Here is a 115,343-nt window from a genome sequence, read left to right as displayed (position 1 = left end):
GCCGAACGGCATAAATGGTGTCCAGTTTTCAGGTTTTACATAGAAAGCGCCCACGCCAATAAATAGTAAGACAACAAAAAGTTTGATAGCTACCATGATAGCGTTAAAACGCGCTGATTTTTTTGCTCCTCTTGTTAATAACAACGTCATTAGAAAGATGATACAGATTGCTGGTAAGTCTATATATGTTCCCGCTTCAGGATTATATGCGCTTGTTAAAGCCGTAGGTAATGTAATCCCAAATCCACTTAATAGACCTTGTAAATACCCTGACCAACCAGATGCAACAGCTGAGGAAGCTAATCCATATTCTAAAATTAAATCCCAACCTAAAATCCAAGCGATTAATTCTCCAAATGTTGCATAGCTATAAGTGTACGCACTACCGGATACCGGTACAGTTGATGCAAATTCAGAATAACATAATGCTGCAAATACACAGGCTAAACCGGATAAAATAAACGACAAAACAAGTGCGGGTCCTGCGTGTTCTGCTGCGGCAACACCGGTAAGAACGAAAATCCCAGTTCCGATGATAGCGCCGACCCCGAGCATAGTAAGATCAAATGCACCGAGTTCTTTTTTTAAAGATGCTCCTTTTTGTTCTGACTGTGCTAATAATGCTGAAATAGATTTTTTTCGAAATAGATTCATATAGATACCTCACTTCTAGTTGTTGTAATATTCTGAAAAACAATATCATTTTGTCGTATAATGTCGAATCTTTGTAGTTCGTATTTTAATTCAAATAAATATTTTTGTAAATACTTATTTTCAGAAAATTAAATCTTTTAATCGCACCTTTATTCCTTTCCACTTAATCCCTCTGTTCCAAATATATTCCTTTAAGAGAAAAACTTATATCCCTATATAAGTCATAGAGGATTGTTTGCATATTGACTTTAGTTTTATGTACAATAAAGGTAAAGATATAGTCTGAAACAGGAAGAGGAAAACCATGTCCAATTCATTAGTAAATTTACGTATCGATTTTGCCTTTAAGCAGTTATTTGGCACAAATGGGAATGAAGATATTTTAGTTGCCTTTTTAAATGCCATATTAAAAGATTCTTTAGAATCACCTATTGTTGCCCTACAATTAGAAGATCCACATTTGCATCGAGAATATGAAGAAGATAAATTATCAATTTTAGATATTTCAGCTACATTAAATACAGGAACAAAGGTAAATGTAGAAATACAATTGAATAACAATCACGATATGATCAAACGAAGCTTATATTATTGGGGAAGGTTATACACCTCTCAATTGCAAAAAGGAATGCCTTATAGCTCACTTCATAAAACAATTACCATAAACTTGTTAAACTTTGTGATGTTTCCAGAATATGAAGCGTTTCATACAACAGGAATCCTTTGGAATCAGCAACAACAAAAGTTATTAAGTGACGATATAGAAGTTCATATTGTAGAGATTCCAAAGTTACTACAGCAATGGCGTGAAGAGAAAGTTAATCCGTGGGAAGACTCGTTTGTTCGTTGGTTATTATTATTACCAGCGAATGAAGATGAGTATCTCACACAAACATTGGAGGACATTGCCATGAACCAAGATCCGATTTTACAAAAAGCAATGAATAAGTGGGAACGTATGAGTCAAGATTCTTCTTTCCGTCAAGCATATGAAGCAAGAGAAAAGGCCTTAATGGATGAGGCTGCAAAGTTTGCTCATGCTCGTAATGAGGGGAAAAAAGAAGGAATTCAAGAAGGGGTTCAGCAAGGAAAAATACAGATGATTAAAGGTATGCATGAACTCGGTGTACCACTTGAAACGATTGCTAAAGCCAGTAAATTAGGCATAGATGAGGTTGAACGTATTTTAGAACAAAAATAATCAACATCAAAAAAGAACCTCTTAATTTTAAAAGAGTAATCCCAACCGTTATAAAAACAACAAATTAAATTTTTACAAAAGAAAACAACCTGTATAAAAACAGGTTGTTTTCTTTTATAGGGTAAAACAAAGAAAGAGTGGAAAAAAATGCACAAACTTCTACGGCACAAGAAGTAAACTAATTGGAGAAAACTAAAAATTCTGATATCTTACTAGATAAGGGTTTTTGTTTTCTCTTTCTTTGTTGTTATGAATATAACATTAAAAACGACATAAATCAACAAAAAATTATATAATTCTTATTTTTTCGACAATTAATTACAATTCCCCCACCCATTATTTTTTTAAGGCGTTATTTACATTTTATATCTGTTACATGATTAATTTATATATATGGTACATCATCATGGTGGTTCCTAGTTCTTAATTCATTAAAAATCATATCGTAGTAATTATCCAGTTGCCATAGCACCACCGGCATTCGGATCAAGATAATACCACTTGTGTTCTAATGCAAGCCATCCTGTCTTTTTCGCGCCATTTTCATAGAAGGGTTTTGGTGCAAAAAGATGATAAATAAAAAAAGAATCACGAATTCCTAACGGAATCACCTGTTAAGCAGTCAATTCAAACAGTTGGTTGATAAAAATATTCTGATTTTGAACAGACTGATTCCGTAAATCAAGTTGTTCTTTTTTGACCATATGCATCGCTTCTACACCACTCAATATAGAGACTGATGTTTTATATTAGTTCCCAATCAATTTTTCCGGAAAAAAATTCATTAAAATGTTCGTATACTTCTTCCTTGCTAGGGCGAAATAGCTTCAATTCCTTCCAATTCCGAATTCGAGGCATCAACTGAATTCCAAGCAAAACTGCTAACCAAAATAGGAGTCTACTATTCTCCGTGTTATTCTTCATATATTTCCACCAGACCCAAATAAATTAGTATATCTCCAATAGAGACACATTAATTTAAGTTATAATATTTTTTGCATAAAAAGAAATGTTGTTTTTCATGTATACCTATTAAATGAATACTTTGTATTAAGTTTGGATTATGTGCGATTGGATCAGGGAAACGTATGTGGCCAGCAATGTCATCTTCGATTTTAGAAAGCATTTTTTCTAAATTCTTCGTTTCATTATCTAGCCCTTTAATTAACCTTTCAAATGAAATTTTACCTTCTATTCCTTTAGGTGGTACCAAAATAAAAGGTGCTTTCATTGGTTTGTTGTGTTTCTCTTTATATTCAGTATATATGTCCTTACTATGGGTTTTGTAAGGTGACTTTTTTCTTGCTGCAGCAATTGGTCTAGACAGTGGTAAATATAACTTATTTAATTGTCGAAATCGCCTGACCATTAAGTATAAATGATAATATGTTTCTCCAAAAGACCACTTATCCTTATAAGGCCGTTCCCATTCTTTGTTTTTGAAACACTTTATTTCATTAGCGAATTCTTCTCTTTGTTGATAAATTTTGTTAAAGTGATTAGTCATGTAAATGCTCTGCATAATTCCCCCTGTGTATGTTAGTTAAAGTTTCTATAATTTGCGAATAGCACACTAACTTAATATTATAGTTAGTAAAGTTCTTTCCGCTTAACAAACACCAACTATAATTTTCGATAACCCCACGTACATAATGAAATAATTCACCTTCAATTTCTGTTTCATCCTTAATAAAATAATTCCTTACTAAAGGTGAATTGATATTGTTTTTAATATCGAATATACTAATCCCTTTACATTTCACATAACTTTCTTTAAAAGTCCATGCATCTGTAAAAAAATTGATTTGTTCTCTTTGTGATAGAGTTAATAAGTGTTTTAGTTCTTCTTGAGTAAAGAAGAATTGTGCTAACTCATGATTGCACCGCTTATATTCCTCAATATCAGCCCCTACGGCAGCATTATCACTGTAAGTACACATAACCCATTCATTACAATTTGAAATATTAAAGAAGCCTTTGGATAGTAGAGGTTTCCCCCGCATATTATAGGTTATACTCAACGGATATTTCATTCTTTGTTTTGTGAACAGCACATACTGTATAAGTAAATCGCTGTATATAATATGAAGCTTTTTTTTAGGATGTGTAGTTTTTTTTAATCTCTGTATAGCTCGTTTAGTAAGAATTCTTCTTGATATAAGATTACTTTTGTTTTTATTTATCTTACAGAAGAAAATATCCATAATTAATCCTGAAAGTTCGATAATAAAATTGAGGCATTATGTCCACCAAACGCAAATGAATTATTTAAGAGCTTGCCACCATTATAATTAGATACCTCTTCTAGAAGAAGGTTAACTTCTATATCCTCTCCCACACTGTCTCTTGATACATTAATAGTGGGAATTAATTTTCCTTTTTTAATCATCATACAACATAATGCTGTTTCAATTGCTCCAGCAGCCCCTAAAGCATGTCCATGTAAAGATTTAGTCGAGGATACTAAAGGATTGTGATTAAATACTTCCTTTATAGCCTTTGATTCAGTTAAGTCGTTAAGTTTAGTAGATGTACCATGAGCGTTTATGTACTCTACCTCATCTGAACTACATTTAGCATCAATTAATGTATTTTCCATACATCTTGTAACACCATTGAGGTCAGGCGCCAATAATGAAGTAGCATCTGATGAACTTCCATAACCTTCTATTTCACAATAGATATGAACCCCACGCTCCTTTGCATGATTAAGCTCTTCAAGAATAAGAAAGGCCGCCCCTTCACTCATTACAAATCCAGATCTATCTTTTGAAAAAGGGACACTAGCTTTATCTAAGGATTTAGAGTTCGTCAAGGTTCTTAACTTTCTAAAGGCTTCTATAACTTGTGGAATAACACATGCTTCTGCTCCACCTGCTAATATTATTTTTTTGCTACCATTTTGAATTTTTTTAAATGCTTCTCCTATCGCTACTGTTCCTGAAGCACAGGCAATTGAATAAGCAAGAGATTCACCTTTTATACCTAAATCAATACTAATATTTGCTGTTATCATATTAATTAGATTTCTAGGTATTACAAGCATTGTCATTTGATCTACACCTTTTACAGCTGCAGTTCCAAACTCATCTGCGAGGGCACGAATGCCCCCAACAGAACTTCCAACAAACACAGAAACATTTTCATTATTTTCATCATTAATTAATAAATCTGCATCTTTAACGGCTTCTCTTGATGCAATTACGGCCATTTGAGTACAACGATCCATATACCGCTTATCCTTTGTTGTAAGTGGTTCATTAAAAATGTCATCTACTTCCCCAACAAATTTTGTATTTTCATATTTGGAAGGAATAATACCACTTTCAAGGTTAACAATACTTTCCCAGGAACTTTCTCTGGTAATACCATTTGGTGAAACAATACCTATTCCTGTTACCACGACTCTATTCATAAACTCGTCTACCTCCATTGTCATTTCAAATGCATTTCATTTTTGACCTTATTCTTATTAAGAAGAAGGTAAATACGGCAATTATCATTCCATTACTTGCAAATATAATGTTTAGATTATCAGTAACTCTAACAAAGTTGACAAAGTCAAACATAATTTGATCCAAAAACACTCTTACACCTATTCTTGATAGAAGGTATGATCCAATAATAGTTAGGACCGCAATAGGAAAACTAAAGGCAAAATGCATTCTCATTAGTTCTTTTAATGAATAACCTTCTAATTTTAATGTCTTAATTGATTTGATACTATTTTGATAACTGAACTCAAGAAGTGAGTAAAGTAATGCAACTTGTAGAACTATAGCAAGCCCTAAAATAAGTGTGATCTGTTTGTTTATAACATCTAAGATATTTTTTCCGGAAGTTATTATCTCGTTCCTAGTCAATGTAGCTTCTATCCCGCTATCGTTAGCATTATCATATGGGTTTGATAGAGCTACTGCAGGTACTGAATATGTTTCATGGTTGAACATTTCTCCGTTATCGGAAACTAAATATATATTACTCACTGTAGTAACATTGTTGACTTTATTAATTTTAAATGAGTAATCTTTTTGATTAGTTACATCTTTTAGTAGTAACTTATCTCCTACTTTTTTCCCATATTTATCAGAGAATGCTTGAGTAATTATTACATCTCCATCTGCCAGCTTGAGATTATAATTGTAATACTTAGAATCAGAACCGATTACATAAACACTTTGTGTAATACCGTCTTCATCATGTAAGTTATATAGTTTAAACTCTTCACCCTTGATATCATGTTGATTAGGTGGATTTAAAAACAAAATTTCTTCAAAAATATTCTCTGATGCTAAGTCATCGACATAATTAGTTACAGAGTCTTTCAATAAAAACGAAAAATTAATCAGTAAACCTACAAAGAAAATCAGTACTATAAACAAAGCCATTTCCTTTTTATTTCTATTTATCCGCTTTAACCGATACCGGTAAGTAAAAGGAATGAATTTCATGATTTTGCTACTTCTTTTTCTTATAGATTTAACTTTATTTTTCTTCTTTTTAAATTTTATATAAAACTGATAAACTAAAACAAAGTTAATCACTAAAACAATAGCTAACGAGAAAACTAAACATTCTGTCAATAACATATAATCAATTTTAAGAATTGGATAATTATATATTTGGCTATTCATTTGCATAATCGTCTCAATCAAAAATATACCGATTGTACCACCGATTAACCATGCAATTAAAAGTGTTAAGCTCGTTTCAGCTATATAATGTTTAAAAAGAATCCATTTGTTAAAGCCTAACTTATTAAATGTTGCTAGGTTATTTGATTCTTTCTTGGATACTTCAAAATGGTAAACACTTAAAAGAACCCCAACTATTAGATATAGTAAGCATGTTAAAAGCAACGCAAGATCCCTTGGTGCTTTTGCATCACCTATTACTTGTTGTATCCTCGTGTTATTTTGAGAATCATTTATATAAATTGGTTTAACGATTTTCGAAACCTCTTGAACATCTAGATTGCTAGTATAAGCATAATATGAAGAGAACTCATTACCGAATAACCTTTGAAACGTTTCTTCATTTACAAATGCTATACCAAAAACTTCAGAATTAGCTTGCAACACTAGATTACTATTTTTGGTTGTAATATAATCAGGTGATATTGCAGTTCCAACTATTTTTAATTTTTCTCCATTAAAGGTCAATTCATCATTGAGCGCTAATTTATTTGCTTTTAAATAGTTATTGTCAATTAGAATCTCTTTATCGTTTTGAATATCACGACCGCTGGTCACTTGATATTTATTAATTTTTTTTCTTGACTGGAATATTCGAACTGTACTGCCGCCTTCCCTCACTTCCCCATTTTTAATTTGTTCCAAGGAAATATCCTTAAATTTTTCGTCAATATCGTCATTAGTTATAAATATACCGTCCTCTACGTTATATTCGCTGTTGAATTTTTCAACTGATTGTAGAACGCTACTTGTACCAACAAAAAAGCTTATAAAGATACCAGTTGTAGCAAAAACAACAAGAAATATAACTAGAAACTTTAATTTATAAGTGTTTAATCTTCTCATTGTACGTTTTCTGAATTTTCTCTTTATATTTTGATTTACCATTCTAAATTCTCCGCTAATTCAATATCTTCATTTACCATATCATTAACCTTTTTCCCATCATGAATAGTAATAACACGATTGGAGATTTTCGTTATTTGTTCATTATGGGTTATAAGAACAATCGTAGTTTGATGACTTTGTTGCAGCTTTTGTAATACTGTTAGAACCTCCTTAGATGAATTCCCATCAAGTGCTCCCGTAGGTTCATCACAAAACAGTATTTTAGCTCTTTTCACTAAAGCTCTTAATATCGCAGCTTTTTGCTGTTGACCTCCGGAACATTGATTAGGAAATAAATTAATTGCTTTACGAATATCCCAATCATCGATAAGATTTTCAATTCCCTCAGTAATACCATGTTCTAAATAGATATTCTCATGCAAGGTTAGATCATCAATTAAGTTATATTCTTGAAAAATAAAAGCAATATCATTTTTTCTAAAAACATTTACTTCTTTTTTAGAGAGATTACCTATATTTCTTTTGTTTACTTGAATTTCGCCTGAAGTAACACTCTCTAGTCCCGATAAGCATTTGAGAAGTGTAGTTTTACCCGACCCAGATTTCCCAATAATTGTACAAAATTCACCCTTAGTTATACCTAAATCAATTCCTCTTAACACTTTTAATTCATTTTGCTTATTTGCATTAAAAACCTTGATAACGTTAGTAGATTTAATCATTTGTACCTCCATATTTGTGTTTAATTGTAATAAAATACGAATAATATGTATCATCTGCTGGTGCAATTTCACTTACTTCAAATCCAGATGAATCTAGTAAAGTAAGGAAAAGATTCCACTGTTCCGCTTGAGCAAAATCAATAAGCATATTATTTAATACAACTTCAGCTTGGAGAATACTATTACAGATATCAAATTTATAGCGAGATATAAGATTCCAATCCTTATTATGCTTTGCCATTAGCTCTTGATAAATCTCAAAATTAGGATAATACTGACAAATAACAATAGAACCGTCCCTATGCAAAATTTCTTTTAGTCGCTTGAAGAGCTTTTCTTTTTCGTCTTGAGTAAGATAAAATAACATGTAGCTCATATTGATCATGTCAAATTTACATTCAAATGAAAGGTCTATAATGTCCTCGTTATGTATAACAACATTCGATTTATCTTTATATTTAGTTTGTAATTTTTCAAACACCTTTTTTTGTCTTTCTACACCAACAATTTGTTTATCATCAGAGCTCAAATGTACATCAATATAATTACCATTTCCACATCCAATATCAAGAATTGACTTAAATTGTTTTTGAGAAATAAAAGTTGCATAGTTTTCTTTTGTGTAAATATTAAACGCTAATTCTCCAAGATCTGTGTAAAAATCCTCTGAAAAGCTAGGAGATATTTGTTTAAAAAAATCCAATTTATTAATTTCTTGTAAATAGGTAAGGACCTCTTTAATATATACAAACTCTAATTTCCCCATTATTTTTCCTAATGTTGTATTATGTTCTGTATTAATTACACGCTCAATGAACTTGTAATCACTTTGTATTTTATTTACAATCTTACTATAATTTTTGTCTTCAAATTCAACTAAGCTATTTCTGTCCTTTACTGCCAAAAGGTATTCTTGATTTAATGTGTATACATTCTCTTTTTGTGAAATCATCCCCAACTGGATACCTAAATCCATAAATGAATGAACTATATTATGATGCATGTTTCCTTTTGTCATTTCTTGAACATTATCAAAATTTTCATATATCTTCCTTAATAGAATAAATCTTATATAGTTTTTAACTTTTGAAAACAAAAGTAATTGGAATAAAGGAGTATCTCTTATCCCTACAATCTTAGATAATCGAACTAAAATGTTTATACGAATGGACTTCTCTGGTAACTTATAACGTTTGTTTGGAGAATATGATTGATACTTGCTCATTAACAAACTGTATTGCATTTAATAACCCCCTCCTCTTTTATGATTAAATGATAGGAAGCAGAAAGCTTCCTATCTTTCCAAATTCCCCGTAAGTTACGATGTTATTAACACAGGCTCATTGTACGTGGATAAACTTTGAATGTTTTCTTTAATTATTTTTAAAGTCATATCCAGATCTTCTCTTGAATGAGCAGCTGAAATAAAGAATCTTATTCTAGCTTCACTTTCTTTTACTGCAGGATAAATTATTGGCATCGCATTTATTCCATTTTTAAATAATATTTCCGAGAATTTAAGAGCTTCATCCGAGTTTCCAATGATTAAAGGTACTACTGGAGTGTCGTAGCTTTCACCTGAATCAACGCCTAGTTTCTTTAATTCATTTAAGAAATACGTATGGTTTTCTTTTAAACTTACAAATAGACTTTCTTCATTTTCACAGATTGTTAATGACGCTAACGCTGCGGCTGCATTAGCTGGTGTCATTCCAACACTGAAAATAAATCCAGGTGAATTGAATCTTAAATATTTAATAAAGGATTTGCTACCAGCAATATATCCCCCACAACTATTAAGGGATTTACTTAATGTTCCCATTAGAATATCTACTGATTTAGGGTTAACATCATAATAACTTGTAACACCTCTACCATTCTTACCAATAGTACCGATTGAATGCGCTTCATCCACCATGAGAATAGCATTATACTTTTCTTTTATTCTGATTAGTTCTGGTAGTTTACAAATATCTCCATCCATGCTGTAAACACCTTCTACCACGATTAAAACCCTGCGGAATTTCGATCTTAGCTTTTTCAGCTCATCTTCTAGATGATCCATATCATTATGTTTAAACGGTTTTCGCTTGGCATTAGAAAGAATTGCACCTTGAATAATACTATTATGAGCCAATGCATCATGTAGAATTAAATCTTCTTGATTAACAATATTCCCTATAGTATTAACGTTAGTACTGTGTCCTCCCACCTGAATTAGAGCATCTTCTACATCTAAGAATTCAGCAATTTTTCTTTCAAGCTTTTGATGGATTTCAATTTCTCCGCTAAGTAACCTACTACCAGAAACACTCGTTCCATAACGATTTATCGCTTCAATGACGGCCTGGTTAATTATATTTGAACCATTAATACCGAGGTAATTGTAAGTGGAATAATTTATCTTCTCTTCTCCATCTATAATAATTCTATTTGATGCTATTCCATGGTTTTTTCTGAAATAAGGAATGTATTCTCTGCTTTTAAGATATTTATGAAACTCTTTAACTTCATTGAAATCATCCAGTAATGAAGCTGTCTCTTGATTCATTTCCATCCCTATTTCTTTATATATTAAACATAAAATATTATTTACAGTTGTATCCTCTTGTTGAAAAACTTCTTCCAAGTCGACTTCTTTCATCTCAGGAAAGTCATGTACTACTAATCTATGAAAATCCATAATCATCATTGAGTCCAGGCCAAGATTATTAACTAACGAATCAGTTACAGCAATATCACTTTGATCATAACCTGTTATTTCAGCCAAATGGCTAATGATTTTATCGTATACTTTATTCATGGTAAACCTCCATTATTCTTTTATGTTATAGCGAAATGATTTATTAAGAAGTTAGCAGCATTTACTGGACCATCAATATTTTCTAAAAGTTCCTGCATTTCTTTTGCCTTATTATGCATCTCTTTATTTGTTAGAGAGAAGTCTATCAATTCACCAATTTTCTGAGTCGTAATATCTTTTCGTTTAAGTTCCAATGCATTACCAAAAAGAACACATTCATTTATATTGGCTTTTTGTTCTGCTTGCAGTCCAAGCCCAAGGAATGGTTTACCAGATAAACAAGCCGTTTGAACTGTACCTTCTCCACCATGAATAATAGATAAATCTATTATATTTCCCAATTTATGAGCGGGAAGTAAGTCACAAAGAATAATATTCTTGCTACTAGAAAAAATATTGCCACTAGACGCAAGTATTTTCTTCATTGGACATATAACTGTCACCGGAAGTTTCTTTAAAATATGTAAGAATTTCATGATAATTTCTTTACTTCCAGAGCTTCCCATCGCAAAATAAATAACAGGTTGATTTGAGGGAAGACTATATAGAAATGATGGTATGGGCATATCCAGTTTTGCATAAACCGGGCCAATATATTTATAGTTAGCAGGAAGATCGTCCACACCACTAATTTCAGGAATGGTTGTAATTAAATTATAATCAGCATCCAGTGCATCTATGGTGTATTTTGGAAGTTCTACTCCTTCTTCTTTTGCCAATTTAGAAAAAGACTTTGGTTTATAAGTAATACCTAAAGCAACCTTTTTATAGAGATTCATGGTGACTTTTTTAGGTAAGAAAGGCTTATTAATTATGGGAGGTAATTCTAGGTGTCCTTTTAATAAAAAAGTTCTGGTGTATGCTAATGGTTTAATATATACAAGTGGTGTTTGACAAGCTCTCGCTGAAATAAACATACTTAATGTAGTTCCGATAACGACAACCGCCGGACAGTAAGTATTTATAATTGTTTTCTCATTCTCAATTCGTTTTTTGAGATGTTCGTATGTAAAGGGATGTTTTATACCCTTCATCTGATCGACTTTCATGAGTTGAGTGATATCGTCTTCACTTAAAACTGGTTCAAGGTGGATAAATTCAAAGTTAGCTTTTTCAATAAGATAAGCATATTTTCTAGAGTAGCCTATAAATATGCAATGAAAGTATTCGGAACATTTCTTTGCTACTTCTATTGATCTGGTAGTTTCGGCCAAGTTAAAAGTTTCTGGTGCAAAAATAATGTTTTTTTTAATTATTCTCATCCTCCTTAAACGTATTTCTAATATATATCACTTAGAAACTTCAACATGGATTTTATTAAGTCTCCAGGGACTTGAGCGGCGATTTAACTCGGCTTCTGTATCCTTCTTTACTACACTACTACAAGCTAAAATTGGCGGATTATCTAAGATTTCATAAAAGCAAAACTAGCGATGATAATAGCAGCCATAATGCCTAAAAGGCCACCTAAAACCATCTTTTGTTTGAAAAATTGCTTCACTATAAGCCTTTTAAATTATTCCTCCTAGCATTCGTTTAACAAACAGATTGATAGATAACGAACAATGTGTAGTTGATAATAAATTCATGTTGTTTATAATGAAATTATATCGTTTTTTCCATAAAATTCAATTTACATTTAAGGCCTAAATGTAAGATAAAAAACAAAAGGATGAAATCTGTTGTTTATAATGACAATAACGAACGGGGAGGTATAAGATGTTGAAAAAAGCGGATCTGCGGATTATTCGAACAAAGAAATTTATATATGATGCTTTTATCAAACTGATAGCGGAAAAGGGATACGATGCTATTACCATTCAAGATATCGCAGATGAGGCACTCATCAATCGGGCAACATTTTACTCGCATTACAGGGATAAACAAGATTTGTTAACAAAGCTTAGCGAGAGTGCACTAGAAGAGTTGACAAGTAAGATGGTCCTATATGCCCATGTGCAGGGACATCAAATAGATTTTTCGAAACTCGAGGAAGTTTTACAATCGATATTTGAGTGTATGGTAAAACATGCGGACTTTTATAAAACCATGTTTGGGCCTCATGGCATTCATGATTTTAACCTACAAATGCAGCAAACTATTATGGATAATCTTGAACGAAATTACATTGAGCTTAAAATTGGAGAACATGACTCAGATATTCCAAAGGATATGGTATTACGTTTCTTCACTTCCTGTGTTGTTGGGATGGCAATTTGGTGGCTTCAAAATGACATGAAATATTCACCAAAATATACTGCACAACAGTTAGTGAAGCTTATGACTAAAGGACCCTTTTGTGCAGTAGGTTTTACTTTTTTTAATGAGCGCTAGAAAGAGCAACTGTACCGGGAATTGCAAAGGGTTCTGGTGCAAAAATAGAATAAAAGATAATAAAGCGCATAGATTTCTAACGGAATCGTATCTTATGCTGTAAGTCCAAACAATTGATGAATGAATTCTTTCTCGTTTTGGACAGACTGATTCCGTAAATCAACTTGTTCTTTTTTAATCATATGCATGGCTTCTACTCCAGAAAGAATGGATGTAACTGTGTCAAAACATTTGAACCCTAGCATAGATTGAATTCGCTTCTTTAGAAAGCGATGATCTTGTTCTACTATGTTATTCAGGTACTTTTGTTGTCTAAGTCGCATACCACCAGGTATGCTTTTTTCTTTTTTCAATTGTTCAATTGCTATAGTATAAGCTGGATTTTTATCGACTGTTATAACACGAGGTTTTGAAACATGAAAAGACTGCAAGGCCTTCTTGAAAAAGCTTTTTGCAGCCTTTTGGTCCCGTGTTTTGCTCAGATAAAAATCGATGGTATTTCCTTCAGAATCCACAGCACGATACAGGTACGTCCATTTCCCTTTGACTTTTACATATGTCTCATCGACTCTCCAAGAATCATTGATTTTCTTTAAATAGCGTCGAACTCGTTTGTCTAACTCAGGGCTATATTGATGTACCCATCGCATGATGGTAGTGTGAGCAATGGACAGACCTCGCTCCTCCATCATTTCCACTAAATCACGAAAACTTAGATTGTACCGTAGGTACCATCTTACTGTTAGCAAAATAATATCAGGCTGATAGTGCTTCCATTTGAACGAATTTTGCTTATTCACACTGAATACCATCCCTTTTCTAGATTGATAGTATCAGTATGTCCAAGTTTAAGAGATTTTTTGCACCAGAACCCATAAATATGACAATGACATAGCTAGCTTTTATACAAACACATAATCCAGATATAACATGTTATACTCAAAAAGAAATAAGCAATCCTACTTATTTTTAAAGTAATTAAGTAGATTTTATTTCATTAGTTTAAGGATATGTACAAAAAAAGAACCTAATAGGTTCTTTTTTTGTACATATCCTTATTTTTCAAATTCTTTAAAAGTATCTTTTAAATCTTTATCTGTTATTTTTATATCTGCTTCCTTAAATAAATCTTTGAAAAATTGTTGTTGCCATTGTTGATCTTTTAAACGTTTCTGTTCCAATTCCTTACGAATATTATCTTTTTCCTGATCAAAAGGTTTTAACTCTTTTTTCTCTGTTAATTTAATAACATGGTAACCATAAGAAGATTTTATTGGATCACTTACTTGTCCAGCTTCTAATTTATAAGCGGCTTCTTCAAATTTAGGATCCATTTGACCTGGACCAAATTCAGGTAATTCTCCACCTTTTTCTTTTGAACCAGGATCCTCCGAATATTGTTTTGCTAATGCTGCAAAATCTTCTCCATTATTTAATTTTTCTTTTATTTCTTTCGCCGTTTTTTCATCTTTTACTAAAATATGACTTGCTTTTAATTTTGGCTTATAAAGATTTTTTATCTCTTTTTCCGTAACTGAAGCTTTAACAGCTTTTTCAAACGCTATTTGCGTTTTAATTTTTTTTTTAAGATCATCTTCATCTTTAGCACCAGTTTGTGTTAAATAGGCTTTAAAATTATCACCCATTTGTTTTTTTAATTCTTCAACTTTTTTCTTTGCCTCATCATCTGAAACTTTATATTTATCTAATAAAATCTTGTCTAACATTGCTTGTTGTAGAACAACTTTTCCTGCTGTCTCTTTCAAATCTTTATTAAATTCTTCTTTAGTCAAATTTCCTGATTTTGATGTAGCAATATTATCTGAATTACCACATGCAGATAATAATAAAATACTGCTCATTGCAGCACCTATAAAAATATGTCGTTTATTCAATGGTTTATACCTCATTCTATAAATTGATTTATAGTTTAGTATATTTTATTTCCTTAATGAAACAAAATTTTTATAAGAAATAGACTTTGTTTATTTTCATTGAAAATGTAATATAGATTCACTAAAAACAAAGGTTTTCACCCTGTTTTTGGGTATAAGGTAATGGCTGGAGTGAGGAGGTCTAGCAAAGGGGGCTATCCCCTTCTAGTTCCCCTTTCCTTAGACCTAAAAACTGAAAGTAAACTTTTAGATATTAGTTTACTTTCAAATTCCCTAAAATATTGACTTTAAACCAAATCCCCCGATATCCTCAAAATTAATAATTAAAGTATACATTCAAAATATGATAAAAAAGAGATTAGAACACACATAACCAAGAAGGATAGTTCTCCAATTTAAAGATTTTAGTTTCTTTTGTACTTGTATTTAAATTTTATATACAGAATTTACTCTAATAATATATAATTCGAAATATGTAATATTAAAATTAAATGAATAAAAACAGGAGTATAACAATGAAAGCAAACTTGGAAACGATAAAAAAACATCTAAAAAACAACGAAGAAATCCTTTCTACAATTTATTGTACAATAGATCTGCATTACATTAGTAGATCTGGAGTCTTAGCTGTTACAAATAAAAAATTGTTGTTTTGTGCTGATTACATGTTTGGAAAAGGACTTAAATGGGAGTATGAATATAGTAGTATTTCAAACATTAATGATACAAATTCTTTAATTTTAGAGTACTCTTCTGTTCCTTTTATCAAAAAGTTAATAATAAATTATAAAGATGAACTTATTGTCTTCACCAATTTTTCAAGCCCATCAAAAGTAAATAAGTTTGTAGAATTAGTTAAGATAAAAATTTAATTGCTAATGATATGCAAAAAACTATCAATGATTAAATAAGGTTACCATAACACCACTTATCGGTATTCAATGTATCTAAAAAAACTCCTTCAGTTTGCTTGCTGAAGGAGTTTCGTATTTACATAATTATCGTTATTGGAAGTTATTTTTATAAGGAATCCACATAATCTTTTGCTTTTTGTAACTATAGCTTTGAAATAAAGTTTGATCATTTTTGTGATCTTTCCTTCATTAAAGCGCTCTTTAATGAAGGAAAGACATATGTTATTTCACCCAGTTATAATAAACAAAAGATAAAATTTGTCCATTCATACTAAATTCTTCATCACTTGTTGCTATATACTTAAAGCCGTTTTTTTCCAAAACTTTTTGGGAAGCTATATTATTCACTGTAGTTTTCGCCGAAATCTGTTTTATTCCTAAGTTACTTGTGGCTTCTAATAAGAGTTTCAATGCTATTTTAGCAATCCCTCTTCCGATATATGCTTTTCCCACTCTATAACCAATATGACCTAAACCTTGGGATTTTTCAATATCTACTAAGTTCATTCTTCCAAGAATTAAACCATCTTTATTCTTAATTAAATAAAAATATGATAACCCTTGAGATTGTTCATCCAACAGGGCTTTATTCCTTTTTTTGAATGTCTCGAAGTTATAGTAATCATCCCCGCGACTCGGTACCATTTCCTCAAAATAAGTTCTGTTCTCAAGTTCAAATTCAAATAATTTTTCAAAATCCACGGCATGTAATTTTTTAATTGTAATATCCATCATCATTACCACCAATTCAATGTTATTTTTTACGTAATAGTTAAATACAAAGAATACTTCCGTAATAAACCTACTATTTAGCCTAATATTATTTATTGTAAGCCTCTGTTATTTCCCCTTCGTAGCAAACCCCTCCATATTTGGAGATAGATCCAACCTGTTCTTTTTGTCATGATTCATTCACTTCTTTTTTCCTCATTGTACCATTTGAAAGAACCGATTCGCTTAGATTTTCGGATGTATATTCCATACACGCTCAGTTAACATAACGTCCCATTATCGGTAGCAAGGACATGGCAGAATCCTAATCTCACAAGGAATCCCCTTTTTTATTTTCTATAACGCTATTCATCTTTTTATACATTCCTATCCTGGCATGGGTTTTAGGGTTCTCGCTTGTTACTGGATTAGCCGAAAAACTGTATAAAATCTTGCATGATCTTAGCGTGGTTTTTTTCCAAAATGCTGACGGTACCCCATCACCATCAAGCTAAGAAAAGCAAATACCCCAAAACGAAATTTTTATCTCTTGACAGTTATTTATGTGAATTTAGATTATTTTTTCGTTTTGGGGATCAACCTATATTTTAAGTGGATGGGCATGTATAGTGGGACCCTAATACCGAATAATATACTTATTTCCAATAAAAATAAGATACCTCTGTACACCCAATACGGAAAAAATTTTTAGTACATTTATAAATAGCATTGCTCCACCTGCTTAACCTGAACCAACATTTAATTTCTAGAAATACTGCACTGTTTAGTTAATTTGTATCACGTACAATTTTATATTTTGTTATGAAAAGAATGGATAAGATAGTTATGAGTAAGCCACAACATAGTAGAATGTTAGATATAGAAGTGCCAAATGTTAAGCATATAGATACAAAAGCATAAGATAGCGGAACTAAACCGTTCGAAGAGGCATTTACGAAACTCATAACTCTCCCTAGCTTATCTGTTTCACTGTTTTCTTGAATAATAGACACCAGTGGTACATTAATCATAGAAGACATGAAACCCATCATCACAAGTAAAAGGATTCCTTGCCATAAAACATACATTTGACCAAGGAGAGAAAGAAAAATACCAAGAAAAGAAATAAGTATTAGAATAGAAAGACCTCTATTTTTCCTAATATTTAAAAGCCCAATCAATAAAGCGCCTCCTAGCATTCCTCCTTGATAAGAGCTTTGTAAAAAACTGACCTCAACTGCCTTTCCATGTAATACCTCGCTCGCTAATAATGGAATTCCCATAAGTAAAGGGCCAAAGAAGAGGACGTTTATTGTCATTAAAATAAAAAGTATAGATTTTAAAAAAGGCATGTTCCATACATATTGAAAACCTTCTAATAGCTCTTGTCTGGTAGATGCTTGCTTAGAAGACGGTAAAGAATTTTTTTCTTTAATACATAAAGTGAAAGCGGATGTAATTAATAAAAAACAAGCAACGAAGAGAAATAAAACCGAGAAAGAACTAACTGTAATAATCCAGCCGCCTATCATTGGTCCGGCAAACATTGCAACTTGATTGGAAGTTTGAATAAAGGAATTAGATCGAGTTAACATCTCTTTTGGGACTAGAAGAGGAAGAAGAGACTGATTCGCTGGTGAAAAGAAAGCATCCAGAATTCCAAATAGTAGTGCAAAAAACAGTAACGACCATAAATTTAATAGATGTAAATGTAATAAAGTAATCATTACAAAAACCAATAAAAAACGCGTGAAGCTAGAAACCAACATAATTTTTGAACGTTTAAAGCGATCTGCCCATACACCTCCAACAGTCATTAGGAGGACTCGCGGGATTAGAGTTACCATCATGACAATCCCAAGTGCTGATTCCTGACCTAAAGCTCGAATAACATACCATTGCTCTGCAAATAGGTAGGTTGAAAGAGCAAGAAAAGAAGAGGTACTAGATAACCAAAGAAATAAGAATGCACGATTTTTAAATAATGACATGCTTGTATACTTAGGTTGAACTTGTTGTGATATAAATGGCTCACTCAAAGAATATTCCTCCCCACAAATAATGAATTATAAATCTTCGTTAAAGAGCAGTTGATCAATTTCAAAACCTGTGATTGTAACATAAAAGTTTTTATTAGTATCAGTTTCTGTGGAAGCTGCTAAAGTTTCTTTAACAAGGTTTCTATACTGATTTAAAAAATTTATAAATTGTTCTTCTGTTAATGAGAATTCTGTTTGCATCGAGATACTTGGCCAATCTTCAACATGGGAAGATGTTAAATCGAATGAGGTATCTGGAGCAGTTAATACTCTTGTTTGTGCACGATGTAATACTTCTAAATAGGATTGTCTTGTTGCCTGTTGCGATTCAATGTAGTGAAGTAAGTGATTTGCAGGAATAAAGCCACGCGAAACAGCCTGATAGTACTTTAAAATATTCCCTCCCTGTTCTTCTTTTTTTACTAATTGAATGATGTTGTGTTTTTCTAGTTCGCGGAGGTGATAGAGTATTTTTGCGCGAGAAAGATTTAAAAGCTGAGCAAGTTGATGACCTGTATATGGCTTTTCGACTAAGTATATAAGCATTTTTGTACGTAATGGATCGCTTATAACTTTTAATTGTTCATATGTTTCGATAATGGAAATGGCTTTTTGTTTCATTATGCATCATCCTTTTTTTAACCAGTTAAATTTATTTAACTCGATTGTATTACAATTTCAAATAAAAAGAAAGTTAATTTAGAAATTTCTAAATCAAAACAAAGACAGTAGGATTCCATGTAGAGGTCCAACCACACGTCCATCAACTTACAGAACAGGTTGCCCCTAAAACGATAAAAATGAAATTCGGTGCTATAAAAAACACAATTTTTTGTTTAGGGGGTACTTTAAAATCTTAGCTTGATGGCGATGTGACGGTACCCCTTAATGAAAAAGAACTTCAAGCAAATGGTGGAGCAAGAGGGATTTTTGGTCCTATTATCAAAGCTGGAAAACAGTGTTGGGATAATGATTCTTGTCGCGAAAAAACATATGGTACTTATGGTCGAACAGATAGTCGATATAAACATGGAGCTCCATATGGAAAATGGTAATAAATAATACAAAGAGGATTCATTAATTTGTATGAATCCTCTTTGTATTTTTAATTATATATTTATAATGATAAATAGTTTAAAATACAAAGAGGATTCGTATTAATTATTTTTATATTTTAATTGAAAAGGAAAGATAATAAGTGATAAAAAAAATACATCAATTTTTTGTGAATTTGCATCCAATATCATTTATATTAGTTATGGTAATTTTAAGCTATTTAATTACCAGGCCATTTATTTTATTATTACCAGAAATACAAAGTAATCCTTCTCAGAATGAACCTATATATATTCAAATTGTATCAGTTTTAATTATGGCTCCTATAGTAGAAACTTTAATTTTCCAAGTTTTTTTATTCTGGATTCTTCGTTGTATTCCCTGGATTCGTGAACATGATTTATTAATAATTTTAATTGCAGCATTAATGTTTGGTTTATATCATCCATTTGGGATAACTTATATAATATGTATTACAGTGACAGGAATTCTTTATAATTATGCTTATTTGATTTATTATAAAAAAAATGAAAAAGCATATGTTACAGTATCTGGATTTTGGATTGTGTTTTGGATACATGAGATAGATAATATAATTTCTCTTACAATACAAAATCTGTATTTTTAATAAATTAGGCCTAGTAGCGGGCAATCTATCTAGAAACCTATACCCCTCCTTCAGATTCCACTAATGAAGCTTCTTATTCACATAAGTTGATAAGAAGTTAGCTTTTCGTTTTTGGGGTATCTCGTTTTCCTTAGCTTGATGGTGATGGGGTTCAGCCAGCAAAAGAATGGAGATAGTTAACAAATATCTGTTTTATAGTTTACATGTGAACATAACTATGCTTTTATTTTGCATGTATAAATCATTACTGAATATAGATATATTCTTTTCTGTAAGAATCCCCCATTCTTCTATATTAACCTACATTTATATTTTCACTAATTTATTATGATGTAGATATTAATTTGAAGTTATTTATACGAAATAACTAAATGGATTTTTTAGGAAGAGAAAGTGATAAACCGCTTTATTTTATTAATTCACATAATTTCCGAAATTAAAATCTATAGATGTTAATATTTGTTATATAATTAATTTGTCAAAGCATTACCCCTGTAGTTGCTATGATGATAGTTTGTTTGTCTTGTATATTCACCTGAAACTAAAAAGAACTTGTAGGATTCCTACAAGTTCTTTTTGCTTTTCTTATTGTATTAGAATAGAAACTTTTAAATATAGCAGAATCAATAATGAAGTATTTATTTCTCGTTTGCTAACTAAAATTTTGCATTTTATGTAGCCTTGGAATAAAGTTTGATTAAATTAACCTAATAAACCTTGATAAAAGAGGCAAATGGAAAAAGCGTGTTTAGAAAAAGATTGATCAATACGCACTTTTTCTATATTCAATTGAATCATCCTTTTATAAAAAAGTTTGATCATTTCCTATCTATGTTGCTCCACAATCGCGCCCTTTAATGGAATAACCATGTGGCCTCTATTTTTCTATTGAAGACATAAAAACAGCTACCCTTACATGGATACTCCATGTAAGGGTAGCTGTTTTTAGTGAAATTTATACATAGCCTTAACTTGATGGCTATGCCCTCCAACTATCTGTATTTCATCATGAATAGATGGTTTTTTATACTATCTACATAAAGAGGATAATACTACTTTAGGATTTTTCTTTAAAATAAGCTAATCAAAAAACTAATAAAAAGACATACAAAAACAGTGCCCAACAACAAATTTGACGTTTTTATTTTCTTACCAATCAACCAATACATTATTCCAAATACAGCTAAAGGGACGAGTCCCGGCATAATCATATCCAAGTATTTCGTCAATGGTTCCGCAAATTTCCCACTACCTATCATAATTCCGGATAAATCTAATTGAACATAACTTGCGATCATACCTCCTATTGCTGTCAAACCAACAACACTCGCCGCATATGTGACTTTATCCATAATGCCTGTTTTTTCGGCATTTGTAATAAAATAAGCCCCATATTTATAACCAAAAGTTAAACCATAATAACGAAGTAAAAAACCTGGCACATTGTATAATAACAAGAATAAAATTGGACCGATTATATTTCCTTTTGATGCAAACCCAATGGCTACACCAGTCGCAATAATCCGTAACGTTCCGACAATTAGTGAATCACCAATTCCTGCTAGTGGTCCCATTAGCGATGTTTTCACTGCTGTAATGGCGGAATCATCAAATTCTGGATTATTTGCGTTTTCTTCTTCCATCGCTGCATTAATCCCCATTAATAACGGTGATACTTGCGGAGTAATGGCCATAAAATCAAGACTTCTTTTTAATGCAGTTTGCGCTTTTTTCGAATCATTCTTATACAAACGTTTAATAATTGGCACCATTGCATAAGAATATCCTAAATTCTGTTGGCGTTCAAAATTCCAAGAAGCATCTAATTGACAAGAACGCCAAATGACTCTACGTATTTCTTTTTTCGTTAACTTTTCTGAATTAGAATTCATTATCATCAATAACCTCCTGAACATGATTATTTGAAGATGAATGTCCTGTATTGAACAGCAAAATAGCAGTTAATACACAAGCAAATGCTGTTACGCCAAGTACACTTATTTTTAAATATGCAACTAATAAGAATCCCAAAAATAAGAAACAAGCCGTTTTTTTGTTCACAATCATCTTAACTAACAATGCAAATCCAATTGCTGGAATAATACCCATTGCATAATTTAAGCCCGAATTAACAAAATCAGGTATTGTGTCTACAAAAGACTGAATAGCTTTTGAACCAAAATAGAATCCGGTAGAAGTCAACCCAGCTAACAACACTGCCTGACTAAAAACAGCTATGTAATGCATGCGATCAATTCCTCTATAATTCGCCTCTTTCGCATATTTGTCTGCCTTTGCAACCAATAACGGAATCCAAACAATCATTAATACATTCCATAACATTTGCATTAACATTGAAATTGGAACAGCTAATGCTACTGCTGTTGCTATACTAGAATGTGTCAAAATCACATACGATGTTCCAATAATAGACCCCGAAACCATATCTGGTGGGTTACTTGCTCCTATAGCCATCACTCCTAACCAAACCAACTCTAAAGAAGCCCCTACTATAATCCCTGTTGTCAAATCTCCTAAAACAAGCCCCACTAACATTCCCATTACAATTGGTCGATTAATCATAATACTACCGAAAAAACTGTTTAAATAACCTAAAACCGCTACTAAAAAGATAAGCAACGTTTGTGTCAACATGCCACGCGCCTCCTTTTTAAATTAAATCCATCACATCTTTAGCGGGCTCATCAGGTACCATTTGAATTTCCAGTCGAATTCCTTTATCATTCATTTTACGTAGTAACTCACAGTCCTTTTCAGAAACTGAAAAAGCTTTAGAAATTTGTCGTTTGTTTTCGATTAATTTTGCACCACCTAAATTAATCATTTTTATTACATCTACTTTTTCAGATAATCGATACGCATCTTCAACAGATTCTACAAGAATCAATAATTTATATTTGTCTGTTACCCCACTATTTAAAGCTGTTATAGAATCCTCAATACTCTTCATTACCAATTTTATTCCTTCGGGTTTTGCCATACGTAAAGCTGACATGCGTAAAGAATCTTTCGCAACTGCGTCATTCGCAATCAAAATACAATCTGTTCCCAATACTTTTGTCCATGAAAATACGACTTGTCCATGTAATAATCGATGATCTACTCTGACTAACTTAATCATTTAAGTCCCTCCGTATATCGTTTACTGTTTGTACTACTGCTTTGACATTTTTAATTGAAACTTCTTCTTCTGCTATATGTTTTTCTTTAAAATAGCTGCCGATAATTGCGCCATCTGCATATTTAAACTGTTCTTTCATATTTTCAGGAGTAACCCCCGCACCAATAATTAGTGGCAAGCTGCCTAGAGCATTTCTAAATTTGATAATTTTTTCGGTTGAAGTTTCTTGCCCAGTTGCTTCTCCCGTAACACAAATTGCTTCACAACGATCTTGTGCAATTATTAAATCTTGTTCTACAGTATTTTTTGATAGTACTGGTTGATATTTAAAACGTACTCCGCCTAAAATATATCCTGAATAATCTTGCTTCCATTTAGCAAAAAAAGCGTCTAACGTTTCCTCATCTCTAGGTTGTACATGTCCAACAACAGAGTCTAGTTGTACAAAATTTGCTGCATATCCTTTAGCTAATTCAAATCCCATTTGATCGACATTTAAACAATTTACACCATAAGGAATAGGCAATTTGCATTTTTCTATATATTCCAATCCTTGTTCTAAATTTTTATACGTACCAAAGTAATTCTCGATAATGACAGCATCCAATCCATTATTTACATAAATGTCTAGTTCCCTCTTCAATCTTTCTATTACATCATTCGCTGAGGTTCCTTTCAAATGTAGCATGCCAAGGATAACCTTTTTCTGTTGAAACATATCTAAAAAGTTTCTATCTCTCATAATTTCCTCCACATAATTAGAATTCTTCTTCGATTACAGGATCTAATTGAACATAACGGATACCTTCTCGTGCCATTTCTACAATTTCATGTGCTTCTTTCTCTCCGATTTTTTGCGTATACTCGATACAAATCATCAACAATAAATTTAAATTCGCACCAGCGAAAACCTTTACATTTTCATATTTCAATAATTGGCACATCGCACTACAAACACTCGCACCAAACAAATCCGTCAAAATAACATATTCTTTTTCTGCACTCACGTCTGATAATATTTCTTTTTCAAGTTTCTCCACAAAATCATTCGCAGACATTCCCGGAAGTAAAGTAAACGCTTCCAATTCATAAGGAAGATCACCACATATCATATTGCCGGCATGTGCTAAACCCTGTGAATAATTTCCGTGTGAAGCAATCACAATTTTACGCTCCATCTTTAACACCTTCCTCAAACTTGTATTATGTTGTATTATATAAGTATAGGTTAATACAACATTGGTAGCGCTGTCAATGGTTAATATCAACTTTTTCATCTATAATGAAATTTCTGAATAATAATGAAATCAAGGTGGGAATTGGAATGGAAAACTTAAATCAATTGAATGCTCTCACTTTACAAGAGCAACTTTATGCAATTCTTCAAAAAAAAATTCAAGAGGGTGAATATAAACCTGGAGAAAAGATTCCTTCTGAAACACAACTAGGAAAAACATATAATGTTAGTCGCGTAACTGTAAGGAGCGTGCTACAAAAACTTGTGGATCAAGATATTTTGATTAAAAAACGAGGAAAAGGGACATTCGTAAATAATGTTGTTCACACAGAAAATGTCCTAACCGGTGGAAGTTTTACTGAAACATGTAAAAAAATGGGCAGAATTCCTTCAACAGAAATCATTGCTTTTCACAATGAAGCGGTGCATAATGAACTTTTTGCTGAACTGAAAGATAGAAAGAACGAAATACTTTTAATAAAAAGAGTGCGAAAAGTAGATGAAACACCTTGCATTTTAGAAGTTGATTATTTACCAACCAACTATGCTTTTTTAACAAATTTACAAGATTCACTTTTAGAGCAATTAGAAAGAGAACTACACACTAAATTACAAATTTTTGAAGATTATTTTCAAATTATCTTTTCAACGAAAGAAATTGCTGAATTGTTAAATTGTTCATTAGGGACGCCTATATTAGAAGTAACGCAACATGTTTACAATTCAAAACATGAATTAGTCTATATCAACAAACAATATATTTTAACATCTAAATATATTTATGCCGTTCAATATAAAAAGTAGTGAAAAAAGAAACTCATTCTGCATAAGAAAGCTATTCATTTTATCGAGATTAGCATCGTGTAGATTTGGAATAAAGTTCGGTTAAATTAACTTAATACTCCCTGATAAAAGAGCAAGTAGAAAAAGCGTGCTTTGAAAAAAGATCGATTAAAACACGTTTTTTCTATATTCAATTGAATCATCCTTTTATAAAAAAATTTGATGATTTTTGTGATTCTTGCTCAATTAAAGCGCCCGATTCTTGAAGATCGTTCCAACATTATTAACAAAGAAAAAAAGCACACTGTTGTTCAATAAGATTAAAAAGAGATTTAGTTACCAATTCTATTTATAACAACTTCAGGAGTGCTTTGTAAATTTTTTACTTCCATAAACATATTTAAGTTATATATGTAGCTTTGAAATAAAGTTTAATTATAAATGTTGATGGAAGCTCAATTTAGCAATACATAAAAAGAAACCATTTTGAACAAAGGTTGGTCAAAATGGTTTCTTTAGCTATAAGGACTGATTTAGTTTTTATAAAAAAGATGGATCAAAACTCATGGACATATCTATTACAAAAGTTTACTTACTTGTACTAGAATTAAACTAGTCTTCAAAGTAAAATAACACTTCAATGGGTGCTTTTAAAACTTTTGCAATATCGTAAGCCAATTTTAATGAAGGATTATATTTTCCGTTTTCGAGATTACCAATGGTTTCTCTTCTAACTCCAACCTTATTAGCTAAATCTTCTTGGGACATATTTAACTTTATCCTATATTCTTTCATCCGAGTAATCAGCGTCATCCTGCATCCCTTTCTTTTCTCTACGTTCAAATATTTCTAAATTAATTAGAAAAGTTCCTAACGGTATTAAAGTTGAAAGTGCAACAAATAAACGAATTACATGTACATTTTCAAAAATAGAAACACTTAAGAGTAGTATACTACCAGATACTAGTGTTACAAAAAATGCCCTTGTAGCGGCCATGCGAACATGCAGTATAAAAAGCTCATCTGGTATAACTTTTGCGTATAAAAAGAAGAAAAAGAAAAGGAAATAGTAGTAAGGCGAAAACGAATTTTCACTTAAGAATGAGAAAGGTGCCAAAAACCCTAAAAAACCAATAAACCCTAAGTAAGCTAATTTGTTCTTCATATAAGATCTCCTTTGTGATATATTTCGCTCTTCGTGTGATAAATATATCACATAAAGAGCGAAATAAAAAGGAATTGAAACGGTGCAACTTTTTTATAAACAATTAATCTTTTTTCAATGTTGATTTGAAATAAAGTTTAATCAAAAAATCTCCACAAATACATATTATATGGTAAATAAGAAGACTCCATTTTGAAAAAAAGATTAATCAAAATGGAGTCTTTTGTTAGAAATCTGCATTTAGTTTTTATAAAAAAGATTGATCAAAACTCATGAACATATCTATTATAACCGTTTATATATAGCATATAATCCATTCTTTTCTTTAAACACTATAGAAACTTTATTGTCACTTTAAAATATGGGCTCATTATTTTTAGATTCTCGGACAAGAGAAGTCAGGTGCTTTCTATTCTAAACGGCTATAGCACATAGAATGCAAATTTCTCTTTTATCATGACAATTCCATCTTTATCTTTCCCCTAAATTCTTCATTTTTTAATGTTTTTAAATTAAATTCATTTAGATTCTTACGTAACTTAAAAGCATCAATTCTATTTAACTCGTTTGCCATAAATACAATTTCAAATGAATCGCCTTTTTTATTTGTTGCATATAAGCCATTAGTTAAAACAAATGCAGTAGAACCACCCTTTTGTCCTGCATGTAATAACCATTTTTTATTATGTTCATTTTCTATTACAGTCTCTAGAATTTTGTCCAATTTTTGATGCACTAATTCATCATAATGATTTTTGGAATTAATTCTTTCTAGCAAAGAGATATAGTCAGAAGCTGCTGCTGATGTCAAACGATTTGACCAATTCTTTTGCAAGTCTAGTGAAAACATATTCAAATTCGGCAGCTGATGTTCATTTTTCATTAATTCATTTATTTTGAACGCATACTTCTTATATTCTTCTTGAGAGAGATTATTTAGATGTTTTACTAATTCCTTCTTACTTAAATTAAATTTCTCCTGCAAGAATCCTGGAATATATAAAGCTGACACAAATGGATATACTTCTTCATGTTGTTTAAGGCCTAATTCCTTTATATTTTGATTAATATTTTCAATTCCGAGTATATTTATTAAATATTCTGTATTCGCATTCGAACTATATTGTAACATTCCCTTTGCTATATTCTGTAAAGTTACACAATCATTTTTAATCTGATTATTTTGTATCATATCCTGTTCCCATTTTGGATGTGCGCCACCATCTGTGTTTTTGATATAATATTTCTTTAATTCGCTTAAAGAAATATATTCGTTTTCATTAATGATCCCGTTAGCACTTTGTTTAGCAAATTCAATAGCAATTATTAATTTAACCATACTTGCTAACGGTAACCTCTTATCTTCATTAATAGAACATAGAATTTCACCATTTTTTTTTATAATTAATGCACATGTATTCTTCTGTGCGTTTTCTTTAATATACGACAAAATATATTGTGGATCCGTTTTATTCATATCCTTCCTCGCTAGCATAAACACAATAACAAAAACCACTATACAAATAACTACAATACCTAACAAAACATTAATAAACATTATAAATTTCTCCTTATTTAATTTTGACTTATTTTTTTTGAGTTGATATAAATACCGGATTTATGTAGTTTTAAAATAAAATATGATTAAAAATATCTACCCCCGCCCTTACCCTAAGGAATATAAAAAGAATCTAATTTGAAAAAAGATTAATCAAAATAGTTTCTTTTTCAGTAGATTTAAGATTGGTTTTTATAAAAATGTTTGATTAAAATTACACATATTAATCTTACTATATGATTCTCTGATTAATAAAACGTATAAAAAATTTTGGAATAGTAACACCTATACGTTATTATTCTCCTTTTTTTTATAGAAATGGTTCGAATTACAGGCAATAACCCATCCTATAATTATTAATGTTACAGAAAACAACTTAAGACACGCCCTATATATATAATCTAAATCTTTAAGATAAACCCAGGATATTACCCCTATAACAGCACCAACTATTCCTAGAATCAAACCCTTATATTTTTGTAAAAACATCAAGTTACCCCTTTCGTACAAACAAAATATTCCATATATAAATAATACTAAATTATGGAATGTTTTTAAAGAATCAAAATGTTTTTATATTCAATTCATATATTTTATTTCTTTTCTTAATAAAAATATCCCCATAGATAAGTAAATCCAAGGGGATAAAACGGTGCATCTTTTTTATAAACAGTTAATCTTTTTTCAAAACGGTTAAACTTTGTTATAAACGATTAAACTTTATTTCAAATCCACAAATCACACGAGTGTTTACTTTAGTAGGATAGGAGTGTCCTAAAAAGTAAACCCTATTGGGATGTTTTATTGAACCTGGTCTAACGGTACTTCAAGGTGTCCCATATAACTTGTTTCAGAATAGGAGAGTAGAATATGAGAAAAATAGGTTATGCTCGAGTAAGTTTTGTTGATCAAAACCCAAAGAGACAATTACAGAAAATGAAGGAAATTGGAATGGGCATTATATATGGAGAAAAGGTATCAGGTGCTACCCAAGACAGAGCTGAACTTGAAATGAATATATATAATATAATTAATTCTTTTTATTATTTATATTTTTGTTATTCCCTGTTGCAGAATCCTTATCACAAGGATTCTATTTTTTTGCATTAAATTTCTACAAACAAAAAAAGATAAGATCGGAGAATACGATCTTATCTTCAGCACAAGGAGTAAACATAAGTGATAACCATCATATTTTTATTATACTTTAATTTTTGTTAATTTTGACCGTCAAACCATAATTAATAAGTATATCTATATTGAGAAATTTATTACAAATTTAGTTGTAAATGTTTCAAATATCGAATGTAAACTAATAGCCCTTAGTTTACATTCGTTTTATTGATTTTATTGAATTTATAGCAAATTACTTATTTTTTCCAAAACCGCTAACAAGAGTATACATTCAAAATACTGTAAATAAACAAGGTAAGGGTGCATATTACTAGTTCACATAAATCTCGTTATCGACAATCAAAAACATTCGAATTCTATTATGTTGCCTTCAGGATTTAGCTCATGACTTCTAACTTTCTTAAATAGAGATAATACCAGTACACCCACATAAAAGGGATGATATAGGAGAAAAATGTCCAAATAATATTCCAGCCGTTACCATATACGATTTTCCCACTTAAAACTAATGTCATTTCAAGAAGAGTAGTAAATAGCGATATGAAAAAGACCATCAAATAAGGTCTTTTGGTTTTCTTTATAAAGAATATCAAGTAACTTGCCAAAATCGGATAAAGACCTATATTAAAAGGTAAGGCAGACAAGGTTTTTTGATCAAGGAAAGGAGTAATTCTCCAAAAACCACAAAAAAAGCCGAATTCATTTACGACAAAAGCAACGACACAAAAAAATGAGCCAATCAGAGGTATAATTCTTCTCTCTTTTTTGTAAAGGTGAAGAATTCCAACAGCCCAAGGTAACACAAATGCAATTAGAATATTAAATAGCATCTTGACTCTACCTTCCTTTCCTTATAACCATCTTCACCTTACTCCTTATAATTTAAACTAAAAAAGTTTCCCAAACCAATGCATATACACATCTAGCTTACATAACTACAATTACCCGTAGCAAATCAGAAAAAACGGCATCTACATAGATGCCGTTTTTTCTGGTAATTTTTTCGTACATTGATATAAAGCAATTGCACCTAAAATAACAAGTATACCTTCAGGAGCATCTAATAACACAGTTTTCCATGTTCCAGAAATTAACAATGCATTACCTGTATACCCTTTAATGTAGCCAATAGTAAATTGAATTACAGATAAAAAGATATATAAACCTAAACCAATTCGAATCACTTTTTTATTTGTAAACATATTTATCCCTCACTAACAATTTTATATCTTTATATTTAATTATTATAAATACGATTAAATATTCTGTCAATACATCTGGAATAAAAGGAATTTTTAAAATATCCCCTTATTTATTTTGGTTATTTTTATCCATAAATGTATATCAAAAGGTACACCTTTTGAAGGAGGTAGATATCTATGAAAAACATTGCTTCAAAACATTAAAAACTTCATATTTGAAGTACTTCTATAAAATAAATACCTTTTGAAGCGGTTATGAAGCTCGTGAGAAAATACTTCTAGATGAACAAGTAAAATAGCTCATGCACGAGAAGAAGGATTAGAAGAAGGTATTGAACAAGGAAAAATCCAATTAATTCGTGGTATGCATAAAAAAGGAATGCCATTAGAAGATATTGCAAAATTCACCGGTCTCAGTACAAAAAAAATACGAAAATTACTATTATAATTATATATCATGGCAAAAGCTTTGCGAAAACAGGTTTCTTCTATTTGTTCTAGAAGAAGCATTTTTAATTTGTTGGGGCTAAAACAGTCTTCTAATAATATTTGCCCTTTTTTGACACTCCCACCCCTAAAGGGGCCAGCTGACTAACGTCAGTGGGATTCTTGCTACCAAAGGCGAAGTCCATTTCTGGTATCGCTGACGTGCAAGATTGCGGTGTGCCATCACCACTCCCACAACAGACCATATAGGTTCGTGGGCTACGGTACTGTGACCATACCGTACAGATTGTTGGTTCTCAAATGTTTTTACGTCTTTTGCATGACGACTTAATACATTTTACGGAGTAGAAGAATTTGCTACCCCAACCTCATATGTATTCTGTTTTCAGAGAACAGTCGTTTTAGAGTCTTTTGCATGACTATGAATAAAGTATACCTTGTTTTGCTACGCAAAAACGATACTTGCATCCCACGTCTAAAGACGGACTAAAGTCCTGCGTGGGCTTTCCCGTATCGTAAATTCTGTAATAGAAGTGCTTTTCAGAATGTATTTATTAGCAATCCGGCTCTCATCAATACCATATGAGAAGCGATATGACTCTTCACGTTTTACTTTGCCAAATCGCTTTATTAGAAGCTCTTTAGGTGTTTTTGCAACATCCTTCAAGGAAAATAGTCCCATTCCATGCAACGTCTCTTCAGTAGCCGTTCCGATTTCCCATAACTTTTTCGAAACATCCTCGTATGACCACATAGCAATCCTAGAATTTGAATGTTTACTTTCCACGTCTAGAGCAATTTTTGAAAGAAACAAATTCGGTCCAATTCCAATAGATGCGGTTATGCCAGTTGTATCATATATTTCTCTTTGAATCCTTTTAGCAATTACAATTGGATCCCGTCCGAAAAGATGAGCCGTTTGTTGCATGTCTAGAAAGCACTTATCTATTGATTAAAAATGTAGATTCTCTAACGCTACATACTTCGTGTAAATTTCTGTGATTTGATTTGAAATTTCAACATATCTTCTCATTGTTGCATTTACGACAATTATATTTGTATCTCTTGGTATTTCGTATAATCTGGTTGCTGTGGAAATACCTAATTTTTCAAGTTCAGGAGTTGCAGCCAACACAATAAATCCATTTCTATTCACATCACCAACGACAGCTAATTTGACTTTCAGTGGATCTAAACCTCTCATAACACATGCACAACTGGCAAAAAATGAACAAAGGTCTATGCAAGAAATCATTCGATTCATGCATTTTGAGTAATCAAACATCGTTTTACCCTCCAAAAACAGAACGTTTATTCTCGTTATAAACCTATTGTTTTGCGTTATATAACCATTTAGAAAATATTTATTTATTATCATTGTGGTACGTGAAATTGTATATATACTTCTTCAATATTCGACTACTGAAAAATATAGTATCTCTTAATTTATTAAACTCGTTTTCATTACTCCATAAATTAAGAAAAGCCTAAACCCTTGTGTACCAATGGGTTTAAGCTTTTAATTTTATAGGAATACCTTTTGCAACAAGTTGCCATTAGAATAGTGTATCAGCAACTTGTAGCTATTACTATGAATGCTAGATTCCTCAAAATTATTACATATTTTTTTATCCCGTTCTCTTTTAAACTATATGCCGTATCCAACAAAATTATTCACTTATCTAAAGTTTAGAAAACTAAAGAATTGGACATGCTTCTAATAAAATCAAATAATTGAGGTGAAACGTATGTCTTGGTTTAAAAAGCCTAGATCTAATTTAGGTAAATTTTTAGACAATCATGATATTAAACAAGTAGATTTAGCTCAAAACTCCGGTGTAAGTGAAGGAACGATTAGTAAATTGTGTCGAGCAAATACTTTTTATCCTTCATTTAAGAATGGACAAAAGATTATTAAAGCGCTGAAGAGAATGACTCATAAAGAAATCCACCATGATGACTTTTGGATGTAGTTTAAAATATATCGTGCATTATAAAAGTTCTCATAAACACATTTTGTTTTACAGCATATTGTTCTAATTTGGATTGCCGATAGTCTGATAATGTGAAAAAGTTAATTACCGGAACAATAGCATTCTGTCTTTTGTAGATATCTGTTATATGGCCATATAACTGTATTTTATGTTCGTTTGCCTTCATATGTTGCATTCGATCTATTTCAACGAAATGGGGAACATTATTTTCAAAATACGTTGCGTCAGGAATAATCTGATACCGTTGACCATTGAATGAAAACTCTATAGATCTTTCTGTTTTCCATTCTGGAAATCCAAGCCACATCCAGCCTTCGTTTCTCATTAATATGTGTTGTAATTGACCACTTTTCTTTACTTCTCTTGTAATTCCTAATAAATCACGTCCTTTTTTATTTAAATAATATACATGCTCACGAGCTATTTTAGTAATATGACAATACGGAGTCAGATCCTTTAATACACGATTTGCATTTCGAATACTTCCTAGGCAGTGGATGGCTTGCAATTGCCTCCTGGTTGCAAAATCTAACTTACTCAAAGTAGATAAAATCTCGATTTGTCTCGCTTTCTGTTTGAGCGTTTGATGCCTCATTTTGTTTCACCACCTTGTATTTCTTCAGTAACTTCCACATGTCTGTATCCTTTAAATAAGGTACCTGGATTTCCTCTGTACGATCTGTTTTAAACAATGCTCTTCCTGGAAGAGACGGCAAATCCTCGAGTCCTGATTCATCCAAAGCAACTTGTGAAGCGACCGTCGTTGGTAATCGAAAGCCTATTTTCGCATCAGCATTTTGTTTAATTTGTCTTGGCAATGTATCAGAGGTTGGATATTGCGTACAAAATATGAGCCGGAATCCTAAACCACCTCCGATTCTTGCGATTTCAGATAGCATCTCCTGACACATGAATAATACATCACGTTGTTTTTTAGGTAATCCTTGTGTCGGACAAAGATTTGCCCCTTCATCTACTATGATGAAGCAACGTTCTCTAATTGATGTGTCTATGATATTGGTAAAATAGGACTTCTTCATCATTTCAATCTGTTTTATCATCTTTTCGCGTACTCTCCCCAACATCTCTAACGCCCGTTCCGGGTTTTCAGCTACTTCTACAACTTGGAATAGATCTTCATAAGGACTAAATTCTAGCCCTTCTTTCAGATCAACAATAAAAAATTTCACGTGTTGAGATTGTTGTAAAATTAAACTTGTCATCACATTTTTTAAGAATACTGTCTTTCCAAAACGAGTCATTCCACTTACACACATATGAGGTGTCTTCTCAAAGTCATGATATACATATTTATCTAACGCTTTCCCCACCATAACGCTCCATGTATGCTCTTTTAATAGATCCTTAGACCAATTCCACATTTCAGGTATTTGTTGGCTAAATACTCGAATATGAAGCTCTCTTTGGTGAAACGATATTTTAACAGGTTTATATAGGCCTTCTTCTAATATTTCAGCTAACTTTTGGATAAGTTGACTAGGTACACCAAGTGGTAACTTGTAAACATAATTCATACTTATATCATCTTTAATTTCCTTTATAAAAATGGGGTATTGTAATTCACCTTTATGTTGAACACATATCTTTGTAATTTCAAAAAACGTTGCAATTTTTTTCTTATCACTCATTCCGTTACTTTGATAAAAATAAGCTACAGTTATAAAGGTTGCTGGGATTAATAAAAGTGACAACATTCCCTCCATACCTCCTTAAGGTAGTTGAGCCTGTATGGAAGCTTAGAAAAAGCTGTTTAAGATGCGCTATTATAATTACTTTCAACTACCAGATGTAATACTAACGTAGAAACACATCTAGTATATCCATTAGAACGTACCAAACACTCCCAATCAACAAGCATTTAAGACCCGCACGTAGCAACCAACCTGGAAGATAAAGCCCTTTCTTCTTCAGCAATTTTATTCCTAAAACTGAAGCTCCGGTCACGCCATATACAATCCCTAGCTCTCCAATGATTGTCATGTTTATCTCATCCTTTCTGTTTGATAGATAAATTCCCCTTCCGATCTCTATAAAGTTGATAATCATCCAGTAGCTCATTCCATGACAATGCATGTTCTTCGCCGTATAACTCCTCCTCAATTTTTTGACTTAAATAATAGTAACCTCGGTATTGTTGGTCCAGGTATACTTCGTGACGTAACATATGCTCTTGTATAGCGCATATGTTTTCTTCATTTTTATTAGCTTTGTACATTTGATTCAATGTTCGAGAAGAATACAGATAAGGTGTACTATACAGCATTTGATATTGACTCATATGTCTTCACCATCCATATAGATTTCTAGATACACTAAATACATATGATAATGATACGGATTTTCGAATTTGTCCCAAAAAAAATATGTCATTCCTATTTTGGAATGACATTCGACAAAAATCTTAAATTCTTTGAAACTGTGCTAATAACAAGAAAACCACCCTTTCTTCCGCCGTCGCAAGCAGAAAAAGGGTGGTTTTCTTAAAAATAAATGATAATTGATAGAGACCACTTGACGGTAGCAGTTATCAAAAGAGGAGCACATGTTGGTAGCATGTGCTCCTCTTTTTTATTGTATGATTTTTTTAATCAGTTATATACCTGATTAAAAAATATTGGCTCCCAATTTATTCCTTTTATAAGTGGTTCGAAAGTAAAATCAAAAATTGTAAATAAATCTTTTCAGTTATTTTAGTAACAATGTAATTGAAGAGTAGTTAATAAAATCTAATATAAATATATATCTTATATATATTAAAAATATAAAGATAAAACTTATATAGGACCGGCAAATGTATGTATATCCTTACTGTAACATAGACTTTTAACATCTCATTACGTAAAAAATCATAAATGGTAGAATCTCACAACGGAAAAATAGGCAATATTATGATTTGAAATCTACAAATAATCATAAATGAAATTTAGTATTCCTACATAAAAAATGAAACAAATTGATACATTGTTAAACATATTTATTCAATCGTAAAATTTCATGTGAATTCACTGAATCTCCACAATCTTATTGTATTTACCCACAAAAGATTCACATTATGTGTTAATTAATCAACATTATTAAGATCTAGCACATAACTCACATTAATATTGATGATTTTTGATAGATGAAGGCGTATAAGCTATTTATATCAATGATAATTGCACTAAATTACTCACATTATGTGTTATTTATCTACTTATCCACGAAACTTAATTTTTTTCTTATGATTTCTTGTAGATATTTGAATGTATTTAGACAACTCATAACATGTTTTTATGAAAGTATGTGTGGAAATTGAGATAGGTATCTCACTATTTTTGTATATGATTGCATAAAAAAAGACTCTATTATGAATAGAATCGAGTAAAGTTACTTATTGTGAAGAATGAGTAACTTTCTTTTAAATAAACGTATCAACACGAATAGCCCTCTATCTTGAATTTTTTTCAAAATAGAGAGCTGATTATGATTAGTTCGTTTTCAGTGCTGTCAGTACTTGCTCAGCTGTTGTTACTGGGATACCAGCGCGTATTAACTGTTCAAAGGCACGCATAAATGTAATTAAATTAAAGTTATCTGGTACTTCAATAACGCGAAGCTTTTCTTTCGGTAATCTATCTATCTTTTCAATGAACAATTCCCGAACATCACTAGGAATAGAGCGCTCTTTATGTCCTCTTGCCTTTAAGAGTTCACGTATTTCTATTTCTAAAGCCATATAAGCGTTTAGGTTTGTACCTTGTTCATAAGCGTACTTTCTAAACAACGTTTCTTCTTGATACTTTAGATAGTTGCGGTGATACGATTCCTCTGTAACAGGTACAGCAAATTTGTAGTTTAGTAACTCATACGTTTTGCGGAACAGCTTTTTGATGTTTCGCAGAGAGTACATAGAGAAATGCAATCCGAAATCAAATACAGCTTGTTCTTTATGTTCTTTTGGAACATGTTGTGTAATCAGAGGATAAATACCTTCTTTAGCCGCTGTATCAAGAATTTGATATTGTGATGTTTGATTTAATAATTTCTTCAGTGTATATACTAACTTGCTTGGATATTCTTCATTACGATCTATCATGTCACGTAAGCTATGAATTACGCTTCGAATTTGTCGATGGCATGTATATTTAAGTACATGGATAAACTTGTTCATGTCTTGTGTAAATTCACCAATATTCATTTCTTGTAGTACGGATTCGATAAAACGAGCTTTACGAGCATAAGTAAGCTTTGGTGTGAATGGATCGCGATACTGTACTTCTCCTGTTTCTTTTGCACATAAGAAATCCGTATGTAAGGATAGATATAGAGTCGTATATCTTTTTTTATTCTTAACCCCTTTTTGTAATTTACAAATTTTGAATAGTGGAGTCCCTGTACATGGTAATGCAGTTGTTAATTCTGTCATAACTGCGCGGATTTGATGTGGATATTTTTTATGTAAAAAGCGGTACATCCCACCAAAATGAGTTTTATTCCCTTTTTCATCTTGTTTGTCTAAGGAACGTTTTAGTGTAGTTTCACTGTGCTGTTGCATAGCAATATCTAAGAATAGCTTCTTAGATGCAACAGATAGCCCAAAGAAAGCTTTCGTAAATACCACGGGGCTAATATAAACATATGCATTGGCCTTTTCAGTTTCTTCATTCATAAAATGAGTTAATTTAATTGTATATCGGCCATCTAATTCATTTTCAATCGTAATAATGTTATGTATACTTAATTTCTTTAATGCAATATAGAATTGAGAATGCTGTATGTAAGCAAATTCTTCTTTATATAGTTTGTAATCTTCCCACATCATATGTATTGTTACATTTGGAATGATTCCATTCGTGTAACATTTTTTATGTAGATATAAGAAGACTTCCAAATCTGCGTTTGTAAGGCCATATAATTTATGCTTTCTTCCCATTGTTTCCGAAATAGCAGATAGTGTACGACGTGAAAAAGATGGTTTAGCCTGTGCTACGAAGCCATCCACATCGGCAATACGCTCCTCATATGTCATATGATCAACAATATCCTCAAGGTATGTATCTTTATAGCTGTAGTATTTCTCTTCGAAAGTTTCAACAAGTTTTTGCCAAGACTTCAGTGTTACTAAAACTGCATTTGTAGATTGTCCATTTAGACTACGTTGATTACGAATAATAAATGATTTTCCCATCTTTTTCACCTCCTACCTATAAATTCAGAAATATATTCTAAAACAATATAAAATATACCAGTTTTAATTATACCAAATCGGAATTTGCTGAATTACGTCCCTTTAAGAGGAAAAATAAAAAGATGAAACGTCCTTTAATCCCTTGTGTATCAAGGGGTTAAAGACTTCTTGAATTTTTTTTTATGGACATGATATGGCTATGGATTTTCATATTGATAGAAAAGAAGGGAAATAGCAAAAAAACCTTGTAAACATGATTAAATCAACAGTTATATCGAGTTTCAAAAAAATAAAAGGGACATGATATGGCTATGGATTTTCATGTTTATAATTGTGAATTAAACAGATGAAACCCTTTAAACAGTGATGTTAATGCGGTTTATCTGTAATTTTATAATTACAAAAGGAACATGAAGTGGCTAGGCGAGTTTTCATGTTTGGATAAAAAAGGGGACATCATACAGCTATGGATTTTCATGTTGCATAAATACATGAAAATAGGGTTATAAACATGTAAAGCCTTAATATAAAAAGGTTTAAGGGGGTTTTCATCTAAAAAAAAGGGACATCATATAGCTATAAATTTTCATAACTAATAGTATAGGTGTAGTAGAAAAGCTTATATATCAAGCTTTAAGCATTTTTAGAAAAAAATTTCGAGTTAGTAAAAAGAGTTACATAATGTCATTTTTGTTTCATGTTTTGATGGAAAGGGACATGATATGGCTATGAATTTTCATTTTGATGAATTTGGGGTGTTCGAAGTAACATTAATATTTTAATCCTTACATTTTTTTACTTTTACTTCTCTTTTAACGAACTTCAGCCAGAATTCTCCTTCCTCTAAGCGCAGCGTAGGTGGGAGATGAATGGCCCGACCTAACAAAAGTACTTCTGAGTGGTAAAGCATCGTAAAATTTGTTTATAATAGAGTTATTAGAACAAACATTCGGAGGTGACGACATAATGAAATTGAACTACAGGTTTGAAATCTATCCTACAATAGAACAACAACATACACTAGAGAGATGGATTTCCATTTGTCGTCAGCAATATAACTCCGCTTTGCTAGATAAACAACGATATTATAAACAAAACAAAAAAGACTTAACACGGTATGAATTACAAAATCAGCAAAAACTTGATAAAAAGATATATCATTTCTTAAAAGAGGTTCCTTCGCAACCTTTTCAGGAAGTGTTTGCGCGCTTGGAAAAAGCCTATAAAAAGTTCTTTAAAAAGGATGCTGGCTATCCAAAAATGAAAAGTTTTAAAGAATATCGTTCTATTACTCTTACTCAATTTGGTATGTTCAAATATAAAAAGAAGGATAGTTCCTTGGGGACAAGCCGTCGTATGTGTTCTCTCACAAAAGGCGGTAAACTTCTTATCTCGAAATTAGGGGTCATTGATATCAAATGGCACCGTAAATTAGATGGCCGCGTTAAACAAGTTGTCATAAAACATCATGGAAACCGTTGGTTTGCGACTTTTTGTGTTGAAAAACACGTAAACCAAGATTCTATTTGTGATGCAAATAAAACAACTGGTATTGATGTAGGCATCAAAAAATTTGCGGTTCTATCTAATGGAGAAGAAGTTCAGAATCCTACGTTTTTACGCAAAGAAGAGCGTAAATTAAAACGTGCGCAACGTAAACATTCAAAAATGAAAAAAGGTTCGAAGAACTGGTGCAAGCAAGTAGACAAATTACAACAAATTCATACGAAGATAGCGAATCAACGTAAGGATTTCTTGCACAAACTAAGCTTCCGATTAGCCAACAGCTATGGTGTAATTTGTATAGAAGACCTAAAAATCAAAAATATGGTACGTAACCGTCACCTAGCAAAATCCATCCACGATGCAGGTTGGGGGATGTTCCGTACATTCCTCTCCTACAAGGCAAAACGAAATGGTGGATGTTTGGTAATGGTAAAACCGCACTACACGTCACAAAAATGTTCGAATTGCGGGGAAACAGTTAAGAAATCACTTTCTGTTCGTACGCACGTATGCAAACAATGTGGTACTGTACTGGATCGTGACCACAATGCAGCGATTAACATTGAAAAAGCCGGCTTAACGCAAATTGCGTATCAGCCAACATATTAAATGTACATAACATCTATATAACTGTAGGGCAAGGTCTTGTCCGAACAGTATAATCTACGCCTGTGGAGAGCGTGTAAGACCGAATCTCGTAAGAGATAGGCAATGCTTGTAGAATCAGGAAGCCCCCACTTCAAGCGGTGATAATCGGTAAGTGGTGGGTAGTTCACAGCTACAGTAACTATGTTTTTAAGGTGAAATTAGAGCGAGATAAATAAAATGTCGAAAATATAAGAATTTTTTGTTTTTTTGTTGATTTATGTTATTTTTAATGTTAAACTCATAATAACAAAGAAAGAGTAAACGAAAACCCTTAGTGAATAAATTATCAGAATTTTCATTATTTTATCGGTTTACTCCATGTGATTTACACGTTTGTGTATTGCTTTTCCACTCTTTCTTTGTTCTTCCTTATAAAAGAAAACAATCTGTTTTTATCCTAGTTGTTTTCTCTTGTAAAGATTTAATTTGTTTTTTATACAGTTGGAACTACTATTTTAAAAATTATTGTTGTTTAGGGGGGATAGCTAATAGTTTGGACATGTAATGAAGAGTTTTTATTACAATGGAGTGGATCCAGAAAGAGGTGAAAAATAAGAAATTTGGATGTTAGCTTTTTAATTTTGGAAAAGGAAGAATAAAAATATAGTGGACATACAATTACAATAAAGGAATGCAGTATAGATCAGTATACTTGCATTCCTTTGCTATGAAAATGTATGGTGTTTGTTTAAGAAAGATAAGATAGTATAAATTATGCTTTGTATCGGCTTATTAATCTATTTATTTATATATAACAAATAATAGAACTTTGTATTTATAAATAATATTACTGAAAATCTACTAGAAAAAGAGCTAATGGATGAAAGATAGGTTATTGTATAAGTACTTGTATAATTGCTATTTGGATTTTACAAATCGATTCAGTCTTGTATAATCAGTTACAGAGTGGGCTATAAGTATGCAAAATAGAGCCCTTAACATGTTAACAGCGAAATGAAAGGATAGAATATTCTGACTCCATTTCTAGTTTTATAAAAAGGAACATCATATAGCTAATTATTTTCAAGTTCAGATCAATAATAAATGTATATAAGGAGCCGAATTTATATGGAAGACGTTCTACAATTGTTTAGAGATGCACTATCAATAACGGAACAATTGTATAAACAAGATGAGCAATTGTGGCATAAATGGGTTTCCTATTATGTTGAGGTTGAAGCAGATCAAAGTAAAATTGTGACTTCAGAATACCTTTCTCCGTCATTTTCAATGCTTGTACAGTGGCTAGAGCAACAACAAAGAAAAGGTGTTTCTCCTCTAGATATATTTAAAAATATAGATAATTACAGATTAATTATTCATGAGACCATAGGTATCTTTATTGAACAAGAGTTTCGTAAAAATCAGACAGCTAGTACTATAGTGCATAAAGCAACAAGTGAATCAGATGCGAACATATTGAATGAAAACTATTTAGAAGTAAATAACTCCGCGGTTTATTATAAGTTAAGAGATGGAATAGCTAAAAATCAATTTGAAGAAGATGAAAACACACGGTTAAAATCTTATCCTATTGAAACAAAGGATAGTAATGGAGTGGCACAGCTTTCCTCTCATAAAGATGAAGATCTAAAGTTAACGAATATTGAAGAGACAGCAAGATGGAATACATTAGTAGATGGTGTAATGAGTAATATGGATGATCTAACTGCAGATTGTTTAGATACCATCACGATTCAATGGTTGAATGAAGCAAAATCGCCTGATGAATTTATTGATTTTTCATATGAACAAGTTTTAGAAATGTGCAGTATTTCAAAGGCTAAGGCAAATGGTGTCGAATATTATAGGGTAGAAGATAAAATTAAAGTTGCGAAGCGGATTGCGGCCCTAGCGAGTATTTTTATATATCTAAATGATGACAATGAAGTAGTCGTATTAAATGATCGCGCTGAAACAGGTAAGCATTATGAAGTAAAACGCGAGGTAATTAAAAGACTATTTGTATTAGATTCCGTAGTTTTATGGAGAGATAAAAACACAAACGAATACATGGGGATAGAATCGTGTCGAATCAAACCGGGAAGTTTCTTATCCGGATATCTATATGGATCTAATAGTACTACCGCATTATTATCAAAAAAGGCACTTGAATATAATAGTTATAGACACAAATATCATAAAAGATTAATTCGATATTTGACATGGCAATGGAGAATACGTCAAATGTTTTCTAGCTTACAAAGACCTTATTCTATAGGTGGAGATAAAGGTTTGTTAGCAGTTATGGGTATAAATCAAAAACAAAAACCTAATCGTATCCGCGAACAATTAGAAAATGTTCTTAGTGATTTAGAAAAAGAAGAAGTAATTTCTCATTGGGAATATCATAATGGTTTAGAAGAAGAAAAACTGACAAAGAAGAATTGGTTTAAAAACTATTATTCACAGTTAGGAATAGTAATATTTCCACCCAAAGAATTAATTAGTTCAATGGAAAACTTAGCGAAAAAGAAAACAATTGATACAATACATGAGGAAAGTCATCCAGTAAAAATTGTAGAAAAACCATTAGATACGAATGAAAATGAACAACTTATCAGGGAGAAAATAGAGTTTATTCATATGAAGAAGAATATAACTATGCGAGAACTATCAATAGAGATAGGTATATCACAGCCTACTCTTTCTAGATTCTATAATAAAAAAACAAAGCGTCTCTCTAGTACGGCGAGAAGCAAATTAAACCAATGGTATAAAAGACAAATGATCATCGATAAAATGTAAGTTAAAGCTAAAAATTAGTATTAAAAAGAGTCCTAGAAATAGGACTCTTTTTAATGTAGTTATTGAATTTGCCTGTTTTAAAATACACTAAAAAATATAGAAATATCCCTATTTAGAAACGGGGATATTTCTATATTTTTGCTAATAATTTAAATTTCCTTTTCTGTTCAAGAGCTAATTCATTTTCTACATAATGATTAATCAGTAAACTAACTATTTCATGAGTATATTTCCTATTAGTGAGTTTCATTAGTGCTCCAGGCTCTTTCTTAGATTGACCAGAAATTTTAATATTGCCTTGTTGGTTTTTAAATTTGTTTTTCTCCTGCGGATTCACTTGTTCTTGCTAATTATTAGGTGAAGAAACAGGAATATCTTCGCTATTTTTGATAACAACAGTAGGGATATATAGAAATATCTACTTGTTGAAATAGGGATATTTCTATATTAAAGAAGAAAATCTCAGCAATGATATGTGGTACATGTAATAGAATTAACAGATAATGCATAAATCATTGATGTCAAAAGAGATTAACTACAATGAAAATGGAACTAAAGGATATTCCTGATTTTAAAAAGATAAAAAGAATGGCGCTACTAGCTCAAAAACAATGGGGTGTTAATACTGATCAGTTGCTTAGTACAAGAAAAATATTAAACAGTTTACTTTAGAGACAAAACCATTGATGAAGGAATATCATGAGGAAGTTGCAGCGGTGAGAGAAAAGAAAAAGTCGTGGAGAAAGTTCTAGTGATGAAATTTTTTAAACTACGAAAATATAGAAATATCCCTATTCTTAAATAGGGATATTTCTATATTTCTAAATCTCTGTTAATAATTTAAATTTCCTTTTCTGTTCGGGAGTTAATTGATTTTCTACATAATGATGTATAAGTAAATCTATTATTTCATGAGCATATTTCTTAATAGTGAGCTTCATTAGTGTTCCAAGCTCTTCATGAGATTGGCTAGAAATTTTAAAACTGCCCTATTGGTTTTAAAATTCCTTTTTCTCTTATACATTCACTTTTCTTTACTCGTTTTTAGGTGAAGAAACAGGAGTATCTTTGCTATTTTTGATAACAAAACCAGGGATATATAGAAATAGGGATATTTCTATATTGGGGGTGAGGAGCACTGGGATGATATGTGGTACATGTAATAGAATTAACGGATAATGCTTAAACCATTGATGTCAAAAGAGATAGACTACAATGAAAATGAAACTAAAAGGATATTCCTGATCTTGAAGAGATAAAAGCATTGGAATTAGCTATTCAAGCAATTGATAATTTTTCTAGTAAATAACTCATCTAACTAAATAGAGTAACGGTTACTTTAGTTCAACATGAATTAAACAACATATAAGAGCCTTACTACAAAAAAATATAGTAAGGCTCTTATATTTTTATATCGAAATTAAATAACTTTATTATCAATTTACATAAGGAATATCATGAGTATGTTGCAGTGGAGAGAGAGAAGAAAAGGTTGTGGAGGAAGTTCTGGTGAGGATATTTTTTAAAAACGAAAAAATATAGAAATATCCCTATTTATACGTAGGGATATTTCTATATTTCTAAATCTCTGTTAATAATTTAAATTTCCTTTTCTGTTCGGGAGTTAATTGATTTTCTACATAATGATGTATAAGTAAATCTATTATTTCATGAGCATATTTCTTATTAGTAAGTTTCATTAGTGCTCCAAGGTCTTCCTTAGATTGACTAGAAATTTTAATACTACCTTGTTGGTTTTTAAATGTCTTTTTCTCTGGTGTTTGCTCCTTCTTTTTCTCCTGCTGATTTACTTGTTCTTGTTCATTTTTAGGTGAAAAATTAGGAGTATCTTCGCCACTTTTTGTTACAACTGAATCCTCGTTTGGGATATAAGGATCTGTTGGGTCAAAATTGCTCTTTTTTCTGCCTAATAATCCAGGAGTTCTTGCCATGTTATACACCAACCTTCATACTTTCAAAAACATTGATACGAGATAATAATTCATCACTAATTTTTTCGTATAGTTCTATTACATTTAAATCATGTCTATCATTTTCGGTAATACCGTTAACATCAAACCTTTTAATACGTTCCATCTGTGGAACGATATTTTTAAATAGGTTTTCTTCACCAAAAATTTCACGAGCATTTTCCATAATGTATTCATCCACTTTACCATTATTTTTTAATAGCACTGGAAGAATACCTACAACTTCAATATCAAGATTATATTGCTCTTTTAATTTTACTAGTTGGTTAATGTAGTTTTCTGCACCTGTAAGAGAACGTTCTTGTGTTTGTAGAGTTATAAGAACATAATCAGAAGCTACAACTGCATTTTTTGTAACTTCAATTGACATAGGTGGAACATCGATAAATATGTAATCGTATTTATGTTTTATTTTCTCAAGTAATTCCTTAAAGTAGAAATCTTCCTCTTCTTCCGAAGAACACGATTTATATAGAAATTTTGCGAAATCTTGAAAATCAACATAAGAAGGAATTAAATGTAAATTTTCCATTATTTCAACTTCTAATCCATCTAAATTCCCCTCTTGAATTCCTTTCATCAATGTTTTAGTTAAAGTTACCTTTTCGTCAGGATTAATGATAGATTTTGTTAACATAAGAGATTTTGTTGCATTACTCTGTGGATCAAGGTCAACGAGTAAAGTTCGTTTCCCCTTTTTTGCGAATTCATAAGAGTTTAATACAGCATTAGTGGTTTTACCAACGCCCCCTTTGTAATTCCCAACAGTAATTGTAATAGCCATTTATACCACTCCATTTATTTTCTAGATGATTTCCCTATATTTCTATATTTTAGTGAAAAGATTAGAAATATAGGGAAATATCTAATTATAGAAATAGGGATATTTCTATGTTATAAAGAAGATTATAGCAGTGATATGTGGTACATGCAAGAGAATCTGTCATGTATACCACTCCATTTATTTTTTGAAAAAGTCCTTATATCCCATGCTCATCAAGCTAAGAAAAGCAAATATCTCAAAACGAGAGAATTGATATTACCAGGTGAGCTGTATAAATTTTTTGTTTTGGGGGCTTTTTAAAAAAGAAACACCCATTCCTATAATTGATGTTGCATAAGTGTAACTTGATGGCAGAGGTATAGAAATAGGGATATTTCTATATTGAAAGGAGGATTATAGTTATGATAAGTGGTACATACAATAGGATCAGTAATTTTCAAGAGCTCCCTCCTATATCATTATTTCTATAATAAAAGTAGAGACATAGGGAAATATCCAATTATAGAAATAGGGATATTTCTATATTACAAGAAAGATTATAGTAGTGATAAGTGGTACATACAATAGGATCAGTAATTTTCAAGAGCTCCCCCCTATATCATCATTTCTATAATAAAAGTAGAGATATAGAGAAATACCTACTTATAGAAATAGGGATATATCTATATTGTAAAGAAGACTATAGCAGTGATAAGTGGTACATACAATGGAATCAGTAATTTTCAAAGGCTCCCCATAAACCCCCATTTTTAATAATAAAAGTAGAGGCATAGGGAAATATCTACTTATAGAAATAGGGATATATATATTGTAAAGAAGATTATAGTAGTGATAAGTGGTACATACAATGGAATCAGTAATTTTCAAAGGCTCCCCCCTATATCATCATTTCTATAATAAAAGTAGAGACGTAGGGAAATATCCAATTATAGAAATAGGGATATTTCTATATTACAAGAAAGATTATAGTAGTAATAAGTGGTACATACAATAGGATCAGTAATTTTCAAGAGCTCCCTCCTATATCATCATTTCTATAATAAAAGTAGAGACGTAGGGAAATATCCAATTATAGAAATAGGGATATTTCTATATTACAAGAAAGATTATAGTAGTGATAAGTGGTACATACAATGGAATCAGTAATTTTCAAAGGCTCCCCATAAACCCCATTTTTATAAAAAAAGTAGAAGTATAGGGAAATATCCAATTATAGAAATAGGGAAATTTCTATATTGTAAAGAAAGTTATAGCAGTGATAAGTGGTACATACAATGGAATCAGTAATTTTCAAAGGCTCCCCATAAACCCCCATTTTTATAAAAAAAGTAGAAGTATAGGGAAATATCCAATTATAGAAATAGGGAAATTTCTATATTGTAAAGAAAGTTATAGCAGTGATAAGTGGTACATGCAATAGAATCAGCAATTTATATCACGCCAGTAATTTCCCCCCTATACCTCTATTTCTGAAAACAAAAGAAGGGATATAGGGAAATATCTATTTATGGAAATAGGGAAATTTCTGTATTGTAAAGAGATTTCTAGCGGTGATATTTAGTACATACAATAGAATCAGCTGTGGATTTGAAAAAAAGATGTACCGTTTTGAAAAAAGATTAACTATTTATAAAAATTGCACCGTTGTATCCTTTTGTTTTACACATACCAGGAATAACAAGCACTAACCTCAATGGCTGCAGAAAATTTATGAATTTTTATATCCTTATTATTTTCTAGTGTATGCAGTGGGTTATCCTCAAAAGATGGAAAATCCCCTAATTTTGCATTACAATGTTTGCAATGATTTAAATAATATTCTCCGCCCATCTTTGTAGAATCTAGGTAATAGTTATTTGTGATTTCTTTCATATTTTGTAATGCATTACGACTGATACAATCTACATAGGTTAATAGTGTGAAAAATTGAATAGATTCCCAAAAAGATGAACAGTCTTCATCATCTTCATTTTCAAATTCTAATGAAATGTATCCGTTAGGAAAACAATAAGCAAAAATAGGAGTTTGTTTCCCACATCTCCAGCATGCTCTATGTAATTCTATAATCCAAAATTCAGATGATTGTGCAGTATAAATCCATTTTGAAAAAGGCTCTATTTCTTTGTAGGTTTTTGCAAAGATGTACCATGTCTTATTTTTCATGTCCCATTTTCCACCAAGGTCTTTTACTGTTTCCTTCTGAGCGTAAGGCACACACAGATTAATTCGTGGCAAGTTAATTCCCCCAGAAAATTTTATATTAATTCACTTCAGATAAATTATAACTAAAGATTCTAACTATTTAATTGTAGCACTTTCTATAATTTGGTATAATATGTATTCTAAGATAGACTTGTATAACAATAAATATATAAAATAATGATCATACAAGATTTAAGTTAAAGTGATATAATTGCTTATCGCCAAAAACATGTATTAAACGCAGGAACTCCCCTTGTTCTTAAGAATATCTTCATATCAAATTAGACTACCTACGATACCATTCAATACTCATTCACATCCAATCTCAAAATTGAAATCTTGGAGTTTATTTATAAAAGTATACAAGCTCAAAGTTTAAAAATATAGAAATCCAAATTGTAACATTTGAATTTTGAATGAAATGGGGAATCGGGATATGTTTGATATATTACAAACTTATACTGCAGTGTATGAACGGAAGGAACTTGAAAAGGAATATTCTGATTTAGTTGCTTCTGAAAAACCATGTAATGTTATTCCTTCATATTGGACTTTGGGAGTTTTGGGGATTATTGGTTTAATTTTTATTGTTTTAGTTCTTGGGTCAGATTTTTTTCAAACTTTATCTACAACTTCTTTATTAGGAAGTGTTTTTTATGCTATTGGGTATATTATATTATTTGTAATAGCACTTATTATATTAGCACTAATTTTATTTGTAGTAGGTATACTTGTAAAACTCTTAAATTATATTTTTGGACTGTTTATTCGAAGAACTACAGCACATCAATTAAAATTAAATGAAATATCGCATAAAAAGAAGGTCCTTCAAGATAAATATAATGAACTAAATCATGTGTTGTTAAATTCACATATTCCAGCAGAATTTCAGGACTTGGAAATTTTAGAGTTTTTAAATAAGGTGATTAAGCAGAGGAGAGCAAGTACAATACCAGAGGCAATTAATCTTTATGTAGCTGAAATGCAACACCAAGAACAGTTAAATAAAATCACTGCATTAGAGGCTCAATCAAATAGAAAAATTAAGGTATTAGAACAAGATTTAGCCCAAGCTCATAAAGCAGCAAAAAAAGCTCAGAAAACGGCAGATTCAGCCTTTTTCATTTCTATATTTAAGTAAACAAAAAGACCTTCAGGATTGCACCTAAAGGTCTTTTTATAAGTTAGAAATCAATCTCTTCGTTATCTTCTTCAGAAATACCACCAAGTACTTCCTTAGCGTCAATAATTTTACCTTCTTGGAGAACAGGCTCCTCTGTTTTAAAATCTTCCTGTCTCTGTGCAGGAACAAGTCCATTAGTAAGTAGAAGATCCAATTTATTTTCGACTGTATCTAAAAGATTTAATCTCTGTTCTACAGTATCTAATTTCTGCAGTAGTTGCTCATAACGTTTTTCATTTTCTACCAGTTCAACAATAAATGCTGTTAATTGTCTACTATTAGCTTTTTCATTAAGGATCCTATATACATCTTCAGGCATATTATCAGCATGTAATGCCATTTTTCTATTTTTAGCCATTATCAGCACGTCCTTTTATTTTAAGCTAGCTGTCCCTTCATTTCATCAATTACTTTTAATTCTAATGCAGTTAGATTAATTGTACGTGAAGTTGGAGCAAATACTTCTTTGTCGCTATTTTGAATAATATCGTTCAAGAAGAAGTGATTGTTTTTAGCAGCCATTTCAGACATATGATTCAATAAAGCGAGACGGATGTATGGTTCTAAAACGGGTGCTTCGCCTCCGATATAAATGAATTTCAATACTGTATTCGTACTAGATGGGATGAATACATCAAGAATTTTAGCAACTAAAATTCTTGCATATTCTTTCAGTGCCTCTACAATTTCATTTGTAAAATCATATTCTTCACCAGTATTTTCATTCGATAGTACATACTTTTGTACTTTATATTTATTAACTATAAATTTCTCTAATGTTCTTAGATCCTTAAAGTATTGAATCAATTTTTCTTTTCTAAAGCGTTCTAGGTATCCCAAGAATGGCTCAATATCGATAACTTGGAAAGAATCTCTGTGCTTAGGTGTAGTAAGCCCTTTACCTAATCGCACAGCATCTGTAGAACCGCCACCAATGTCAGTTAAAACTACTTCATAGTCATCGAATCGCTCAGATTCATAGCGCTTTTCAATACTAATTACATTTGTATTCTGATCTTTTGAAACCATTTTATATTTTAAAGAATGTCTAGCAACTTCTGATTCATTTCTACATTTTGCTGATTGGACTGTAATAGTTAGTTCTTTCTCCATTCCTGGTGTTAACACTTTAACTTTATGTTCACCGTTAAATCTTTCTTCCATTTTTTTATGGGCAATGCTAAATTTCTCTTCGCGTTTTAAAAGCCAAATTGGAAGCATCATACTCATGTGTTCAATTTCAATTTCATTATCTTCTTGATCAGCATTAAGGGCATGATAATATGCAATTGCTCCTAAAAAGCATACGTATGGGATAGGACTATTTATTTTATCGTGCATCTTATTTACATGTGAGTTTGCTAACTGATTATCTTCAGCCAATTGCCCAACTAAATAGTAAGACTCTTCACCTTCGATTTCAGTGGAAATTAGTAATCTATCCAGTAAATCTTCTGGTTTAGAAATACGATCAACAAGTAAATCCTCAGCTTGTTTCTTTGAAATCTTAACTACATTCGTTGCAAGTTCAATATAATAACCATCAACCATGAAATTATTAAAACTATTTCCGAAATCCGCTACTTTTCTTCCAATTTTCATTTATAATTCCCCCTTTATAAATTAAGTACGACTTAAGTGCTACTTTTGATTATGCTTTAGCGCATTTAATCAAAAATAAGAACATTTTAAATAATAAGTACGACTTGAATCGTACTTATTATTTAATTAACCTATATACTTAAAAAATTCAAAATAAACAAGGAAATACCTTCTTTCAAACGAATTAAACACATAACAGTTAGACGCCGACATGTCGAACATAAATGATGATGAATAACAGTAAAACAGCAACATGACCGACATGAATGATGGTCAACAACAATGTAATGACAACATGACCAACATGGATGATGGTCAATAACAATACAATGACAACATGACCGACATGAATGATGGTCAACAACAATGTAATGACAACATGACCGACATGAATGATGGTCAACAACAATGTAATGACAACATGACCGACATGGATGATAATCAATAACAATGTAATTACAACATGTCGGACATCGATAACAACAAATGACGATGAGGGGAGGACGATGGAATGGATAGGGAAGAACCTTATAAGAAAACATATTCCCTTGCAGATATAGCAAGGATGCTTGGGAAGCCACGGACAACCCTTCAGGCCTGGCGGGATCAATTCAAACCATACTTACCAACCGTCGCTGGGACGAAGGGGCGAACGCTGAGATATGAACAGGAAGCATTAGAGCTTTTTAAATTAATTGCTAATATGAAAGATGCACAAGAACCACCAGAAATAATAGAACAGATGTTAAAACAAAATGTAGATTATATTGTAGTAGAAGAGAGTGATGAAGACAACGAAATAACGAAACCAATTATTCAGACGATGTATGAGAGTATGAAAGAGGTTTCTATATATTTTCAAGAACAAAAAGCTATGAATATGGAACTTTTAAAACGCATAGACAATTTAGAACAAACTAATCAAACACTAACGAACAAGATTGATGAACAGCAAAAGACTATTGATAGAAAAATAAACAATCGAGATCAGCAGTTATTAGAAGTGGTTCGAGAAATACAAGAAACCAAGAAGTTAGTTGCGTCTTCTCAACAAGAAAAATCATGGTTCGCTAAACTATTTAAAAAATAACTTAAATAATACGTAAAAAAGTAGGGAAGATTGTAAAAACATACAAGCTTCCCTACTTTTTTGTGAATTTTATATATTTCCCCAAATAATCACAAAAATTAAGAAACAGTCTTCTGTCGGAAAATGATAAAGAACATACTTATAATGTTTCTCCTTTAGGATAGAATACTGTATTTATTAAATCTTGTTTAAAAAATAAAATCATTATAAACATTAGAATCTATTTTAGAGATGCTAGACTAGCTGTATCAAGTGATTCAAGATTTTACCTTAGTAAATTACAAGGTTAATTTATGAGTAAATGATAGAATTTTCAGTTTCGTATGAATGGAAATTTCATAGCTGAATAGTTTAGAAAAAGAGAAATAATTATAAGATCTGAGAGGTGTTTTGAATTCCTTTTTTGGGAAAATAGTACGTTGCTCGGGGATTATAAGAATACATGACAAATAGCCTTGCTAATTATATTATTTTTGAGCAAGGCTAAGTTTTAGATGTTTTTTTATTAGGGCTTTAGAGCGCCCATTTTTTGCAAAATGGAATCCATTTTCTTGTTATTAAGCCAGTCTATAATTGGAAGTTTGCTTTCATATTTTTGTGCATGTTCCATGTTAGTTATGGCTTTTTTCGCTTCATAATCGTTACGCTCTGTTCTTTGTTTGGATTTTTCAGCGAACATTTTCATAAAATGAGCAGGATTACTTATTTCAGCTTGATTATATTCAAACCATTCAACGCATTTTTCAAAATCCCATCTTTGATAACGATCAATTCTTTGCGGTATTCTTAAGGCTATAGTATAAGCGTCCTGTTCTGTTAAATATGTTACAGGTTGACTTGTTATATAGCGATATGCCTTTTTCTGATCTTCACTTAAATAATCATTTAAATCTTGTGATCTATCAATAGCATTTTGTGAATTAGTATTTGATCTTTCTAGTTCTTCAAAATTTAAAATATCTATGCCATTAGATAAAGTATTCTTTTCTTCATGTTTAGATTCAATAACTTTTTTAAAGAGTTTTTTCTTTAAAAATTTAGTGAAAGTAGAACAGACATCAATTGCTAAAGCCCATTTCATCTTGAAATATTCAATGATTTTTAAATAATTACTATGTAGAGTTAAAATGTAAATTGAAGGGGCAATTTTACCATGTCTTCGTACTTTGATTTGTTGGCACACTCCCAAGTCTTGTAACCAATTAAACACGTAGTTAATAATTGGTTTTGAAATACCTGATTTTTTACTGATATGATCTTGCTTTACTTGGGAATACCCTTCTTGTACTAAATATGATAAAACAGTTTCTAATGCTTCATATTTTCGTTTGGTAAGATAATCCTTTGTAGTAACACCTTCATATTCTAGGACAATATTATCAATATAAGTAGTAACTTTCTTGATTGCTTGATTAATAGCCCCAGGTGTTTTGGATAAGTGTTTGATTCGGGGACTTAATTCGGACTTTGCTCGACTGAGCAAAAAGTTTTGAAGTAACACAAAAGAACCTCCTATTTTTCCCACCACAAATAAATAAGAAAACAGAGGTTTTATATTCACATAGTATGTACCTTATGATATAATTTTAATATCAAGCATGATATTAAAAAAAAACACATACATTTGTAGTGTGAATTAAAACCCTATCTTTTGGAGTTTTTAATTGGATCCGGTCGCCAAACTAGAAACCAATTAAAAACTGGACGGTGGGTTTTTTTTTTGTTTTGGTTTATAAAACCTGCGTACATAGATAAGTTATTTATATTCTACAATTCCGTTTGGAGAATATCAACACTTAAAGTTCATATTTAATGTTAAAGAGAAAAATATAGTTTAAATTATTATTCATTTGCCCTAAATAGTCTTAATATTCCGTCTATTAATGAGAAAAATAAGGAGTTTTTTGTTATGGTATAATCGCCTTAAATGTATATATTTCTGAATATTTTATGAACTGAACTGAATATAGCTGAAACAGAGGTGAATATATATGAAGAATCTAGCAAAAGAAATTGATGATTACATATCATTTAAAAATATGACATACACAGACCTTGCAAAAGAGGTTGGTGTTGCTAAATCAACCATTTCAAATTACTTTAACAAGAATAATGCGTTATCAGTATATACTTTTTCTAAAATTATATATATTGTTTTTGAAGGGGAAAAAGATAAGCAAGAACAAATGATTATTAATTATTTAAGTACTTTAAAAGATAGAATGAATATAAATGTAAAAGTTGCATTTGCAATTGCACATTTAAATGATTACTTGAAATTAATGAAGTTTCTTTCGCAGCTATGTAAGAAAAGTGAAGACATTGAAATGAGGCGATTGGAAAAGGTTTTCAGTTTATATATTGCACGTTTGGATGGAAAAAATGTTAAAGATGTATATTTAGATATTGAGAAAGCTAGAACCATGACTAATAAAAAAAATTACGATATAGAAATCTATTGTGACATACTTAGCATGCTAATTTTATGTGATTTAGGTGATTTTGGATTGATGGAAGGATATAAGATTAGGATTGAAAATAATATGAAATTAGTGACTAATAGTTATTTAAAGAATTTATATTATTTTTGGGTAAAAGAACTATGGAGTTATTCGCTTTTAAGAAAAGATATGGGTAAAGATTTTGAAGAAAATAATACATATTTAAGGACATATAGAGATCTAAAATTTTTCCCGGTCATGGAAGCATTTTTGAATATTAGGCGTGGAGAAAGTTACATGTTCTCTGATTACAATAAGTCTTTAAAATTCTTTTTGGAAGCTCTAAATATATTGAGTGGGGCGAAAGAGAGTTTAAAATTTGCAATAGCGTTAAACGATATTAATTTTATTAGAATTGTCTGGTGGAAAGATATAGATAAAATAGTATTTAATAAACTTCATCCGGCTGAATTTGCACTTTTTTTAATTAAGGAAGGGAAAAAAAGTAAAGCTATAAGTATATTAGAAAAAATTGAAACTCAAAAAGGGTACTTATCACCATTGCAGACATGCTATATGGGGATGGCTAAGGATGATTTAGCATTAATAAAGAAATCTATTAATATGTTTAAGTCAAATAATGATTTCTTGTATGGGAAATTTGCAGAAGGGGTATATGAAGAATATGTAGAAATTTTAATGTAGTTTTTACAGGAAGGGGCGAATAGAGTGAAAAAGTTATTTGGATTGATAGTAGTTACCTTAATTTTGATAACAATAGTAAATGGTTTATCAGATAAATTTGTAGCACATCAATGGCATTTTAAATATAAACATGTTGATAATCAATTTGTTTCTTATATGAATGTAGATCCTGGTGAAGGATCTACGAATTTATTTGAATTACATGAATCTAATTTGAAATATACAGTTAATAAAGACATGATGAATAGAATGGTTGATCCCGGTGGTGGCGGCTGATTCTTAATCTTGTTTATTTAAAAAAGACATCGTTTAAACGGTGTCTTTTGTGCTTTTATAAAATGTTTTATAAATTTCTAAATAAGGAATTGCGAAATTTATGTGTCTAAATTCACAATCTAAAAATGGAGGGATAGACATGAAATTAAGTATATATGAGCTTACAGAGATTATAAAAGAGATGGATTTACAAACATTTGGTGAAATTATTGAATTATGTTCAGAATATAGCTGTAAAGAAGAATAAGAGAGTCTCAATCGTAGGGACCCTCTTATTCTTCTTTATCAATTTGCATCTTTAATTTGCTTGCATATTTTAGTAATTCTTCTTCAATTCTAGGTTTGTGTTTATCTGGAACGCTCATGTACTTTTCATAAAGCAGTCGTGCTAGACGTTCAACAGGATCTTCTCCCTTTATCGTATTTAATAATTCTTTATCAGGGATTTCGCTCTTTAATAAAGAAGCTGTATTAACGTCAAAATAATTTGCGATTTCCTCTAATTTGTTTAGGCGTGGTTTTTTTTCTCCTGTTTCCCAACTAGAAACAGTCCTATACGTAGTTTTAAGATCTTCCGCCATTTCTTTGCGATTTACTCCTTTTAAAGCCCTTAATTTCTTTATGTTTTTTCCTAGTACGTTTTCTTCAATTTTCATATAAGTTATCACTCCAATTTTAAACAAGTAGGTTTTAAGAAGAATATTCACTTTTTATCACTTAAAGTGTAAAAAATATGAACTTTAAGTGTTGACTTTAGGCTAAAAGACGAATAAACTGTAAATAAGGGGTGAGATATTTGACAGTTCTAAGAGAAATTCGTGAATCACAGGGCTATACAATTAATGATGTTTCAAACGGTTCCAAAATTCCAGTCAGTACTTTGTATGATGTAGAATCAGGAAGAAAAGGTCTGATTTCTAGTCGTGCAAAAAGTATTGCGGATTTCTTGGAAGTACCTATCGAGAGCCTCTTTTTCGCAACATACTATCGGGCAAGGTGGGAATGAAGCAATGCTTAGTAATATACAATTATACATTTATATTTTAAATCAGTAATGAAGAAAAGGTACAATTTTATTATTATTTTTTTAGTTTTTTTAATCTGAAAATTCTGTTTTTTTATAGGAAACTGCATATCATTTGAGGAAGCTGTTATTCATGTTGAAACGTTCGCACTAGAAGGATACTTGATTAACGAAGAAATATTCTCTTTTGAAATCAAAGAAGATGGTGAAATTATTAAGCACATGGTGAAGGACCAGAAGCAGGCCGCACCATCAACACCACTACAGATTATTACAAAACCGCAACTCAGAAAAATTAGAAGGTAATCTTCCTACAACGGGAGGGAAAGCTGAGAATCCGCATTTGAAATGGATTGGATTTGCATGTATCGTCCTTGTCATAATAGGATTCGTATTTGCAATAAGAAATCGTAAAAAAGCAGAATGAAGCCGAAAAGAAGATAAAAGGTAGTGACTGGAGTCTATGTCGGTAAAGCGAAAAATTTAGGGGAACTTGGGGAAGAAATTGGGCGGCGCAAAAGTTTCTGGCTTTCTAAAGAACTGATGTTTTGCTAATCGTCAGTAAATGAAAAAATTGGAAGGAGCATCGTACGTGTTAGGTGTAGCAAAGAAGTACACAAGGATGATTAAAGAGCTGGTAGGAGTGGATATGATTCCTGGTGTCATAAAAGCTTGTTTTGGAGCTTATAGATCGGTTATAGAAAGACTGAACGAGGCGACTGATAATTTCATTTTTATTTTTGATCCAAAAGGCATTTTCTATGAGGATACTCATATGGAAAAGCAAGAACAAGGGTATCACATACTCAAACATGATTTACTGGCTGGTTATGAAACACTTCAAATGGATATAAAGCAAAAAGCGGTTGTGTATATTCGTGTAGAAACAGAACAAAGCACTTATGAAGAAAGAGGGGAAGCATTATCAAGTTTTCTTCTGAATCTAACAGAATGCAAGAATATAAGACCAATTCACCTGGTATTTCATCAATATGATTTGTACCCGATCCCTCATATGGAGCAGTTTTTAAAAGCTAGCGCAACTTACCACATTCATCATTCAATCGTAGTTGAATCTCAATCCGTATTACAGCAGATATATGGAAAAGAGGCAGCACAACGCATTATCACTTCGTACAACACAACAATCCTAGCATGATATCAAGCACTCGTTCACTATTTTATCCTGTCTAGATGGCTAGAAAACTATACAATGGAGAAGCGTCTTTCTCCCTTCTTTATCAAAAATAGGAGGCGTTCATATGGGAAAAGAACAAAGGCTCACATTCTATGATATTGCCGCATCACAGGCTCATAGTGTTAAAACTTTTGATGGAAAAACATACGAACTGAAAGGTGCCATCGCAATTGAAAATAGCACAGGAAGCATCGAAAAGGTGGCTCAAATTTATTATCAAGTGCGCTCGGTTAGAGATGAACATCAAAACTTAATTGCCAAACGGAAAAATAAAAAAGCGGAATTAGTAGCTGTAAAACAAAAGTGTAAATAAAAAAGCGATTTTGAAGTGTGCTGAGAACATAGCACAAAGTAATTTGCTCTTTGACAATTTAGATATATATTGCGTATGTCTTTCTTCCTTAAAGTAGTGATGTAGAAGGATGATATGCGGAAAATATATATGCGTGCCTCCCTTCAAAAGGTCACTAGAGGGGGTAGGTATACGATTATCGTTTGATGAGTAAGATCGTAAAATTCATCTGTGACCATTGGGAAATGCATTGTATCAAAGATCTGTTTGTGTCAGTAATCGTGAGGAATATCCCATGTTGACATTCTGAAGAAGCGACGAACATTACAAACAGTAGATACATAAGGTTCTACGTTCACGCCAAAATATGTAGTGCGGTATTGGGCATATAGAAGCTAGGTCGGGATTAGTCTCTATATGCATGCTAATACAGGGTTCTTCATTCCAGCCATAAATGATATTTCCATTTTCCATCCCATTTTCCTATAAATGTTATAAAGTAAAAACGGATGTTGAAGTTAAAATGTGTCTCATCACACTTCAAAATCGCTTATAAAAATATGGCATAGGGAGGAACAAATATGAGTCGTAAAGGGTGGATCATTTCCGCTGTTGTTGGACTATTAATTGCAATTGGTATTGGTTCAACATTTGTCTTTAGCTCTGGAAAAGGGGAAGTCATGGAACTTAGTCCTTTAGAAATGAAGAAGTTCATGAGTGAGGATGGAACAGGTTTTGTTATGTTGAATAATGATAAAAAAACAAGAGAAGATATACTCTTTAAAGTTGGGAAATTAGCAAAACAAAACAATATCCTGGTGAAAGAATTATTTGGAGGTAGAGAGGATGTACCAAGAACAAGTAATCAGCACGACTTCGGCTTGTCACAAAAACGTGATACCCTTGCTTACTATGAAAAAGGACAGTTGAAGAAAGCAATAAAGTTTGAAGAGATTAAACCGTCTGAATTTGAAAAAGAAGTAGGATTCTTTATTCAAAATTGCAAAGAGCAATACCAGAAGTAATCACATAATCATTGAAAGGTGGTGATACAGTGGCGATTACACAGAAGGAATTAAAAAAAGAAAAAGAAATGGTAGCAAACCTATTAAAAGCCAATGGTCAGGATTATAACCATTGGCTTCATTTACATTATCAGAAATGTATTGAAGAAAATCAAGATTTAGTAATGAAAGCTTTACAAGCATATAAGGCAGCACCAACCGAAGTAAAGGAAGACAGCAAGTCGAATGAGTCAAGTCAGCGTAGCAACGTATAAGAAGCCAAAAATGAAAAGGGAGTGAATGTATATGTTTAAAACAATAGCTCAAATGTTAGTGTTAGGTGATGCAATGGATGGTCTAATTAATACAGGTAATTCATTTATTACTTGGATGCAAAGAGGAGCAATGGTGAGTACAGCTATTGTATTTTGCTGGGGCGCTTATCTATTAATTTGGGGTGGTGAACGAGGAAGACATAAATGTATTTGGTGGTTTATTGGTGGGGCAGCCGGACTCGTTATCGTAATGGGATGCCAATACTTAGCAGAGAGCGTAAATAGTAATGTCAAATTTGGTCAAATTTTATTCCCGTTTCTTTGGATGAAATAGTGAACAAATATAAATAAGGCAATGAGGAAGCTATGCAAAGGGTATGGCTTTTTTTGTTGCCCTTTTTTTATGAAATTCGAATTTTATAAAAATAGAATTGAGGATAATCCTTATAAATAAAAGCTCCACTCTCAAAAGGGTGAGAGTAGAGCTTATGGATGAAATTACTGAGTTCTTGGGATGGTGAACATCAGCACATAAATAATATCATGAGTATTTAGAAAAAACATTGAGTAAATATTTCCGATTTTTCAAATTATAGTTAATTGTTTTTCGATAAACAAAAGCGCTATTTTAAACGGTTTGGAAAGTTTATATACAATTCAAATTAAATAGAAGAAGGGGGAAGCTATGTTTGTCATTTTTCAAAGTAGTAATGGAACAGAAATTGAGTCGGGTGGGCAATATTCGTTTTATGAAGCTTATATCTTAACCAAACGATTAGAACGTGTTTATAGAGAAGCAGGGCGACAAGAACATATTGATTTTGATTTGTTAGATGGTCATTCTAATGAAATCTATAACGGTACTTTATCACTGGGTTCGAGATATGCGGATCATATTTTTGACCATATTTCTAAAAAAATGAATGTGATGCAATTAGATCCAGAACAAGAGGAACAAAAGAAGGAGCTGTTAGAAACGTTAGAAAGGGAAATCAATGATTCTCCTTTTCATGAAGAATATGAATATCAAGAAGAATTACCAGAAAGAAATGAGGAACCAACTTATAGTCCGCCACATGAAGTGAAAACACAAGTAAAGCTTGGAAAGGAAAATAGAAAAGGATTCAAGATTATTGCGAGTGTCATAGGAAGTGTGGTGTTAATTGGAGCTGGTGCCATATTTGCCTTTAATCTATTCTCTTCCAAGCCGGTTTCGAGTGTAAATGCTGGTTCTGAACAATATGTAGTAAAAGGGCTACAACAGGCAGCCATTCAACAGTATGGAGAAGCCGTTAAATACTTTGATAAGGTCAATTACACAGAATTAGATAAAGATAGTCAAAAGGCAGTTTTATTTACTTATTTATTGAATGGAAAGGCAAATAAGGCATTACAATATGAACCGAAATTTGCAGAAAGTGTGGTTGCTTATTTTATCGGGATAGACAACATGAATAAAATCAATGAGATTGATGTCAAGAATGATGTGATCGATTTTGAAAAGGCAGCACTTAATAAAAAGTATGAAGAGGTAATCGAACTTAAAGGGAAGGTCAGTATGGATGGTAGACGTGAAAAGCTCATTGTTGAAGCTTTTGTAAATCTAAAAAAATATGAAGATTGTTATTCTTTTGCCAAAACGCAAGGGAATAAAAACTTGATGAAAGAGGTCAAGGAATTAGAAAAACGAGATATTCAACAATCTACGATAAGTGAAGAGGAAAAGAAAACTAAGATTGAAAAAATTGATAAAGATCTAAAGGACATCTAAGGGGGAAAAGATAGCATGCCATTAAATTATGAGAATCTGTATAAAAAAATGGGAATTGTTTTTCTTGGTGGGTCATTAATATTGAGTACTACGGGGTGTAGTGGGTTTGGAAGTAAGGAGTCTTCAAAAAGTAAGTCAGCTATTACAAAAAAAACAGATAAAAGTAAGCCAGAGGAGAAGAAAGCAAATTTGGACAAACAAGATTTTGAAGCAATTACAGAGAATGCAATTCAAAGTAAAGATAATGAGGTTGCTTATGTACTAGATGAGCTTGATAAATCAAAAATTAATTTCAAAGATAAATCTATTGTAAGTAATCTTCAAAATGACGATGAAACTACTTCTCGTGTTCTAGCACTCTTTGATAAAGAAATAACGGATAAAACGCTTCAAGATACGACGAAAGATAGTGTGATTGCAGCTATTACAGATAATAAGCCACAAGTAATCGTGAACGGAGATCATTTTGCGTTTGGCGATCAAAATATTGATTCTTCAGTAGCGAGTATAGGAGATATTCTTCCATCAGAGAAGAATCCAGAGGAAATTGTGAATCCACCAGTTACACCGGAAGGTGAGAACGGTAATACGGAAAATACAGGGACAGAAAAACCAAAACCACCTATTGAGCCACCAATAGTTCCAGAGAAACCAACAGAACCAGGTAAACCAGCAGAACCAGAGAAGCCAACAGAACCGGAGAAACCGACAGAACCAGAAAAGCCAACAGAACCAGAGAAACCGACAGAACCAGAGAAACCAACAGAACCAGAAAAGCCAACAGAACCAGAGAAGCCAACAGAACCAGAGAAGCCAACAGAATCGGAGAAACCGACAGAACCGGAGAAACCAACAGAACCAGAAAAGCCAACAGAACCAGAGAAACCGACAGAACCAGAGAAACCAACAGAACCAGAAAAGCCAACAGAACCAGAGAAGCCAACAGAACCGGAGAAACCGACAGAACCAGAGAAACCAACAGAACCAGAAAAGCCAACAGAACCAGAAAAGCCAACAGAACCAGAAAAGCCAACAGAACCAGAGAAACCGACAGAACCGGAGAAACCGACAGAACCAGAGAAACCAACAGAACCAGAGAAACCGACAGAACCAGAGAAACCAACAGAACCAGAAAAGCCAACAGAACCAGAAAAGCCAACAGAACCAGAGAAACCGACAGAACCGGAGAAACCGACAGAACCAGAGAAACCAACAGAACCAGAGAAACCAACAGAACCAGAGAAACCAACAGAACCAGAAAAACCAACAGAATTAAATAAACAAGAATCAAAATCAGATATAACGGTTTAAAGGGGGATTTATTTACCCATGTATAAAGATAAAATATCAATTAAATATAAGTTAGCTGAAAAAAAAGTACTCATTCCATTGAGTACTTTTTTGTTTGTAGGAATGTTTTTAATCGCTAATTTTTTACTCAATTTAGCTTTAGAACTGATAAGAACAACATTTAGTGACTTATTACATCCCAAACCATTTCATATGGATATAGGATTTCTTTTTCGAATGCCGATTGCAGAGCATCCGATTTATTACATGCTTGTTTTCCTTGTAGTAATTGGAACGATAGCAAGGACAGTATACAAACTCAGATCTTCCTTCAAAAACTTAAATAATCATGAGAAGGGATCTAGCCGTTTTACAACAGTTGAAGAGCTGAAAAAGCAATATCGATCCGTACCAGATCGAGAGGAATCATTTGAAGGTGGCGGTGGTGTTGTTATCTCTAGATTAGACGACAAAGTATTCATTGATGATAGCCCAGTGAACAATTTAATTATTGGTACAACTCGCTCTGGTAAAGGGGAAACCTTTGTATTTCCTACAATTGATGTCTATTCTAGAGCGGAACATAAGCCTTCATTAATAATTAATGATCCGAAAGGGGAAATTTTTAGCGCATCCAAAGAAACTTTGGAAAAACGAGGGTATCACATTGAAGTGTTAAATTTATTAAATCCATTGGATTCTATGAGTTATAACTTATTACAACTGGTCAAAGATGTCTATAAAGATGGAGACTATTCAACAGCACAATCATTATGTAAAACACTTTCTCACACCTTGTATTACAACCCAAATGTAAAAGATCCTTTTTGGCAACAGTGCGCTATGAGTTTGTGTAATGCCATGATATTAGCAGTTACAGACAAATGTATTGCAGAAGGAACAGAAGAAAAGATCACAATGTATGCAGTAGCAAATATGTTATCAGAACTTGGATCAAAAGAGGTAATCGTAGATCCAAAAGCAGATCCACAAAATGCATTAGATTTATACTTTGAAGGGTTGCCAGCAGATAATGTTGCGAAAATGCAATATGCAACCTCAAACTTCTCGAAAGGAACGACACGAGGCGGCATCTTCACCCAAACAATGAACGGACTCTCTATTTTTACGTTCGATGAAATTGCTAAAATGACAGCGAAAAATAGTGTGGATTTAAAACGTGTTGGCTTTGGAATGACGATAAAAGGAAAAACAAAGCCAAGAAAGCGAGTAGAAATCGTATTCCCGGATGGTTCGATAGAGGCCATAAAATCAGATATAACAGGACGTTTTACAATAGATTTTAAGCAATCAGTAAGAGTTGGGGATACAATTCAATTGAATGAAAAGGGAGATAAGAAAAAGAAAACAGCTATTTCTATTAAAAAAATAGATGAAAAGACGGGTCATACAGAATTTAAAGTAGTAGAAGAAAATGAAGATATCCAGGTAACAACAATGGATTATTTCGATAAACCAGTTGCAATTTTTATGATTACACCTGACTATGATTCTTCAAATCATGTCATTGCTTCTATTTTCGTAAGACAGCTCTACTTCATATTAGCCAAGGGTGCATCCCTTGCTCGTGGTAATGAGTGTCATCGTGAAGTAGTATTTATTTTGGATGAGTTTGGAAACATGCCGAGTATAGAAGGAATGGCAACGTTAGCAACGGTTTGTTTGGGAAGAAATATCCGTTTTAATCTCATCATTCAAGCATATTCACAACTAAAAAACAAATATGGAGATGATGCAGATACCATTGATGGTAACTGTGGGAATACAATTTATATATTAACAAACGACCAACAGACAGCCGAAAGAGTATCGAAGAAGCTTGGGAACAAGACAATTAACACACTTTCCCGAAGTGGAAAAGGTCTCTCTACAGATAAAAACAAAACCGAAAGTCTAGATCAACGACCACTTTTAACACCAAATGAACTTATGAGTCTTAAAGAAGGAGAAGCTACTGTTATTCGTGTAATAAAACGTCAAGATAATAATCGAACACGTATCAGGCCACGACCAATTTATAATACGGACGAAACAGCCTTAAAATACAGATGGGAATACCTAGGGGTAGAGTTCGATACAGATAAATCTATTTTAGATATAGATATTGACTCCCTACATGATGATGTAGACCCTAAAAAACTCATTGTAGATTTCCTAGGAGAAAGAAAGGAAGAACAAACCAAGAAAGAACCACCAGAGCCAGAGCAGGAAACCTCTTCATCAGTAGAGCTACCGCAGCCAACAGAAGAACCTAAAATGATGAGGATTGATGAAGACATTCCGGAAGAGTCATTCCAACAAGAAGACAGTCCATTTAATCCACTTTCCATTGAAAATTGGAAGACGAAAACGGTTATTGAGTTTTTTGAATCTGATTTAGCGGTTTTGAAACTAGTTGATAAGTTCTTTATAGCACAGTTAGGTAAGGGAATAGATGAGGTTGAAAATCAGGAAATGGACGGGTTTTACAGTGAATTTCAAATGTTAGCTCACAATGATCATATCGACAAAGGTGTATATCAAGCAGTTGAAAATAAGATTAATCGAATTTTACGTGATTTAGAAGAAAAGGAACAAGTAACGAGTTAAAAAGGCACTCAAATAATTGAGTGCCTTTTTGAATCCAGAAATAAAGGAGGAAGCGAGAATGGAGATGCCGACAATAACAGATAAAATGCAATTGATTTTAGATAGTTACTCGCCATTGGTAACAGAAAAAAATGAGGTCATTCTTGGTCTAGAAGATGCGGTTCTTTTCCTTTCAGTAGATCGGGAACAAAAAGGGAAATTGATTATTCGTATTGACAGACTGAATGAAAGGGTGAATTGGACAGCAAAGGAAGTATTAGGGCAGTAGTAAGCAAGAGGGGAGGATAAATGGTGAAAGATGAAGAGATTTTAAAGGTTTTAGAAGAGTTCTCGGATTATCTTCAAGTGGGTGACATTGTTAATTATGTATTTCGATGGATAGGGTGGTTTATAATTCAAGGTTTATCTTTAATTGTAGATGCGTTAGAAGGTGTGACAGATGCCATATTGGGGATTAAAGGATTCTTTAATTCACCGGGAGTACAAGAGTTTGTTGATATGTTATATCCATTGTTCGTCGTTCTTTTAGCTATATCGTTTTTATATATTGGCTACATGTTCATTATGAACAAACAAATGAACCGTTCTCAAATTATCATCAATATTTTCGTTACGTTGAGTGTACTTTGTTTATTAAGTACTGGTATGACAAAGGTTGATAAGTTCACCGATGATGCCATAGCGGTTGTAAAATCAGAGCAAAAAGGCTCTTTAAGTGATGAAATTATTAAGAAAAATATAACGGATATTGCAGTATTAGATCAAAACGGATGGAAGAAGAAAGAAGATTTAAATCCGAAAAATAATATTCCGGAAAAAAATATTAGACAAATTGATATTACTGAAAAAATAGATAAAGATTTTGAGTTTGCAAAGGATAAGGCGTTATCCGAAGGTGGTCAAGATATCCTCAAGAATAAAATAGTAATGGATGGATTAGGAGTTGCATCCTTAACCGAATTGAAAGATGGATGGTTTGATTTCTTCCCAGAAAAGTATTATCGCTGGCATTGGAACTTTTGGAATATATTCTTTACTTTACTGATAACAGGCGCAACGTTGTTATTAGTAAGTATTAAGTTAGCTAGATTATTTTATGAGTTGACGTTTAACTACTTGTTAGCCAATATTTTAGCACCAGCAGACGTTGCGAATGGTCAAAAGTTAAAAGCCGTGTTATCAAATATACTCAATATATTTGTAGCAACGATTATGATATTCCTATCTTTGAAGCTATATATAATGGGAACGGAGTTTCTCCATGACAAATTAAGTGGTGTGCCGTATCTTATTGCATTAGCCGCATTTAGTATGGCAGTTCTAGATGGCCCAGCAGTAGTGGAAAGGTTATTTGGGATAGATATTGGATTAAAGAGCAGTTGGGGCATGTTGGCTGGTGGTTTCGCACTTGGTAAAGGAATTGGCGGTCTTGCAAATTCCAAGCCAATGAAGGGTCTAGGGAATATGATTGGAAAAGGAGCGAAAGGCGCAGCGCAAGGAACTGGTGTTGTAGCAGCAAAAACAGCGAGTGCAGTAGCTACAACAGCAAGTGCGGCAGTGATGGCAACAGGTGGCATGGCTGGTATCATAAGTGGTTTGAAAAAAGGGAATGAGTCGGAAAAGAAAGAGTCCTTGCAAGATCAAATAAAAAAGGCGGATCAGAAGAAAGCAAATGGTAATGATTTAGCAAATAAAGAAAAAGAAAAAGGTAACTTAAATAAGGAAGAAGATAAAAAGAACGGTGGTACTCCATCTATTCAAGAAGATATGAAAAAAGAAGGGAATGAAAACCCAGGGGTAGCAAATGGGCAAGAATCGGGAACAACAAGTCTTCAAGATGAAATAAAAGAAGCTGGAAAAGTAAGTGGAGCAAGTGAAGGGAATCCAACAGCAGGAGCGGTAAGACAAGGAACAAGTGAAGGGAATCCAACAGCAGGAGCGGTAAGACAAGGAACAAGTGAAGGGAATCCAACAGCAGGAGCGGTAAGACAAGGAACAAGTGAAGGAAGTCCAACACCAATGGAAACATCAAGACCAGTAACAAGCGGAAGTAATCCAACACCAATGGAAACATCAGGACCAGTAGCAAGCGGAGGAAGCCCGGGACCAATGGAAACATCAAGACCAGTAACAAGCGGAGGAAGCCCGGGACCAATGGAAACATCAAGACCAGTAACAGGTGGAAGTAGCCCGGGACCAATGGAAACACCAAGACCAGTAACAAGCGGAGGAAGCCCGGGACCAATGGAAACATCAAGACCGGTAACAGGTGGAAGTAGCCCGGGACCAATGGAAACATCAAGACCAGTAGCAAGTGGAAGTAGCCCGGCGCCAATGGAAACACCAAGACCAGTAACAAGTGGAAGTAGCCCAGCACCAATGGAAACACCAAGACCAGTAACAAGTGGAAGTAGCCCGGCACCAGCCGATATCGTAACGATGACACATAGTAGCCCAAGTGTTCCTTATGAAAGTGATAAAGAAGTGGCGGCAAGTAGTAGTCATGAAACACGTACATTAGGACAATATGCAACGGATACAGTTAAAAAGGGCTATAGTTCTACTACATCATCCATTAAACACAAGGCAAAAGGAGTGCAAGAGCGAATTCATAACTCTGAAACGGTACAAAATACAAAGCGCTTTTATCAGATGGGTCAAAATACGGGTAGAAGTTGGAGAGATATAGTAAGCAAAAATAAAAAGAATACAGATGAAAAATAAGCGTAATCGTACGCTTATTTTTTATTGTCGAAAAGGAGGGAATACCGATGAGAAGCTATCGGATTCCGAAGGAAATCAGTACAGAATTACGGATTAATAAAGTGCTTTATTTAATAGATTTCTTTTTATTAATTGGTTTATTAGTTGTAACGATGATTCTTAGGAACTTCGTACATGATTCCTTTCAATTACCATTTGTTATTTTCATTGCAGCTATTGCAATTATCATGATTTGGCGCCCAAGTACGAATCCTCAAAAACGAATGTATGAGGTATTGATTATTACATTACTAAGAAGAAAAGGTGCATATTGCGCCATTGATAACGATCAATAAGGGAGGGATCACATATGGCGTTATTCAGCGAAAAAGATATAGAAAAAGAAAAGCCACAACAAATAGAAAGACCGAAGAAAAAGGCATTTCGTTTTAACGAAAAAAATGTAAAGGAATCACTTTCTGAACCAAAAGAAATTGTTAAGGTGGTACCCACAAAAAAGAAAGAAGAAGAAAAACCAAAAGCAGAAAACCAAGCGAAAAAACAAAAAAAAGAAAAACCAAAGAAAGATGTTTTGAAAAAGAAAAACCCAAAACTTCTAGGCTTTTTCTCTAGAAAAAAGAAAGAAGCACCACCAAAGGTAAAGAAAAGCATTGCGGAAATTATGCAAATCATAGACATGACGGAGGATGGCATATTTGAGCTGAAAAATGAGGAGTTTTTAGAAATTCTTCAAGTTGAAGGTGACGATATGTTCTCTAAGAATAGCGATGAACAAGCATTTGTTATTTTCTCACATGCGTATTTTTATCAAGCCTACAAACAGTCCATTAAACTCGTTTTTTTAAACTTCCCATGTCAAACTACTGAACAGCAACGATATATAGAGAAGAAAATTAAAGAGTGTACCAGTCCTTTGTATGAACGAATTTTAAATCAGAAGTTAAAAGAACTTCAGTTTTTAGAATGGGGAAGAACAAATCGGGAAGCCTTCTTATTTATTTATGGAGAAACGGAATTAATCGTAAAAGAACGTGTGGATGCAGCAAAGCGATATATCAAACGCTCTACCGAACTATTAGAGGTGGATGAAGAGAAAAAGCTAGAGCTTATGTTTAAATTGTTTAATCAAAATGCAAAATTGGGAACGAAAAATATATGGTAGTAAGGGGGAAACAATATGTTTGCGTTCAAAAGTAAAAAATCAAAAAAGGAAAAACAAGAAGAACTAAAAAAGAAGAAAGGTTACAACCCTTATTTAGTGGCTAGAGTTCAGCCACAAGGAGGCGTAAGTTTTAAAGAAAGTTATGTTCAAACAGGTGATGGATTTTCTACTTGTATCCATGTTTTTGATTATCCAACAGAAGTAAATGATTTTTGGTTAGAGCAAATTATGAATATGCCAAATGTGATCACAACATTAGATGTAATGAGTGATGACCGAAAAGAGGTTGTTGAATCCATTAATAAGTCCATGAGCGAACAAAGTGTTCGTCATGATACAGCGAAAGATAATATAGATCGGATTGATGCGAAAAATGAATTCTTAGAGCTGGAAGCTCTTTATACGGACTTAAAACAAGGAGAAGTCATGAAGCGTATTCACATCCGTATCTATGTTTCCACTAGAACATTAGATGAGTTAGAAAAACAAGTGAAAGAAATCATGGAAACATTAGAATCCTATAACTTTCGCGGAGCTGTCTTTTTAAATGAACAAGAATATGAATGGGATGCACTCGTAACGAGTTTTGATACACAAAAAAACTATGTGAACCGAAGAAAAGGGAAAGAAATTCCGGCAGTCAGTTTGGCTGGTGGATGTCCATTTCACTATTCTTATTTGCACGATCCATACGGTACGTATTATGGAACAACGAAAACAAAAGGAAATGTTATTTTTGATATTTTTCATAAAGACAAACAAAGAAAGAGTTATAACGGTGTAATGGTTGGAAAGCCTGGTGCTGGAAAATCAACCTTACTCAAAAAGAAAGCCGTGGATTATGCAAGTAAAGGACATTTTATCCGTATTTTTGATATTGTAGGTGAATTCGAGGAAACAGTACGTGACTTGAATGGAAAAACAATTGCATTAGATGGATCACAAGGTCAAATTAACCCACTTCAAGTATATAAGACAGCAGAAAGTGAGGAAGTTAGTTTCATTCAGCATTTATCTAAAATGACAACTTTTTATCGCTTTATTGCACCAGAAGCAAAAGATGATGAAATTAAAGAGTATGAAAATTTGCTTCGAAAATTATATATTCGTATGGAATTATGGAATGATAAAAAGGGAGCAACAAATGAAATTACAACAAGAAAACCAAAAGAATATCCTATTTTCTCTGATTTTTTAAATTTTGTTCGTAAAGAGTTATATCAAGATGTAGTAAGTAAAAAGCACCATGAAAATTTAGGAGACAGTAGAATCCATCGTTTAGAATTAATTGAATTAAATCTTATGAATCTAGTAGAAGTGTATGCACAATTATTCGATGGGCATTCTACAATTGAAGATTTCAAGAAAGAACAAGTTGTATCTTTTTCCTTACGGAATATATCCAGTTCTAAAGCAGAAGTGTTTCAAGCGCAAATCTTTAATGTGTTAAATCTCCTATGGGATGAAATGATATCAAATGGTGCGCCTCAATTAAGAGCCTTTAACAAAAAGCAAATTGCTTTTGAAGATGTCATTCGATATTTCATTATTATTGACGAAGCACATCATATAATTAACACACGAAAAGAAAGTGCTCACGCTTTACAATTTTTAATAAAATTTAGCCGAGAAGACCGAAAATATTTTGCAGGCCTTTTATATGCAAGTCATACGATCCGAGATTTTGTACCGGAAGGATCTTCACAAGAAATGATTGATGAAATCAAAAAGCTCTTTGAACTTACACAGTACAAATTTATCATGCAACAAGATAACAATAGTTTAGATATGTTACGAAAAGTTTTTGCTGGACAGTTAAGTGAAAGTGAAATTGCAGCGATCCCACATTTACCAACAGGGGACGTTATTTTAAGTATTGGGGCTGTAAAAAATATTCATTTTCATGTAGAAGTAACAGACGAAGAATTGATGTTATTTGGGGGAGGTGCTTAATACCATGCATCTAGTTTTAAAGATTATACCAAAGAGATGGCTCATCACTTTAGCATTAATTGTGATGGGTCTTTTTTCTTTTCTTTTACTTGGAGTTATGAGTATTTTTATTGCGGCAATGGGTGGAGAGAGTGGAACAGACACGGGTGATATCACGTATACAGGTGAAGGGCAAGTGATGAATGTTTCGCCCGAAGTTTTGAAATGGGAACCTACGATTCGGAAGCATGCGAAAGCCTTTGGCGTGGAACCGTTTGTCGCTTTAATGCTTGCTCAAATGATGCAAGAAAGCGGAGGACGTGGCAGCGATCCGATGCAAAGTTCTGAAGGGGCATTTAATACGAAGTATTGTAAATCACCAAACTGTATTACTGATCCAGATTACAGTATTTGGGCTGGTGTACAGGAATTTAAACATGCAATAGAGCGAGCTGGTGTAACAAGTCCAGGGGACATGGATCATATCAAAACAGCACTTCAAGCTTATAATTTTGGAACAGGATTTTTTGATTTTGTTGGTGCAAATGGTGGTAAATATACGAAAGAAATAGCAATCAAATTCTCACAACAACAGTATCAAAAAGTAAAACATACTGGTATGTATCATTGCCTTAGACCAGAAGCCGTACCGTATCAAGCGTGTTATGGCGATATATTGTATGTTGATGCGGTTTTAAAATATTATCAGCCGGGTTCTGTTGTTTCTGGTGGAGGAGGAAATCCAGGAAGTGGAGGAAGTAGTGGTTCAAAAGTTGCTGATGTAGGTCGTCAATGGATAGGGCGTTCTACCTATGTATTTGGTGGAGGACGTAACACAAATGACATTGCAAGAGGAATTTTTGATTGTTCAAGTTTTGTACGCTGGGCATTCGAACAAGTAGGGATGTATACCAGTCCGATAGGAGCTGTAAGTACGGAAACATTAAATAAAATCGGTACAAAAGTATCAGCAAATGATATGAAACCAGGTGACGTTATTTTCTTTGATACCTACAAACATGACGGACACGTTGGCATTGTAATTGATAAAAATACTTTCATTGGTTGCCAAACTAATAAAGGTGTTTCTATTGAAGATTTAAATAATCCGTATTGGAAAAAAGTCTTTTCCGGTCATGTAAGAAGGTTCTAAAAACCGAAAGAATAGGAGACTAAAAGAATGAAAGATAAACGAAAATCTTTGTTTATTGTGTTTGTCATTTTAGTTGTAGGTGTGACAGCTTTTAATATCTATTTGAGCAAAAAATCAATGAGTGATGGAAAGGAAAAACAGTTAAAACTTTCAAATGAATTACTAACAAAACAAAATGAAGACTTGAAAAAACGACTGGATAAGGTGCTTCCATCCGCACAAGAACAACAGAGAAGGGTGTACCTATCGACAGCCGAAACGTTTATACAATTATCATTTCACCGAGAAAAAGAAGGGTACAGTGAGCGAAAAGAAAAGGCAAAATCTATTATGAGCGAAGAACTTTTACAACAATTCTATCCGACTGACAAATACGAATTAGGAGATACGTATAAAACAAAACCAATAGAAATGAAGTTTTATTTACAAGAAAATGAACCCGATAAAGAGGAGGTAAATGTGTTAGCTGAATTTATAAATGTCACGACAGATTCAACGCAAAATCGAGAAGAAAAAGTAAACAATGTGTTGCGAATCATCATAAAAAAAGAAAAAGAAACATGGCGAGTTACAAGTGTGGAAGAGTTAAATATGAAAGTTTTATAACTAAAAAGGTGAGGTGAGAGTGTGATAGGTGCAATTGGTAAGAGGAGTGAAAGAATCAATCTAAGAAAAAATAAGTCGTGGATCTACTTAACGATTATCAGCTTTCTATTTTTTGGTTTTTTCGCTTTCTTGACATCTAAAATTTACATGCCAAACGATGAAAAACTATTCCATACAGAGACAAATAAAGTAATTAAGTTGTCGGGTATGGGGAAATTGATTGTAGAACAAAGGGAATACAATCCACACAAAAACTTTATACAAATTCGCTTTCGAATAGAAGGGTATGAGGAAACAGGATTTACGTTTAAAGCACAAGAAAAAGCAAAGTCTGGTGGTCAATTACCTGTCAAAGTGTTGTATGAAGAGAACGGAAATTATGTGGTGGAAGTAAAAGAGTTATCTCCGAATTGGGGAGCGTTAGCTTTCGATATTTACAATAAAAACGGTGAAAAAGAACAAATGGATATTCGTAAATTCACGCAAGATGTTAACGAATATGAAGAAGAAAATGCATCAACAAAAAGTCCGAATAAATTAGTTCAGACGATTTTTACCGATCAAAGAAAAACAAAAGCAAATGATGAATTGTTAGCTGAAGATAAAAAGACATATGAACTAGATTTTATAGAAAGAGACAAAAAAGATATAGAAACAAAGATAAAAAATTATGGAAAAGCAATCAAAATGGAAGAAGAAAATGCGAAGACAGTTTATGAAAAAGTAAAAGAATTAAAAGATGAAATGAAGTACCAAACCGAAGCGGAAAAAACGGAAACGCAATCAAAAATATCATCTTTAGAATCTAAAATAAAATCATCAGAAAAGAACGTGGAATTGTTTAAAGGGGAACAAAAAATTGCACGAGATAAGATCAAAAAATTAGAGCAAAAAGCACAAGAAATTAATAAAAACTGAAAAAAGTCATGTCGTGAGTGAGTCTACATCAAGGGATTTCGTGTCGTGATTGAGTCCACATCACGAAAAAATGAGTCGTGAGTGAGTCTACATCAGAAGATTTTGTGTCGTGAGTGAGTCTACACCTAGAAGGTTTTCTTGTTCCCATCGTTTCGCTAGGCTCCGCCTAGCTTCACACCATAGGTGGGAACAAAAACCCCTTATGCTCTTCTCACTATTTTTTGATCTCTACCCACAATTGCAGAAAGGAGAGGGAAAAGTGGAAATCAGAATTAGAGAAGTAGATCCAATTGCCGTAAAGAAAATAGATGAAATTGCAAAGAGGAAAGGATTATCCAGGCAGAAATTTTTGAAAGACCAAATTGAAATGCTGGCATTTTTTCAGCAACAAAATAAAAGAGAAATGGAATTAGAAAATCTCATTCAAAAGAACATCCATATGATGAATGATTGTTATAGCGAAATGAAAAAGATGAATGAGTTTATTCAGATGATGATACAGGATGATGAAAATGAGTAATGCTGTTTCTGTTCAAACTTCCAGCGCACCGGGTGTTGTTTTAAAAACAAAGTTTGTGTTACCAAGTTCGGATGCCTTTCAGAACTATATTGAGTATGTAGATCGGGAAGAAGCAAAAAGTGAAGTGAAGCTGAATCCGAAAATGTTTGAAACGTATCAAGAATATATGGGGAATCCAGAAAAGACCTCGGCGCTGTTTACGGAACACGCAAACCGTTTATCAGAGGGTGAGAAAAAAGCCTTAAAGGAAATGTTTAAAACCGCTCACGAGAACGGAAGTATTATGTGGCAAGATGTCATTTCTTTTCATAATCCTTGGCTAGAGGAACAAGGCATTTATGATGAGAAAACAAAAACATTGGATGAAAAAAAGTTAATGGATGTGACACGTCTTGCGATGAAGGAAATGCAAAAAAGAGAGGGGTTAGAAAAAAGTTCTACCTGGTCAGCAGCCATTCATTTTAATACGGATAATATTCATATTCATGTAGCAACTGTTGAACCATTTCCAACAAGAGAACGTGGTAAAAGAAAACCCAAAACATTGGATGCGATGAGGGGAAAAGTCGTAAATAATCTGTTGGATCGTAAGCAGGAACAAAAACAAATTAATGATCTGATTCGAAACAATATGGTGGGAAGTAAAAAAGAGGATTCAGTTTTTGAGTGGCGCAATCAAAATTTGAAACCGTTGTTTTTACAAATCTATAAACAGTTACCAAGTGATAAAAGACAGTGGCAATATAGCTACAATACAATTCAGCCATTAAAGCCGGAAATTGATGAATTAAGCAGGCGATATATTCAACATCATCATAAAAAAGATTACGATCAGTTTCTCCAAAAGTTAGATAAAGAAGTGCAAGTTTTTAAAGAAGCATATGGGGAAGGGAAGTATGATAAGAAGCAATATGAAAATTACAAAGCGAATAAAATCAATGACCTGTATAAGAGAATGGGGAACGCCTTTTTACAAGAAATGAAGGCATATGATAAAGAACAAAAGAGAATCCATCACATGAAAAAATTAAAGCCGTTTCAAAAATTTCAACAGAATGTATCTATTCAGTATTCTATGAGGAAAGTAGAACGTGCTTTTAAAAGTGAATATGAAAGCTGGAAGAACCAAAAGTATTATGAGCGTATGCAAAAAGAAAGTGCATATCAAAATGAGAGGGGTTATTAAATGAAAGACTTTCGCATGCAAATTACATTGGATGAAGAAACGGATACGTATATTAAAGATTATATGGAAGAACACAATATCAGATACAACGGCGAAGCGATTGTAAGGATTTGTAGAGAACATCAAGCATCAAAAAATACAGAATGGTCATTGAATTATATTTCAGAAGTTGTTTCTAAAAATCTTCATGACATTTTAAAAAGTGAGCTAACAAAAATTCGTCTTGGTGCAAATAGTGCGGATAGAAATACACAAGTTTTAATTGAATTATTAAATGGTTATTTCTTTTTAGAAGGTGTAGACAGCATTATCACAACTGATAAACAAGAGATGGAAAGTGTAAAGATGGCAAAGAAAACTGTGGAAGAACGAATTAGTCATGCGAGACAAAAACGTCTAGATCATGAGGCATCAAAGAACAATGTAACGTAAGCTACATTGTTCTTTTTTATAAAAAAATAGGAGGTTAGTAGAATGTTATTATTTCATGAAGATATCGCATTAGGAGTCATTAAAGCAATTGGAGAAGGTGAACTCGTTTTACTTGTAAAAGAGGAAGAACTAACAATCAAAATTACAAGAGAACAAGAGGAAGAACTTGCAGTTCATGTTATGAATCAAGAGAATATGTTAGTTCCGGTTAACCTAAAAACACATGCGCTTTTCTTTGATACAACGGAAAGATGGAATGAAGAAGACATGGAGGAATTGCAAAGAGCAAGTGAAAGAGTAGGAGAAGATCATGAGTAAAAATTATAAGAAAAAGTATCAAACGAAATCACCGGAAGAAAAGAAAGAAGCGGTGCAAGCTTTAACAAAAAAGATGGAAAAAAGCATAGAAGGCTATTTTCGTACACCAGGAGATTTGAAAGATTATTTATCGTTTATGGCAAAATTTTATCATTATTCACCATCTAATATTTCATTAATACAGAGTCAATTCGAGGGAGCCAGGGCAGTGGGTTCCTTTTCTTTTTGGAAAGAAAAAGGGTTTACGGTTAAGAAGGGTGAGAAAGGAATCCAAATCCTTGTTCCAAACCGAACTGTAGCAAAATTCAAGGACAAAAAAGGAACATGGAAATCTATTACAAAGGCAAATGACGAAGAGAAAAAACAAATTGAATCTAAAAGCGTAGAAGTGAAACCAGGTCGTTTATATTTTGCTGTCGGTCATGTGTTTGATGCGTCTCAAACGAATGTAAAAGCTGAAGATCTACCACGTATTTTTCCGAATCGTTGGCTAGAAGGAAGCGTAAAAGATTACAAGAGTTTGTATAGAGGGATGGAGGCTGTTGCGGAAAAGAACGGTGTGAAAATTATTGAGCCGAAGCAAGAACTTGGGGTCGCAAAGGGGGTTAGTTACACCTTAACAAAAGAGGTTGCCTTGAATCCACGGAACAGTGAATTGCAAAATGTAAAAACGTTACTTCATGAATTGGCACATGCCAAACTTCATACAGCAGAGACACATATGAATTACATAGCGCCAGAAAAAGAGTTTCAAGCAGAAATGACCGCTTATGCAGTTTCTTCTTATTTCGGAATTGATACAAGCGAATATTCGTTAGGATATTTGGCGAGCTGGACACAAGGAAAAGAAATGAAAGATAAAACGAAGTTGTTGAAAGAAGTACATGAAACTTCCGTTGAATTCATCGAAACGATTGAAAGCAGTTTGGAAAAAGAAAAACAACAATTAAATGAAAAAGAGGTGGGAAGTATGGCAAATAGAAATGAAAAACAAGATGAAAAAAATATTTTATTGGTGGAATATATGAGTTTAAGTAAGACGACACAAGAACTCGTTTCCGTTAGCCAGTTAAGGGAGCAAGTAGATAGAAACCGAGCGTTTGAGCCTGTAGAAGGTGGAGAACAATTGAGTGATAAAGAATTTATAGATGCATTTAACGTGGCAAATCAAGAAAAATATGCAGCACTAAATCAGAATGACATTACTCGTCCAACTATGTTAATTCAATGGAGTGAAAATGAAAATTTTACAAGTAATCAATTGATCCCATTTGGAGAAGCCAATGAAAAAATGTCTGAAGTCATTTCAAATATTGAAAAAGCAAAAGAAGAAGCAAAGGAAAGAGATGAATACGTACCATATGATAAAACTCGTTATCATATCGCCATTCCAAAAGAAGTAGATAGGGATTTTGGGAGAATGGAGCTTGTGAGTATGGATCGTTTGGATCTTGGAGATGGAGACTACAAGACGCCGTATGAACAAGTATTAAACGAGAAAAGATATCTATCGGATGAAGTGAAACAAGCGTTACGAGATGAAGTAGTGAATTATAGAAATAACAAAGAAATGCCGATGGAAAAAGTACATGAAAATACATTAGAAAACATAAAAGAGACACCCAATCATTTAGTTACAATTGAAGTGTTATATAAGGATATGCAGGATGAGGAAGTAGCTAGAATACACATGATGGACGGTGTGACAAAAGAAATCAACCATTTATCAATATGGAATCCTGATAAATCTGATCGAGAAGACTTATATGTTTCTTTAATGGAGAAAAACGGTAATCGAGAAAATGTTTATTTGGACAACATTTTGAAGACAGATTTATATGAAAAAGTTCAAAATTCCATCTTTGACGGAAAAGGCAATCAATCGTTTGTTGTTTATGAAAAGGATGCAAATATGAGTCTAGATGAAATTGTAAAAGATGAACGATATGGAATCTTAGTTGATAAAGCGGAAGAACAAAAAGATCCCTCATTTAATGAAAAAGAAGTGGAATTGTATAAAGAGATGAAGAAGGAAGGATATGCACCTATTGCTTCTTTAGATCAACAAATTCAACCTTCAAAAGAAAAAGAGTCAGCTACTTTAGATAAGGATTTAAGCCGGAAATACGAAGCATACAGACGCTCACAATATGAAGAAACACCAGATAATATTGATAGTATTGTAACTCGTGTAAAAGCTGAAGAGCGGTATTATACAACAAAGTATGTTTCGATTGATAATGAGCTGGTAAGCCAGGAACACGTTGTGAAATTAGAAAGTCAGGTGGATGAGAAGCTTGGGAAAGAAGGAATTACGGTGAATCAGTCTACAACATCAAGTGAATTAGATATGGATAAGAAATTTCAGCCGTTACATCAAAAGCAAAATCAAAATAGTAATAAAGTAAAGGAGCCGGATCCTATCGCACAAGGCAATGTAGAGCAGCCGAAGGCTACAAAAAAATCAAGTAGGAAAAAAGAAACAATGGAAATGGAACGATGAAAAATTTTATAACTGGAAAACCAGATTGAATCATTTTTTGTTACTCAATTGAGAAAACGGAAAGTGATTTTTTTATGTCTAGAAATGAAAGAGGGTACATGTAAAGCCCTCTTTCTTGCTTTTAGAACGAAAGGAGTGAAAGAGAATGGGAAACATTGTGGAAATCGTAGACATTGATTACAAGGGTGTTTGGGCAGAAAAAGGAGATCCAAAAGAGCTTATTTTTATTTCTTTGTCTAACGAAGAAATTCAAGCCGTACGTGAAATGCTGTCGGAACAAAAACCATTATATGTGTTCTTACAGAAGGAATTAGAATGGAAGGTAATTTCATGAATATGTGGCTGTTTGCGGGCTGTATGTTCCTTGTAACTGTCTTTTTAAACATGTTGCTGTTATTAGGTCAAAGAATCGTGAAAAAGCTGAGAGTCAAGAAATGGAAGCGTAAAGCTGAAATTGTAGATTAATAGGGGGTACAACTTATGGGAAAAACATTGTTTATTGCAGAGAAGCCGAAGGTAGCTGTTGAATTACTAAAATCACCTAGATTTAGAAACTCACAAAAGCATTCAGGAAGCAAGCCATATTATGGCTACTATGAAAATGAAAATTACATTATTAGTTGGTGCCGAGGGCACTTATTAGAGTTAAAACATCCGGAGGAAATGGATGAGCAATACAAAGAATTCAAATTCGATCACTTACCCATTATTTTAGAGCCGGAATATAAAGAGAAATCGGATAGTCTCGAACAAATTCAAATATTGGTTAAGCTGTTAAATCGGCCCGATGTAGATCATGTGGTCAACTCCTGTGATGCAGATAGAGAGGGTGAGCTTATCTATCGTGAAATATATGAACATGCAGGTGTTAACAAGCGTGAGTCACGCCTTTTTATCTCCTCCTATGAAGCCGCTGAATTAGAGGGAGCATTGAACCGATTAGAACCAGGAGCAGACTATGACGGGCTTGCACAATCGGCTAAAGCAAGGCAATACCTGGATTATATTCTAGGTATTAATGTTACAAGGGGCTGTACATCAAAACTAGCAAAAAACCAATTCTTATTGGCTTCTGGTCGTGTTCAAATGTGTATCTTGAATGAAATCCGTCAAAGGGAAATCGCTATCCAAAATTATAAAGAACAAACCTACTACAATTTGAAGCTACTAACCGAAAATGGTTTATCACCGGTGATGAAAACTGAAGATCAGCTAATAGATCCATCTCCACTCCAAAAACTGGGAGATAGCTTGAAAGGAACGGATATAATCGTAACGGAATTTAAAGAAAGTACGAGAAAAAAGAAACCAAAATTATTATATAACTTAACGGATATCTACAAAGATGCTCACGCTAAGATGAAGATAAATGCAGAAACAGCAAAAAAACATATTCAGAGTCTGTATGAAGAAGGCTTTATCACATATCCTCGTTCTTCATCCAGGCACTTACCTACAGAACAAGTGGAACGAGTGAAAGAAGTAATGGGGGCATTAGAAAAAAGATCCTATGCAAATCTCGTACAACAAGTAATCCCATCTTCTATTACAAAAAAACACACTACATTTAATGATGAATTAGTCAGTAGTCACTTTGCCATCATCCCAACAACAAAATTATATGTCGGGACCAACCGAAATCCATTAGAAAAACAGTTATATGACTTAATTGTAAAACGATTTATCGGGAATTTTATGAAACCAGCAATCTACCTGGTAAGAGAAGTGCATTTTATAGATCAAGAGGGCAACACATACAGTACAAAAGAAAAGATCCTACAAGAGAAAGGGTTTCTAAGTGTGTTTCAAGAGGATATAGAAGAGGGATCGGTTGAAGCATTTCAGATACCTATTTTACGAGAAGGAGATTCTTTCAGAATCGCTCAGTATGACTTGATTGAGTCCCGAACAAAGAAACCAGCCTTTCATACGGAAAGTTCCATTTTAACCTTTATGGAGACGGCAGGACGTAAATTGGATGATGAACATTTGAAAGAACTTATGAAAGGAAAGCGGATTGGGACAGTCGCAACGGAAGAAACATTTATTCCGAAACTGTTAGAGCGAAGCTATATTGATGTTACCAACGGTCAGATTCGAACCACTCATATTGGTCGTGTGTTTATAGATTCTTTTCCGGTAGATGAAATCAAAAATCCAGCTTATACGGCTGAAATGGAAGGGATGATCTACATGATAGAAAAGAAAGAAATGAAATATGAGGAATTTGTAGAGAAAACAAATACGTTTGTAAAAGATACGGTGGAACAATTAGGCGCAATGGATGATAAGGTGTCGGATAGCATTATTAATACTTGGAATCAGCAAATTGAGGTGTGCAAATGCCCTTGTAGAAAAGGAAAAATTCTTCATAAAGGCAATTTTTACGGGTGCAGTAATTATCCAGAATGTGAAATTTCCTTACCAAAGAAAATTAAAGAAAAAGCGATTCCGGAGGCGCAAGCGAAAAAGCTGTTTGAGGATAAGAAAACAGATCTTTTAAAAGGGTTTAAGTCCAATGAGAAAGAGTTTTCCGCTTATCTCGTGTTACATGAAGGGAATATCAAATTCCAGTTCCCAACACAAGAGGAGCTGTCATTTGGTAAATGTCCAAAATGTAAAAAAGGAGAAATTCTTCATCGCAAAACGTTTTATGGATGCACGGAGCATAAAAACGGATGTGATTTTATGTTACCAGCCAAGATGAAAGGGAAAGCAATCCCTGGTAATCAAATGAAAAAGCTGATTCAGTATAAAACAACAGATTTTATAAATGGTTTTGAAGGGGAAAAGGGAGAATTTACAGCAGCTATCTATATGGAAGCGGACGGAAGTTTGAAATTCCGTTTTCCAACGACTGAAGATCGTACCATTGGTAAATGTCCATTGTGTAAGAGTAGGGTTCTTGTAGGGAAAAGTAACTACTTATGTGAGAAATACAAAAAAGGTTGTGACTTCATTATTTTTGGTACATTCTCTGGTAAAAATCTAAGTAGTAACCATGTGAAAAAGTTATTAGAAAAGAATGTGACAGATCAAATCAAAGGGTTTATCTCGACCAAAAACGGGAAGAAATTTGACGCTCGTTTATCATACAGCGTACAGGAGAAGCGATTAAAATTTTTATTCGGCAAATAAAAATTGAATGCATGTAAAAGAGGACTAGGAAACGGAATAGTCCTCTTTTTTATTTCATTTTATAGAGTAAAGGGGGGATTCCGTAATGGCACATGTCAGTACGGAGGATGCGATGAAAGCAAGAAACATTGACTTGATTTCATATCTGGAAGCAAAAGGAGAAGCGTTTAAGAAAGAAGGAAACTATTATCGTCATATGGAACATGATAGCCTCATTATTAAAGGGAATCAATACGCATGGAATAGTCGTGGCGAAAAGGGCTATGGAGCGATTAGCTTTGCGATGATGTACTATGAAATGACATTTCCACAAGCTGTATTAGACATCAATAAGGGTGATTATAAAGAGTTTGATCGCTCAAAGGCTGAAGAAGAAAACAAAAAAGGACAGCAGCCATTTATCTACCTAAAACACTTAGAGGTGCCGAAACAAACAGAGATCAAGCGATATTTAATTGATGAACGGAAAATAGATCCTCGCTTGGTGAACTGGTTGATTAAAAAGGATCTCATCGCCCAGGATAAGAAAAATAACGTGGTGTTCAAATGGAGGGAAGAAGGCGGCAAAGGGCAAGTAATTGGAATGAACCGTCAAGGTACGGTCAAAATGGAGAATAAAAGGGGAAGTTTTAAGCAAATCGTCCCGAATTATGAAAAAATCCATGCAGGTTTTACGGTTGATGTGGGTAAGCCGGATAAGATTTATTTTTATGAAGATCCAATCGACATGTTATCTCATTGGAGCATCAAGCAAAATAAAATACAAAACGCTCGCCTGGTGTCTATGCATGGATTGAAGTCAAAAACAGTGATTCAATCTTTAATGGATGCGAAAAAAGAAGGGCACGATATTAAAGAGGTCATTATGGCAGTTGATAACGATAAGGCTGGGAAAGACTTCATTCAGACGATGAAATGCTTTGTAGATCTTAAAGAGGATATTCCAACGAATGAAAAAGATTGGAACGATGTCCGGAAGAAGCAAGTGAGTGAACAGCAGCAAAAAGAAACAGCTCAACCAAAGAAAATGAAACCAATTAAAGAGGTGGAGAGAAGTGTATAATCTACCAGCCATGCCAAACATATTACAAATTTTGATATATGGTTTTATCTTTTATGTTCTTTTTCGTATTTGTAAATTTATGTACCGGAAGATCCAGGAGCGAAGAATATTAAAGCGAATGGCTAAGTCCGGTATTCGCTATATAGATAAAATGGACGGACGTCAATTTGAAGTGTATTTGAAGGCTCTCTTTCGAGAACTTGGGTACTCACCGATGGTCACAAAGCAGTCAAATGATTTCGGAGCGGATCTGGTATTAAAGGGGAAAAATCGTATTGTAATCCAGGCGAAACGATACGGGATGAAAAATAGAGTCGGAATCAGTGCCGTACAAGAGATATATGCAGCGCAAGCCTATTACAAAGCACATGAGGGCTGGGTTGTAACGAACAGTGTATATACAAGGCAGGCGAAAGAATTAGCGGAGGCATGTAATGTAAAACTCATAGATCGTGTAGAACTTCAGAAGTTGATTAATAAAATTAATCCCGAATATTCGGCTGAAGATGTATATCAAGGGGTAAAACCTGAAGAACGGAAATGTCCAACATGTAAAAATCATTTAGTCGTTCGTAATTCGAATAAAACTGGAAATAAGTTTTTTGGCTGTTCTCAATATCCGACATGTACACATACAGAACCGATCAGTAAATGAGCTGTGATGAAAATCCAGCTCTTTTGTTATTTTTAGGAATTAACTTTAAAAAATCATACTCTCATCAAAAAACGGCTTCTCAGATTTCGATATAACCAATGTATATTTAAAAGTGAATGACATAAGACCTAAATAAAAAAGGATGTGTTGTGAGTGAAAATAAGCGGTTTAAAGTGAGTTAAGGATGTTATTAAGAATTTTTTATAAAATATCTGAAAAACAAACAAATAACCTTGTAAGGTTTGATGTTTTGTTATAAAATAACCTTATAGGGTTATTTTATAAAGGTAAGGAGTGAAAATATTGGAGAATACAGTAAAAGAAATCATTGATGATTTAGAGTATCTGTTCAGGAATGGAGAAATTGGCATGGAAGTAAGTAATCCGGCTTACTATCAGAGGTTTTGTAAAGTACTGGATGCAACAGATATGCGCTATGATTTACACATTCACGAATATGATGAGGATTCTCTAGTTGTTAAATTAGTGTAAAATACAAATGTTTTAAGGGGTTAATTTTCTTGAAGTATAAAAAGGGAATGGGGAGGAATAGGATATGAAAATTGGTACATCTGAATGGCTTTCTCTTAGTAAGGATATTAAGCTGAAGTTGATCCGTTTGGCTGTCATAGATAGTAAATATAAACAAGCAAAATAAAAACCCTTCATTTGCTTAAGAGCAAACAAAGGGCTTAGTTAATGAGTGACTGAAGTAGAAGGAAATCTCGTCCATTTCCTTCTTTATTTATTGTAACATAAAAGGAAAAGCACAAACAAAGGAGAATTCTCATGAAAGAAATCGATAAATACATGACACCATCTGAAGCAGCTTTTTACTGGAGGATTCCTCGTGAGACAATTAAGAATAAATATAGCCCTTCTTTAATGAACGAGAAGCAAATAAATGATTTAGAACGCATGTTACAAGAAGGTTTAGTGAAGTATTTTTTGCATCCTGAAGGGAAGCGTAAGGAATGGATTATAAGCCGACAGGCAATGTATGAATGGTTTGGAGAACCAAAAGACAAGTAGGAAAGGGGGGATAATAATGCAAGAGGAAACATTTTCTCTCTGGGGAGGATTTAAGAGTGCATTTCGTTTGATTATTTGGTTTTGGATCGTTATGTTTTTGCTATTTGGTGAAAGCTTGCTACAATAGAACCAAGTCGAATGTGAAATACCCTTAGGCAGCTCTCATAGATTTATGGTCTATGGGGGGTCCCACCACATCGCTATCAAGCTAAGCTTATGCAAAGTCAATTTTAGGCGAGATTATTTCTTTTTTCTAAAGGGCAAGTGTAGGTGATTGAAAGATTTGCATACGAAATAAACCCTAACGGGTTTCATTTTTTTGATTTAAGCCGCTTGATTATCAGACATGGTACAATTGTAAACGACACCTAATATATCAAAGACTGTTTTCTTCTCATATCTGTGAGATTTCCGCCCGTTTTGCTGTAGAAGGTTGAACAGGCGAATTAGAATCTTTGATAGCTCTTGGGTGTCTTTCTGTATAGCTTGGAAAAGAAGAAGAAAGTAATCTTTAATCATATATATGGCCTTATATTCACTCAGTTCTCGTTTCTTTTTCATAAGAAGTAATTGTCGCATTTGAAACATAGTAGAAGAACAGAGTAGAATGGCAATCAGTTGCCCATACAAATGGCATTCCAATCGTTCTCGTTTTATCTTTTTACAATGATGAATATGAAAGAATGATTTCCACGTTTTAAATAAAATCTCGATTTGCCAACGTAAAGAATACCAATCATGTACTTGCCCCATCGGGACAATATCTGCAGGGGTATTTGTCATATATACATTGATACCGCTAAGTCGTTTACTACGAGCAGAATACTTCATTCCTTTCTTTTTTTCTCTTACAGTTTGATCTTGTAATCGTTTTTGTTGTTGTTCTTTTGTTAGTCGATGAACAATCACACGAGTTGGGACTTTATCAGTCATTCCTACATAAGCGTTGGATATTTCACATGTTTGTCCTGATTGAAGAGAGTTCATTAAAGCCTCCATATCTATCTGGATATACTCTGTACCTTTCTTGATTCTGCCATCTTGAAAATAATCAGGGTTAGGATTTTTTTGATAAATACGTGTATTCGATTTGATACGTGAGATATAATAAGCCTTTTTATCTTGTATATATTGAAGATCTTTCAAATGAAAATACCCTAAATCTCGAATACATAAATCATTCGCTGTTACAGTTGGGACACACAGGGAACCGTAGGTTCGGTCATGTTGTTTACCTGGGCCTGTATGAATATGAAGGAACTGTCCACTTAATAAATCATACTCAAGCTGAATCTTTACTCCCGCTGTATGGCTGCATCCTCCTGCACCTGGATAAACGAATGAAAAAGGATCTGGAAGTTGAAATGCAGTTGAATCTAGGACACGAATACGCTTGAAAATAGAAGTGCATGGAGAAGAGAGCAGCTTAGCTGAAGATAACTTTTGGTTGAGAAGTTTAGCTAATACTTTCTGTAGAAACTGCACGGCTGCAGTGTTAAATCGCTGATTTAGTCCTTCGGGACTGATGAGCACTTCTGTTGATGCTTCTAAACAACTACATAACTGGGTTAAAGATGTTTTTGCTACACTTTGGCTTATCCATACACATAAAGCTATTAAATCTTGTGCTCGATACTTACTTGCTCGTTGTACAAATCCAACATCTCTAGCTAGATTCTGTAAGGTATTTGGGGATAAAAGACTCTGAATCTCCTGTGCGAATAGTTGTAGTTTGTCAGATACAGAAATAGACATACAAAAAACGCCATCCTTTCCTATGATTCTACAGAAAGAATAACGTTTTTTTCGTTTTATAGATACAATTTTTCTTTAGCTCGATGAGCATACGGCAGGATCACAGGTATAAGAAATATAAAAGGTGTATAAAATTGTCAAAAAATACAAAAATATTATTGAATATATTTTAATAGTATTATATCATAAGGAATATTATGGTATAAATTATGTAATTTCAACTAAAAAAAGTAATTAGAACAATTATTTGCGAAAAGTATTATTTCCTAACAATTGACGAATTCAGAAATGCTTTTGACGTAGTAAAAGGCTGTGGTTTTGAAGTTTGGTTAAATAACTACTCCTACACTGTAGTTGGTGGTATTTGCAAAGATAGTACACCAGGTGAATAAGTAGAGTGCTAATTAAACCTTAATATACTATAAAACAACAGGTATCTATTACTTTTTCGTTAAGAAGAAAGTAATAGATACCTGTTGTTTTATAAATACTAATATAGGGAGATATTTATGGGGATCATAGAAGTTAAGAATTTAGAGAAATCATTTTTCATTGAAAAGAAAATGATAAACATCCTGAAAGGGGTAAATCTTGAAGTAAAGCAAGGAGAATTTCTATGTATCATGGGTGCGAGTGGCTCAGGTAAAACTACTTTGTTGCAATTACTTGGGGGAATAGATCAAACGACAAAAGGAGAAGTTAAAATAGGGGATACAGAAATCTCAATGATGAATGAAAAAGAATTGGCACTATTCCGAAGAAGGAAAATAGGATTCATTTTTCAACAGTTTAACTTAATACCTATTTTTAATGCGGAAGAAAATGTTACCCTTCCTTTATTATTGGATAATGTCGAACAACAAAAAGCCACAAATCAAGCAAAAAAACTTTTGAAAATTGTTGGTTTAGAAGGCAAGGAGGAAAATCTTCCTTCTCAACTTTCTGGAGGTCAACAACAACGAGTAGCGATTGCTAGAGCTTTTGCTAATGATCCTGAAATTATATTAGCAGATGAACCAACAGGAGCATTAGATTCTGAAAACAGTAAAAATATAATTACTGTACTTAGGAATGCTTGTGATGACTTAAATCAAACAGCAGTTGTAGTAACACATGATCCTTTTGTAGCAGCTCATGCGGACAGAGTTGTTTTTCTATTGGATGGTTTAATAATTCATGAATACGAGGAAACTAACGAAAAGATTTCAGAGAAAGTTAAGCGTATTCAAGAAATAATGAACACACACTTTCAATAGAAAGGGAGGTTTTGGAAATGTGGATTTTTAAATATGCTATAAAATCAATTAAGGGAAACCGATTAAGAACATCACTTATTACCCTTGGTACAGCTTTAGGTGTTATGTTAGCCACAATGTTGTTACTAGGAAATAATTCTGTCGAAGAAACAGTAAAACAGCAAGTTAAGAACAATTACGGTGACTACAATTTGCAATTCGGTTATATGAAAAATGATCAATATTTAGATGACAAAGAAGTAGATCAAATAAAAAATATTAAAAACCTAAAAACTGTATCAAAGGTATTAATACCATATGTAATACCTAATAAACCGGAAATTTCAAACCAACCGGCGTATTGGGGAGTCGAACCAAATTCACCTGAAATCCGTGCTTATAAGATTGATCAAGGGAGATATCCAGAAAAAGGGGCAGAAGTTGCGATTACAAAATCCTATGTAGAGAAAAATGGGATTAAATTAGGTGAAAAAATTGAAATGCCTTTTCCACCTTTTAATAAAAAAACAGTAACAGTAGTTGGTATTATTAATCCGCCAACAATGTCTGCAATGAAGCAAACTGCATTCTTTCCTATTGAGTGGCTACAAAATGAATTGAATTTGAAAAATAAATATAATTTAGTGCAAATAAAAGCGGCTAATGCTAATGAAAAAGCCTTTTTAGTTTCAGAAATAAAAAGCGTGTTAAATGGCGTGAAAATTGATCAACGTTTATATGTTGATAAAGCATTTGAACGCTTAAATGTAATGAAACCTTTAATCTGGGGACTAGGTGGAGTTGCCCTATTTGTTGTGGCTCTTTTAGTCATGGGAAGCTTTTTCTTATCTGTACGTGATCGTCTTAAACAATGGGCCTTATTACGTGCCCTTGGAAGTGGATCTGTTCAAATAATAGGTGTAGTCCTACTTGAGTCTTTAATAATTGGTAGTATAGGTTCCTTAATAGGAGTTACAATGGGTACTTTATTTTATCGTTTAGTATCAGGATTGATTAATAGGTGGATAGGAGGGGCAACTGTTGATAGTGAGACTTTTATAATCTCATGGGGCCTATTAATTTCAACTTTTATTGTAGGAATTATGATGTCTATTATAGGGTCTATTATTCCAGCGATGTCTATAAGAAAAATTCCACCTGTAGAAGCTTTTAGACCTGTGATTTTGTCTGTCAATAAAAAGGAAAAGAAAATAAGTATAATTAGTTTCTTTGTAGCGATAGTTGGTATTGTCATTGGAACTTGTGCAACTTTCTTAGAGAAGTTAATTAAAGTAAATATTGGACCTATAGGAGCATTTTTATTTGTAATAGGTTTATTGTTTGCTATACCGTTCATCATTAGAGTTATTACACCAATAATCACTAAACCTTTCCAGCGCGTCTTTCGTATAGAAACTTCCATAAGTAGTCGAAACGTGATACGTAATAGACAAAAAGCAGCGATTTCAGTTGCAATATTGTCTTTTGGATTTATGTTAGCGTTGGTGGGAAGTATGTATATGAATTCAATGCAGGAAGGTATGAGGCAAGGGATAAAGAAAAGCATGCCAGCCGATTTATCTATTCGAGTACCAATGTTAGGTCGAGCAAATGAACATATTCCTTTTGAATGGTTAGAAAAAATAAAGCAAATTAAAGGTGTACAAAATACAGCAGCTATTGCAACAGATACCAAATCTGAATTAATTGATTATGATTTCAAAAAGGCTGATCCTGAATGGTACGAATTCGTGCGTAAGAATGATGTTAGCCCAAATATTATGGAGGTTTCTGGAATAGATTTAGCTGCATTTAATGAGATAAAAAAAATTAAAGTAGCATCAGGGCGAAGTTTAGAAGAACCTCTAAAAAATGGCGAAGGAATTCTTTCAAAGAAAACAGCTGATTATTTAGGGATAAAAATAAATGACAAAATTAAAGTGCAATCAACAGGTCATGAGCCACAGTTTATTAAAATTACATCGATATTAGAACAAAGTTTACAAATGAATACAATGGGAGTATTTGTTAATGAGGAATGGGCAAAAAAGAACTTCCAAATAAAAGGTTATGAATCTATAGAAATAATGGTAGATTCTCATAAGAATATTGATGAAATACAACAGACGGTTAACCACGTTATGAAGAATGGAACTAATATAGAACTTATTAATAGTACAGATTTATTAAAGGAACAGCTAACATTGTTAAATCAAATGTTACTATTGATTCAGTTATTAGTTGGTATTATTTTTGTAATTTCTGGTATTGGTTTAATGAATGCAATTATAGCAAGTATATATGAACGTCGTGCTGAAATAAGTATGATTCGAGCTGTTGGTGCAATTCCCGGACAAATGAAAAAAATTATTTGGTTAGAAGGGACCTTTTTAGGATTAATAGCAAGCATTATTGCAGCGTTTGGTGGTATTATATTTAGTTATATTGTGTTACCTAGTTTGGATTTAAAGATAGTAGATATTCCTTACCTACAAATATTATCTTTGGTCATAGTTAGTATATTATTGGGAACATGTGCAGGGTTAATTGCTGCATATCAAATTAGAAAGTTTAAATTACATGATACATTAAAGGAATTATCATCTTAATTTAAACTTATCAGATTGAGTTTTAAATACCTTTAATAACCTCCTACCAAATCAACAGGTAGGAGGTTATTGTCTTTTGGAGAACAAAATTAAACAACACTATTATTTCTATATTACACGCCAATAGCAAAAGGTATCGATAGATATAAAGGGAGTAGATGTTGTATATGTGTTAATTTATGAGAAAATATAGCAAGACCAGTATTAATGGTTAAAAACCAACGTTCAACTTGACACCTACCATGTGTCCATTAACTTAAAAAATTAGTTGTTCCCCAAAACGATAAAAATGAACTTCATTGCTATAAAAGACTCTAATTTTTCGTTTTGGGGGCATTATAAAATATTAACTTGATGGTGATGTGGTGGGACCCCATGCCCATCAAGCTAAGAAAAAACTGTACTCCAAAAGGAAAATTTCAGATGTTTCTAATGCAAATTACACTTATATTATAAGGATTATGATTTAAGATTTGAAATGTAAAGTATACTTGACCTAAACAAAAATTAAATGTAAAGTATACTTAACGTAAAGCTTGCTTTACTAAGATGGTAGGTGTAAAGAATGAAAAATAACATAAAAAATTTGCGTGCCAAATACGATTTTACACAAGATGAATTAGCCGAGATGTTAGATGTATCAAGACAAACGATTATTTCATTGGAGAAAGAACGTTATAATCCCTCCATTACGTTAGCTTTCAAACTCGCGCGTATATTCAGTTGTCAAATTGAAGATATATTCATTTATGAGGAGGATTAAATCATGAGTAGGACTAAAAAGGCGAAGGAAAGTCGATTTATATTTTTAATTTCCGGCTTATTTGTGACTGGTGTATCGACTTATATAAATTTTGATGATGTAATAAATGGTCGATTTCCAGATGTTATTACTATTATGTCTTTTGCATTAGGGATTAATCAATTACTTATGGCATACTTATCCCCACACTTATTTCCAAAAGATGAACGTTCGAAGATGATTTTAGGAAAATCGATGTTCGTGAATTATTTTGTCATATTTGGTACAATTTTGCTTCTATTTATTCTAACAGGATTTAGCGATATTAATTGGGATGCTCAACAAGTCTTAATAGTACTCACTTCAATTTTGATGTTAACAATCCCTACTACGATGGTCATCTATTCAAAAATTATATAGTTCTTTAAAGAATAATTTTATCAATTGGATAAGGCTAATTTAAGTGTGTGTTAATCATTTAAATTAGCCTATTTTATTTCACTAGGATGGTGATTTTTATGAATAATAGAACACTAGATTGCCTAAGTTTACATGCACAAGAACTTCAATGCCTCCTATCACCCTCAACCATACAAGAAATCGCTAAGCGGACGGGATTTGTGAAACGAACAAGTAAATACCAAGCAAACGAACTTGTGGCTCTTTGCGTCTGGCTCAGTCAAGAAATTGCCAGTACATCACTTACTCAGCTATGCAGTCGATTAGCGGCTTCGACAGGTGTCTTAATAAGCCAAGAAGGACTTAATCAACGCTTTAACAATGCGGCTGTCGCGTTCCTTAGAGAAGTCTTCACTTTACTCCTTACACAAAAATTATGTTCGACACAATCGTTAAATTCAAGCATGCTTGGTGCTTTCAAACGTATTCGCATTTTAGATGCGACAGTTTTTCAGCTCCCAGATTCTTTCGCTAACGAGTATCAAGGTTCAGGTGGAAGTAGTAACAAAGCTGGAGTGAAGATTCAATTGGAATATGATTTACTAAGTGGTCAGTTCCTTAACGTACAGCTTGGGCCGGGAAAGAATAATGATAAAACATATGGTACCGTTTGCCTTGAAACCGTAGAGGTGAGCGATTTGTGTTTACGTGATCTTGGTTACTTCGATTTAGGAGACTTACAAACTATTCAGGATAAAGGAGCTTACTATATCTCGCGGTTGAAGCTGAATACACGGATTTATATCAAGAATCCTGAGCCAGAATACTTCAACAACGGTACGTTAAAAAAGCAAACAGAATACATCCAGCTTGATATGACACAAATGATGTCGGGTCTAATCCCCGGTGAAACGATAGAAATTTGCGAGGCATACATTGGCCAAAATCAGAAACTTCCAGCACGTGTCATTATCCATCGTTTAACCGATGATCAAACACAAACACGCCTAAGAAACCAAGCGATACGTGAAAAGAAAAAAGGCATTGTCATGAAGGATAAAAGTAAACGTTTAATGGGCATGAATGTATATATCACGAACACGTCTCTAGAAGGAGTACCAACGAATTACGTGCACTCACTGTATTCACTTCGTTGGCAGATTGAAATTTTGTTTAAAACGTGGAAGTCATTTTTTGAAATTGATGAATGTAAAAATATTAAAAGAGAACGCCTAGAGTGCCATTTATATGGCCAACTCATCAGCATTCTCCTCTGTTCTTCTACGATGTTCCAAATGCGACAGTTTCTGCTAAAAAAAACAAAGCAGGAGCTGAGTGAATACAAAGCGATTTATATGATTAAAGATTACTTTCCGTTACTGTTTCAAGCGATAGCCCTTGGCACAGAAGAACTTTTGAAAATTTTGCATCGTCTTTATCTACTGCTCAAAAAGAACGGTCGTAAATGTCATCGGTATAAGAAGATGACCGTCTTTGATATTCTAGGGATTGTGTATAAAACGACGGTGAAGCATAGACAAGCTGCCTAGCGAAAAAATCACGTTTTAATAGGCTTCTTTAGTATGCCTACTTTTCTATCAATTGCTAGTTTTGAACCAAGGATCGTTTCATATCTAGTAAGTTACTTGGTTAGCTTGATGGGCATGGGGTCCCACCAACATAACGCGAATTTCGTACGCTAAGGAATTTTTCATTTGAAAAACTTGGTTTTTCCGTACGTTAAAAAGGTTTCATAAACGGTATTTGATGTTTGTTATGATACTTTGTTTTTGGTAATGAGTTTTGGGGCTGGATTTTAAACATACTTCAGTCGATTTTGATAGATATAAATAAAGTTCCTTAAACGACCGTTTTAGGGACTATTTGGTACTCGTTGTAGACTTGAAATAAAGTTGTACTGTTTATAAAAAAGTCGTACCGTTTTGAAGAAAGTTTAACCGTTTGTAAAAAAGATGAACCGAAATATCTTATTAAAGATGAGATTTCGGTTTTTCTTATTGCACTAACGGGGTTTGATATTGATTTTGAAAATAGTTTGATTATTTATAATGGGAGTTTAAAGATTGTTGTTTTATAACTAAAAACAACATCGGGAACATACGTTTGTTAATTTGGGATTTTCTGTTATAATTATATTGATTAGGCTTAGAAAAGAGGGAGAAAATTGAGTGAGGTAAAAAACATTATTAGTAATTTTAGTCATTATTCATCTTGGTTAAGCACTTTAGAAAAAATCAATGAAACATTATGGTCTAAACCGATAGCCGAGGGTAAATGGTCTGTAAGTGAGATAATATCCCATATTATGAATTGGGATAATTATCTATTAACAGAAATCTTCCCATCTGTTCAAAATGAACAGGGAATGGAGTTTCCAGATTTTGATACATATAATAAAAAAGCATCAAACTACGCAAAATCAGGCATATCACAATCAAAACTTCTTGAAGAAGCAAAAGATACAAGGGAATTACTTGTAAAAGAGCTTAATGAATTACCAACCGAAAAGTTAAAAAATCCATTAACTGCAAACGGTGTAACTCATTGTCCGAATACTGGAACACCTTATTCACTTATATATATTGTTAAGGAATTTACAGATCACGATAACCACCACAAAAGACAAATTATACAATTCCTAAAGGAAAACAACTTGGGCTAATTGAATCACGGGTTGTGATTATGAATAATTCTCAAACGTTGAAGAGTGCTTAAGAGACATATGAATCATTGAAATAATCAAACTTTTTTATAAAATTTTGTAGTATAGAATAACTAATCCCAATTATTTTGATTAATCTTTCTTCAAAATAATTGGGATTCTTTTATGATGAAATCAAATTTTTTAACTAGGTTTTAATTAAACTTTCTTTCAAATCTACACTCGTTAGTCAACATGGGGTAACGCTAGCATTTTGAAAAAAAAAAAAAAAAACGCTAAACATATTAGACAAGAAATAAGCGTTTTTTTACCCCGTTAAGAGTAAACCTATTTATGAAAAATAAAATTCTTTAAAAATGGAGAGCAGACACCATAAACCTGCATTATTAATGTAGAATTTTGATGTCGGCTCTTTGTTTACTAAAATAGCAAGTTAGTGAATAAATTGTTCATATTTTTTCGGGAGGAGGTTAAGCAATGAGAGCACCGTATCAAGTATTGATATTTCCTTATATAAAAACTGACGATTCCATTCAATATGCCATTTTTAATCGAAGTGATTATGGTTATTGGCAAGGAATAGCTGGTGGTGGAGAAGATGGTGAGATTCCTATTGAATCAGCAAAACGGGAAGCGTTTGAAGAGGCTGGTATTATAAGAGAATGTCCTTATATAAAACTAGATTCTGTGTCTTCACTACCTGTAGAGGATGTAGTTGGTGGTTTTCTTTGGGGAGAAGATGTTTATGTAATAAAAGAATTTTCTTTTGGAGTTAAAGTTCCTACAAAAAATATTGAATTATCCAAAGAACACTTCAATTATAAATGGCTATGTTTTGAGGAAGCAATAACGCTTTTGAAATGGGATAGTAACAAAACAGCATTGTGGGAATTAAACGAAAGGCTGTTAAAACAATTAAAGTGTTAGTAAACAAAGCTGATAGTGGAGCGAGAATTAAACAATTTAAAAAAACTTTGCTTACATTACATATGTAGCAGAGTTTTTTTCTTAGCGTACGAAATTCGCGTTATGTTGGTGGGCCCCCTATGGGGGCTTTTAATTGCAATGTATAATAATTTCACGTACCGTAATAATTAATAAAAGATAAAACACTACTTCAATAGTCTACATTTAGCTTTATGTTGAATTAATCCGCTAAATGGATAATGTATTATTTGTATTGGAGGTCCCGCCAACACAATGACATAAAACCCACGCTAAGACATTTTTGGGTTGGCAGGATCCCATAAAGAAAAGACACCCTAAGGTGCCTTCCTCCGACTTGAATCACGTTAATTTTAATCATATGTATTGAGTTACCATGTAATTCTTTTAGCTGTTGTTACTTTAGCACCTTGAACAATAATGTTATCAGGACTAGTCCCTACACCAATTTGTAAATCGTAGTTATCAAATATTTCTCCGTAGTAATATTTTTCTGGGGGTTTACCTCCAGAGAATGCACCTAGATTACGGACGAAGTTATCTCCAATTTCTTTAGCAGTATCTTTATCGACTGATGCACTTACAATAACAGCCATGATGATTTTTTTACCTTGTACTTCAATGTGAGCATCTCGAACTTGTGGATTTTGTCGGACTTGCTCTAAAGCCATTTTCTTTCCTTCTTCATTGAATTCTACTTTATTAGACGATTGTTTTTCTTTTTGAACATTCGCCGCAACAATTTCATCTTCTTTTGAAATGTATTCAGGAACGGACAAATTGTGTTTTTGGGCCATTTTTTCAAAGTGCTCCATTGCATCCTTATCCTTTGTAGTTGGCTCGTGAGACTGATATTTTACGTTGTATTTGTTGTAAATCTCCATGTTAACGTTACGACCATCGTCCATCTTTACAGCTGTATCTTTAGGTTTATTTGATGTTTCTTTTTTTACTTCTTGTTGTGGTTGATCTTTTTCTTTGGTTTGCACATCAGTGCTTGTCTTTTCGTTCGAACCACAAGCAGCCAGGCCCATAAGTAAAGCACCACAAGTTAATGCTGTAAGTAATTTTCTTTTCATTTTTACCGCTCCTTCAATTACAAATAACTCTCTATCAATTTCTTAGCTTCTTCCATACTTTTCATCTGCTTTTTTTTGAAAAACACTGCATTTTCTTCTTGAGTTACTTCGAATTTAGTTTTCCTAGTACCAGATTTACTAACTAATTCAAAACGAATGTATCCATTGGTGAGTAATTTTGGTTTTTCAAACTGTATTTTCTTAATATCTTCAAAGTATATCTCCATAACTCTTTTGCCCATACCCATAATCTTTGAAGGTTTAATGGTTATCTTCTCTTCATCGATTATCATTGTCCCGTTATAAGCCTTGAATTCTTTCATCATCTAATCCCCCTATGCATTTAAATACTCAAATAAATAAAAATATAAGATTTCTCATCCAATCGTAGCAAACAAAATAACATTACTTTGTCATATTTTGTCGGAGAAAATAAAAAAAGGGTATCTTTGCACATCCACCGAAAAAAGGGGAATAAGCTTACTTCATGACCTCACCATATCAAAAAAAGAAAATTGTACGTTTAGATACAATTTGGACACATGAGTTAGGCGTGTTATCTTGTTCTGTTAGGCAATTGAACAAAATGTTTCTTTTTAAAAGTGAAATTTATACGCTAATCATGAAGGAATATAGTTAAACTGACAACTGCATTTATTGAAGTAGACCACATAAAATGTTCAATCTTTTTTATAAAAACTTAAGGAATCCAAAATTAAAATCCACACATTTTGATTAAACTTTAATTCAAACCAACATAAAGGGAAAATAGTAATATAAGACCTAGAGCAAAACTATTGCTTACTAAATTTAAAATTAATTGTTAGAATATATCTATAATTTGTATTAAACCTTCTGATGTATTCAAGTCTATAAAGTGAATGAAATAAGTAATGTTTCAAATAAGGGAGGAATGGTAATGAATATTTATAATGATGTAAAAAAATTGCTAGAAAAAAAGAAATATAAAGTTGCTTTTGAAAAATTTAAGGAATATATTGAAAAAAGCATCGAAGATAATAACTTTTCAAGTGAATCTTTTAAAATGGAGTTAAAAGGTAAAAGGATATTGATTAATATGACAAGTGACAAAAAGATAAATAAGTTGTTTTGTAGTCCATTAATAAAATTACTAAGAGAAAAAGAGATACAAAACTTACAAAATTATTTGTTGCAATGCACATATATCAATAATCAGTTCGAGACCCTAATCTCAAACTTAGATGACCTCTGTGATAAATTAAAGAATAATAATCAAACAATTGCTTTATATAAAATATTAAACGCATTTGAAAATCTCAATCATCAGATTGTAAGTCAAAAAATTGATAATCCATATAATATTAGTGAACATATCGGCATGCAGCGAGAGGCACTATACCAGAATGTAATAGAAGCTTTGAATATGGTATTAGAAAGATGGCACAATATGTCCCTGAATAAAGAATTTAATAAAAAGAACTTCAAGGAAAAGGATATTGTTCGACTGAAGCCTTTATCAATGGACGAGGACATATGGAAGACCTTTATTAACTTGAATTTTTTATATTGGTTATCCGATGAAATGTATCTCAACGATATGGAAATAAAAGATGGAAAAGATTTTACCGAATTCCAGTATATAGATCCAATTGAATTCATCAGGTATAATTTGCCGTCTATGAGAGAAAATTCTTTAAATAGAAAATTCACAATTGAATTAGCACAAGATAATCTCTACAAAGATGAGATAGATTATGAAAATGTGATGGGACTAAAATTTGAAGGTGAACATTTTTATTTAAAGTTAGATTTGCTGGAGGATGTTTATGACCATCTGATTAATTCTGTCAATGCTGGGGAAATTGAAACTGTTAAAATAGCAAAGCTTCTTAGAGTGAGAAAACTTTCAGAAATCCGTTATAACGATGTTAACCTTCGAGAAGCCTTTATATTCTATATGTGTATTAGGAATTTCGCTGATATATATTATAATGCGACAGAGTATTATATCGATAAGTATAAAAAAAAACCGAAGTGCCCATTTTTAAGCATTTCAATAAAAGCTTTGTATTGGCAATATGAATTATTGCTATCTAAGGTTTTAGGTCGGAAGTTGACCATAAGTGACTTTGAAAAGTGGATAGATTTTTTTACATTTGGAAAAGATAAGGTATTTGATTTGTATTATAAGCCATTGGTTAGAAATGGAGATTCAGTTGTAATTATTCCTAGTCTTTTTTTAGCCAATAATGTTTATATGACATTTATTAAGCATTTGCAGTTATTGCAAATTGATATGTCATCGAAAGGGCTTATTTTTGAAGAAGAGAATAGAAATTTATTACAAAAGGCCAATTTGAAAGTTTATAATGCTGATTATAATTTTAATTATAATTCAGCTCAAAAAAAGGGTAATGTTAAGGGAGATATAGATGTTATCGCTTGGGACGAGAAGTATTTATTCCTAGCCGAAGTTAAAAATCATTTAGACCCAATTGATCTAAATGATTATCGGGGTGCTAATAAAGTATTAAAAAAAGCGCATAGTCAAATAGAGAAGATTTTAATGTATGTTAAAGAGGAAAAGAAAGAATTCTGTGAAACAATTGGAATGAGTGAAGAGGAATTTGCCGGAGTAAAGATAGTTCCATTTATTATCATTAGTGGTCATTATAGATCTGGAGAGAAATATGGAGACGTACAAATTGTTGATTATAATAGCTTAGAAAAGTTTATTGTGGATGGTTCTTTGAGGATAGAATCAAACGTTAAAACTTTAGTAGAAATATCTTTAAGAGAAGAGATTAACTCGCAGGAGCTAAAGAATTATTTAGATGTTCCGTACTATTATGGTTTAGAAGGCTGTTATGGTCCGAGATTTTATCGAAGAAATGTAGCATATATGCCTAGAGGCATGCTAGTAGTTTCACCCAATCTTCCAGAGTTAGATATGGAAAGTCATAAATATAAGGAATTGTTTCCGAATGAAGAAAAGGTAAAGGAATTATTAGAATCTAATCAGGAATAGCTAATAGGCCTCACCATATCAAAGAAAGAAAATTGTACGTTAAGACACAATTTGAACACATTTTAACTGGTACACTGTACGTTATTAACATATAAGCAATAATATAAGTAATTCTTTTTATTATTTATATTTTTGTTATTACCTGTTGCAGAATCCTTATAATATTATAAGGATTCCTTTTTTTGTATCAAAAATCTACAAAGAAAAAAGATAAGATCGGGAACACAATCTTATCTTTAGCACAAGGAGTAAACAAAAGGAATAACCACCATATTTTTATAATACTTCAATTTTTGTTAATTTTGAATATTAAAACCATAATTAATAAGTATATCTATATTGAGAAATATATTACAAAATTAGCTATAAATGATTCGAAATCCGAATGTAAACTTTTAGCCAAAAGTTTACTTTCATTTCCCTTTAAACATTGACTTTATCACAACTCACCCATTCCCCTCAAAAACTAATAGAAAAGTATACATTCAAAATACTATAAATAAAGGTACTAAAACGTGTATAAAGAAAAAAAAAAAGCTAGACCAATGCTAGCTTATTTACATAAATTTCGATATCGGAAGTTGATTAATGCTTTATAATTGGACAATCCATTTAGGTTTACCTGTCTTATTTATAATGGCTACCTCCTCATGAGAAATCCATCTTAATTTACCGAGATGTTTCACAAATTCCCACTCGTCTGGCACTTCAGATTTGACTTTTTCTCGCTTTAACTCCCTACCTGTTTTATCTCTGATAATAATACTGATATCAAAGGAATGTACTGTATGCTCACAAAAAATTTCTGCTTTATATTGACGTGTGGGACTTGATTTAGGTCTATCGTATATATAGCTATTTTGGTAATCTAGTTTAATAATTTCTTTGTAAACTTCTTCAAATATATATGAATCCCAGCCTTCTTTCTCAACGACTAATCTAACTCCTTCTTGTAGAGTTTCGAGAATCAGCTTCTTTTTCTCACAGTCAGATAATGTAAAGAAATGCTTTACATCAAAATGAGTATAGATCTCATATACGTCTGATTTTATAAGCCTTTCATGCTGTTTACTTAAATCATTTGTACATTCAATAAGTATTTTCCAACAGACCTCGTTTTTGAATTTATATTTTCTAAAAAGTCTTTCATATAAAGCTGCAATACAACGAACTTGATTATTAAACTCTCTATCCTTAAAAGGGTCTTCCATATCATAAGTATGTAAGTCAAATTCTCTTAAAATTGACATTTTTAATCTCCTCAAACGATAAAATTTTGTGCATACTCCATATGAATATTATATACAAATCTAGTTAACATAACACATCATTATCGGTAGCAAGGACATGGCAGAATCCTAATCTCACAAGGAATCCGCCTTTCTCTTTTTCTATGATACTATGCATTTTTTTATACATTCCTATTTTAGCGCGCCTTTTGGCCTCCCGATAGTTCCCTATGTCTCCCGATTTTTCGCATAAAATCTTGCATGCTTTTAGCGTGGTTTTTTTCCGAAATACTGGCGGTAACCCTAAATAACGTATACAGTAAAACACCGAGTACCCAGCTTACAAACAGTAGATAACCCGCTCCATTTTCTGAATAAAAAATAATATCAATTCGGTGATTTTAATGTGGTAATATATATTGAACTCTTTAAGAAGTTATTTTTCATCTTAGTATTTAGGAGGATTTATGAGTAATCAAAATAATAATGAAACCCCGAATAAAACAGCGGTCTTAGTAATAATTCTAGGACTGTTTTTACCACTTTTCCTACCTGCATTTTTAATGCTAGCATTAGGAAAATGGATGCCAGATGAAATTGTATATCCTGGAGCAATGTCATTATTCCTTTTATCTATCGGATTATTCCTCGTTGCGACTATTTTTACTAAGATTTTAAGTGTATGTGGACTGACTGAGAAAAAATTAGACGAGTTGGGATTTTTAGGATTTACAATTTCAGTAGTTACATCATTCTTAGCTACTTATGTTGGATATTTTGGAATCGCAAAAATCGGATTAACTTCGGTACAGTTATCACCTCATGGTATTTTAATTGTAGCTATTGTGTCCACAATCATTTTAACTATTTTATTAAAAGTACTGGAAAAATTCGATACTGATACAAATATATAATATATAAACATAAGACCACCGATTTAATGAATCGGTGGTTTTTATCTAAATAAAAGATATCGAACGAATTCGTTCGATTGATTCTACAGAAAGAATAGCGTATTTTTTCATTTTAGGGGTATTTTGATTTGTTGATTTGATAGCCTGATAGCGATGGGGCGGAACCACATATCAATCAAGCTTAAATTAATTGTTTCTTCCTTTTATTTTTTTTATTCTTTAATTTTAAATCGTGAAATTAAGCCTTCTAATTCTGTATTTTTTTTCCTTATTTGCATGGATTGATTTGTTATTTCTGTAATGGCTGATGCTTGAGTTTGAATGGCTTGTACGGTTTAATTTGTATCTTTCGCTACTCTTGTAGAAGTTTCTGATACTACTGATAGTGAAGCGTTAATTTCTTCAGTTCCAGCAGACATTTCTTCTGTTGTAGCTGATACTTCTTGGATTTGACGCGTTATCTTATGAATGTCTTTCATGATTGTTGAAAAGGCTTCGTCTGCTTCATTAGCAGCATTTCTTCCTTGGATAGCTTCTTCGTGTTCTTTTCTCATGATTTGAACAGTATCTTTTGTATCTTGCTGGATCGATTTAATTAAATCATTAATTTCATTTGCGGATTGCTTGGATTGTTCAGCTAAATCTCTCACTTCAGCTGCAACAACTGCAAATCCTTTTCCATTTTCTCCTGCACGTGCTGCTTCGATTGCAGCATTTAAAGCAAGCAGATTTGTTTGTTCCGCAATATTTGTAATCGCGTCTAAAGCTTTATCTATATGCTGTGTACGCATAATAAGACGTTCTATCACCGTAGATGTTTCTTCAACAACTGCATGCACATTATTCATTTGAGTAATAGATTGCTTGATTACTTTACTACCATTATTTACACGATCTGTTGTAGCGACAGATACTTCAGCAACAGTTGCTGCTGATTCAGCTACTGATTGAACTCCATTTGTTAGGTCATTCATCGCTGTTGAACTTTCATGAATATTAGTAACTTGTCCTTCTATTTGTTTATTTACTTCATTAATTGTTAAAACAGCTTCGTTAGATATTTTAGATGCCTGTTTTGTATTCTGCAACATACTGTCAGTAGAGGAGATAACTTCGTATGTCGTTACTTGTATTTTCTCAATTAAATGTTGTAAATTATCTAACATGTTATTAAAAGAGGTAACAATAGCTCCTAATTCATCATTTGCTTGATAGGAAGTACGTATTACTAAATTTCCATCTGCTACTTGTTTTATATCATGCTGTAATAAAGTAATTGGACGTTGAATAGCTGTTTTAATGACATATCCAATACATATAATAATTGCAGTCCCCAAAACTGAAATAAGAATATAAATCATTATTGCAGTTTTGGCGCTGCTAGCATTTTGTTCCTGTAATTGTTCTGCTTGGTTTCTATTAGAATTAGCGAATTCTTGAATAGAATTAATTGATTTTTGCATAGCAGGCTTAACTTCTTTTAAATAATAAGCATAAGCCTCTTCGTTTTTGTTTTGCATTGATAAATTTTGTGCTTCTTTCATTTTCGGTCTTAACTCGCCGAAATTTGCTTTGAAATTTTCATATAATTTCTTTTCTTGTTGGGAGCTTAACGTTGATTCTAAACTTTTTATTAACTTGTCATTTTCTTCACGTATTTTAGACAGATTATTTGCCAACTCTTTGTTTCTACTTTCATCTGTTGTAACCATTAAATAATTTATGATTTTCATAAAAAAATATAGTGATATTTTGTCGAGAATTGTACTATTTTGATATTTCATAGTAATATTTTGTCGTGAGTTATACCTGACGGCAAATAATTTATGAATCTATAAAGGAACAATGTAAAAATTTATCATTTAATCTAATTAAAAGGAGAAGGTAATGAATAATTCCATCGACATACAACACTTGTGTGATCTCGCACATAAAGCCTTTAATGTACCTGTTCATATTTTATCTACAGACAAAAAAATTCTATATCATTCTATTTCTGATGATGTTTGTAGTCCATTTTATTCTTCTAAAGAAGAACATCTTAGTGACATTTATCAAGAAAATGATCCCATTAACTTCCCACTTTTCAGATGTAACAGTTATCTTGAAAATTTCGTCCTAATTCATATAGCAAATCATGATTATATAAAAGGGACTATTATAATCGGTCCTACTATACATCCAAAGGGCTCAGGTGATATAACCTTTAAAATTCGGAAAGAATTTAACTCAAATAATAAAATTCATGAAAGACTAGCCTATTATCAGTGTCTACCTGAGATTAAAAAAACTACTTTAATTGATATCGGAATCTTATTGCATTACATGATTTTCAATGAAAAGTTAGATGTAGGTATCGTTTTAGAAAAAAATAAATTGCTAGAGGAAGTTCCCTATAAAATTGTGAAACCTGATTTATATATTTTAAAACGCCAACAAAATAATCCTGAAACTCACAACACGGCATTAGTACATAATTATTTTTTAGCAATCAAAGAAGGAAATAAAGAAAAGTTGTTACAATATATGTATGCAATTCCAAAAGAAGATGATGGGGTTATTTTAGCAGCAGATCCACTCAGAAACCAAAAGGTTCTTGGAATTATTGCGATTACTCTAGCTACTCGATATGCGATAGATGGTAACCTTCCATCAGATATTGCTTTTTCTCTTAGTCTTTTGTATATACAAACCATGGAACAACTAGATAACGTAGACTCTGTAAAGCGATTGTCAGGAGACGCTTTACGTACTTTTGCAGATCGTGTGAAAGAATACAATGCGCAAAAGTATTCAAAAGCGATTACTGCATGCCTGAATCATATTAGAAAAAATGTTTACAATGAAATATCTCTCAATAAACTCGCTGATCATTTGGCGATTACCCCTACTTATTTATCTAAATTATTTAAAAAAGAAGTGGGAATTCCTTTAAGTGAATATATTCAAAGGGAACGAGTAGAAGAAGCAAAAAAATTATTAACACTAACTACATATCCAGTATTAGATGTTTTCACTTTGCTTAACTTTCATGACCAAAGTTATTTTATAAGGGTTTTTAAAAAAATTACAAACATGACTCCAAGACAGTATCGTGAAAAATATACCGTAATATAAGCTTGGTATCTGTTTCTGGTACAAAAACTTTAATATACGTGTAAGTAATCTCTAAAACTTGGGCATATTGTTTCTATTACTCTAGAAAGGGTACGTGATTTGGTGAAAATGATGGAGAAACGGGGTTTATCCATTTCTTATACAATTATTATGCGTAGCGTTCATCAGTATGGTTCTGAATTGGACAAATGAATCTGATTTCACCTCAAACCAATGACTCTTGAAGAGTCCATGAAACATATATCAAAGTAAAAGGGCAATGGATATATTTATATCATGGTGTTAATTTGAAAGGAAACGCAAACCATTTTTTTCAAGCGAAACAAGAAACCAAAAGGCTGCAAAGCGCTTTTTCAAGAAGGCTTTGCGGCCTTTTCATGTTTCAATATTTCTTGTTATAACGGATTGATAAGAATCCATTTTATTATCTTCATGTCAAGTATTGAGGTGGTTGGAATGAATTGTATTTCAGAGGTTTTTTATGACTATATAAAGATATTTTTGAATAATATGGTAAATTAAGCATTTATTAATAGTAATATCGGGTATTGTTCTATAAAACTTAATAATATAATACAATATATATTATTTGATATATCCACATTTCATGCAATTATACATACCAAAATAAAGGTAAAAAAGTATAAGTAATACCATTAAATTATTCTATAAGTATTTTTCTAAAATAAAAACTAACCCCCTCTAAATTAATATAGTTATTTTTTCATTGGATATATTAAGTTGTAATCATTATAATTACTACAATAGAATTCATCATTAATTTTATTAGTATAATATCCTCTCACTCATATTAAGAATGTAACAATAAAATTATCGAATACATAAGATAAAATTCTACTATTTACGACAAAATTTTACTATATACGCAGCGGAAATTTAATGTTTTAATAAATAACATAACTGGTACGACCACTAAGAAAGGGGCAAATTACACTAAATAGGAGTTTAGTAAAGTTGCAAGTAACATTATGTCGATTTAAACTTTCTTAATATTCAGTCATTTTAAAAAGGGATTTCGAATCACAAAACTGTCCCATTTATAAAAAGTTATTATTTTAATTGTATTACACGATTTTACTAGTATGCTAAACAAATTCTATAACGGTAGGAGAGAGACAAATGAAAAAATACAAAAAATTATTAATGGTTGCTCCACTTGCATGTATGCTAGGAACAGGAGTTGTGACTTTTCCAACTGCATCTCATGCAGATGCAGCACCAGTAGCATCAGTAGTTAATGATTCATTTGGTCAGGGTAGTACTTACTCTACAGAAAACATAACACAGGCTTTATTCGTAAGGTTACGCAGTGGTATAGAAGCTTCACCTGAATTACGTAATAAATTTAAAATAGCAGATGATGAAAGGATACAACACGAACAAAATGAAACTATTGAAAACGGTACAAAGTACCCTGCCACTAATTATGGTTTAAGAGATCAATTAAGTAAAGTGACTGCTTCAAGTACTGGAACAAATATTACGGTTAATCCAACTACAGTTACTGAAGTAGAAGCGGGTAAAATTGAGCTATTAAGTTATAGAAATAGCACTCCTATCACACAAAAACAGTTTACAACAGAAAAATCAATGAAGCGTATAGATACTGTTACTGCGACAAACCAATATGGGTTTAAATTAGGATTTGAGTCTTCAACTAATTTTAAAGTTAATGCTCTTGTAGCTCAAGCTGAACAATCATTTAAAGCTAGTGCTGAATTTAATTTTTCACATACAGATACAAATACTGCTACTAATGAAGAGACTGTTACATTTAAGGCACAGGAAGTACTTGCTGCCCCAGGTGGAACAACGAATTATTTTACTAGGGTCGGAAAAGCGAACTTTTCGGGGTCATTCCAAACTGACGCGGCTTTAACTGATCTAAAATTGAAACTGCCTATAGTTAAAAAAGATAATAACCAAACTGTAGTTCATACCGAAGAAGTTACTCTAACTTCACAAGACATATATACTATCTTCAAAAACACACCATATATACCATTACCAGCATATTTAAGTTTTGATGACAATGGTAAAAAAGTCTTAGTGAAAAACGTAACTTTTAACTATATAGGAGAAATGGGTTACAATACATCAGCACAAGCGGAATTTATTCCATTCGATCAAGATAAACCAAAACAAACAATGTCATATGAAAAATATGAAACAAAAACACAAGATAAATCTCTTTAAGAAAAAACTAGAAAAATAAACTATAAAAACCCTAAGAACTCTTTGTTCGCAGCAAAGATTCTTGGGGGTTTTGGTTTTGTTGCAAAGATAAAGGGGGTACACAAAACATCTTAAAATGTGTCTAAACGTAAAATTTTCTTTTTTTGATATGGTGACCCCTATAGGGAATAAGGTGCATTCCACTATGTCAGCTAGTTGCCGAAAGGTTAGGAAACTACCAAATTTTATTCATGTTGGCTGTTTAATTCCTAATGCCTTTAGGTGTGGGGAATTATTTTATATAAAGGATGATAATGCAGCAGTTAAAGGTCAAAAATAAAACAAGGGGGAATTATTTTGAAAAAAATTTCATCTTTATTATTAACTATGCCAATTATTTTAGGGAGTGTTGCTACAATTCCGTATACAAAAGTTTCAGCTGAAACGGTGTCATCTAATCTAGAAATATTCAATCTAGAAACATTGAACCAAAAGACAGATCAGGCAATTGCAAATGGTAATTTTGAGGGTCATTTGAGTTATCTCAGTGCGTATTTGAATGTAAAGATTGGAAATATCACTGGAGCGGGTTTACAAAATAAGCTTGCAGACCCAGCATTTTCAGCAGCTTTGGCTCAGTGGCAATTGATCTCACAAACAGGTGCTGCAGCAATGAATACATTCGCTAAAAAAGATGCTGAGCATCAGAAATTTCTTAGCTGGACTATGAAAAATACAGATGTGATGAATACATACCTTGAAGGTGGCAGTCCCACAGGAAACAATCCTGTAAATGCACTTGAGATATGGAATACAATATGGAATGCGGATGCAGATTCTCACCAAGGATTGTATTTAAAATTAGCTATAGCTACATCGTTAGCTCATGCTGAACCTATAAAATATTGGACAAACAATAAACCTATTAATCCATTAACAAGGTACCAACATTATAAATTAGCAGATCAAAATAGTGAGTTACTTCCTTGCTTTAGAACATATGATGTTTGGCATTTAAGATTAGTAGTGAATACTTGGTCACCAGAAGAAGATTTAACATGGGCAAGAAAAATGATTAATACGGAACATCCCGAATTGAAAAGTCAAGATAAGATAGGAACAAGTGCATATTTGATTCAGTATGTAACAAACAACAAAGATGGAGTTAGCGTTCAAGCTGGAAATGATGCATTCTATGGTTTAGGTTGGAATCTTTCCTCAATTTACAGAAATGGTGCGGTATGCGGTGGTATTTCAAAGTTTGGTGTGCAAGTAAGTCAAGCCTTTGGTGTGGCAGCCATGCCTGTTACACAGCCTGGACATTGTGCACTCATATGGAATGACAAACCATCTTCTTGGAATTTAGGAAATGATATATTTGGATGGGGAGAATCGGGCCGTCATGATGTAACTGTTATTCCATGGTCAGATAATAGTTTGAAAAATCAAGTACCGAACATATTATTATTTGAAAATGCTGAACGTGATTCAGTAAAACTAGATCAATCAGAGCGATTACGTTGGTTAGCGAAAGCGATATCTTCACCAGCTAAGAAAAATGCAATTTATAAAACAGCTACTAATATTCTACCAATTAATGTTTTAGTATGGAAAGATTACGTTTCTCTCATGTTACAAAATCCAAATGTAACAGATGCTGAGTGGCAAGAATTAAATAACAGTATCGTTTCTTCTTTTGCTAATGAACCAAGACCGATGATGGATCTTCTTGCTCAAATAAAAAGCCATGTTCTGAATACAAGTGATAGAGCTAAGCTTCAGCAATATACTTTAAATATATTAAATGCATTCTCGACAATAACGAATGTCAATGAGAAGCAAGTAGCTAATAATATAAAAGCCCAAATGCCAAGTTTAGGATTGTGCCTTGCTACGTTTAGTTTTGATGGAGCAAATGCAGGGAAATTAATGGGAATAAAAACTGATACGGAATACAGTATTGATGGTGGAAAAACGTATAAAGCTGCTACAAGCAATGATATGCTTCTGAGCAATGAAGAAATCTCAGCAATCAATTCAACAGATGGTATTTTAACAAGAGTGATTGGAACAGAGCAGCCTTTATTAATTCCAATTGGAAAAGCTGGTAAAGTTAATGTTTATGCAAATGATGATGAGAACTCAGTTTTTGGTCTAGACGGTACGATGGAATTCAGCATCGATCAAGGTTCACATTGGACAAAATATAATCCAGCTGCTCCTAATTTACCGAATTTAACAGGAAATGTTACGTTAACAGTTAGAAAATTTGCTACTGGTTTAAATCCAGCAGGCGATGTTGTTAACTTAAAGTTTACTGATACTTCTGTAGCAGGATTAATACCGCGCCAAAACTTATCAATTGCAGGTTTCTCAAGTCAGCAAGATTCAAATGGTAATGCTGCTACAAATGCAAATGATGGAAACCCTGCAACAATGTGGCATACGTTTTGGAATGGAAGCGATAAGGCTCCATACATTACGCTAAAGCTTAATGAAGTTACTAATATATCACAATTGGCTTATGTTCCAAGACAAGGTGGCAATCCTAATGGTAACATAACTAGTTATAATATATACACAAGTATGGATGGAATTAACTTTACAAAAGTTGCAACTGGAACGTGGGAAGATAATAATCTTACAAAGAATGCAAGTTTCAGTAAAGTAAATGCTCAGTATGTAAAGCTTGAAGTTGTATCAGGACACGGTGGATTTGCTTCAGCTTCAGAAATAAAGTTATATAAAAACTAATTGAAAGATGAATGGGGACTGTAGCAAACATATTTTATATGTTTCCTACAGTCTATTTTTTATGTGCTCAAAACAATGATTTATGCGTATCAGATTTTGTAGAAGTAAAAATTGCCAGAGCAATAAAATCAGCATCGCCTTTAGGAGCACTTTTAGTGTTGCTTTGAAATAAAGTTTAATCAAACTTTATTCAAAATCCACAAGATCCCTCAAATTTCATCCAATCTGCTATTCTTATAAATATAAAATGGAAAAATAATATAAATTCACAATAATTTCATGGGGATTTTTCGTATCAAAAGGTATACTTTATCAATACAAGTTTTTACTGTATATATTAAAATGAGAATACCCTTTCAAAGTATGGCAACTCCTTTCACCAATCGTGGAAGGAGTTTTTTTCTGTTTGTAAAGGTATAATCTTGCTTTAGGTTATGTCCATCTCTTCTTACAATGACAAATATATCAACAATATTTCATATCACATTAAATCATTTAAATGTTAAGAAATATAAAATTGAATAGAGAAATATTAAATGCCAACTAAAAACGAACGTATTTTTGTAAAACAGGTTGAAAATTTATGTTAAATAGGAATATAATAAGAACAAACGTTCTATTATGTAGGATAATGCGGTGTATGACTATTCACTTTGCCTAGACCTTGTGTCATTTTTCGCATCCGTTTCTTGCGTGAAATTAGGCTATGATCCACTACAAACAAAGTTAGCAGTAGTTAGCGATACGGCAAGACCAGGTTCTGTTGTTTTAGCTGCTACTAAACCGCTAAAACTATTAGGTATAAAGCAGGGCAGTCGGCTATACGAACTAGCAAATATACCAGGTGTGCTAGTTGTGAATCCGCAGATGGATAGGGGTACAGCCGAGATACGTGTAAAAATAGGTCATATATTTACTTTTATTTCCAATCATATTTAGAATCTGATTTTTTGTTTTTTAATGATTCTTATATCGATAATTAATGATTTTAATTAGTCGGTTTTGCTTCAATGGAGTATCCCCCTTGGTAATTTTAATTCAGTAAAAGTATAATTTATTATTACTTTTACTACTTCAGTTGCATAGCCGTCCCCACCACCATTGCGGAACAAGAACATCGTTTTATAAAAAAAGGATCCGTTCCATGTTGGGATTGAAATCATTTCGAACAGTCACCTATATATTAAGTGGTATCGAAGCTATGCATATGGTTAAAAAAGATCAACCTTATTCAAAAAAACTCTTGAAAACGTTATCAAACATAGTTATAATACAAGTGGATAAAGATAAACAGTAATTGAATACTTTTCACATAGGATTGTGACTGTTCGGCAGGCAAAACCTAAATTCATACCAAGAATACAATTATGCTGTATTTTTGGTATGAATTTAGGTTTTTTATTTAGGCTAATAAGTAGGTGATGATATATGAAAATCAAAAAAGTATTAAACAATAACGTAGTCTTAGTAGAAAATGATAATAATACAGAAATGATTGTCATGGGTAAAGGTATTGCTTTCCAAAAAAAATCGGGCGAAGATATTGATCCTTCCCAAGTTGATAAAACATTTGTTTTAGAAGCAAAAGGTTTAACAGACAAATTAGCCCATCTCATTAACGAAATTCCATCCGAACATTTGGATTTATCGGATGAAATTATCACCTACGCTAAATCAAAGTTACCTGGAAAAATTGGTGATAATATTTATCTTACCTTAACCGATCATATTAGTTTTTCAATTTCTCGCTTTCAACAAGGTTTCATACTCAAAAACGCGTTGCTTTGGGAAGTAAAGAAATTCTATCGTAATGAATATGAAGTTGCCTTACACGCATTACAAATCATTGAAAAGAAAACTGGTTATAAGCTACCTGAGGATGAAGCTGGTTCGATTGCTCTTCACCTCATTAATGCTCAACAAAACCAAAATGATATGGAAGACACGATGAATATGACGAAAATGGTAAATGATGTTCTTACTATCGTTAAATATCATTACGGTTTAGAGCTAGATGAAAATTCAATTAATTATAGTCGCTTTGTTACTCATTTAAGATATTTTGCCTATAGATTGACTCATAATCAATCTACTATTGAAGGTGAGAAAGAATTATATGAACAAGTAAAGGCAAAATATCCTGAAGCTTATCAATGTACCCAAAAGGTAAAAGCTTATATTGAGTCTACTTATGGTAAAAAACCAAACAAAGATGAAATGCTTTATTTAATGCTTCACATTAACCGTATTACATCACGAGAAAAACATAATAATTGAACCACAGGATTGTGACTGTTCGGCAGGCAAAACCTGAGTTGACTTTTCTTATTCGAGTTCATTATTTCGAATAAGAAAAATCAACTCAGGTTTTTTTTATAAAAATAAAATTAAAGGAGTGCTATAAATGAGCTATACAAGCTTAGCTAAAGAAATTCTCCAACATATTGGTGGAGAGAATAACGTCAATAGTTTAGAACATTGTGCTACACGCTTACGCTTTAAAGTAAAAGACAGCAACAAAGTAAATAAAGAAGTATTAGAAAATGTAAAAGGTGTTATTAGTGTTGTTCAAACTGGTGGCCAACAACAAGTAGTAATTGGTAGCCATGTTTCTGATGTATTTAAAGAAATTAATAAAATTGGTAACTTCTCAAAAGATGCTAATGAAACATCTGAAGAAAAAACATCGCTTTCTGGAAAAATATTTGAATTAATTTCTGGTACGTTTACTCCATTACTAGCACCGCTTGCCGGAGCAGGTATGCTGAAGGCTCTTTTAGGCGTATTAGTCATGTTTGATTTGTTATCAAATCAAAGTGGTACGTATGCTATTTTATCTGCCGCTGGTAATGCTATTCTATACTTCTTACCTATTATGATAGGTTTTACTTTAGCTACGAAATTAGGAGCTAACCCATACATGGGTGGTATTATCGGAGCCGCTCTATTAGAACCCAACTTTACAGCTTTATTAGCTAATGGAGATACAAGCTCATTCCTAGGAATACCAGTTATCTTGATGGACTATTCTTCTCAAATCGTACCATCATTTATCTCAGTACTTATTTACGCTCAATTAGAGAAATTCTTGAAAAAAGTTATATACAAAGATTTACAAATGTTCTTAGTACCAATGCTTTCATTAATGATTATCGTACCATTAGCTGCTATCGCATTCGGTCCTTTTGGAACCTATGTAGGTAAAACGGTTGCTACAGGAATTAATTTCTTAAGTGAACATAGCGGACTATTAACTGGGGCTGTTGTTGGTGGTACCATGGTTTTCCTTATTATGTTTGGATTACATTGGGCTCTTGTTCCAATGAGTATCGAAAACTTAATGAACGGTGGAGACCCAATCGACCCAATGTGGGCTGCAAGTACATTCGCTCAAACGGGTATCGCACTAGGTATCTTCTTAAAAACAAAAAACAAAGAAACAAAATCTCTTGCTGGTTCAACAGCATTAACAGGGATACTTGCAGGTGTAACAGAACCAATTCTATACGGGTTAATTGCAACTCATAAACGTACATTAAAATATGTTGTTATTGTCGGAGCGATTGGTGGTGCTTTCATTGGGGCATTTAAAGCTGAAAACAATGCCTTTGCCCTTCATTCTATATTTACACTAAGTGGTACAACGACACCATGGCTTCCATACTTCTTAATGATTATCATGACAGTAGGGGGAGCAGCAGCCTTAACATATTTCTTAGGTTACGAGAATAAAGAGGAACTACAAAATACAGAAACATCTAAAGAACCTGGTGCAACGGTTGTAAAAAAAGAAGGAATTGTAAGTCCTTTAACAGGAACCATTACTCCTTTAAACCAAGTAAAAGATGCTGTATTTGCATCTGAGGCAATGGGAAAAGGGATTGCGATTGAGCCAACTGTGGGTGAAGTCCATTCACCAGTAAACGGTGTCATTACAACGCTCTTCCCTACTGGACATGCTGTTGGTATTACATCAGATGATGGAGCAGAAATTCTTATTCATATTGGAATTGATACGGTTCAATTAGAAGGGAAATATTTCAATGCACATGTGAAAACGGGTGACAAAGTAACAAAAGGGCAACATTTAATCGACTTTGATATGGAAAAGATTAAAGAGGCTGGCTACCTTGTAACAACACCTGTAATTATTACAAATACTGCACAATATACGGATATCATTGAAACAACTAAAGGACAAATTACTAAAAATGAAGATTTACTAACTCTAATATTTTAATAATATCTAGCTGATTGGGAATGAACTATGCTTATTCCCAATTGGTTGAACATATTTTGGAGGGACAAATAATGTTGAATAGCTTCTCGAAACCGTTTCCAAAAGACTTTTTATGGGGTGGTGCAACGGCAGCAAACCAAATAGAAGGTGCATACCAAGAAAGAGGAAAAGGCCTTTCTACAGCAGACGTATTACCACATGGTGTTTTTAGCCCACAAGATTATTCAATGGAAGGCTATTATCCTTACCACACTGCAATTGATTTTTATCACAACTATAAAGAAGATATCGCCCTTTTTGCTGAAATGGGCTTTAAATGCTTCCGTATGAGTATTGCGTGGACTCGTATTTTCCCAAATGGTGACGAATTAGAACCAAATGAAGAAGGTTTAAAATTTTACGATGACGTATTTGCTGAGTTAGCCAAATATAACATTCAGCCTATTGTTACCATTTCTCACTATGAAATGCCACTCGCTTTAGTGAAAAATTATGGTGGTTGGAAAAACCGTAAACTTATAGAATTTTATGAGCGTTTTGCTAGAACTCTTTTTACTCGCTACAAAGATCAAGTAAAATATTGGATGACATTTAATGAAATTAATTTTGTTATCCATGCCCCATTTACTGGCGGTGGACTTGAGTTTGAGGAAGGAGAAAATGTAAAACACACACAATATCAAGCGGCTCATCACCAATTTGTTGCCAGTGCTCTAGCAGTAAAAGCAGGTCATGAGCTTATTCCGGATAGCAAAATTGGTTGTATGCTTGCCTATGCTCCAACTTATCCTTATTCTTGTAATCCAGAAGATGTGTGGACAGCCATGATGTTAGATCGTGAAACAGTGTTTTTCACAGATGTGCAAGTACGTGGATACTATCCTTCCTATACGGAGCGCTACTTTGCTGAACATAATATTACAATTAAAATGGAGCCTAGTGATGAAGAAATTCTTCGTACTCATAAAGTAGACTATTTAGGCTTCAGTTATTATAACAGCGGTACGGCCTCTGCAACTCCTGAAGAACATAAGGCTTCTGATGGTAACTTACAATTAGGAGGCGTAGAAAACCCATACTTAGAAGCATCCGAATGGGGATGGGAAATCGATCCGAAAGGCCTTCGAATTGCTTTAAATACGTTATACGACCGTTACCAAATTCCTTTATTTATCGTTGAAAATGGTTTTGGTGCTGTTGATATTTTAGAAAATGAGTCCGTAAATGATGATTACCGTATTAGCTATTTCCGTGATCATATTGCTGAAATGAAGGAAGCTATCGCTGATGGTGTTGACTTAATCGGTTATACTACATGGGGGCCTATTGACCTTGTAAGTGCTTCTACTGCTGAAATGAAAAAACGTTACGGCTTTATCTATGTAGATAAGGATAACGGAGGTAATGGAACATTAAAACGTTACAAAAAGAAAAGCTTCAACTGGTACAAACAAGTCATTGCTTCTAATGGTGAAGATTTAAATTAAGAATGTATAAAGGATGGTCTTAATCAAAGATTGATTAAGACCATCCTTTTATATTTGGTATCTTTAGTAATTTTGTTTTGAATATCCAAACATACGATTCATGTATAATTCTTATATATTTTTATAATCTGACTCATGGATTTTTTCAAGCAAACAGCGTTTAATTTCAATCAATCAAACAATTAATTCATTTTTTGAATACTTTCATTACCTTGTTATATTACATGAAGATTCAATCTATTCTGTGGCATCAATATTGTCATCGTAAATAATTACTATTTAATCTAAATCCTTATTTTATTAAGGTAGGAAAATAATAATAGAGAAATCCCAATACGCCAGAAATACTCAGTCTAAAACATTTTTTTAATTAAACACTTAGACGACCTAGTAATAGTAATAAAACTCGAATAATTAAACAACTGGATAATACAGACGCTAATAAATATGTGTATTGTTACGATGAATTTATACAATATAAAAATTCCACTGCACCGAATGTCTTTTAAGGATATACAAATACAGACAATTCGTGAAATAAAAGCTTGGTTTAGTATTCTTATAGGTATTTTTTAGATGCTTTAGAGGAAATCGTAAAAGCATTAGGGATGAATATA

The 115,343-nt window shown here is 32.7% G+C and carries 103 protein-coding genes and 7 pseudogenes (1 of these 110 only partly in view); 63 read left to right on the top strand and 47 right to left on the bottom strand.

The genetic code is table 11. The features are described from left to right. A protein-coding gene (gene bcaP, locus JTF23_RS14240; RefSeq protein ID WP_204209046.1) for a branched-chain amino acid transporter BcaP crosses the window boundary here: on the bottom strand, nucleotides 1-654 show its beginning. Its footprint begins 756 nt before the window's first position; 654 of the gene's 1,410 nt are visible here — the first part of the coding sequence; the start codon lies at nucleotides 652-654; the stop codon falls past the left edge of the window. Between the two features lie 304 nt (nucleotides 655-958). Between bcaP and JTF23_RS14235 the strand changes: the two genes are divergently transcribed. Next, on the top strand, nucleotides 959-1,855 hold the full coding sequence (locus JTF23_RS14235; RefSeq protein WP_000071773.1) for an Rpn family recombination-promoting nuclease/putative transposase: 897 nt from the start codon (nucleotides 959-961) through the stop codon (nucleotides 1,853-1,855). Nucleotides 1,856-2,307: 452 nt separating this feature from the next. Here JTF23_RS14235 and JTF23_RS14230 read toward each other — a convergent pair whose 3' ends face one another. From JTF23_RS14230 to JTF23_RS14180, 11 genes and pseudogenes are all read right to left on the bottom strand, one after another. Then, entirely contained in the window at nucleotides 2,308-2,466 is a 159-nt protein-coding gene (locus tag JTF23_RS14230) for a hypothetical protein (RefSeq protein WP_204209052.1), read from the bottom strand. A gap of 3 nt (nucleotides 2,467-2,469) precedes the next feature. Further along, nucleotides 2,470-2,604 (bottom strand): annotated as a pseudogene (locus JTF23_RS28350) (IS6 family transposase); the annotation flags it as partial. Then, nucleotides 2,603-2,749: pseudogene (locus tag JTF23_RS28345) on the bottom strand (Tn3 family transposase); the annotation flags it as partial. The pseudogenes JTF23_RS28345 and JTF23_RS28350, both read right to left, overlap by 2 nt. A 79-nt stretch (nucleotides 2,750-2,828) precedes the next feature. Next, on the bottom strand, nucleotides 2,829-3,377 hold the full coding sequence (locus JTF23_RS14215; RefSeq protein WP_252188022.1) for a DinB family protein: 549 nt from the start codon (nucleotides 3,375-3,377) through the stop codon (nucleotides 2,829-2,831). After that, nucleotides 3,355-4,059, bottom strand: coding sequence for a 4'-phosphopantetheinyl transferase family protein (locus JTF23_RS14210; RefSeq protein WP_204209044.1), 705 nt, complete (start codon nucleotides 4,057-4,059; stop codon nucleotides 3,355-3,357). Before JTF23_RS14210 ends, JTF23_RS14215 begins: the two co-directional genes overlap by 23 nt. A gap of 2 nt (nucleotides 4,060-4,061) precedes the next feature. Beyond that, nucleotides 4,062-5,270 carry a beta-ketoacyl-[acyl-carrier-protein] synthase family protein gene (locus JTF23_RS14205; protein ID WP_204209043.1) on the bottom strand — a complete coding sequence of 403 codons (1,209 nt, stop codon included), beginning with the start codon at nucleotides 5,268-5,270 and terminating at the stop codon, nucleotides 4,062-4,064. 25 nt (nucleotides 5,271-5,295) lie between these two features. Next, complete coding sequence (locus JTF23_RS14200) at nucleotides 5,296-7,437, bottom strand: ABC transporter permease (RefSeq protein WP_204209042.1); 2,142 nt, start codon at nucleotides 7,435-7,437, stop codon at nucleotides 5,296-5,298. Beyond that, on the bottom strand, nucleotides 7,431-8,120 hold the full coding sequence (locus JTF23_RS14195) for an ABC transporter ATP-binding protein (protein WP_204209041.1): 690 nt from the start codon (nucleotides 8,118-8,120) through the stop codon (nucleotides 7,431-7,433). Before JTF23_RS14195 ends, JTF23_RS14200 begins: the two co-directional genes overlap by 7 nt. Next, nucleotides 8,113-9,363 carry a class I SAM-dependent methyltransferase gene (locus JTF23_RS14190; RefSeq protein WP_204209040.1) on the bottom strand — a complete coding sequence of 417 codons (1,251 nt, stop codon included), beginning with the start codon at nucleotides 9,361-9,363 and terminating at the stop codon, nucleotides 8,113-8,115. The genes JTF23_RS14195 and JTF23_RS14190 overlap by 8 nt, the downstream gene beginning before the upstream one ends. A 75-nt stretch (nucleotides 9,364-9,438) precedes the next feature. After that, nucleotides 9,439-10,923, bottom strand: coding sequence for an aminotransferase class I/II-fold pyridoxal phosphate-dependent enzyme (locus tag JTF23_RS14185; RefSeq protein WP_204209039.1), 1,485 nt, complete (start codon nucleotides 10,921-10,923; stop codon nucleotides 9,439-9,441). A 20-nt stretch (nucleotides 10,924-10,943) separates the two neighbouring features. Next, nucleotides 10,944-12,185: a glycosyltransferase gene (locus JTF23_RS14180; protein ID WP_002203020.1), complete on the bottom strand. Its 1,242-nt coding sequence runs from the start codon at nucleotides 12,183-12,185 to the stop codon at nucleotides 10,944-10,946. Between the two features lie 457 nt (nucleotides 12,186-12,642). On the opposite strand from JTF23_RS14180, the gene JTF23_RS14175 reads away from it, so the two are divergent. Beyond that, nucleotides 12,643-13,257, top strand: coding sequence for a TetR/AcrR family transcriptional regulator (locus tag JTF23_RS14175; RefSeq protein WP_070129429.1), 615 nt, complete (start codon nucleotides 12,643-12,645; stop codon nucleotides 13,255-13,257). 92 nt (nucleotides 13,258-13,349) lie between these two features. Here JTF23_RS14175 and JTF23_RS14170 read toward each other — a convergent pair whose 3' ends face one another. Beyond that, nucleotides 13,350-14,057, bottom strand: a complete 708-nt coding sequence (locus tag JTF23_RS14170) for an IS6 family transposase (RefSeq protein ID WP_204209038.1) — start codon at nucleotides 14,055-14,057, stop codon at nucleotides 13,350-13,352. Between the two features lie 255 nt (nucleotides 14,058-14,312). After that, nucleotides 14,313-15,152, bottom strand: a complete 840-nt coding sequence (locus tag JTF23_RS14165) for a peptidylprolyl isomerase (protein ID WP_204209037.1) — start codon at nucleotides 15,150-15,152, stop codon at nucleotides 14,313-14,315. Nucleotides 15,153-15,667: 515 nt separating this feature from the next. Here JTF23_RS14165 and JTF23_RS14160 point away from each other — a divergent pair. Further along, nucleotides 15,668-16,024: a PH domain-containing protein gene (locus JTF23_RS14160; protein WP_204209036.1), complete on the top strand. Its 357-nt coding sequence runs from the start codon at nucleotides 15,668-15,670 to the stop codon at nucleotides 16,022-16,024. A 264-nt stretch (nucleotides 16,025-16,288) separates the two neighbouring features. Here JTF23_RS14160 and JTF23_RS14155 read toward each other — a convergent pair whose 3' ends face one another. The 3 genes from JTF23_RS14155 to JTF23_RS14145 form a co-directional block, all read right to left on the bottom strand. After that, nucleotides 16,289-16,801: a GNAT family N-acetyltransferase gene (locus JTF23_RS14155; protein WP_199663589.1), complete on the bottom strand. Its 513-nt coding sequence runs from the start codon at nucleotides 16,799-16,801 to the stop codon at nucleotides 16,289-16,291. Between the two features lie 764 nt (nucleotides 16,802-17,565). Beyond that, on the bottom strand, nucleotides 17,566-18,816 hold the full coding sequence (locus tag JTF23_RS14150) for an MFS transporter (protein WP_098990245.1): 1,251 nt from the start codon (nucleotides 18,814-18,816) through the stop codon (nucleotides 17,566-17,568). A 27-nt stretch (nucleotides 18,817-18,843) separates the two neighbouring features. Next, complete coding sequence (locus JTF23_RS14145; RefSeq protein WP_204209035.1) at nucleotides 18,844-19,437, bottom strand: ArsR/SmtB family transcription factor; 594 nt, start codon at nucleotides 19,435-19,437, stop codon at nucleotides 18,844-18,846. Nucleotides 19,438-20,014: 577 nt separating this feature from the next. On the opposite strand from JTF23_RS14145, the gene JTF23_RS14140 reads away from it, so the two are divergent. Next, on the top strand, nucleotides 20,015-20,500 hold the full coding sequence (locus tag JTF23_RS14140) for a CPBP family intramembrane glutamic endopeptidase (RefSeq protein WP_204209034.1): 486 nt from the start codon (nucleotides 20,015-20,017) through the stop codon (nucleotides 20,498-20,500). Nucleotides 20,501-21,570: 1,070 nt separating this feature from the next. On the opposite strand, the gene JTF23_RS14135 is transcribed toward JTF23_RS14140, so the two are convergent. From JTF23_RS14135 to JTF23_RS14115, 5 genes are read right to left on the bottom strand one after another with little or no spacing between them, the layout of a single operon-like run. Then, entirely contained in the window at nucleotides 21,571-22,398 is an 828-nt protein-coding gene (locus JTF23_RS14135) for a PTS system mannose/fructose/sorbose family transporter subunit IID (RefSeq protein WP_234879601.1), read from the bottom strand. Continuing rightward, entirely contained in the window at nucleotides 22,382-23,155 is a 774-nt protein-coding gene (locus JTF23_RS14130; RefSeq protein WP_078182038.1) for a PTS mannose/fructose/sorbose/N-acetylgalactosamine transporter subunit IIC, read from the bottom strand. Before JTF23_RS14130 ends, JTF23_RS14135 begins: the two co-directional genes overlap by 17 nt. A 16-nt stretch (nucleotides 23,156-23,171) precedes the next feature. Next, nucleotides 23,172-23,642, bottom strand: coding sequence for a PTS sugar transporter subunit IIB (locus tag JTF23_RS14125; protein ID WP_078182037.1), 471 nt, complete (start codon nucleotides 23,640-23,642; stop codon nucleotides 23,172-23,174). Further along, the gene (locus JTF23_RS14120) at nucleotides 23,635-24,384 is read right to left on the bottom strand and encodes a BtpA/SgcQ family protein (RefSeq protein WP_204209033.1); all 750 of its coding nucleotides are present in this window, start codon (nucleotides 24,382-24,384) and stop codon (nucleotides 23,635-23,637) included. Before JTF23_RS14120 ends, JTF23_RS14125 begins: the two co-directional genes overlap by 8 nt. A gap of 16 nt (nucleotides 24,385-24,400) precedes the next feature. Then, nucleotides 24,401-24,820, bottom strand: coding sequence for a PTS sugar transporter subunit IIA (locus JTF23_RS14115; RefSeq protein ID WP_165497509.1), 420 nt, complete (start codon nucleotides 24,818-24,820; stop codon nucleotides 24,401-24,403). A gap of 146 nt (nucleotides 24,821-24,966) precedes the next feature. Between JTF23_RS14115 and JTF23_RS14110 the strand changes: the two genes are divergently transcribed. Beyond that, complete coding sequence (locus JTF23_RS14110) at nucleotides 24,967-25,683, top strand: GntR family transcriptional regulator (protein WP_078182034.1); 717 nt, start codon at nucleotides 24,967-24,969, stop codon at nucleotides 25,681-25,683. A 591-nt stretch (nucleotides 25,684-26,274) separates the two neighbouring features. Here the strand turns inward: JTF23_RS14110 and JTF23_RS14105 are convergent. The 4 genes from JTF23_RS14105 to JTF23_RS27845 all read right to left on the bottom strand — a co-directional run bounded on the left by JTF23_RS14105 (nucleotide 26,275) and on the right by JTF23_RS27845 (nucleotide 28,874). Beyond that, nucleotides 26,275-26,475, bottom strand: a complete 201-nt coding sequence (locus tag JTF23_RS14105; RefSeq protein WP_204209032.1) for a helix-turn-helix transcriptional regulator — start codon at nucleotides 26,473-26,475, stop codon at nucleotides 26,275-26,277. Beyond that, nucleotides 26,444-26,827, bottom strand: coding sequence for a DUF3796 domain-containing protein (locus tag JTF23_RS14100; protein ID WP_016103708.1), 384 nt, complete (start codon nucleotides 26,825-26,827; stop codon nucleotides 26,444-26,446). The genes JTF23_RS14105 and JTF23_RS14100 overlap by 32 nt, the downstream gene beginning before the upstream one ends. A 454-nt stretch (nucleotides 26,828-27,281) precedes the next feature. Further along, nucleotides 27,282-28,385: a serine hydrolase gene (locus JTF23_RS14095; protein ID WP_204209031.1), complete on the bottom strand. Its 1,104-nt coding sequence runs from the start codon at nucleotides 28,383-28,385 to the stop codon at nucleotides 27,282-27,284. A gap of 285 nt (nucleotides 28,386-28,670) precedes the next feature. Next, nucleotides 28,671-28,874, bottom strand: coding sequence for a hypothetical protein (locus JTF23_RS27845; RefSeq protein ID WP_000479691.1), 204 nt, complete (start codon nucleotides 28,872-28,874; stop codon nucleotides 28,671-28,673). Nucleotides 28,875-29,255: 381 nt separating this feature from the next. Between JTF23_RS27845 and JTF23_RS28340 the strand changes: the two genes are divergently transcribed. Next, nucleotides 29,256-29,495, top strand: a complete 240-nt coding sequence (locus tag JTF23_RS28340; RefSeq protein WP_204209030.1) for a recombinase family protein — start codon at nucleotides 29,256-29,258, stop codon at nucleotides 29,493-29,495. A 401-nt stretch (nucleotides 29,496-29,896) separates the two neighbouring features. Here the strand turns inward: JTF23_RS28340 and JTF23_RS14085 are convergent, their stop codons facing one another. After that, nucleotides 29,897-30,349 (bottom strand): CBO0543 family protein, encoded by a 453-nt coding sequence (locus JTF23_RS14085; RefSeq protein WP_204209029.1) that lies wholly within the window; start codon nucleotides 30,347-30,349, stop codon nucleotides 29,897-29,899. Between the two features lie 141 nt (nucleotides 30,350-30,490). Then, a complete protein-coding gene (locus tag JTF23_RS14080; protein ID WP_204209028.1) occupies nucleotides 30,491-30,721 on the bottom strand; it encodes a DUF3937 family protein in 231 nt (76 codons plus the stop codon). A 248-nt stretch (nucleotides 30,722-30,969) separates the two neighbouring features. Between JTF23_RS14080 and JTF23_RS27835 the strand changes: the two are divergent. Beyond that, a pseudogene (locus JTF23_RS27835) lies at nucleotides 30,970-31,169 on the top strand (Rpn family recombination-promoting nuclease/putative transposase); the annotation flags it as partial. Between the two features lie 474 nt (nucleotides 31,170-31,643). Here the strand turns inward: JTF23_RS27835 and JTF23_RS27830 are convergent. Then, nucleotides 31,644-32,423 (bottom strand): annotated as a pseudogene (locus tag JTF23_RS27830) (Y-family DNA polymerase). Between the two features lie 493 nt (nucleotides 32,424-32,916). On the opposite strand from JTF23_RS27830, the gene JTF23_RS14065 reads away from it, so the two are divergent. After that, the gene (locus tag JTF23_RS14065; RefSeq protein WP_000118337.1) at nucleotides 32,917-33,141 is read left to right on the top strand and encodes a helix-turn-helix domain-containing protein; all 225 of its coding nucleotides are present in this window, start codon (nucleotides 32,917-32,919) and stop codon (nucleotides 33,139-33,141) included. 1 nt (nucleotide 33,142) lies between these two features. Here JTF23_RS14065 and JTF23_RS14060 read toward each other — a convergent pair whose 3' ends face one another. From JTF23_RS14060 to JTF23_RS14040, 5 genes are all read right to left on the bottom strand, one after another. Continuing rightward, entirely contained in the window at nucleotides 33,143-33,757 is a 615-nt protein-coding gene (locus JTF23_RS14060) for a replication-relaxation family protein (protein ID WP_199661903.1), read from the bottom strand. Next, nucleotides 33,696-34,877 (bottom strand): FtsK/SpoIIIE domain-containing protein, encoded by a 1,182-nt coding sequence (locus JTF23_RS14055; RefSeq protein ID WP_204209026.1) that lies wholly within the window; start codon nucleotides 34,875-34,877, stop codon nucleotides 33,696-33,698. The genes JTF23_RS14060 and JTF23_RS14055 overlap by 62 nt, the downstream gene beginning before the upstream one ends. A 100-nt stretch (nucleotides 34,878-34,977) precedes the next feature. Beyond that, nucleotides 34,978-35,163: a hypothetical protein gene (locus JTF23_RS14050; RefSeq protein WP_002107213.1), complete on the bottom strand. Its 186-nt coding sequence runs from the start codon at nucleotides 35,161-35,163 to the stop codon at nucleotides 34,978-34,980. Between the two features lie 7 nt (nucleotides 35,164-35,170). After that, the gene (locus tag JTF23_RS14045; RefSeq protein ID WP_033714602.1) at nucleotides 35,171-35,461 is read right to left on the bottom strand and encodes a hypothetical protein; all 291 of its coding nucleotides are present in this window, start codon (nucleotides 35,459-35,461) and stop codon (nucleotides 35,171-35,173) included. A gap of 1,188 nt (nucleotides 35,462-36,649) precedes the next feature. Continuing rightward, the gene (locus JTF23_RS14040; RefSeq protein ID WP_204209025.1) at nucleotides 36,650-38,350 is read right to left on the bottom strand and encodes a hypothetical protein; all 1,701 of its coding nucleotides are present in this window, start codon (nucleotides 38,348-38,350) and stop codon (nucleotides 36,650-36,652) included. Nucleotides 38,351-39,316: 966 nt separating this feature from the next. On the opposite strand from JTF23_RS14040, the gene JTF23_RS14035 reads away from it, so the two are divergent. Both JTF23_RS14035 and JTF23_RS14030 read left to right on the top strand, forming a co-directional pair. Beyond that, nucleotides 39,317-40,465, top strand: a complete 1,149-nt coding sequence (locus JTF23_RS14035) for an RNA-guided endonuclease InsQ/TnpB family protein (protein ID WP_204209024.1) — start codon at nucleotides 39,317-39,319, stop codon at nucleotides 40,463-40,465. Between the two features lie 1,107 nt (nucleotides 40,466-41,572). After that, nucleotides 41,573-43,252 (top strand): helix-turn-helix domain-containing protein, encoded by a 1,680-nt coding sequence (locus JTF23_RS14030; protein WP_204209023.1) that lies wholly within the window; start codon nucleotides 41,573-41,575, stop codon nucleotides 43,250-43,252. Nucleotides 43,253-43,382: 130 nt separating this feature from the next. Here JTF23_RS14030 and JTF23_RS27825 read toward each other — a convergent pair. After that, nucleotides 43,383-43,625: pseudogene (locus tag JTF23_RS27825) on the bottom strand (hypothetical protein). 167 nt (nucleotides 43,626-43,792) lie between these two features. On the opposite strand from JTF23_RS27825, the gene JTF23_RS28125 reads away from it, so the two are divergent. Further along, entirely contained in the window at nucleotides 43,793-43,924 is a 132-nt protein-coding gene (locus JTF23_RS28125; protein ID WP_275959710.1) for a hypothetical protein, read from the top strand. Between the two features lie 908 nt (nucleotides 43,925-44,832). On the opposite strand, the gene JTF23_RS14025 is transcribed toward JTF23_RS28125, so the two are convergent. The 3 genes from JTF23_RS14025 to JTF23_RS14015 form a co-directional block, all read right to left on the bottom strand. Beyond that, nucleotides 44,833-45,204, bottom strand: coding sequence for a hypothetical protein (locus tag JTF23_RS14025; protein WP_199715577.1), 372 nt, complete (start codon nucleotides 45,202-45,204; stop codon nucleotides 44,833-44,835). A 1-nt stretch (nucleotide 45,205) separates the two neighbouring features. Further along, the gene (locus tag JTF23_RS14020) at nucleotides 45,206-46,027 is read right to left on the bottom strand and encodes a ParA family protein (RefSeq protein WP_016103729.1); all 822 of its coding nucleotides are present in this window, start codon (nucleotides 46,025-46,027) and stop codon (nucleotides 45,206-45,208) included. Between the two features lie 1,659 nt (nucleotides 46,028-47,686). Beyond that, nucleotides 47,687-48,262 carry a DUF5710 domain-containing protein gene (locus tag JTF23_RS14015; protein WP_199715766.1) on the bottom strand — a complete coding sequence of 192 codons (576 nt, stop codon included), beginning with the start codon at nucleotides 48,260-48,262 and terminating at the stop codon, nucleotides 47,687-47,689. Between the two features lie 403 nt (nucleotides 48,263-48,665). Here JTF23_RS14015 and JTF23_RS14010 point away from each other — a divergent pair, with 403 nt between their 5' ends. Further along, nucleotides 48,666-49,370, top strand: coding sequence for a hypothetical protein (locus JTF23_RS14010; RefSeq protein WP_199715764.1), 705 nt, complete (start codon nucleotides 48,666-48,668; stop codon nucleotides 49,368-49,370). A gap of 43 nt (nucleotides 49,371-49,413) precedes the next feature. Here JTF23_RS14010 and JTF23_RS14005 read toward each other — a convergent pair whose 3' ends face one another. Further along, nucleotides 49,414-49,770 carry a hypothetical protein gene (locus JTF23_RS14005; RefSeq protein ID WP_204209022.1) on the bottom strand — a complete coding sequence of 119 codons (357 nt, stop codon included), beginning with the start codon at nucleotides 49,768-49,770 and terminating at the stop codon, nucleotides 49,414-49,416. A gap of 20 nt (nucleotides 49,771-49,790) precedes the next feature. Further along, the gene (locus JTF23_RS14000; RefSeq protein WP_088233080.1) at nucleotides 49,791-51,014 is read right to left on the bottom strand and encodes a ParM/StbA family protein; all 1,224 of its coding nucleotides are present in this window, start codon (nucleotides 51,012-51,014) and stop codon (nucleotides 49,791-49,793) included. A gap of 511 nt (nucleotides 51,015-51,525) precedes the next feature. On the opposite strand from JTF23_RS14000, the gene JTF23_RS13995 reads away from it, so the two are divergent. After that, nucleotides 51,526-52,104, top strand: a complete 579-nt coding sequence (locus JTF23_RS13995; protein ID WP_002107196.1) for a DUF3967 domain-containing protein — start codon at nucleotides 51,526-51,528, stop codon at nucleotides 52,102-52,104. Nucleotides 52,105-52,609: 505 nt separating this feature from the next. Here JTF23_RS13995 and JTF23_RS13990 read toward each other — a convergent pair. Further along, nucleotides 52,610-53,605, bottom strand: a complete 996-nt coding sequence (locus JTF23_RS13990; RefSeq protein WP_204209021.1) for a Replicase RepFR55 — start codon at nucleotides 53,603-53,605, stop codon at nucleotides 52,610-52,612. A 490-nt stretch (nucleotides 53,606-54,095) separates the two neighbouring features. On the opposite strand from JTF23_RS13990, the gene JTF23_RS13985 reads away from it, so the two are divergent. Continuing rightward, nucleotides 54,096-55,250: an AimR family lysis-lysogeny pheromone receptor gene (locus JTF23_RS13985; RefSeq protein WP_204209020.1), complete on the top strand. Its 1,155-nt coding sequence runs from the start codon at nucleotides 54,096-54,098 to the stop codon at nucleotides 55,248-55,250. Nucleotides 55,251-55,274: 24 nt separating this feature from the next. Next, nucleotides 55,275-55,526: a hypothetical protein gene (locus JTF23_RS13980; protein ID WP_204209019.1), complete on the top strand. Its 252-nt coding sequence runs from the start codon at nucleotides 55,275-55,277 to the stop codon at nucleotides 55,524-55,526. A gap of 272 nt (nucleotides 55,527-55,798) precedes the next feature. Here JTF23_RS13980 and JTF23_RS13975 read toward each other — a convergent pair whose 3' ends face one another. Beyond that, complete coding sequence (locus JTF23_RS13975) at nucleotides 55,799-56,182, bottom strand: helix-turn-helix domain-containing protein (protein ID WP_098270655.1); 384 nt, start codon at nucleotides 56,180-56,182, stop codon at nucleotides 55,799-55,801. Nucleotides 56,183-56,322: 140 nt separating this feature from the next. Here JTF23_RS13975 and JTF23_RS13970 point away from each other — a divergent pair, with 140 nt between their 5' ends. The 30 genes and pseudogenes from JTF23_RS13970 (at nucleotide 56,323) to JTF23_RS13830 (ending at nucleotide 84,332) form a co-directional block, all read left to right on the top strand. Next, nucleotides 56,323-56,532 carry a helix-turn-helix domain-containing protein gene (locus JTF23_RS13970; protein WP_204209018.1) on the top strand — a complete coding sequence of 70 codons (210 nt, stop codon included), beginning with the start codon at nucleotides 56,323-56,325 and terminating at the stop codon, nucleotides 56,530-56,532. A 156-nt stretch (nucleotides 56,533-56,688) separates the two neighbouring features. Further along, nucleotides 56,689-56,977: pseudogene (locus JTF23_RS13965) on the top strand (LPXTG cell wall anchor domain-containing protein); the annotation flags it as partial. A 165-nt stretch (nucleotides 56,978-57,142) separates the two neighbouring features. Next, nucleotides 57,143-57,709 (top strand): TraM recognition domain-containing protein, encoded by a 567-nt coding sequence (locus JTF23_RS13960; protein WP_204209017.1) that lies wholly within the window; start codon nucleotides 57,143-57,145, stop codon nucleotides 57,707-57,709. A 103-nt stretch (nucleotides 57,710-57,812) separates the two neighbouring features. Further along, nucleotides 57,813-58,061, top strand: a complete 249-nt coding sequence (locus JTF23_RS13955; RefSeq protein WP_016128127.1) for a hypothetical protein — start codon at nucleotides 57,813-57,815, stop codon at nucleotides 58,059-58,061. Between the two features lie 560 nt (nucleotides 58,062-58,621). Then, a complete protein-coding gene (locus tag JTF23_RS13950; protein ID WP_199640328.1) occupies nucleotides 58,622-59,065 on the top strand; it encodes a hypothetical protein in 444 nt (147 codons plus the stop codon). A 29-nt stretch (nucleotides 59,066-59,094) separates the two neighbouring features. Continuing rightward, a complete protein-coding gene (locus JTF23_RS13945) occupies nucleotides 59,095-59,319 on the top strand; it encodes a hypothetical protein (RefSeq protein ID WP_204209016.1) in 225 nt (74 codons plus the stop codon). Nucleotides 59,320-59,350: 31 nt separating this feature from the next. Continuing rightward, nucleotides 59,351-59,653, top strand: a complete 303-nt coding sequence (locus JTF23_RS13940) for a hypothetical protein (RefSeq protein ID WP_374100898.1) — start codon at nucleotides 59,351-59,353, stop codon at nucleotides 59,651-59,653. A 351-nt stretch (nucleotides 59,654-60,004) separates the two neighbouring features. Further along, nucleotides 60,005-61,090, top strand: a complete 1,086-nt coding sequence (locus JTF23_RS13935; protein WP_204209014.1) for a hypothetical protein — start codon at nucleotides 60,005-60,007, stop codon at nucleotides 61,088-61,090. A gap of 15 nt (nucleotides 61,091-61,105) precedes the next feature. Next, on the top strand, nucleotides 61,106-62,401 hold the full coding sequence (locus tag JTF23_RS13930; protein WP_204209013.1) for a hypothetical protein: 1,296 nt from the start codon (nucleotides 61,106-61,108) through the stop codon (nucleotides 62,399-62,401). An 18-nt stretch (nucleotides 62,402-62,419) separates the two neighbouring features. Beyond that, nucleotides 62,420-64,990, top strand: a complete 2,571-nt coding sequence (locus JTF23_RS13925; RefSeq protein WP_204209012.1) for a VirD4-like conjugal transfer protein, CD1115 family — start codon at nucleotides 62,420-62,422, stop codon at nucleotides 64,988-64,990. A gap of 58 nt (nucleotides 64,991-65,048) precedes the next feature. Then, nucleotides 65,049-65,258, top strand: coding sequence for a hypothetical protein (locus tag JTF23_RS13920; RefSeq protein WP_204209011.1), 210 nt, complete (start codon nucleotides 65,049-65,051; stop codon nucleotides 65,256-65,258). A 23-nt stretch (nucleotides 65,259-65,281) separates the two neighbouring features. Then, the gene (locus JTF23_RS13915) at nucleotides 65,282-67,714 is read left to right on the top strand and encodes a pLS20_p028 family conjugation system transmembrane protein (protein ID WP_204209010.1); all 2,433 of its coding nucleotides are present in this window, start codon (nucleotides 65,282-65,284) and stop codon (nucleotides 67,712-67,714) included. A gap of 47 nt (nucleotides 67,715-67,761) precedes the next feature. Beyond that, on the top strand, nucleotides 67,762-68,049 hold the full coding sequence (locus tag JTF23_RS13910) for a DUF5592 family protein (protein WP_204209009.1): 288 nt from the start codon (nucleotides 67,762-67,764) through the stop codon (nucleotides 68,047-68,049). A gap of 14 nt (nucleotides 68,050-68,063) precedes the next feature. Next, nucleotides 68,064-68,876, top strand: coding sequence for a hypothetical protein (locus JTF23_RS13905; RefSeq protein WP_204209008.1), 813 nt, complete (start codon nucleotides 68,064-68,066; stop codon nucleotides 68,874-68,876). A gap of 15 nt (nucleotides 68,877-68,891) precedes the next feature. Next, entirely contained in the window at nucleotides 68,892-70,829 is a 1,938-nt protein-coding gene (locus JTF23_RS13900; protein ID WP_016128052.1) for a VirB4 family type IV secretion system protein, read from the top strand. A 4-nt stretch (nucleotides 70,830-70,833) separates the two neighbouring features. Beyond that, nucleotides 70,834-71,961, top strand: a complete 1,128-nt coding sequence (locus JTF23_RS13895) for a bifunctional lytic transglycosylase/C40 family peptidase (RefSeq protein ID WP_204209007.1) — start codon at nucleotides 70,834-70,836, stop codon at nucleotides 71,959-71,961. A 27-nt stretch (nucleotides 71,962-71,988) separates the two neighbouring features. Continuing rightward, on the top strand, nucleotides 71,989-72,567 hold the full coding sequence (locus tag JTF23_RS13890) for a MerR family transcriptional regulator (RefSeq protein ID WP_204209006.1): 579 nt from the start codon (nucleotides 71,989-71,991) through the stop codon (nucleotides 72,565-72,567). 21 nt (nucleotides 72,568-72,588) lie between these two features. Continuing rightward, nucleotides 72,589-73,485, top strand: a complete 897-nt coding sequence (locus JTF23_RS13885) for a hypothetical protein (RefSeq protein ID WP_204209005.1) — start codon at nucleotides 72,589-72,591, stop codon at nucleotides 73,483-73,485. Nucleotides 73,486-73,744: 259 nt separating this feature from the next. Beyond that, on the top strand, nucleotides 73,745-74,005 hold the full coding sequence (locus JTF23_RS13880) for a hypothetical protein (RefSeq protein ID WP_103458425.1): 261 nt from the start codon (nucleotides 73,745-73,747) through the stop codon (nucleotides 74,003-74,005). Next, nucleotides 73,998-75,191, top strand: coding sequence for a MobP2 family relaxase (mobP2, locus tag JTF23_RS13875; protein ID WP_204209004.1), 1,194 nt, complete (start codon nucleotides 73,998-74,000; stop codon nucleotides 75,189-75,191). Before JTF23_RS13880 ends, mobP2 begins: the two co-directional genes overlap by 8 nt. Next, nucleotides 75,192-75,623, top strand: coding sequence for a hypothetical protein (locus JTF23_RS13870; RefSeq protein WP_204209003.1), 432 nt, complete (start codon nucleotides 75,192-75,194; stop codon nucleotides 75,621-75,623). Nucleotides 75,624-75,665: 42 nt separating this feature from the next. Next, nucleotides 75,666-75,941, top strand: a complete 276-nt coding sequence (locus JTF23_RS13865) for a hypothetical protein (RefSeq protein ID WP_088031807.1) — start codon at nucleotides 75,666-75,668, stop codon at nucleotides 75,939-75,941. Continuing rightward, nucleotides 75,934-78,444, top strand: a complete 2,511-nt coding sequence (locus JTF23_RS13860; RefSeq protein ID WP_204209002.1) for an LPD25 domain-containing protein — start codon at nucleotides 75,934-75,936, stop codon at nucleotides 78,442-78,444. The genes JTF23_RS13865 and JTF23_RS13860 overlap by 8 nt, the downstream gene beginning before the upstream one ends. 145 nt (nucleotides 78,445-78,589) lie before the next feature. Then, nucleotides 78,590-78,778, top strand: a complete 189-nt coding sequence (locus JTF23_RS13855) for a hypothetical protein (RefSeq protein WP_098082102.1) — start codon at nucleotides 78,590-78,592, stop codon at nucleotides 78,776-78,778. After that, nucleotides 78,775-78,909, top strand: coding sequence for a hypothetical protein (locus JTF23_RS28120; protein WP_255259093.1), 135 nt, complete (start codon nucleotides 78,775-78,777; stop codon nucleotides 78,907-78,909). Before JTF23_RS13855 ends, JTF23_RS28120 begins: the two co-directional genes overlap by 4 nt. Nucleotides 78,910-78,924: 15 nt before the next feature. Then, nucleotides 78,925-81,582 (top strand): type IA DNA topoisomerase, encoded by a 2,658-nt coding sequence (locus JTF23_RS13850; protein WP_204209001.1) that lies wholly within the window; start codon nucleotides 78,925-78,927, stop codon nucleotides 81,580-81,582. Between the two features lie 85 nt (nucleotides 81,583-81,667). Next, nucleotides 81,668-82,645 carry a DUF3991 and TOPRIM domain-containing protein gene (locus tag JTF23_RS13845; RefSeq protein ID WP_204209000.1) on the top strand — a complete coding sequence of 326 codons (978 nt, stop codon included), beginning with the start codon at nucleotides 81,668-81,670 and terminating at the stop codon, nucleotides 82,643-82,645. Further along, nucleotides 82,638-83,300, top strand: a complete 663-nt coding sequence (locus JTF23_RS13840; RefSeq protein WP_204208999.1) for a restriction endonuclease — start codon at nucleotides 82,638-82,640, stop codon at nucleotides 83,298-83,300. The genes JTF23_RS13845 and JTF23_RS13840 overlap by 8 nt, the downstream gene beginning before the upstream one ends. A gap of 303 nt (nucleotides 83,301-83,603) precedes the next feature. Continuing rightward, nucleotides 83,604-83,792 carry a hypothetical protein gene (locus JTF23_RS13835; RefSeq protein ID WP_088010307.1) on the top strand — a complete coding sequence of 63 codons (189 nt, stop codon included), beginning with the start codon at nucleotides 83,604-83,606 and terminating at the stop codon, nucleotides 83,790-83,792. Nucleotides 83,793-84,089: 297 nt separating this feature from the next. Then, a complete protein-coding gene (locus JTF23_RS13830; RefSeq protein ID WP_000658310.1) occupies nucleotides 84,090-84,332 on the top strand; it encodes a helix-turn-helix domain-containing protein in 243 nt (80 codons plus the stop codon). A 324-nt stretch (nucleotides 84,333-84,656) separates the two neighbouring features. On the opposite strand, the gene JTF23_RS13825 is transcribed toward JTF23_RS13830, so the two are convergent. Next, complete coding sequence (locus tag JTF23_RS13825; RefSeq protein WP_204208998.1) at nucleotides 84,657-86,087, bottom strand: IS4 family transposase; 1,431 nt, start codon at nucleotides 86,085-86,087, stop codon at nucleotides 84,657-84,659. 509 nt (nucleotides 86,088-86,596) lie between these two features. On the opposite strand from JTF23_RS13825, the gene JTF23_RS13820 reads away from it, so the two are divergent. The 7 genes from JTF23_RS13820 to JTF23_RS13790 all read left to right on the top strand — a co-directional run bounded on the left by JTF23_RS13820 (nucleotide 86,597) and on the right by JTF23_RS13790 (nucleotide 94,682). Continuing rightward, a complete protein-coding gene (locus JTF23_RS13820; RefSeq protein ID WP_002130391.1) occupies nucleotides 86,597-87,343 on the top strand; it encodes an ABC transporter ATP-binding protein in 747 nt (248 codons plus the stop codon). Nucleotides 87,344-87,360: 17 nt separating this feature from the next. After that, entirely contained in the window at nucleotides 87,361-89,931 is a 2,571-nt protein-coding gene (locus tag JTF23_RS13815; RefSeq protein WP_204208997.1) for an ABC transporter permease, read from the top strand. Between the two features lie 565 nt (nucleotides 89,932-90,496). Further along, entirely contained in the window at nucleotides 90,497-90,694 is a 198-nt protein-coding gene (locus tag JTF23_RS13810; RefSeq protein ID WP_204208996.1) for a helix-turn-helix transcriptional regulator, read from the top strand. A gap of 3 nt (nucleotides 90,695-90,697) precedes the next feature. Beyond that, nucleotides 90,698-91,093 carry a hypothetical protein gene (locus JTF23_RS13805; RefSeq protein ID WP_204208995.1) on the top strand — a complete coding sequence of 132 codons (396 nt, stop codon included), beginning with the start codon at nucleotides 90,698-90,700 and terminating at the stop codon, nucleotides 91,091-91,093. Between the two features lie 98 nt (nucleotides 91,094-91,191). Then, nucleotides 91,192-92,622, top strand: a complete 1,431-nt coding sequence (locus tag JTF23_RS13800) for an IS4 family transposase (RefSeq protein WP_374100897.1) — start codon at nucleotides 91,192-91,194, stop codon at nucleotides 92,620-92,622. A gap of 635 nt (nucleotides 92,623-93,257) precedes the next feature. Then, nucleotides 93,258-93,755 carry a DinB family protein gene (locus JTF23_RS13795; protein ID WP_204208993.1) on the top strand — a complete coding sequence of 166 codons (498 nt, stop codon included), beginning with the start codon at nucleotides 93,258-93,260 and terminating at the stop codon, nucleotides 93,753-93,755. Nucleotides 93,756-94,232: 477 nt separating this feature from the next. Then, complete coding sequence (locus JTF23_RS13790; RefSeq protein WP_204208992.1) at nucleotides 94,233-94,682, top strand: NUDIX hydrolase; 450 nt, start codon at nucleotides 94,233-94,235, stop codon at nucleotides 94,680-94,682. A gap of 389 nt (nucleotides 94,683-95,071) precedes the next feature. Here the strand turns inward: JTF23_RS13790 and JTF23_RS27815 are convergent, their stop codons facing one another. Continuing rightward, complete coding sequence (locus tag JTF23_RS27815) at nucleotides 95,072-95,779, bottom strand: hypothetical protein (protein WP_252188021.1); 708 nt, start codon at nucleotides 95,777-95,779, stop codon at nucleotides 95,072-95,074. 17 nt (nucleotides 95,780-95,796) lie between these two features. Then, nucleotides 95,797-96,102 (bottom strand): DUF4429 domain-containing protein, encoded by a 306-nt coding sequence (locus JTF23_RS13780; protein WP_252188020.1) that lies wholly within the window; start codon nucleotides 96,100-96,102, stop codon nucleotides 95,797-95,799. 596 nt (nucleotides 96,103-96,698) lie between these two features. Between JTF23_RS13780 and JTF23_RS13775 the strand changes: the two genes are divergently transcribed. Beyond that, a complete protein-coding gene (locus JTF23_RS13775) occupies nucleotides 96,699-98,789 on the top strand; it encodes a hypothetical protein (RefSeq protein ID WP_204208990.1) in 2,091 nt (696 codons plus the stop codon). A 593-nt stretch (nucleotides 98,790-99,382) separates the two neighbouring features. Here the strand turns inward: JTF23_RS13775 and JTF23_RS13770 are convergent. Continuing rightward, on the bottom strand, nucleotides 99,383-100,039 hold the full coding sequence (locus JTF23_RS13770) for a hypothetical protein (RefSeq protein WP_204208989.1): 657 nt from the start codon (nucleotides 100,037-100,039) through the stop codon (nucleotides 99,383-99,385). 446 nt (nucleotides 100,040-100,485) lie between these two features. Here JTF23_RS13770 and JTF23_RS13765 point away from each other — a divergent pair, with 446 nt between their 5' ends. Further along, nucleotides 100,486-100,932, top strand: coding sequence for an epimerase (locus JTF23_RS13765; RefSeq protein WP_098322761.1), 447 nt, complete (start codon nucleotides 100,486-100,488; stop codon nucleotides 100,930-100,932). A 335-nt stretch (nucleotides 100,933-101,267) separates the two neighbouring features. Here JTF23_RS13765 and JTF23_RS13760 read toward each other — a convergent pair whose 3' ends face one another. Further along, a complete protein-coding gene (locus JTF23_RS13760) occupies nucleotides 101,268-102,644 on the bottom strand; it encodes a HAMP domain-containing methyl-accepting chemotaxis protein (protein ID WP_374100899.1) in 1,377 nt (458 codons plus the stop codon). A gap of 175 nt (nucleotides 102,645-102,819) precedes the next feature. Between JTF23_RS13760 and JTF23_RS13755 the strand changes: the two genes are divergently transcribed. The 9 genes and pseudogenes from JTF23_RS13755 (at nucleotide 102,820) to bglH (ending at nucleotide 114,726) form a co-directional block, all read left to right on the top strand. Beyond that, entirely contained in the window at nucleotides 102,820-104,049 is a 1,230-nt protein-coding gene (locus tag JTF23_RS13755; protein WP_204208988.1) for a helix-turn-helix domain-containing protein, read from the top strand. Between the two features lie 242 nt (nucleotides 104,050-104,291). Beyond that, complete coding sequence (locus tag JTF23_RS28335; protein ID WP_141528825.1) at nucleotides 104,292-104,450, top strand: hypothetical protein; 159 nt, start codon at nucleotides 104,292-104,294, stop codon at nucleotides 104,448-104,450. 739 nt (nucleotides 104,451-105,189) lie between these two features. Then, nucleotides 105,190-106,266 carry an ETX/MTX2 family pore-forming toxin gene (locus tag JTF23_RS13745; RefSeq protein ID WP_204208987.1) on the top strand — a complete coding sequence of 359 codons (1,077 nt, stop codon included), beginning with the start codon at nucleotides 105,190-105,192 and terminating at the stop codon, nucleotides 106,264-106,266. A gap of 336 nt (nucleotides 106,267-106,602) precedes the next feature. Beyond that, nucleotides 106,603-108,999: a discoidin domain-containing protein gene (locus JTF23_RS13740; protein ID WP_204208986.1), complete on the top strand. Its 2,397-nt coding sequence runs from the start codon at nucleotides 106,603-106,605 to the stop codon at nucleotides 108,997-108,999. A gap of 636 nt (nucleotides 109,000-109,635) precedes the next feature. Further along, complete coding sequence (locus JTF23_RS13735; RefSeq protein WP_335470708.1) at nucleotides 109,636-109,938, top strand: Y-family DNA polymerase; 303 nt, start codon at nucleotides 109,636-109,638, stop codon at nucleotides 109,936-109,938. 161 nt (nucleotides 109,939-110,099) lie between these two features. Continuing rightward, nucleotides 110,100-110,296, top strand: a pseudogene (locus JTF23_RS28330) (hypothetical protein); the annotation flags it as partial. 131 nt (nucleotides 110,297-110,427) lie between these two features. Beyond that, nucleotides 110,428-111,276, top strand: coding sequence for a BglG family transcription antiterminator LicT (licT, locus tag JTF23_RS13730; RefSeq protein ID WP_204208985.1), 849 nt, complete (start codon nucleotides 110,428-110,430; stop codon nucleotides 111,274-111,276). Between the two features lie 127 nt (nucleotides 111,277-111,403). Next, nucleotides 111,404-113,239 (top strand): beta-glucoside-specific PTS transporter subunit IIABC, encoded by a 1,836-nt coding sequence (locus JTF23_RS13725; protein WP_204208984.1) that lies wholly within the window; start codon nucleotides 111,404-111,406, stop codon nucleotides 113,237-113,239. Between the two features lie 71 nt (nucleotides 113,240-113,310). Beyond that, nucleotides 113,311-114,726 carry an aryl-phospho-beta-d-glucosidase gene (gene bglH, locus JTF23_RS13720; protein WP_204208983.1) on the top strand — a complete coding sequence of 472 codons (1,416 nt, stop codon included), beginning with the start codon at nucleotides 113,311-113,313 and terminating at the stop codon, nucleotides 114,724-114,726. The last annotated feature ends 617 nt before the right edge of the window (nucleotides 114,727-115,343 follow it).

Source organism: Bacillus sp. RIT 809, from assembly GCF_016892495.1.
GTDB classification, from domain to species: domain Bacteria; phylum Bacillota; class Bacilli; order Bacillales; family Bacillaceae_G; genus Bacillus_A; species Bacillus_A cereus_U.
The sequence above is the reverse complement of the archived record's forward strand: the minus strand, read 5'-3'. Positions and strand labels throughout refer to the sequence as shown.

Excerpts from the sequence above, each read along its gene's own strand:
- JTF23_RS14235 (WP_000071773.1), top strand. The coding sequence starts at position 959 with ATGTCCAATTCATTAGTAAATTTACGTATCGATTTTGCCTTTAAGCAG.
- JTF23_RS14215 (WP_252188022.1), bottom strand. The coding sequence starts at position 3,377 with ATGCAGAGCATTTACATGACTAATCACTTTAACAAAATTTATCAACAA.
- JTF23_RS14210 (WP_204209044.1), bottom strand. The coding sequence starts at position 4,059 with ATGGATATTTTCTTCTGTAAGATAAATAAAAACAAAAGTAATCTTATA.
- JTF23_RS14205 (WP_204209043.1), bottom strand. The coding sequence starts at position 5,270 with ATGAATAGAGTCGTGGTAACAGGAATAGGTATTGTTTCACCAAATGGT.
- JTF23_RS14200 (WP_204209042.1), bottom strand. The coding sequence starts at position 7,437 with ATGGTAAATCAAAATATAAAGAGAAAATTCAGAAAACGTACAATGAGA.
- JTF23_RS14195 (WP_204209041.1), bottom strand. The coding sequence starts at position 8,120 with ATGATTAAATCTACTAACGTTATCAAGGTTTTTAATGCAAATAAGCAA.
- JTF23_RS14190 (WP_204209040.1), bottom strand. The coding sequence starts at position 9,363 with ATGCAATACAGTTTGTTAATGAGCAAGTATCAATCATATTCTCCAAAC.
- JTF23_RS14185 (WP_204209039.1), bottom strand. The coding sequence starts at position 10,923 with ATGAATAAAGTATACGATAAAATCATTAGCCATTTGGCTGAAATAACA.
- JTF23_RS14180 (WP_002203020.1), bottom strand. The coding sequence starts at position 12,185 with ATGAGAATAATTAAAAAAAACATTATTTTTGCACCAGAAACTTTTAAC.
- JTF23_RS14175 (WP_070129429.1), top strand. The coding sequence starts at position 12,643 with ATGTTGAAAAAAGCGGATCTGCGGATTATTCGAACAAAGAAATTTATA.
- JTF23_RS14160 (WP_204209036.1), top strand. The coding sequence starts at position 15,668 with ATGAAAGCAAACTTGGAAACGATAAAAAAACATCTAAAAAACAACGAA.
- JTF23_RS14155 (WP_199663589.1), bottom strand. The coding sequence starts at position 16,801 with ATGATGGATATTACAATTAAAAAATTACATGCCGTGGATTTTGAAAAA.
- JTF23_RS14145 (WP_204209035.1), bottom strand. The coding sequence starts at position 19,437 with ATGAAACAAAAAGCCATTTCCATTATCGAAACATATGAACAATTAAAA.
- JTF23_RS14135 (WP_234879601.1), bottom strand. The coding sequence starts at position 22,398 with ATGATAATGAATTCTAATTCAGAAAAGTTAACGAAAAAAGAAATACGT.
- JTF23_RS14130 (WP_078182038.1), bottom strand. The coding sequence starts at position 23,155 with ATGTTGACACAAACGTTGCTTATCTTTTTAGTAGCGGTTTTAGGTTAT.
- JTF23_RS14125 (WP_078182037.1), bottom strand. The coding sequence starts at position 23,642 with ATGATTAAGTTAGTCAGAGTAGATCATCGATTATTACATGGACAAGTC.
- JTF23_RS14120 (WP_204209033.1), bottom strand. The coding sequence starts at position 24,384 with ATGAGAGATAGAAACTTTTTAGATATGTTTCAACAGAAAAAGGTTATC.
- JTF23_RS14115 (WP_165497509.1), bottom strand. The coding sequence starts at position 24,820 with ATGGAGCGTAAAATTGTGATTGCTTCACACGGAAATTATTCACAGGGT.
- JTF23_RS14110 (WP_078182034.1), top strand. The coding sequence starts at position 24,967 with ATGGAAAACTTAAATCAATTGAATGCTCTCACTTTACAAGAGCAACTT.
- JTF23_RS14105 (WP_204209032.1), bottom strand. The coding sequence starts at position 26,475 with ATGACGCTGATTACTCGGATGAAAGAATATAGGATAAAGTTAAATATG.
- JTF23_RS14100 (WP_016103708.1), bottom strand. The coding sequence starts at position 26,827 with ATGAAGAACAAATTAGCTTACTTAGGGTTTATTGGTTTTTTAGGGTTT.
- JTF23_RS14095 (WP_204209031.1), bottom strand. The coding sequence starts at position 28,385 with ATGTTTATTAATGTTTTGTTAGGTATTGTAGTTATTTGTATAGTGGTT.
- JTF23_RS27845 (WP_000479691.1), bottom strand. The coding sequence starts at position 28,874 with ATGTTTTTACAAAAATATAAGGGTTTGATTCTAGGAATAGTTGGTGCT.
- JTF23_RS28340 (WP_204209030.1), top strand. The coding sequence starts at position 29,256 with ATGAGAAAAATAGGTTATGCTCGAGTAAGTTTTGTTGATCAAAACCCA.
- JTF23_RS14085 (WP_204209029.1), bottom strand. The coding sequence starts at position 30,349 with ATGCTATTTAATATTCTAATTGCATTTGTGTTACCTTGGGCTGTTGGA.
- JTF23_RS14080 (WP_204209028.1), bottom strand. The coding sequence starts at position 30,721 with ATGTTTACAAATAAAAAAGTGATTCGAATTGGTTTAGGTTTATATATC.
- JTF23_RS14065 (WP_000118337.1), top strand. The coding sequence starts at position 32,917 with ATGTCTTGGTTTAAAAAGCCTAGATCTAATTTAGGTAAATTTTTAGAC.
- JTF23_RS14060 (WP_199661903.1), bottom strand. The coding sequence starts at position 33,757 with ATGAGGCATCAAACGCTCAAACAGAAAGCGAGACAAATCGAGATTTTA.
- JTF23_RS14055 (WP_204209026.1), bottom strand. The coding sequence starts at position 34,877 with ATGTTGTCACTTTTATTAATCCCAGCAACCTTTATAACTGTAGCTTAT.
- JTF23_RS14050 (WP_002107213.1), bottom strand. The coding sequence starts at position 35,163 with ATGACAATCATTGGAGAGCTAGGGATTGTATATGGCGTGACCGGAGCT.
- JTF23_RS14045 (WP_033714602.1), bottom strand. The coding sequence starts at position 35,461 with ATGAGTCAATATCAAATGCTGTATAGTACACCTTATCTGTATTCTTCT.
- JTF23_RS14040 (WP_204209025.1), bottom strand. The coding sequence starts at position 38,350 with ATGGGAAAATCATTTATTATTCGTAATCAACGTAGTCTAAATGGACAA.
- JTF23_RS14035 (WP_204209024.1), top strand. The coding sequence starts at position 39,317 with ATGAAATTGAACTACAGGTTTGAAATCTATCCTACAATAGAACAACAA.
- JTF23_RS14030 (WP_204209023.1), top strand. The coding sequence starts at position 41,573 with ATGGAAGACGTTCTACAATTGTTTAGAGATGCACTATCAATAACGGAA.
- JTF23_RS28125 (WP_275959710.1), top strand. The coding sequence starts at position 43,793 with ATGAAAATGGAACTAAAGGATATTCCTGATTTTAAAAAGATAAAAAGA.
- JTF23_RS14025 (WP_199715577.1), bottom strand. The coding sequence starts at position 45,204 with ATGGCAAGAACTCCTGGATTATTAGGCAGAAAAAAGAGCAATTTTGAC.
- JTF23_RS14020 (WP_016103729.1), bottom strand. The coding sequence starts at position 46,027 with ATGGCTATTACAATTACTGTTGGGAATTACAAAGGGGGCGTTGGTAAA.
- JTF23_RS14010 (WP_199715764.1), top strand. The coding sequence starts at position 48,666 with ATGTTTGATATATTACAAACTTATACTGCAGTGTATGAACGGAAGGAA.
- JTF23_RS14005 (WP_204209022.1), bottom strand. The coding sequence starts at position 49,770 with ATGGCTAAAAATAGAAAAATGGCATTACATGCTGATAATATGCCTGAA.
- JTF23_RS14000 (WP_088233080.1), bottom strand. The coding sequence starts at position 51,014 with ATGAAAATTGGAAGAAAAGTAGCGGATTTCGGAAATAGTTTTAATAAT.
- JTF23_RS13995 (WP_002107196.1), top strand. The coding sequence starts at position 51,526 with ATGGATAGGGAAGAACCTTATAAGAAAACATATTCCCTTGCAGATATA.
- JTF23_RS13985 (WP_204209020.1), top strand. The coding sequence starts at position 54,096 with ATGAAGAATCTAGCAAAAGAAATTGATGATTACATATCATTTAAAAAT.
- JTF23_RS13975 (WP_098270655.1), bottom strand. The coding sequence starts at position 56,182 with ATGAAAATTGAAGAAAACGTACTAGGAAAAAACATAAAGAAATTAAGG.
- JTF23_RS13955 (WP_016128127.1), top strand. The coding sequence starts at position 57,813 with ATGGGAAAAGAACAAAGGCTCACATTCTATGATATTGCCGCATCACAG.
- JTF23_RS13950 (WP_199640328.1), top strand. The coding sequence starts at position 58,622 with ATGAGTCGTAAAGGGTGGATCATTTCCGCTGTTGTTGGACTATTAATT.
- JTF23_RS13940 (WP_374100898.1), top strand. The coding sequence starts at position 59,351 with ATGTTTAAAACAATAGCTCAAATGTTAGTGTTAGGTGATGCAATGGAT.
- JTF23_RS13935 (WP_204209014.1), top strand. The coding sequence starts at position 60,005 with ATGTTTGTCATTTTTCAAAGTAGTAATGGAACAGAAATTGAGTCGGGT.
- JTF23_RS13930 (WP_204209013.1), top strand. The coding sequence starts at position 61,106 with ATGCCATTAAATTATGAGAATCTGTATAAAAAAATGGGAATTGTTTTT.
- JTF23_RS13925 (WP_204209012.1), top strand. The coding sequence starts at position 62,420 with ATGTATAAAGATAAAATATCAATTAAATATAAGTTAGCTGAAAAAAAA.
- JTF23_RS13920 (WP_204209011.1), top strand. The coding sequence starts at position 65,049 with ATGGAGATGCCGACAATAACAGATAAAATGCAATTGATTTTAGATAGT.
- JTF23_RS13910 (WP_204209009.1), top strand. The coding sequence starts at position 67,762 with ATGAGAAGCTATCGGATTCCGAAGGAAATCAGTACAGAATTACGGATT.
- JTF23_RS13905 (WP_204209008.1), top strand. The coding sequence starts at position 68,064 with ATGGCGTTATTCAGCGAAAAAGATATAGAAAAAGAAAAGCCACAACAA.
- JTF23_RS13900 (WP_016128052.1), top strand. The coding sequence starts at position 68,892 with ATGTTTGCGTTCAAAAGTAAAAAATCAAAAAAGGAAAAACAAGAAGAA.
- JTF23_RS13895 (WP_204209007.1), top strand. The coding sequence starts at position 70,834 with ATGCATCTAGTTTTAAAGATTATACCAAAGAGATGGCTCATCACTTTA.
- JTF23_RS13890 (WP_204209006.1), top strand. The coding sequence starts at position 71,989 with ATGAAAGATAAACGAAAATCTTTGTTTATTGTGTTTGTCATTTTAGTT.
- mobP2 (WP_204209004.1), top strand. The coding sequence starts at position 73,998 with ATGAGTAATGCTGTTTCTGTTCAAACTTCCAGCGCACCGGGTGTTGTT.
- JTF23_RS13870 (WP_204209003.1), top strand. The coding sequence starts at position 75,192 with ATGAAAGACTTTCGCATGCAAATTACATTGGATGAAGAAACGGATACG.
- JTF23_RS13865 (WP_088031807.1), top strand. The coding sequence starts at position 75,666 with ATGTTATTATTTCATGAAGATATCGCATTAGGAGTCATTAAAGCAATT.
- JTF23_RS13860 (WP_204209002.1), top strand. The coding sequence starts at position 75,934 with ATGAGTAAAAATTATAAGAAAAAGTATCAAACGAAATCACCGGAAGAA.
- JTF23_RS13855 (WP_098082102.1), top strand. The coding sequence starts at position 78,590 with ATGGGAAACATTGTGGAAATCGTAGACATTGATTACAAGGGTGTTTGG.
- JTF23_RS28120 (WP_255259093.1), top strand. The coding sequence starts at position 78,775 with ATGAATATGTGGCTGTTTGCGGGCTGTATGTTCCTTGTAACTGTCTTT.
- JTF23_RS13850 (WP_204209001.1), top strand. The coding sequence starts at position 78,925 with ATGGGAAAAACATTGTTTATTGCAGAGAAGCCGAAGGTAGCTGTTGAA.
- JTF23_RS13845 (WP_204209000.1), top strand. The coding sequence starts at position 81,668 with ATGGCACATGTCAGTACGGAGGATGCGATGAAAGCAAGAAACATTGAC.
- JTF23_RS13830 (WP_000658310.1), top strand. The coding sequence starts at position 84,090 with ATGAAAGAAATCGATAAATACATGACACCATCTGAAGCAGCTTTTTAC.
- JTF23_RS13825 (WP_204208998.1), bottom strand. The coding sequence starts at position 86,087 with ATGTCTATTTCTGTATCTGACAAACTACAACTATTCGCACAGGAGATT.
- JTF23_RS13820 (WP_002130391.1), top strand. The coding sequence starts at position 86,597 with ATGGGGATCATAGAAGTTAAGAATTTAGAGAAATCATTTTTCATTGAA.
- JTF23_RS13815 (WP_204208997.1), top strand. The coding sequence starts at position 87,361 with ATGTGGATTTTTAAATATGCTATAAAATCAATTAAGGGAAACCGATTA.
- JTF23_RS13810 (WP_204208996.1), top strand. The coding sequence starts at position 90,497 with ATGAAAAATAACATAAAAAATTTGCGTGCCAAATACGATTTTACACAA.
- JTF23_RS13805 (WP_204208995.1), top strand. The coding sequence starts at position 90,698 with ATGAGTAGGACTAAAAAGGCGAAGGAAAGTCGATTTATATTTTTAATT.
- JTF23_RS13800 (WP_374100897.1), top strand. The coding sequence starts at position 91,192 with ATGAATAATAGAACACTAGATTGCCTAAGTTTACATGCACAAGAACTT.
- JTF23_RS13790 (WP_204208992.1), top strand. The coding sequence starts at position 94,233 with ATGAGAGCACCGTATCAAGTATTGATATTTCCTTATATAAAAACTGAC.
- JTF23_RS27815 (WP_252188021.1), bottom strand. The coding sequence starts at position 95,779 with ATGAAAAGAAAATTACTTACAGCATTAACTTGTGGTGCTTTACTTATG.
- JTF23_RS13780 (WP_252188020.1), bottom strand. The coding sequence starts at position 96,102 with ATGAAAGAATTCAAGGCTTATAACGGGACAATGATAATCGATGAAGAG.
- JTF23_RS13775 (WP_204208990.1), top strand. The coding sequence starts at position 96,699 with ATGAATATTTATAATGATGTAAAAAAATTGCTAGAAAAAAAGAAATAT.
- JTF23_RS13770 (WP_204208989.1), bottom strand. The coding sequence starts at position 100,039 with ATGTCAATTTTAAGAGAATTTGACTTACATACTTATGATATGGAAGAC.
- JTF23_RS13765 (WP_098322761.1), top strand. The coding sequence starts at position 100,486 with ATGAGTAATCAAAATAATAATGAAACCCCGAATAAAACAGCGGTCTTA.
- JTF23_RS13760 (WP_374100899.1), bottom strand. The coding sequence starts at position 102,644 with ATGGTTACAACAGATGAAAGTAGAAACAAAGAGTTGGCAAATAATCTG.
- JTF23_RS13755 (WP_204208988.1), top strand. The coding sequence starts at position 102,820 with ATGAATAATTCCATCGACATACAACACTTGTGTGATCTCGCACATAAA.
- JTF23_RS13745 (WP_204208987.1), top strand. The coding sequence starts at position 105,190 with ATGAAAAAATACAAAAAATTATTAATGGTTGCTCCACTTGCATGTATG.
- licT (WP_204208985.1), top strand. The coding sequence starts at position 110,428 with ATGAAAATCAAAAAAGTATTAAACAATAACGTAGTCTTAGTAGAAAAT.
- JTF23_RS13725 (WP_204208984.1), top strand. The coding sequence starts at position 111,404 with ATGAGCTATACAAGCTTAGCTAAAGAAATTCTCCAACATATTGGTGGA.
- bglH (WP_204208983.1), top strand. The coding sequence starts at position 113,311 with ATGTTGAATAGCTTCTCGAAACCGTTTCCAAAAGACTTTTTATGGGGT.